This window comes from Aeromonas sp. s3 (genome assembly GCF_040907805.1).
Classification (GTDB): Bacteria; Pseudomonadota; Gammaproteobacteria; order Enterobacterales; family Aeromonadaceae; genus Aeromonas; species Aeromonas dhakensis.
This window is the reverse complement of sequence record NZ_JBFOCQ010000021.1, coordinates 115,019-228,471: the sequence shown is the minus strand read 5'-3', so window position 1 is coordinate 228,471 and position 113,453 is coordinate 115,019. Positions and strand designations below refer to the sequence as shown.

General features: G+C 62.6%; 105 protein-coding genes and 2 tRNA genes (2 of these 107 running past the window's edge). 51 read left to right on the top strand and 56 right to left on the bottom strand.

The annotated features are described in order from the left end of the window. Positions 1–283, bottom strand: the beginning of a protein-coding gene (locus AB5Y98_RS11740; protein WP_368231949.1) for a DNA topoisomerase III. 1,685 nt of this gene lie to the left of the window's left edge; 283 of the gene's 1,968 nt are visible here — the first part of the coding sequence; its start codon is at positions 281–283; the stop codon falls past the left edge of the window. 361 nt (positions 284–644) lie between these two features. Between AB5Y98_RS11740 and AB5Y98_RS11735 the strand changes: the two genes are divergently transcribed. Then, positions 645–1,775, top strand: coding sequence for a NapC/NirT family cytochrome c (locus AB5Y98_RS11735; protein WP_017764798.1), 1,131 nt, complete (start codon positions 645–647; stop codon positions 1,773–1,775). Between the two features lie 22 nt (positions 1,776–1,797). Beyond that, the gene (torA, locus tag AB5Y98_RS11730) at positions 1,798–4,278 is read left to right on the top strand and encodes a trimethylamine-N-oxide reductase TorA (protein WP_368231948.1); all 2,481 of its coding nucleotides are present in this window, start codon (positions 1,798–1,800) and stop codon (positions 4,276–4,278) included. A gap of 146 nt (positions 4,279–4,424) precedes the next feature. On the opposite strand, the gene AB5Y98_RS11725 is transcribed toward torA, so the two are convergent. From AB5Y98_RS11725 to AB5Y98_RS11710, 4 genes are all read right to left on the bottom strand, one after another. After that, positions 4,425–4,886, bottom strand: a complete 462-nt coding sequence (locus AB5Y98_RS11725) for a hypothetical protein (RefSeq protein ID WP_010635837.1) — start codon at positions 4,884–4,886, stop codon at positions 4,425–4,427. A 41-nt stretch (positions 4,887–4,927) separates the two neighbouring features. Then, positions 4,928–6,277, bottom strand: coding sequence for a sensor histidine kinase (locus AB5Y98_RS11720; RefSeq protein WP_010635836.1), 1,350 nt, complete (start codon positions 6,275–6,277; stop codon positions 4,928–4,930). 37 nt (positions 6,278–6,314) lie between these two features. Then, the gene (locus tag AB5Y98_RS11715) at positions 6,315–6,971 is read right to left on the bottom strand and encodes a response regulator transcription factor (RefSeq protein WP_005306366.1); all 657 of its coding nucleotides are present in this window, start codon (positions 6,969–6,971) and stop codon (positions 6,315–6,317) included. A gap of 84 nt (positions 6,972–7,055) precedes the next feature. After that, on the bottom strand, positions 7,056–7,388 hold the full coding sequence (locus AB5Y98_RS11710; RefSeq protein WP_011707718.1) for a PepSY domain-containing protein: 333 nt from the start codon (positions 7,386–7,388) through the stop codon (positions 7,056–7,058). Between the two features lie 63 nt (positions 7,389–7,451). On the opposite strand from AB5Y98_RS11710, the gene AB5Y98_RS11705 reads away from it, so the two are divergent. Beyond that, complete coding sequence (locus tag AB5Y98_RS11705) at positions 7,452–7,697, top strand: PepSY domain-containing protein (protein ID WP_042050118.1); 246 nt, start codon at positions 7,452–7,454, stop codon at positions 7,695–7,697. A gap of 44 nt (positions 7,698–7,741) precedes the next feature. Here AB5Y98_RS11705 and msrQ read toward each other — a convergent pair whose 3' ends face one another. Continuing rightward, on the bottom strand, positions 7,742–8,374 hold the full coding sequence (msrQ, locus tag AB5Y98_RS11700; RefSeq protein ID WP_368231947.1) for a protein-methionine-sulfoxide reductase heme-binding subunit MsrQ: 633 nt from the start codon (positions 8,372–8,374) through the stop codon (positions 7,742–7,744). Positions 8,375–8,393: 19 nt separating this feature from the next. Then, positions 8,394–9,395 (bottom strand): protein-methionine-sulfoxide reductase catalytic subunit MsrP, encoded by a 1,002-nt coding sequence (gene msrP, locus AB5Y98_RS11695; RefSeq protein ID WP_368231946.1) that lies wholly within the window; start codon positions 9,393–9,395, stop codon positions 8,394–8,396. Between the two features lie 370 nt (positions 9,396–9,765). On the opposite strand from msrP, the gene AB5Y98_RS11690 reads away from it, so the two are divergent. After that, positions 9,766–10,248: a DUF1097 domain-containing protein gene (locus AB5Y98_RS11690; RefSeq protein ID WP_368231945.1), complete on the top strand. Its 483-nt coding sequence runs from the start codon at positions 9,766–9,768 to the stop codon at positions 10,246–10,248. Positions 10,249–10,321: 73 nt separating this feature from the next. On the opposite strand, the gene AB5Y98_RS11685 is transcribed toward AB5Y98_RS11690, so the two are convergent. The 4 genes from AB5Y98_RS11685 to AB5Y98_RS11670 all read right to left on the bottom strand — a co-directional run bounded on the left by AB5Y98_RS11685 (position 10,322) and on the right by AB5Y98_RS11670 (position 13,713). Beyond that, positions 10,322–11,602 carry a sigma 54-interacting transcriptional regulator gene (locus AB5Y98_RS11685; protein WP_017779308.1) on the bottom strand — a complete coding sequence of 427 codons (1,281 nt, stop codon included), beginning with the start codon at positions 11,600–11,602 and terminating at the stop codon, positions 10,322–10,324. Next, on the bottom strand, positions 11,599–12,114 hold the full coding sequence (locus AB5Y98_RS11680) for a hypothetical protein (RefSeq protein WP_017764803.1): 516 nt from the start codon (positions 12,112–12,114) through the stop codon (positions 11,599–11,601). Before AB5Y98_RS11680 ends, AB5Y98_RS11685 begins: the two co-directional genes overlap by 4 nt. An 8-nt stretch (positions 12,115–12,122) precedes the next feature. After that, positions 12,123–13,523, bottom strand: coding sequence for a sensor histidine kinase (locus tag AB5Y98_RS11675; protein WP_368231944.1), 1,401 nt, complete (start codon positions 13,521–13,523; stop codon positions 12,123–12,125). Positions 13,524–13,620: 97 nt separating this feature from the next. Then, positions 13,621–13,713: a YnhF family membrane protein gene (locus AB5Y98_RS11670; protein WP_005306410.1), complete on the bottom strand. Its 93-nt coding sequence runs from the start codon at positions 13,711–13,713 to the stop codon at positions 13,621–13,623. A 129-nt stretch (positions 13,714–13,842) separates the two neighbouring features. On the opposite strand from AB5Y98_RS11670, the gene AB5Y98_RS11665 reads away from it, so the two are divergent. After that, positions 13,843–14,346 carry a 2-amino-4-hydroxy-6-hydroxymethyldihydropteridine diphosphokinase gene (locus tag AB5Y98_RS11665; protein ID WP_017787108.1) on the top strand — a complete coding sequence of 168 codons (504 nt, stop codon included), beginning with the start codon at positions 13,843–13,845 and terminating at the stop codon, positions 14,344–14,346. A gap of 3 nt (positions 14,347–14,349) precedes the next feature. Here AB5Y98_RS11665 and AB5Y98_RS11660 read toward each other — a convergent pair whose 3' ends face one another. After that, positions 14,350–15,054 carry an SDR family oxidoreductase gene (locus AB5Y98_RS11660; RefSeq protein WP_319906927.1) on the bottom strand — a complete coding sequence of 235 codons (705 nt, stop codon included), beginning with the start codon at positions 15,052–15,054 and terminating at the stop codon, positions 14,350–14,352. A gap of 116 nt (positions 15,055–15,170) precedes the next feature. Between AB5Y98_RS11660 and AB5Y98_RS11655 the strand changes: the two genes are divergently transcribed. Further along, positions 15,171–15,575 carry a CBS domain-containing protein gene (locus AB5Y98_RS11655; RefSeq protein WP_139431046.1) on the top strand — a complete coding sequence of 135 codons (405 nt, stop codon included), beginning with the start codon at positions 15,171–15,173 and terminating at the stop codon, positions 15,573–15,575. Here AB5Y98_RS11655 and AB5Y98_RS11650 read toward each other — a convergent pair. Further along, a complete protein-coding gene (locus AB5Y98_RS11650) occupies positions 15,572–16,108 on the bottom strand; it encodes a DUF2301 domain-containing membrane protein (protein WP_139724371.1) in 537 nt (178 codons plus the stop codon). The two genes, AB5Y98_RS11655 and AB5Y98_RS11650, sit on opposite strands and share 4 nt — an antisense overlap. Before the next feature lie 86 nt (positions 16,109–16,194). Between AB5Y98_RS11650 and AB5Y98_RS11645 the strand changes: the two genes are divergently transcribed. Continuing rightward, on the top strand, positions 16,195–16,959 hold the full coding sequence (locus AB5Y98_RS11645) for an ABC transporter substrate-binding protein (protein WP_005306420.1): 765 nt from the start codon (positions 16,195–16,197) through the stop codon (positions 16,957–16,959). An 82-nt stretch (positions 16,960–17,041) separates the two neighbouring features. On the opposite strand, the gene asnC is transcribed toward AB5Y98_RS11645, so the two are convergent. Next, the gene (gene asnC, locus AB5Y98_RS11640) at positions 17,042–17,503 is read right to left on the bottom strand and encodes a transcriptional regulator AsnC (protein WP_005306422.1); all 462 of its coding nucleotides are present in this window, start codon (positions 17,501–17,503) and stop codon (positions 17,042–17,044) included. A 153-nt stretch (positions 17,504–17,656) separates the two neighbouring features. On the opposite strand from asnC, the gene asnA reads away from it, so the two are divergent. Next, positions 17,657–18,649, top strand: a complete 993-nt coding sequence (gene asnA / locus AB5Y98_RS11635; protein WP_024942111.1) for an aspartate--ammonia ligase — start codon at positions 17,657–17,659, stop codon at positions 18,647–18,649. 210 nt (positions 18,650–18,859) lie between these two features. Here asnA and AB5Y98_RS11630 read toward each other — a convergent pair whose 3' ends face one another. The 4 genes from AB5Y98_RS11630 to rluD form a co-directional block, all read right to left on the bottom strand. Next, positions 18,860–19,684, bottom strand: coding sequence for an MBL fold metallo-hydrolase (locus tag AB5Y98_RS11630; protein WP_324053497.1), 825 nt, complete (start codon positions 19,682–19,684; stop codon positions 18,860–18,862). 57 nt (positions 19,685–19,741) lie between these two features. Continuing rightward, complete coding sequence (gene clpB, locus AB5Y98_RS11625) at positions 19,742–22,315, bottom strand: ATP-dependent chaperone ClpB (RefSeq protein ID WP_010635822.1); 2,574 nt, start codon at positions 22,313–22,315, stop codon at positions 19,742–19,744. 173 nt (positions 22,316–22,488) lie between these two features. After that, positions 22,489–23,226 carry a peptidoglycan editing factor PgeF gene (pgeF, locus tag AB5Y98_RS11620; protein ID WP_260751552.1) on the bottom strand — a complete coding sequence of 246 codons (738 nt, stop codon included), beginning with the start codon at positions 23,224–23,226 and terminating at the stop codon, positions 22,489–22,491. A 119-nt stretch (positions 23,227–23,345) separates the two neighbouring features. Continuing rightward, on the bottom strand, positions 23,346–24,326 hold the full coding sequence (gene rluD / locus AB5Y98_RS11615; protein WP_010635820.1) for a 23S rRNA pseudouridine(1911/1915/1917) synthase RluD: 981 nt from the start codon (positions 24,324–24,326) through the stop codon (positions 23,346–23,348). Positions 24,327–24,443: 117 nt separating this feature from the next. Between rluD and AB5Y98_RS11610 the strand changes: the two genes are divergently transcribed. Further along, a complete protein-coding gene (locus AB5Y98_RS11610; protein ID WP_005306434.1) occupies positions 24,444–25,199 on the top strand; it encodes an outer membrane protein assembly factor BamD in 756 nt (251 codons plus the stop codon). 142 nt (positions 25,200–25,341) lie between these two features. Here the strand turns inward: AB5Y98_RS11610 and AB5Y98_RS11605 are convergent, their stop codons facing one another. From AB5Y98_RS11605 to yqhD, 7 genes are all read right to left on the bottom strand, one after another. Continuing rightward, entirely contained in the window at positions 25,342–26,670 is a 1,329-nt protein-coding gene (locus tag AB5Y98_RS11605) for a CoA-disulfide reductase (RefSeq protein ID WP_368231943.1), read from the bottom strand. 79 nt (positions 26,671–26,749) lie between these two features. Next, positions 26,750–28,150 carry an L-cystine transporter gene (locus AB5Y98_RS11600; protein WP_368231942.1) on the bottom strand — a complete coding sequence of 467 codons (1,401 nt, stop codon included), beginning with the start codon at positions 28,148–28,150 and terminating at the stop codon, positions 26,750–26,752. A 166-nt stretch (positions 28,151–28,316) separates the two neighbouring features. After that, positions 28,317–29,624 (bottom strand): serine dehydratase subunit alpha family protein, encoded by a 1,308-nt coding sequence (locus AB5Y98_RS11595; RefSeq protein WP_162519802.1) that lies wholly within the window; start codon positions 29,622–29,624, stop codon positions 28,317–28,319. Positions 29,625–29,939: 315 nt separating this feature from the next. Next, the gene (locus tag AB5Y98_RS11590; RefSeq protein WP_139724381.1) at positions 29,940–30,692 is read right to left on the bottom strand and encodes an ABC transporter substrate-binding protein; all 753 of its coding nucleotides are present in this window, start codon (positions 30,690–30,692) and stop codon (positions 29,940–29,942) included. A gap of 96 nt (positions 30,693–30,788) precedes the next feature. Further along, positions 30,789–32,273 carry a Re/Si-specific NAD(P)(+) transhydrogenase subunit beta gene (gene pntB / locus AB5Y98_RS11585; protein ID WP_005306445.1) on the bottom strand — a complete coding sequence of 495 codons (1,485 nt, stop codon included), beginning with the start codon at positions 32,271–32,273 and terminating at the stop codon, positions 30,789–30,791. A gap of 11 nt (positions 32,274–32,284) precedes the next feature. Continuing rightward, a complete protein-coding gene (pntA, locus tag AB5Y98_RS11580) occupies positions 32,285–33,811 on the bottom strand; it encodes a Re/Si-specific NAD(P)(+) transhydrogenase subunit alpha (protein ID WP_017764816.1) in 1,527 nt (508 codons plus the stop codon). 507 nt (positions 33,812–34,318) lie between these two features. Continuing rightward, entirely contained in the window at positions 34,319–35,482 is a 1,164-nt protein-coding gene (yqhD, locus tag AB5Y98_RS11575) for an alcohol dehydrogenase (RefSeq protein ID WP_017784171.1), read from the bottom strand. Positions 35,483–35,627: 145 nt separating this feature from the next. Between yqhD and AB5Y98_RS11570 the strand changes: the two genes are divergently transcribed. Both AB5Y98_RS11570 and AB5Y98_RS11565 read left to right on the top strand, forming a co-directional pair. Further along, the gene (locus AB5Y98_RS11570) at positions 35,628–36,530 is read left to right on the top strand and encodes an AraC family transcriptional regulator N-terminal domain-containing protein (RefSeq protein WP_368231941.1); all 903 of its coding nucleotides are present in this window, start codon (positions 35,628–35,630) and stop codon (positions 36,528–36,530) included. Between the two features lie 17 nt (positions 36,531–36,547). After that, a complete protein-coding gene (locus tag AB5Y98_RS11565) occupies positions 36,548–37,075 on the top strand; it encodes a lipocalin family protein (protein ID WP_368231940.1) in 528 nt (175 codons plus the stop codon). Positions 37,076–37,124: 49 nt separating this feature from the next. Here AB5Y98_RS11565 and AB5Y98_RS11560 read toward each other — a convergent pair whose 3' ends face one another. Next, on the bottom strand, positions 37,125–39,017 hold the full coding sequence (locus AB5Y98_RS11560; protein WP_005306455.1) for a methyl-accepting chemotaxis protein: 1,893 nt from the start codon (positions 39,015–39,017) through the stop codon (positions 37,125–37,127). Between the two features lie 242 nt (positions 39,018–39,259). Here AB5Y98_RS11560 and AB5Y98_RS11555 point away from each other — a divergent pair, with 242 nt between their 5' ends. Next, on the top strand, positions 39,260–39,778 hold the full coding sequence (locus tag AB5Y98_RS11555; protein WP_368231939.1) for a class IV adenylate cyclase: 519 nt from the start codon (positions 39,260–39,262) through the stop codon (positions 39,776–39,778). Positions 39,779–39,827: 49 nt separating this feature from the next. Here AB5Y98_RS11555 and AB5Y98_RS11550 read toward each other — a convergent pair whose 3' ends face one another. Beyond that, positions 39,828–41,198 (bottom strand): phosphatidylserine decarboxylase family protein, encoded by a 1,371-nt coding sequence (locus AB5Y98_RS11550; protein ID WP_368231938.1) that lies wholly within the window; start codon positions 41,196–41,198, stop codon positions 39,828–39,830. A 285-nt stretch (positions 41,199–41,483) separates the two neighbouring features. Next, positions 41,484–41,560 (bottom strand) — tRNA-Trp (locus AB5Y98_RS11545). Positions 41,561–41,769: 209 nt separating this feature from the next. Between AB5Y98_RS11545 and AB5Y98_RS11540 the strand changes: the two genes are divergently transcribed. The 5 genes from AB5Y98_RS11540 (at position 41,770) to AB5Y98_RS11520 (ending at position 44,698) form a co-directional block, all read left to right on the top strand. Beyond that, positions 41,770–42,312: a hypothetical protein gene (locus AB5Y98_RS11540; RefSeq protein WP_005306461.1), complete on the top strand. Its 543-nt coding sequence runs from the start codon at positions 41,770–41,772 to the stop codon at positions 42,310–42,312. A 99-nt stretch (positions 42,313–42,411) separates the two neighbouring features. Further along, complete coding sequence (locus AB5Y98_RS11535; RefSeq protein WP_139431056.1) at positions 42,412–42,606, top strand: hypothetical protein; 195 nt, start codon at positions 42,412–42,414, stop codon at positions 42,604–42,606. Next, a complete protein-coding gene (gene pyrB, locus AB5Y98_RS11530; protein WP_005306463.1) occupies positions 42,587–43,507 on the top strand; it encodes an aspartate carbamoyltransferase in 921 nt (306 codons plus the stop codon). The genes AB5Y98_RS11535 and pyrB overlap by 20 nt, the downstream gene beginning before the upstream one ends. A gap of 16 nt (positions 43,508–43,523) precedes the next feature. Then, the gene (gene pyrI / locus AB5Y98_RS11525) at positions 43,524–43,988 is read left to right on the top strand and encodes an aspartate carbamoyltransferase regulatory subunit (protein ID WP_005306465.1); all 465 of its coding nucleotides are present in this window, start codon (positions 43,524–43,526) and stop codon (positions 43,986–43,988) included. A 218-nt stretch (positions 43,989–44,206) separates the two neighbouring features. Next, positions 44,207–44,698 carry an arginine repressor gene (locus AB5Y98_RS11520; protein ID WP_005306467.1) on the top strand — a complete coding sequence of 164 codons (492 nt, stop codon included), beginning with the start codon at positions 44,207–44,209 and terminating at the stop codon, positions 44,696–44,698. A gap of 156 nt (positions 44,699–44,854) precedes the next feature. Here the strand turns inward: AB5Y98_RS11520 and AB5Y98_RS11515 are convergent, their stop codons facing one another. From AB5Y98_RS11515 to arcA, 4 genes are all read right to left on the bottom strand, one after another. Then, complete coding sequence (locus AB5Y98_RS11515; protein WP_005306469.1) at positions 44,855–46,261, bottom strand: YfcC family protein; 1,407 nt, start codon at positions 46,259–46,261, stop codon at positions 44,855–44,857. 123 nt (positions 46,262–46,384) lie between these two features. After that, positions 46,385–47,389, bottom strand: a complete 1,005-nt coding sequence (argF, locus tag AB5Y98_RS11510; RefSeq protein WP_005306471.1) for an ornithine carbamoyltransferase — start codon at positions 47,387–47,389, stop codon at positions 46,385–46,387. Between the two features lie 79 nt (positions 47,390–47,468). Beyond that, positions 47,469–48,395 carry a carbamate kinase gene (arcC, locus tag AB5Y98_RS11505; RefSeq protein ID WP_010635806.1) on the bottom strand — a complete coding sequence of 309 codons (927 nt, stop codon included), beginning with the start codon at positions 48,393–48,395 and terminating at the stop codon, positions 47,469–47,471. Positions 48,396–48,457: 62 nt separating this feature from the next. Further along, a complete protein-coding gene (gene arcA, locus AB5Y98_RS11500) occupies positions 48,458–49,678 on the bottom strand; it encodes an arginine deiminase (RefSeq protein WP_005306475.1) in 1,221 nt (406 codons plus the stop codon). Positions 49,679–50,424: 746 nt separating this feature from the next. Here arcA and AB5Y98_RS11495 point away from each other — a divergent pair. The 3 genes from AB5Y98_RS11495 (at position 50,425) to AB5Y98_RS11485 (ending at position 51,717) form a co-directional block, all read left to right on the top strand. After that, positions 50,425–50,601 carry a hypothetical protein gene (locus AB5Y98_RS11495; RefSeq protein WP_005306477.1) on the top strand — a complete coding sequence of 59 codons (177 nt, stop codon included), beginning with the start codon at positions 50,425–50,427 and terminating at the stop codon, positions 50,599–50,601. 98 nt (positions 50,602–50,699) lie between these two features. Next, positions 50,700–51,347 carry an AAA family ATPase gene (locus AB5Y98_RS11490; RefSeq protein WP_005306480.1) on the top strand — a complete coding sequence of 216 codons (648 nt, stop codon included), beginning with the start codon at positions 50,700–50,702 and terminating at the stop codon, positions 51,345–51,347. A gap of 1 nt (position 51,348) precedes the next feature. Then, positions 51,349–51,717, top strand: coding sequence for a hypothetical protein (locus tag AB5Y98_RS11485; protein ID WP_005306483.1), 369 nt, complete (start codon positions 51,349–51,351; stop codon positions 51,715–51,717). A gap of 601 nt (positions 51,718–52,318) precedes the next feature. On the opposite strand, the gene AB5Y98_RS11480 is transcribed toward AB5Y98_RS11485, so the two are convergent. The 6 genes from AB5Y98_RS11480 to AB5Y98_RS11455 form a co-directional block, all read right to left on the bottom strand. Further along, a complete protein-coding gene (locus tag AB5Y98_RS11480) occupies positions 52,319–54,052 on the bottom strand; it encodes a methyl-accepting chemotaxis protein (protein ID WP_368231937.1) in 1,734 nt (577 codons plus the stop codon). Between the two features lie 51 nt (positions 54,053–54,103). Next, complete coding sequence (gene mglC / locus AB5Y98_RS11475; protein ID WP_005306488.1) at positions 54,104–55,114, bottom strand: galactose/methyl galactoside ABC transporter permease MglC; 1,011 nt, start codon at positions 55,112–55,114, stop codon at positions 54,104–54,106. A 16-nt stretch (positions 55,115–55,130) separates the two neighbouring features. Beyond that, entirely contained in the window at positions 55,131–56,651 is a 1,521-nt protein-coding gene (gene mglA / locus AB5Y98_RS11470; RefSeq protein WP_017781206.1) for a galactose/methyl galactoside ABC transporter ATP-binding protein MglA, read from the bottom strand. A gap of 52 nt (positions 56,652–56,703) precedes the next feature. Continuing rightward, on the bottom strand, positions 56,704–57,690 hold the full coding sequence (gene mglB, locus AB5Y98_RS11465) for a galactose/glucose ABC transporter substrate-binding protein MglB (protein WP_017781207.1): 987 nt from the start codon (positions 57,688–57,690) through the stop codon (positions 56,704–56,706). 234 nt (positions 57,691–57,924) lie between these two features. After that, complete coding sequence (locus AB5Y98_RS11460; protein ID WP_368231936.1) at positions 57,925–61,002, bottom strand: beta-galactosidase; 3,078 nt, start codon at positions 61,000–61,002, stop codon at positions 57,925–57,927. A 218-nt stretch (positions 61,003–61,220) separates the two neighbouring features. Continuing rightward, entirely contained in the window at positions 61,221–62,225 is a 1,005-nt protein-coding gene (locus AB5Y98_RS11455; protein WP_010635799.1) for a substrate-binding domain-containing protein, read from the bottom strand. A gap of 205 nt (positions 62,226–62,430) precedes the next feature. Here AB5Y98_RS11455 and galE point away from each other — a divergent pair, with 205 nt between their 5' ends. The 7 genes from galE (at position 62,431) to bacA (ending at position 68,899) form a co-directional block, all read left to right on the top strand. Continuing rightward, the gene (galE, locus tag AB5Y98_RS11450) at positions 62,431–63,444 is read left to right on the top strand and encodes a UDP-glucose 4-epimerase GalE (RefSeq protein WP_368231935.1); all 1,014 of its coding nucleotides are present in this window, start codon (positions 62,431–62,433) and stop codon (positions 63,442–63,444) included. A 107-nt stretch (positions 63,445–63,551) separates the two neighbouring features. Further along, positions 63,552–64,598: a UDP-glucose--hexose-1-phosphate uridylyltransferase gene (locus AB5Y98_RS11445; RefSeq protein WP_124250300.1), complete on the top strand. Its 1,047-nt coding sequence runs from the start codon at positions 63,552–63,554 to the stop codon at positions 64,596–64,598. Next, positions 64,595–65,743, top strand: coding sequence for a galactokinase (galK, locus tag AB5Y98_RS11440; RefSeq protein WP_005306510.1), 1,149 nt, complete (start codon positions 64,595–64,597; stop codon positions 65,741–65,743). Before AB5Y98_RS11445 ends, galK begins: the two co-directional genes overlap by 4 nt. A gap of 52 nt (positions 65,744–65,795) precedes the next feature. Beyond that, the gene (gene galM, locus AB5Y98_RS11435; protein WP_368231934.1) at positions 65,796–66,788 is read left to right on the top strand and encodes a galactose-1-epimerase; all 993 of its coding nucleotides are present in this window, start codon (positions 65,796–65,798) and stop codon (positions 66,786–66,788) included. 97 nt (positions 66,789–66,885) lie between these two features. Next, positions 66,886–67,896, top strand: coding sequence for an aldo/keto reductase (locus AB5Y98_RS11430; RefSeq protein ID WP_005306516.1), 1,011 nt, complete (start codon positions 66,886–66,888; stop codon positions 67,894–67,896). A 37-nt stretch (positions 67,897–67,933) separates the two neighbouring features. Continuing rightward, complete coding sequence (locus tag AB5Y98_RS11425) at positions 67,934–68,080, top strand: hypothetical protein (RefSeq protein ID WP_368231933.1); 147 nt, start codon at positions 67,934–67,936, stop codon at positions 68,078–68,080. Between the two features lie 3 nt (positions 68,081–68,083). Then, positions 68,084–68,899: an undecaprenyl-diphosphate phosphatase gene (gene bacA, locus AB5Y98_RS11420; RefSeq protein WP_005306519.1), complete on the top strand. Its 816-nt coding sequence runs from the start codon at positions 68,084–68,086 to the stop codon at positions 68,897–68,899. Positions 68,900–68,958: 59 nt separating this feature from the next. Here the strand turns inward: bacA and AB5Y98_RS11415 are convergent, their stop codons facing one another. The 3 genes from AB5Y98_RS11415 to AB5Y98_RS11405 form a co-directional block, all read right to left on the bottom strand. Next, positions 68,959–69,624: a ChrR family anti-sigma-E factor gene (locus AB5Y98_RS11415; RefSeq protein ID WP_124250303.1), complete on the bottom strand. Its 666-nt coding sequence runs from the start codon at positions 69,622–69,624 to the stop codon at positions 68,959–68,961. Further along, the gene (locus tag AB5Y98_RS11410) at positions 69,617–70,186 is read right to left on the bottom strand and encodes a sigma-70 family RNA polymerase sigma factor (RefSeq protein ID WP_010635791.1); all 570 of its coding nucleotides are present in this window, start codon (positions 70,184–70,186) and stop codon (positions 69,617–69,619) included. The genes AB5Y98_RS11415 and AB5Y98_RS11410 overlap by 8 nt, the downstream gene beginning before the upstream one ends. 133 nt (positions 70,187–70,319) lie before the next feature. Continuing rightward, the gene (locus AB5Y98_RS11405; protein WP_368231932.1) at positions 70,320–70,886 is read right to left on the bottom strand and encodes an LON peptidase substrate-binding domain-containing protein; all 567 of its coding nucleotides are present in this window, start codon (positions 70,884–70,886) and stop codon (positions 70,320–70,322) included. 313 nt (positions 70,887–71,199) lie between these two features. Between AB5Y98_RS11405 and argS the strand changes: the two genes are divergently transcribed. The 4 genes from argS to hslU all read left to right on the top strand — a co-directional run bounded on the left by argS (position 71,200) and on the right by hslU (position 75,903). Next, complete coding sequence (gene argS / locus AB5Y98_RS11400; RefSeq protein ID WP_139398010.1) at positions 71,200–72,945, top strand: arginine--tRNA ligase; 1,746 nt, start codon at positions 71,200–71,202, stop codon at positions 72,943–72,945. A gap of 3 nt (positions 72,946–72,948) precedes the next feature. Continuing rightward, positions 72,949–73,788: an SPOR domain-containing protein gene (locus tag AB5Y98_RS11395; RefSeq protein WP_017784188.1), complete on the top strand. Its 840-nt coding sequence runs from the start codon at positions 72,949–72,951 to the stop codon at positions 73,786–73,788. A 186-nt stretch (positions 73,789–73,974) separates the two neighbouring features. After that, positions 73,975–74,508: an ATP-dependent protease subunit HslV gene (gene hslV / locus AB5Y98_RS11390; RefSeq protein ID WP_017779534.1), complete on the top strand. Its 534-nt coding sequence runs from the start codon at positions 73,975–73,977 to the stop codon at positions 74,506–74,508. 66 nt (positions 74,509–74,574) lie between these two features. Next, a complete protein-coding gene (gene hslU, locus AB5Y98_RS11385) occupies positions 74,575–75,903 on the top strand; it encodes an HslU--HslV peptidase ATPase subunit (RefSeq protein ID WP_268027906.1) in 1,329 nt (442 codons plus the stop codon). 88 nt (positions 75,904–75,991) lie between these two features. Here the strand turns inward: hslU and AB5Y98_RS11380 are convergent, their stop codons facing one another. Further along, positions 75,992–77,416, bottom strand: a complete 1,425-nt coding sequence (locus AB5Y98_RS11380; RefSeq protein WP_368231931.1) for an MFS transporter — start codon at positions 77,414–77,416, stop codon at positions 75,992–75,994. Positions 77,417–77,584: 168 nt separating this feature from the next. Between AB5Y98_RS11380 and AB5Y98_RS11375 the strand changes: the two genes are divergently transcribed. The 6 genes from AB5Y98_RS11375 to mgtE all read left to right on the top strand — a co-directional run bounded on the left by AB5Y98_RS11375 (position 77,585) and on the right by mgtE (position 85,511). Beyond that, positions 77,585–78,496: a LysR family transcriptional regulator gene (locus AB5Y98_RS11375; RefSeq protein WP_026141329.1), complete on the top strand. Its 912-nt coding sequence runs from the start codon at positions 77,585–77,587 to the stop codon at positions 78,494–78,496. A 305-nt stretch (positions 78,497–78,801) separates the two neighbouring features. Beyond that, complete coding sequence (gene nirB / locus AB5Y98_RS11370; RefSeq protein ID WP_368231930.1) at positions 78,802–81,348, top strand: nitrite reductase large subunit NirB; 2,547 nt, start codon at positions 78,802–78,804, stop codon at positions 81,346–81,348. Continuing rightward, positions 81,348–81,665, top strand: coding sequence for a nitrite reductase small subunit NirD (nirD, locus tag AB5Y98_RS11365; protein ID WP_368231953.1), 318 nt, complete (start codon positions 81,348–81,350; stop codon positions 81,663–81,665). The genes nirB and nirD overlap by 1 nt, the downstream gene beginning before the upstream one ends. A gap of 57 nt (positions 81,666–81,722) precedes the next feature. Then, positions 81,723–82,535: a nitrite transporter NirC gene (gene nirC, locus AB5Y98_RS11360; RefSeq protein WP_368231929.1), complete on the top strand. Its 813-nt coding sequence runs from the start codon at positions 81,723–81,725 to the stop codon at positions 82,533–82,535. 12 nt (positions 82,536–82,547) lie between these two features. Continuing rightward, positions 82,548–83,954 carry a siroheme synthase CysG gene (gene cysG, locus AB5Y98_RS11355; RefSeq protein WP_368231928.1) on the top strand — a complete coding sequence of 469 codons (1,407 nt, stop codon included), beginning with the start codon at positions 82,548–82,550 and terminating at the stop codon, positions 83,952–83,954. Between the two features lie 132 nt (positions 83,955–84,086). Further along, a complete protein-coding gene (gene mgtE, locus AB5Y98_RS11350) occupies positions 84,087–85,511 on the top strand; it encodes a magnesium transporter (protein WP_010635780.1) in 1,425 nt (474 codons plus the stop codon). A 57-nt stretch (positions 85,512–85,568) separates the two neighbouring features. Here mgtE and AB5Y98_RS11345 read toward each other — a convergent pair whose 3' ends face one another. Further along, entirely contained in the window at positions 85,569–87,422 is a 1,854-nt protein-coding gene (locus AB5Y98_RS11345) for a methyl-accepting chemotaxis protein (protein ID WP_054543692.1), read from the bottom strand. Positions 87,423–87,568: 146 nt separating this feature from the next. Between AB5Y98_RS11345 and rraA the strand changes: the two genes are divergently transcribed. Next, entirely contained in the window at positions 87,569–88,054 is a 486-nt protein-coding gene (gene rraA / locus AB5Y98_RS11340) for a ribonuclease E activity regulator RraA (protein WP_005306574.1), read from the top strand. Positions 88,055–88,324: 270 nt separating this feature from the next. Here rraA and AB5Y98_RS11335 read toward each other — a convergent pair whose 3' ends face one another. The 3 genes from AB5Y98_RS11335 to AB5Y98_RS11325 all read right to left on the bottom strand — a co-directional run bounded on the left by AB5Y98_RS11335 (position 88,325) and on the right by AB5Y98_RS11325 (position 90,851). Continuing rightward, positions 88,325–88,999: a 7-cyano-7-deazaguanine/7-aminomethyl-7-deazaguanine transporter gene (locus AB5Y98_RS11335; protein ID WP_267996242.1), complete on the bottom strand. Its 675-nt coding sequence runs from the start codon at positions 88,997–88,999 to the stop codon at positions 88,325–88,327. A gap of 126 nt (positions 89,000–89,125) precedes the next feature. Beyond that, entirely contained in the window at positions 89,126–89,413 is a 288-nt protein-coding gene (locus AB5Y98_RS11330) for a DUF3630 family protein (RefSeq protein WP_368231927.1), read from the bottom strand. Positions 89,414–89,423: 10 nt separating this feature from the next. Continuing rightward, on the bottom strand, positions 89,424–90,851 hold the full coding sequence (locus AB5Y98_RS11325; protein ID WP_368231926.1) for a YdiU family protein: 1,428 nt from the start codon (positions 90,849–90,851) through the stop codon (positions 89,424–89,426). A gap of 103 nt (positions 90,852–90,954) precedes the next feature. Here AB5Y98_RS11325 and AB5Y98_RS11320 point away from each other — a divergent pair, with 103 nt between their 5' ends. Continuing rightward, positions 90,955–91,254: a cytochrome c gene (locus AB5Y98_RS11320; RefSeq protein WP_368231925.1), complete on the top strand. Its 300-nt coding sequence runs from the start codon at positions 90,955–90,957 to the stop codon at positions 91,252–91,254. Positions 91,255–91,342: 88 nt separating this feature from the next. Here the strand turns inward: AB5Y98_RS11320 and recQ are convergent, their stop codons facing one another. After that, entirely contained in the window at positions 91,343–93,178 is a 1,836-nt protein-coding gene (gene recQ, locus AB5Y98_RS11315) for an ATP-dependent DNA helicase RecQ (protein WP_368231924.1), read from the bottom strand. A 133-nt stretch (positions 93,179–93,311) separates the two neighbouring features. Between recQ and AB5Y98_RS11310 the strand changes: the two genes are divergently transcribed. Together AB5Y98_RS11310 and AB5Y98_RS11305 are read left to right on the top strand one after the other, a co-directional pair. Beyond that, a complete protein-coding gene (locus AB5Y98_RS11310) occupies positions 93,312–93,776 on the top strand; it encodes a thioesterase family protein (RefSeq protein ID WP_029306122.1) in 465 nt (154 codons plus the stop codon). Positions 93,777–93,900: 124 nt separating this feature from the next. Next, positions 93,901–94,428 (top strand): hypothetical protein, encoded by a 528-nt coding sequence (locus tag AB5Y98_RS11305; RefSeq protein WP_005306599.1) that lies wholly within the window; start codon positions 93,901–93,903, stop codon positions 94,426–94,428. A 340-nt stretch (positions 94,429–94,768) separates the two neighbouring features. Here AB5Y98_RS11305 and AB5Y98_RS11300 read toward each other — a convergent pair. From AB5Y98_RS11300 to AB5Y98_RS11260, 9 genes are all read right to left on the bottom strand, one after another. Beyond that, positions 94,769–94,845 (bottom strand) — tRNA-Pro (locus tag AB5Y98_RS11300). Between the two features lie 155 nt (positions 94,846–95,000). Further along, a complete protein-coding gene (locus AB5Y98_RS11295) occupies positions 95,001–95,705 on the bottom strand; it encodes an MOSC domain-containing protein (protein WP_368231923.1) in 705 nt (234 codons plus the stop codon). Between the two features lie 49 nt (positions 95,706–95,754). Then, positions 95,755–96,597: an ABC transporter permease subunit gene (locus AB5Y98_RS11290; RefSeq protein WP_024942068.1), complete on the bottom strand. Its 843-nt coding sequence runs from the start codon at positions 96,595–96,597 to the stop codon at positions 95,755–95,757. Then, positions 96,597–97,502 carry an ABC transporter permease subunit gene (locus AB5Y98_RS11285; protein ID WP_010635771.1) on the bottom strand — a complete coding sequence of 302 codons (906 nt, stop codon included), beginning with the start codon at positions 97,500–97,502 and terminating at the stop codon, positions 96,597–96,599. Before AB5Y98_RS11285 ends, AB5Y98_RS11290 begins: the two co-directional genes overlap by 1 nt. Beyond that, positions 97,499–98,653: a polyamine ABC transporter ATP-binding protein gene (gene potA / locus AB5Y98_RS11280; RefSeq protein WP_005306611.1), complete on the bottom strand. Its 1,155-nt coding sequence runs from the start codon at positions 98,651–98,653 to the stop codon at positions 97,499–97,501. The genes AB5Y98_RS11285 and potA overlap by 4 nt, the downstream gene beginning before the upstream one ends. Positions 98,654–98,728: 75 nt before the next feature. Continuing rightward, on the bottom strand, positions 98,729–99,814 hold the full coding sequence (locus AB5Y98_RS11275) for a polyamine ABC transporter substrate-binding protein (RefSeq protein WP_017764857.1): 1,086 nt from the start codon (positions 99,812–99,814) through the stop codon (positions 98,729–98,731). A gap of 116 nt (positions 99,815–99,930) precedes the next feature. Continuing rightward, a complete protein-coding gene (locus tag AB5Y98_RS11270) occupies positions 99,931–101,028 on the bottom strand; it encodes a polyamine ABC transporter substrate-binding protein (RefSeq protein ID WP_005306618.1) in 1,098 nt (365 codons plus the stop codon). Between the two features lie 54 nt (positions 101,029–101,082). Then, positions 101,083–102,444, bottom strand: coding sequence for an aspartate aminotransferase family protein (locus tag AB5Y98_RS11265; RefSeq protein WP_005306621.1), 1,362 nt, complete (start codon positions 102,442–102,444; stop codon positions 101,083–101,085). Positions 102,445–102,619: 175 nt separating this feature from the next. Further along, on the bottom strand, positions 102,620–103,951 hold the full coding sequence (locus AB5Y98_RS11260; protein ID WP_017764859.1) for a glutamine synthetase family protein: 1,332 nt from the start codon (positions 103,949–103,951) through the stop codon (positions 102,620–102,622). A 468-nt stretch (positions 103,952–104,419) separates the two neighbouring features. Here AB5Y98_RS11260 and AB5Y98_RS11255 point away from each other — a divergent pair, with 468 nt between their 5' ends. The 10 genes from AB5Y98_RS11255 to pseB form a co-directional block, all read left to right on the top strand. Beyond that, positions 104,420–104,806 (top strand): TraR/DksA C4-type zinc finger protein, encoded by a 387-nt coding sequence (locus AB5Y98_RS11255; protein ID WP_010635769.1) that lies wholly within the window; start codon positions 104,420–104,422, stop codon positions 104,804–104,806. Positions 104,807–104,979: 173 nt separating this feature from the next. Then, positions 104,980–105,837, top strand: coding sequence for a hypothetical protein (locus AB5Y98_RS11250; protein WP_024942065.1), 858 nt, complete (start codon positions 104,980–104,982; stop codon positions 105,835–105,837). Positions 105,838–105,890: 53 nt separating this feature from the next. Beyond that, positions 105,891–106,337 carry a DUF962 domain-containing protein gene (locus AB5Y98_RS11245; RefSeq protein WP_368231922.1) on the top strand — a complete coding sequence of 149 codons (447 nt, stop codon included), beginning with the start codon at positions 105,891–105,893 and terminating at the stop codon, positions 106,335–106,337. A 21-nt stretch (positions 106,338–106,358) separates the two neighbouring features. Beyond that, the gene (locus AB5Y98_RS11240) at positions 106,359–106,838 is read left to right on the top strand and encodes a CreA family protein (protein ID WP_010635766.1); all 480 of its coding nucleotides are present in this window, start codon (positions 106,359–106,361) and stop codon (positions 106,836–106,838) included. 77 nt (positions 106,839–106,915) lie between these two features. Next, on the top strand, positions 106,916–107,905 hold the full coding sequence (locus AB5Y98_RS11235; protein WP_368231921.1) for a 2-hydroxyacid dehydrogenase: 990 nt from the start codon (positions 106,916–106,918) through the stop codon (positions 107,903–107,905). Positions 107,906–108,011: 106 nt separating this feature from the next. Further along, positions 108,012–109,373 carry a molecular chaperone gene (gene yegD / locus AB5Y98_RS11230; RefSeq protein ID WP_368231920.1) on the top strand — a complete coding sequence of 454 codons (1,362 nt, stop codon included), beginning with the start codon at positions 108,012–108,014 and terminating at the stop codon, positions 109,371–109,373. A 176-nt stretch (positions 109,374–109,549) separates the two neighbouring features. Further along, a complete protein-coding gene (locus AB5Y98_RS11225) occupies positions 109,550–109,969 on the top strand; it encodes an META domain-containing protein (protein ID WP_042050072.1) in 420 nt (139 codons plus the stop codon). Positions 109,970–110,049: 80 nt separating this feature from the next. After that, positions 110,050–110,898 (top strand): HDOD domain-containing protein, encoded by an 849-nt coding sequence (locus AB5Y98_RS11220; protein ID WP_017764864.1) that lies wholly within the window; start codon positions 110,050–110,052, stop codon positions 110,896–110,898. A 5-nt stretch (positions 110,899–110,903) separates the two neighbouring features. Further along, entirely contained in the window at positions 110,904–112,733 is a 1,830-nt protein-coding gene (malZ, locus tag AB5Y98_RS11215; protein WP_017784202.1) for a maltodextrin glucosidase, read from the top strand. A gap of 222 nt (positions 112,734–112,955) precedes the next feature. Further along, a protein-coding gene (gene pseB / locus AB5Y98_RS11210; protein ID WP_042050070.1) for a UDP-N-acetylglucosamine 4,6-dehydratase (inverting) crosses the window boundary here: on the top strand, positions 112,956–113,453 show its start. Its footprint extends 507 nt past the window's final position; 498 of the gene's 1,005 nt are visible here — the first part of the coding sequence; its start codon is at positions 112,956–112,958; its stop codon lies beyond the right edge, outside the window.

The window sequence follows — 113,453 nt, the reverse complement described above, 5'->3', positions numbered from 1 at the left end:
CCTGCTTGAGCAGGCGCTTGATGACGGTGAGCTGGGTCTTGGTCTTCGGCTTGGCCACCAGCTGCCACTGGCTCGGGATGATGGGAAGGGATTCCATGCGCCACTGCTTGTAGGCGGCATCGTAGGCATCGGGCTCGGCCTGCTCCAGCAGGTGGCCGATGCACCAGGTCACCACATCCCCCTGCGCGGTTTCGATGAAGCCCTCCCCCTTTTTGTGGGGCTTGGGCAGCACGTCGGCAATGGCGCGCCCCAGACTGGGCTTCTCGGCGATAAAGAGTCGCATGGCAAACACCTGAACACTGTATATGCGAACAGTATATACCGTGCCCCGGGCAAAGCCCAAGCCCTCGCCCGGCGCGAGACGACAGGCTGCTGCACAGGCGAGAGAAGGGAGCAGGGAGTCATGGCCCAACGATAAAAAGTGGAGAGAAAGTGGCGCAGCGGCATCAATTATGCCTCAAACGAGGAGCAAAAAGACGGTAAAATCGCAGAATGTTAAATTAAATTCAGTTAAATGATAAATAACAAAATAATAATTGCATTTAAAATAACAATACAAAATATAAATCATGACAGAGGTCAATCAACTACCTCTCCATGGATACTACTATATTGGTAATATTTGAACGTAGGAAAACGCCGTCATGCTTGGAAAACTGTTGAGAAAAACCTGGTTCTGGCTACTGCTGCTCGGGGCCCTCTTGGGCGTTGCAGCGCTGGGGGTCACGGTGACCGTCATGCACAAGACCAGCTCCACCGAGTTCTGCGTCTCCTGTCACTCCATGCAGACCCCGCTGGCCGAGTATCAGGGCAGCGTCCACTTCCAGAACGTGAAGGGCATCCGCGCCGAGTGCGCCGACTGCCACATTCCGGGTGATCCCACCTCCTATCTGTGGACCAAGATCCGCGCCGTGAAAGACATCTATCACGAGGCGATCGGCACCCTCGACACGCCGGAGAAATACGAGGCCCACAAGCTGCGCATGGCGCAGTCGGTGTGGGACGAGCTGAAGGCCAACGACTCCGCTACCTGCCGCAGCTGCCACAGCTACGCGGCCATGGACATCCTGGCTCAGCGCCCCAACGCCCGTGCCGAGCACCCGGTCGCCATCAAGGAGGGCCAGACCTGCATCGACTGCCACCGCGGCGTCGCCCACATCATGCCCGACATGAGCGGCCTGGCCGCCGCCGGTGCCAGCGAGCTGGCGCAAGCCGCCGCCCAGACCCCGGCCAACGTCACCACCCGTTACGCCATCGCCACCACCCCGCTCTATCTGGATGCCGGCGCCAAAACCGACGAAGGCACCCTGATGCCCTCCACCCAGGTGGAAGTGCTGGCCAACGACAACGGCCGCGCCCAGGTGCGCATCGACGGCTGGCAGCAGGACGGGGTGAGCGAGGTGTTCTACGCCGCCCCCGGCAAGCGCATCCTGAGCACCCTGCTCGGCGACAAGGCCAAGGCACAGCTCACCACCGGCAAGAGCGAAACCGACAGCGCCACCAACCTCACCTGGCATCAGGTCAGCCTGACCGCCTGGGTGGATCAGAGCCAGCTCATCGGCGATCAGGGCAAGCTGTGGCAGTACGCCTCCACCCTGATGTCCAACAACTGTACCGGCTGCCACGGCCTCACCGCACTGGATCACTTCAACGCCAACCAGTGGATCGGCGTCATCAAGGGGATGGAATCACGCACCTCCCTGACCCCGGAACAGGCTCGCATGTTGACCCAATACGTCCAGAAACATGCCAGTGACATGAACGCGGCGCACTAAGGCTGGCACAGAGGAAATCGTCATGACTTTTTTTACCGATAAGCAAACCAATCTCTCCCGCCGCAATCTGCTCAAGGGGCTGGGCGCCTGCGCCGCCCTGCCGCTGCTGGCCGGCGTCTTCCCGAAAAGCGCGCTGGCCAAGGCCATCAGCACGGCACTTGAACAGTTCCCGACCCTGGTGCCCGCCCAGAAAGGCATCCTGACCGGCGCCCACTGGGGGGCCTTCGAGGCCATCGTCGAAGAGGGCCGCATGGTGCGGGTCCAGCCGGTGGCCGATGATCCGGCCCCCAACGATCTCATCGACATGGCGCCGTTCCAGGTCCACGCCAAGAACCGCATCAAGTACCCCATGGTGCGCAAGAGCTGGCTGGAGCAGGGCCCGGGGGCAAAACCCGAGCTGCGCGGCGCCGACGAGTGGGTGCGGGTAAGCTGGGAGAAGGCCATCGCCCTGGTAGCCGGCGAAATCAGCCGGGTGCAGAGCGACTTCGGCCCGCAGGCGATCCACGCCGGTTCCTACGGCTGGAAGAGTGTCGGCATGTTCCACAACAGCCGCACCCTGCTGCACCGCCTGATGAACCTGGCGGGCGGCTTCACCGGCTATGCCGGCGACTACTCCGCCGGCGCCGCCCAGGTGATCATGTCCCACGTGATGGGCTCCATCGAGGTGTATGAACAGCAGACCGCCTGGCCCAACGTCATCGAGCACGCCGAACTGGTGGTGCTGTGGGGGGTCAACGCCCAGGTCACCCTGAAGAACAGCTGGAACATGCCGGATCACGAGGGTCAGGCCGGCTTCAAGGCGCTCAAGGAGAAGGGCACCCGCATCATCAGCATCGACCCTGTCTACAACGAAACCGCCAAGCTGGCCGGGGCTGAGTGGATTGCACCGAACGCCTACACAGACGTGGCCATGATGCTGGGGGTGGCCCACACCCTCTACAGCGAGCAGAAGCACGATCAAGCCTTCCTTGACCGCTACACCACCGGCTTCGACAAGTTCCTGACCTATCTGCTCGGCAAGGAAGACGGCCAGCCGAAGAGCGCCGAGTGGGCCAGCAGCATCTGCGGCGTCGATGCCAAGGTGATCCGCCAGCTGGCCCTCGACATGGCGTCCAAGCGCACCATGATCATGGCGGGCTGGGGCATGCAGCGGCAGCAGCACGGCGAACAGCCCAACTGGATGCTGGTCACCCTGGCCGCCATGCTGGGCCAGATCGGCCTGCCGGGCGGCGGTTACGGCTTCAGCTACCACTACTCTTCCGGTGGCAGCCCCACCGCCAAGGGCGGCATCCTGGCGGGCATCTCCGCCGGCAATGCGCCGAAGAACGGGCCGGCGCCGATCCCGGTGGCCCGCATCGCCGACTGTCTGGCCAACCCCGGCAAGACCATCGACTTCAACGGCCGCAAGGTGACCTACCCGGACATCAAGCTGGTCTACGTGGCGGGCGGCAACCCCTTCCACCACCACCAGGACACCAACAACCTGGTCAAGGCCTGGCGCAAGCCGCAGACCGTGATCGTGCACGAGCCCTACTGGACCGCCACCGCCAAGCACGCCGACATCGTCCTGCCGGCCACCACCAGCTACGAGCGCAACGATCTGGAGATGGGCGGCGACTACTCCCAGCGCTACGTCTTCCCGATGCACCAGTGCGTGCCGCCCCAGTTCGAGGCGCGCAACGACTTCGACATCTTCCGTGACGTGGCCGCCAAGCTGGGCCTGCAGGAGCAGTACACCGAAGGCAAGGACGAGATGCTGTGGCTCAAGCAGATGTACGACGGCATGGCCGCCCAGGCCCGCGGCGCCCGGGTGGCGCTGCCGCCGTTCAACATGTTCTGGGAGTCCAACAACTACATCCGCTTCCCGGTGCCCGAGGCGAACCGCCAGTGGATCCGTCACGCCGATTTCCGTGAGAACCCGCTGCTCAACCCGCTCGGCACCCCGTCCGGCAAGATCGAGATCTTCTCCAGCACGGTGGCCGGCATGGGTTATGCCGACTGCGCCGGCCATCCCAAGTGGTATGAGCCCAAGGAGTGGATCAAGAGCAAGGAGGCGACCCGCTATCCGTTGTCGCTCAACACCTCCCACCCGACCCAGCGGCTGCACTCCCAGCTCGACAACACCCCGCTGCGGGACAAGTTCGCCATCGCCGATCGCGAGGCGATCCTGATCCACCCGGACGACGCCAAGGCACGCGGCATCCAGGATGGCGATCTGGTGCGGGCCTTCAACGACCGCGGCCAGATCCTGGTGGGGGCCCTGCTCTCGACCGACATCCGCCCCGGGGTGGTGCGGGTGTGCGAAGGGGCCTGGTTCGATCCGGCCACACCGGGCGAGGCGGGAAGCCTGTGCAAGAACGGCAACGTCAACTGCCTCACCTTCGACGAGGGCACCTCCAGCCTGGCGCAGGGCAACTGCGGTCACATGGCCCAGCTGCAGATCGAGAAGTACCAGGGCCCGGCCCCGGTCAACACCGCCCACGCGGTGCCAGCCAACGCCTGAGCAGACGAGTAAGCAACAAAAACGGCGCCATCAAGGCGCCGTTTTCTTATCTAGGTTTGTGGTGTGACTCGGAAGCCACCCTCAACCATCTACTCTTGTGCACACTCCACCCGCTTTGCAGCCAGAGCGCGGACAAGGGCTCAGAATCAGAAGTCCCCTTCCACCATGTACTCTTCCGCACACTCCACCAGCTGAGGCCAGAGTTCTTCCGGCACCCAGGCATCCGGGTCATCTTCATCCCCGTCGTACTGGCTCCAGAAATAGCGGCGCAGGCCGGAGGCGAAGTCATCGCTCAGCTCGGCCAGCTCGGAGAGCGGCCCCAGCCAGGCGATGCGGCGCAGGCCGGAGGCGAGATCGTTGATGGCGTCCATCAGGCCGCGATCGTCAAAGCTCTGCTCCACCAGCAGGGTGAAGCGTTCGCGCGCCCGCTCGGTCTGATCCTCATCCAGCTCGCCCACGTCGGCCAGCAGGTCGACGAAATCTTCCAGCAGGAAGGCAATCAGGCTGTCGCGATCCTCAAACCACTGGATCTGGGCCCCCTTGGTGCCCAGCACGGAGGCATCGAACGAATCGTCGAGGTGACACAGTGCCCATGGATCATCGGTCATGGTTCTCTTCCTCATGCTAAAACAGGTGCCATATCTTATGCCTAGCTCTCCACTCTTGCCACCTTGGGCAACGAGAGAGAAGCCGCCAGCCCGCCGAGTTCGGCGCGCCCCATGATGAGGCTGCCGCGGTAGGCTTCCGCCAGATCGGAGACGATGTTGAGACCCAGGCCCGAGCCCGGCACCTTCTCGTCGAGCCGCACCCCGCGCAGCACCGCCTTGGCGATCTGATCCTCGCTCATGCCGGGACCGTCATCCTCGATGCGCAGGGTGATCCAGCCCCCCAGCTCGGCGCTGGAGATGCGCAGATGACCGGCCGACCACTTGAAGGCATTCTCCAGCAGATTGCCCACCATCTCGTCGAAGTCCTGCTCCTCCACCCCGACCGCCAGGGTGGCCGGCACCTGCAGGTCCACTTCCCGCCCCGGATAGAGGCGGGAGAAGGCGCGGCAGATGTACTCCACCCGTGCCCGCACCGGGGTTGACACCCCGAGGATCTTGGCGGCGCCGGTCACCCGCGCCTTGCCGAGGTGGTAGTCGATGTGACGCTGGATCTGATCGAGCTGCTCGCCGAGGGCGGCCTGATCCTCCGGCGGCAGCTGGGCCACCTGGTTGCGCATGATGCTGAGCGGCGTCTTGAGGGCGTGGGCCAGGTTGCCGGTGTGGGAGCGGGCCCGCTGCAACAGCTCGCCATAGTGGTGCAGCAGCCGGTTGATGTCCTCCACCAGCGGCTGGATCTCCAGCGGGTAGCGCAGCCGGAACCCCTCCTGATGGCCCTGATGGACCCGGCTCAATTCGCGGCGCAACAGGTGCAGCGGCCGCAGGCCGTAGACGATCTGGAACATGAAGCCGAGCACCAGTCCGGTCGCGGCAAAGCCGAGGCCGAGGAACAGGCTGATGCGGGTCTTCTTCAGGGTCTGGGTCAGGGCGCTGCTGTCCTTGGCCATCACCAGGGTGAACACCCGATCCGAACCGGGCAGCAGCACGGTACGGGTCATGATCAGCAGCGGCTCCTTGTTGGGCCCCTTGCCGACGAACAGATCAGGGTCGCCGAAGGCCGACTTCAGGCCGTGCACGTCGAGGTGCACATCCCACAGGGAGCGGGAGCGGCTGACCACGCTCTCCCCCAGCTCCAGTTGCCAGTAGTAACCCGAGTAGGGCTGGCGAAAGCGGGGATCGGCCATGGGTTCGGTGACCACCGGCAGGCCATCCGGCTGGATCTCGAGGCGGGAGAGCAGATCGTAGAGCTGCAGACGCAGGCCGTCGGCCTCCGCCTCCTGCCAGTAGTTGCGCATCATGGTCTGCAGGCTGAAGCCGGTGGCAAACAGGAACAGGCCGCACCAGACCATGGCGATGACCACCAGCCGCCCCCGCAGGGTGCGCACCAGCCTCATTCAGCCACTCCTGCACAAGGGGGCATCAAGTGCCGGTTCATTCGTTGATCCGGTAGCCGAGGCCGCGCACCGTCTCGATCAGATCGGCGTGGGTCTTCTTGCGGATCCGGCCGATGAACACCTCCACCGTGTTGGAGTCGCGGTCGAAATCCTGGGCGTAGATGTGGTCGATCAGCTCGCTGCGCGACACCACCTTGCCCCTGTGCTGCATCAAATAGCCGAGCACCCGGAACTCGTGGGCGGTCAGCTTGATGGGGGTGCCTTCGTACCACACCTGGGACGCCGCCATGTCGAGCCGCACTCCGCCGATCTCCAGAATCGAGCTGGCGTTGCCCGCCGCCCGTCGCACCAGGGCATGGACCCGGGCCACCAGCTCGGCCACCTGGAACGGCTTGGTGAGATAGTCGTCGGCCCCGGCGTTGAGCCCCTCGATCTTCTCGTGCAGCTGGCCACGGGCGGTCAGCACCAGCACCGGGGTGTCGATCCCCTTGCTGCGCCACTCTTTCAGTACGCTCAGGCCGTCGCGGCCCGGCAGACCGAGATCCAGAATGATGGCGTCGTAGGGCTCGGTCTCGCCGAGAAAGCCGGCCTCGTTGCCGTCGTGGCAGAGGTCGGTCACGAAACCGGACAGGCGCAGCTGTTCCGCCAGCTGGCCCGCCAGGGTCTTCTCATCTTCAACTATCAGAATTCGCATAAATGGGTATCCAAAGCAGGGTTGTGCCGGAACCGGCAGCGGTTGGGGGGACGAACCGGACGGTGGGTTCGCGGGCTCACTCCATCACTCCTCTTCCGGGGGCGGGCGCGGTTCGAACAGCCGCTCCAGATGGTGGCCCTTGAGCCACACCATCTCCAGGTTGTCGGCCCGATAGCCCACCTTGATGACGCTGTTCTCGCTGTCGATCAGCTTGAGTTCGTACAGCCAGATGCCGTCCTCCTCCCCCAGATCGACCCGCAGCACCCGTACCGGCAGGCGGGAAGCCACCTCCATCACCTCATGAAAGGGGCGCACCCGTCCCTCGCTGACCGCCTGCTGCAGCAAGGCCTCGTTCGGCGTGGCCGCCTGTGCCAGTGCCGGCAGCAGCAACCCAAGCAGAGACAGGGCTCTATTCATGGATGATTCATCTCCCAAAACCTAACATAATGCCGTTTATAGTCTGCCAGCCATGAATCCGGAATGAATATGATCCGACGCAGTTTCCTGCTGATCCTTTGCCTCTTCGCCACCCTCGGCTGGGCGGCCGAGAGCCGTCTCGACATGGCCGGGCTGGTCAAGCTGCTGGTGGCCCAAGGGTATCACGACATTCGGGAAGTGGAGCTGGAAGGGGACAAATTCGAGGTGGAAACCCTGGATGCCCAGGGGCAGCGGGTACGACTCCTGGTCGACGCCCATACGGGTGACATCAAAAAAGAGGCCGACTAGGCCTCTTTTTTATTGCGGGTTGTCGGGGCGGCGTACTGCCGGCCTCATGCCTCCCTCAGTTTCTGCGGCCGAAGCCGGCGCCAGGGGCGCAGCAGCTTGTCGCGGCGTGGCACCAGCAGGGCACAGGCCAGCAACAGGTAGATGAGGGGCTCCTGCCAGCCGCTCTTGAGCGACCACCAGTAGTGCACCGGCACCAGCAGGGCCACCGCGTAGATCCAGTTGTGCAGCTTCTGCCAGGCCGGCCCCATGCGCCGCAGCAGGGCCGGGATCGAGGTGAGGCTGAGCGCCAGCAGCAACAGCAGCGCCACCATACCCACCACGATATAACTGCGCTTGACCAGCTCGCCGCCAATCAGCCGCCAGTCAAACTGCAGATCCAGCCCCAGCCAGACCATAAAGTGCAGACCGGCCCAGGTGGCGCACCAGAGCCCGAGCGGGCGGCGCAGCTTGATGAGCTGCCCCTGCCGCCAGCGTTTGGCCAGCGGCGACACCAGCAGGGTGAGCAACAGCAGATTGAGCGCCCCCTTGCCCAGATAGTGGGTCAGCCCCTGTACCGGATCCCCTCCCAGCAGGCCGCCGGGCACGGCCACCAGCAGCCAGAGCAGAAACCCCAGCGAGGCGAGGTGTACCAGCGCCCGCAGCAAGGTGATGTGACGCGCCGTCAGTCGCAGAGTCATGATGTCAGCTCCTTTCGTCTCAATACCACTTGCGCAGGTCCATGCCCTGATAGAGGGACGCCACCTCGTCGGCATAGCCATTGAACATCAGGGTCGGCTGGCGCTTGGCGCCGAAGATGCCCCCCTCGCCGATGAAGCGCTCGCTGGCCTGACTCCAGCGCGGGTGATCCACCGCTGGATTGACGTTGGCGTAGAAGCCGTATTCGTTGGGGGCCAGCAGGTTCCAGGTAGTGGGTGGCATCTCCTCCACCAGCCGGATGGAGACGATGCTCTTGATGCTCTTGAAGCCGTACTTCCAGGGCACCACCAGCCGGATCGGCGCGCCGTTCTGGGCTGGCAGCGCCTTGCCGTAGAGCCCCATCGCCAGGAAGGAGAGCGGATGCATCGCCTCGTCGATGCGCAGCCCCTCGACATAGGGGTAGTCGATGCCGCCACCGAGGGAGCGGGAAGCCTGACCGGGCAGCTGCTCCGGATCATAGAGGGTCTCGAAGGCCACGAACCTGGCGCGGCTGGTGGGCTCGGCCCGGCGAATGAGGTCCGCCAGCGCGATGCCGCTCCAGGGCAGCACCATGGACCAGGCCTCCACGCAGCGCAGCCGGTAGATGCGCTCCTCCAGGGTGCTCTTGTTGATGAGATCCCACACGTCCAGGGTAAACGGCTTGGCCACCTCCCCCTCTACCTTCAGGGTCCAGGGCTCGGGTTTGAGGTAGTGGCCATTGCGGGCCGGATCCCCCTTGTCGGTGCCCAGCTCGTAGAAGTTGTTGTGGGTGGTGGCCTTCTCCTCCGGCGTGAGGATCAGCCCCTCCGGCCGGGCGGCGGCGTGGATGTTGAGCGCCCGGGTGGCGACCGGTGCCGGCTTGTCGCCAGAGAAGAGATCGAGCACCCCGGCCTGGGTCGGAAACGCCAGGGTGGCGGCGCCGAGCCCCAGCCCTTTCAGGAGCAGGCGACGATCCTGATAGACGGCTTCCGGCGTGACGTCCTGTTCGGTGAGGTGATGGGCAGAGCGGCGCTTGAGCAACATGGAAAAACTCCCGGGGCGATGAGGGTAACAATCATAAGACCCGCCCCGGCCGAGTTTTATTTCACGGAAAATTACATGAACTGATAGAGGGGCAGTGCCTTGGCCATGGTTCCGACCAGAAACAGCACTACGAACACCAGCAGGGGAACGATCACATTTGGCACCATCAGACTCACTCCATGAGCAGGACAGGGCCTCTAACTATGGTGCAGACACGACCGCCTCACCATGAATTTTTTTCGCGAGCGCAAGCGTATTCCTGAGTTGAAATGAGTGATGCAGATCACACACAATTCCGCCCCTGCTTGCCGCCCCCCCTGCGCGGGGTAGGCTCCCCTTTTTCCGGATTTCACTACTGAAGAGTCACGCCATGAGCCCATTGATCGCCATCGCCATCACGACCGGGATCCTCTCCGCCGTCTGGGGCTGGGTCGCCGTCACCCTCGGCCTCCTCTCCTGGGTCGGCTTCCTCGGCTGCACCAGTTATTTTGCCTCCAGCGGCGGCTACAAGGCGCTGCTGCAGACCCTGCTGTGCAATGCCAGCGGCATGCTGTGGGCCCTGCTGCTGATCCATGGCGACGCCTGGTGGGGCGCCGGGGTGGCGGGTTACCTGATGACCGGGGTGGTGGCGACCCTGATGTGCGTGCAGGCCAGGCAACAGTGGCTCTCCTACATTCCCGGCACCTTCGCCGGTTGCTGCGCCACCTTCGGGGCAGCGGGAGAGTGGCGGCTGATCCTGCCCTCCCTGGTGATAGGGGCGCTGTTCGGCTACCTGATGAAGGCAAGCGGCCTCTGGCTCTCCCATAAGACCCAGAAAACCCAGGCCACGGCTGGCGTCACCGACCCGGCTTGAGCCGGCCTAACGTGACCGATCCGGTCTGAAACCAGAGGGGCGGCCCGTCATCGACGGGCCGCCCCTCTGTCATTTATCCCTTCGACTTGAAGTTCGCCGCTTCTATACCGTGCCGGTTCAACAGCTTGTAGAAGTCGGTGCGGTTTCTGCCCGCCATGCTGGCCGCCAGGGTGACATTGCCCTCGGTGGTGCGCAGCAGCCGGATCAGATACTCCTTCTCGAACTCGGCCCGCGCCTCGTTGAACGAGGGGATGCCACCACTGCCGCCACTCAGGGCAGACTCCACCATGGCGGCGCCGATCACCGGGCTGCAGCAGAGGCTGGCCAGCTGCTCCACCACGCTGTAGAGCTGGCGCACGTTGCCGGGCCAGGCCGCCGCCGCCAGCAGCGCCAGCGCCTCCGGCGAGAAGCCGAGGGCGGCGCATTCGCCGTGGCGGCTGCGATACTCGTCCAGCGCCTGCCTGGCCAGCAAGGGGATATCCTCGCTGCGGGCACTGAGGGGCGGCATTGTGATGTTGGCCACGTTGAGCCGATAGAAGAGGTCTTCCCGAAAGCGCCCCTCCTCCATCGCCGCCACCAGATCCTGATGGCTGGAGCTGATGACCCGCACCTCAGGCGTGCCTTGGCCGTACTCCTGCAATACCTGCAGCAGCTTGGCCTGCAGCGACTCCGACAGATCCCCTATCTCGTCGAGAAACAGGGTCGCCCCCTTGGCCTGCTCAAACAGGCCGGACTGGCCATCCTCGCCGAACAGCTGCAGATCCAGTGCCGCCCAGGGCAGCGCGGCACAGTTGATCACATACAGCGGCTGATCACGCCGGCTGCTGGCCTGGTGCAGGGCCTGGGTCATCACCCCCTTGCCGGAACCGGAAGGGCCCATGATCAGCACCGGCACCTCCATGGTGGCGATACTGCTAGCCTGGATCAGCAACTGCTCCATCTGCGGGTTGCGGGTCAGGATCAGCGACTGCCACTCCTGGCGCTGCTTTGGGCGCGTCAGGCTCAGCGCATGCTCTATGGTGGCGAACAGCTCGTCTTTGTCGATGGGCTTGGTCAGAAAACTGAATACCCCGGAACGGGTCGCCTGAATGGCGTCCGGGATGGTGCCGTGGGCGGTCATGATGATGACCGGTAGCCCCAGCCACTGGGACTGGATCCGCTCGAACAGCGCCAGCCCGTCCATGCCGGCCATGCGCAAGTCGCTCAGCACCAGATCGGCCCGTTGCTGGCGCAGCCGGTCCAGCGCCCCTTCGGCGCTGTCGGCGGTATCCACCTCATAACCCTGGCTGCGCAGACGCATGCTCATCAGCTTGAGCAGGCTGGCATCATCATCAACCAGCAGGATGCGACTCATTTCAGCGCCTCGCCGTTGCCGTTCAGCTTGCGCTGATTGAGCTGTTCATCGATGGCGGAGAGCTGCTCGATCTGGCGGCGCAGACGCTGCACCTCCTGACTCTGATCGTCGCGCCGGCTGTCACGGGCCAGCAGCTCCTCGCCGAGGGCAATCCAGCTGCGCAGGAAGGCCTGGGCATCCAGGCCGAGCTCGGGCAGCAGGCTCTTGAGCTTGTCCAGACCGGCTCGCCGGCTGGCCACCGATTCGGACGGGTGGGTGTTGACCATGGCCAGGCTGACCCGGCTCTCGAGGTCGGTAGCCCCCTTGAGACGCTGGCGCTCCTGAGCCCGTTGCTGGGCATGGCTGGCCAGCAGCCAGTCCGAGTATTGCAGGCGCACCTGCATCTCCTTGTTGGCAAACTCCATCCGCTTGGCGAGGGCAAGATCCGGCGACGCCGCCGGATCACGCGCTGGCAGCAGGGAACAGCCTGTGAGCAGGCTCATCATCAATACCGGAACAACACATTGTTTCATCTTGGGCTTCACTTCAACGTCAACCGGAAACAGACATCCGCCTGTTCATCTTCAACCAATACCAACTCGCCGCCAAGGCTCATCGCCGATTCCCGGGCGATGGAGAGCCCCATTCCGGAGCCTTTCAGCAAGCCCTGGCGCACAATACTGCCCTGCTCGAAGGGTTCGAAGATCCGCTCCCGTTCGGCCACGGGAATGGCGGGCCCCTCGTTGGCCACCTCCAGCCAGCTGCCGTTGCCATCCTGCCCGGCACGGATCCAGATCTGCCCTCCCTTGGCGCCGTAGCTGACCGCATTGGAGAACAGATTATCGAGGATCAGCCGCAAGCGATATGGCTCCGCTTTCAGCGTGAACGGATCGGTCGGCAAGTGTACACTGATTTGTTTGGATTCCAGCGCCAGCCGGTATTCTGCAGATAATTCTGACAGCAGGGGCGCCAGTGCCACCGGCGTCAAAGTGAACACCTCCTGCTGGCTGAGCCGGTTGAAATCGAGCAGCCGCTCAATAAGGGTCTGCAGACGCCGGCTGTTCTCCTCCAGCATCTGGCAGATCTCCTGCTGATCCTGGGTGAGCGGCCCTACAAGCTGCTCGGAGAGCAGATCCGCCCCCTCCCGCAGCACCGCCAGCGGGGTCTTCAGCTCGTGGGAAACGTGGCGCAGGAACTGGTATTTCTGCTGCTCCAGCTCCTTCAGTTTGTCGTGCAGCCAGCCGATCCGCTCCCCCAGCAGCACCAGTTCGGCCGGCCCGTCCACCGGCCGCTTGTCCGGCTCCACACCGGCCCCCAGACTCAAGATCCGCGACTCAATCTGACGCACGGGGTGGATGATCAGGTAGGTAAACAGCAAGACCAGCAGCAGGCTGAGCACCGCCACGAAGCCGCTGACCCACCAGATCTCGGTCATCAGGGCGGCGATGGTGGCCCGCACCTTGCTGACGTGATCGTCTACCTGACTGCGAGTGATGATCTCGAGCTGCTGGTTGGCCTCGTTGAACTCGTCAAACTTGGGGCTGTTGGATTCGGCCTTGGCCCGGGCGAGATCCTGCAGGCTGTCGAGCCAGACGAGGGCCTGCTCGATGCCGCCATAGGCCTCGGCGTCAGGAATAGAACTCTGGTGGGCGGCCAGCTGGTCGCGGTAGCTCGCCAGCTGCTGCTGGTAACTGGCCAGGATGCGCTCATCCCCGAGCACCGCATAACGGCGCAGGGTGCGCTCAAGATCGATGGCCTGGGTGGTCAGCAGAGTGGCCCGGCGGGTATCGCGCACCGCCCGCTCCAGCTCATCGCTGGTCAACTGGCTGAGGTGGTCAAGGGCCTGGCTGTCATGCCAGATCATGCCGCCCAGCGGCATCAATACCAGGACGAACCCCATCAATACCACTTGCAGCAGGGAGCGTGGGCGTACCTTGGTCATCTTGTGCGGTCTCACTTCATCTGGGGTGGGTCAGCATATCCGCACTCCCCCAAAAAGCAAAACCGGCCAGAAGGCCGGTTCATGCTCTCTTCCGGGGTCACGCCAGACCCACGGATACCACACAGATAATCAGGATCATGGCCAACGCACCCGAGGCGGTCAGCAGTGCCCATTTCAGTTCCACACTCATGCAAATCTCCTTTCTTGCCAAGATGATAGAGCCTGATCACAACAGACGAACAGATGTTAATGCATAGTTAAGCCGATAACCGTGAGCTGTGTAAGAATTTCAGATGAGCCCTATCAAAGGACTGATGACATGTTCTATCTGTGTAGCATAGGGTCGAATCTTGACCCCCACCAGCATGTCGGCCAGGCGGTTGCCGAGCTGCTTGCCCACTTTGGCCGCCTGCGGCTCAGTTCGGTGATCCAGACCAAGCCGGTCGGCATGCATTCAAGCCATGACTTTCTCAACTGCCTGTTTGTCGCCGAGAGCGAGCTGGCTCAGCCCCGACTCAAGGCACACTTCGTCGCCATGGAGCTGGCCCACGGCCGGGATCGCAGCGATCCGCACTGCAAGGTGCGGGACCGCCCGCTGGACATCGACATCCTGGCCAGCAGCGAAGACGACGACTTCTCCGCCGCCCAAGTTGACGCCTATCTCGACGAGCTGTTGGCAGAACTCTACGGCAAAGGAGAGGTGCACGACCCCAAGGTGACCCTGCCGCTGCACACCCGGCTGATGGCGGGCAAGGTGATCGAGGAGGGGCAGGTCGGCCTGGCCCCCGTCGCCCTGCAGCGCGACATGGCCATCCCCTGTTGATGGCTAGATGACGGCCAGACTGCGGCCACCATCCACCCGGATGCTGGCCCCGGTCATGTAGTCGTTCTGCATCAGCAACTGCACCGCCTGCCAGATGGGCGCCAGCCCCCCTTCCCGCGCCAGCGGCGTCTTCGCCAGCACCTGTTCACGCCACGCATCCCCATGCTCGTCGAGAAACAGAATGGGGCCAGGCTCTATGGTGTTGACCCGGATGGCCGGCGCCAGCTCGCGGGCAAAGCTCATGGCGAGCGAATGGGCCCCCGCCTTGGTGGCCACATAGCTGGCAAACTGGGGCGCCGGAGCGTGGATATAGATGTCGGTGATGTGGATGATGCTGGCATTGGGATGGCGTGTCAGCTGAGGGGCCAGCGCCCGGTTGAGCTGGAAGGGGGCCGCCATGTGCACCCGGTAGAATTGATCAAACTGGGCCAGCTGGGCCGCCGGCTCGCTCGCCTGCGGTTCAAAGGCCGAGGCGTTGTGGATCACCAGCGCCAGATCCGGCTGGGAGGCCAGCACCTCGATGAGCCGGCCCACCTCTTGCTCCCGGTTGAAGTCGGCCTGCACCAGCGTCACCCCTAGCGCCCGCAACCGTGCCAGCTCCGGTCGCTCGCTGCGATAGCTGCCGGTTACCTGCCAGCCTGCCGCCACCAGCTGTTCACACAGATAGAAACCGAGCCGACGGCCACATCCTGTCACCAATGCACGCATAATCCCTCCTCTCTTATCCGCAGGAATGCCTATCGATCCCCACGGCACAAGCCATTGGCCGTTGCCGCCATCCGGCGGGCATAGTGGCCCCATCATCACCTTACGGAGCCACTTCCATGTTGCAGATCCGCGATCACATGAGCCGTCTGACCCACTCCCTCACCCCGCAGCTCGGCCTGGCCGAGGCGCTGGACCGACTGCATGACGCCGGCCTGAGCGGCCTGCCGGTGCTGGACCCGCAGCAGCGGCTGATCGGGTTTCTCTCCGAGCAGGATTGCATCCCGAGCCTGCTCACCGGCAGCTATCACTGCGATACCCGCACCCGGGTGGAAGACCTGATGAACCGAACCCCGCTCTCGGTCAGCCCGGACGACAGCATACTGGAGCTGGCCCGCCAGATGACCGAGGCCAAACCCAAGGTCTATCCGGTGCTGGAGGGCAATAGGGTAATAGGCATCATCAGCCGCCGGCAGGTGATGCAGGCCCTCAACGCACAGATGAAGGCCTGCCTGCCCACCTAAATCTGGTAACGCCCCTTGTCGCCGATATCGAAGTGCAGGGGCATCCGCCATTTTGCCAGCGCGAGCAGAGTGAGCAGCGCGCCACACACCAGCGCCACCAGGGCGGCGGCCCAGCCGATGCCGGTCAGCTCCAGCAGCCACAACAGGGGTAGCAGCAGGGGCACCGCCCTGATCCCCGGAATGGCGAAGCAGAACTGCTCCTTGAAGGCCAGCCCCGCCAGCATGGCTAGGGCCGCCCCCAGCACCAGCACATCCGGCGCCCCGCTCGCACTGAGCAACAGGGCGCCCCAGCCCAGCCCCTGCAGCAAGAAGCGAATGCGCTTGTCATAGACATGCAGGCACAGGCCGCATACCCCGCTGGCCACGGCCAGCGCCGTCAGCCACTGTGCCGGCGTCAAAAAATCCTGCCCGATCAGCAAGCTTGCCCCTCGACACAGCAGCAGCAAGGCTGCCAGACTCAAGCCCAGGCGATAGAGGCAGACCGACAGCCTGTCGATGCCGTCCAGCTCGCTTTCAATTTCAGGGTTTGCCATATACAGTCGCCTCTACGAATCAGGGGCAACCCAATATACTGGTATCAGGTGCCAAATAATCTTCAAATGGGTTCAGGAGAGGTAGTTTGCGTGTAATCCACCTGCTTTGGCTACTGTTCCCGCTCAGCCCCTTTGCCAGGGAGCTGATCGTCTGTGGCACGATGGAACCCCCGCTCAAATACCTCGATGCCGCTCAGCAGCCCAGAGGGCTCGATGTCGACATCGTCACCGCCATCTTCGGCAGACTCAAGATCCCCATCAAGATCGAGCTGGCCGATTCCGGTGCCCGTCTCACCCGCAACGCAGAGACCGGTGTTTGCGATGTGGTGATGACCCACTCCTACAAGGCGGAGCGGGAACGCTACCTCATCTACCCCCAGCAGGCCCATATCCGCCACAGCTGGCACTTTTTCGTGCGCAAGGCCGACCTGCTGAAGATCCGCTACGAGACGCTGAGCGATCTGAAACCCTGGCGCATCGGGGTGACCAAGGATTTCTCCTACACCCCCGAGCTGGCTGCCGCCCTCACCGATCCCTCCTATCACTTCCAGGAGATCACCATGAACCAGCTGCAGCTGCGCAAGCTGCTGGCCGGACGGATCGATACGGTCCCCATGCCGTTGGTCACCGCCTTCGCCCAGATCAGGGAGGAGGGACTGGAGGGCAAGCTCGACTACCTGCCCAAACCGCTCAAGAGTAGTCCCTACTTCAACACCTGGGCCCGCGCCCGCGCCGACCAGAATACCCCGGCCCAGATGGCGGCCTACGACGCCGAGCTGCTGCGCATGAAACGCGACGGCCGCCTCAAGGCCCTCTACGACAAGTACGGCATCCCCTATATCGAACCCTGATCGGCCGGTCAGGGCTTCATAGCCCGCAAGCTCGAGTTTTGCAGCGAGACAAGCGTCTCGCAGCCCCCTCATGCAACCCGGCTCAAGGCTTCACATCCCGCAGGATCGGGTTCTGCAGCGAGATCAGGGTCTCGGTGGACTGTATCTCGTCGATGGTCTGGATCTTGTGGATCAGCACGGTCTGCAACTCGTCGATGGAGCGGGTCATCACCTTCATGAAGATGCTGTAGTGGCCCGTGGTGTAGTAGGCCTCCACCACCTCGTCCAGCGCCTGCAGCTTGGCCAGCGCCGAGGGGTAATCCTTGGCGCTCTTCAGATTGATGCCGATGAAGCAGCAGACGTCGTAACCCAGCTTCTTGGGGTTCACCTGCACCCGCGTTCCCTCGATGATGCCCGCCTGCTTCATCTTCTCTACCCGCACATGGATGGTGCCCGGGCTGACCAGCAGTTGTTTTGCCAGCTCGGCGTAAGGCAGCCGTGCATTCTCCATCAGGGCGGTGAGGATGGCCTGATCGAGATTATCGATCCGATAATTTTCCGGCACTTTTTTGCACTCCCTTTGATGATTCATCATTAATCACCCGTATATTTTGAAGAAAAAAATACACAAGGCCTATTTCTATTATCGAATATTGAATTTAGTTGGCAATCTGTTGAAGAATCCTCACATCCAGCGGGTTCAAGACAGGTATTCAGCATGAAACAGCACTACATTCGCAGCCAGCAACAGATCAGCTTCGTCAAAGAGATGTTCTCCCGCCAACTCGCCCAGCAACTGGGTCTGATGGAGGTACAAGCCCCCATCCTGAGCCGGGTCGGTGATGGCACTCAAGACAACCTCTCTGGCCACGAGAATGCGGTGCAGGTCAAGGTGAAGACCCTGCCTGAGCACAGCTACGAAGTGGTGCACTCACTGGCCAAATGGAAGCGCCAGACCCTGGGCCGCTTTGGCTTTGGTCCGGGCGAAGGCATCTACACCCACATGAAGGCACTGCGTCCGGACGAGGATCGCCTCACCCCCATCCATTCCGTCTACGTGGATCAGTGGGACTGGGAGAAGGTGATGCCGAGCGAGCGCCGCGATCTGGCCTACCTGCAGGAGACGGTGCGCGGCATCTGGGCCGCCATCAAGGCCACCGAGCGCGCGGTTTGTGCTGAACATGAGCTGACCCCCTTCCTGCCGGCCGAAATCCAGTTCGTGCACAGCGAAGAGCTGCTGACCCGCTACCCGGATCTCGACGCCAAGGGGCGCGAGCGAGCCATCGCCAAGGAGCTGGGTGCCGTGTTCCTGATCGGTATCGGCGGTGCCCTCTCCCACGGTGAGCGCCACGATGTGCGTGCCCCGGACTATGACGACTGGAGCAGCCACAGCGAGCTGGGTCTGGCAGGTCTGAACGGCGACATCCTGGTGTGGAACCCGGTGCTGCAGGACAGCTTCGAGATCTCCTCCATGGGGATCCGGGTCGACGCCGAGGCGCTGCGCCGCCAGCTCGCCATCACAGGTGACGAGGATCGCCTGCAGTACGACTGGCACCAGGATCTGCTGGCCGCGCGGATGCCGCAAACCATCGGCGGCGGCATCGGTCAATCCCGTCTGGCCATGCTGCTGCTGCAAAAAGAGCACATAGGTCAGGTTCAGGTCGGCGTCTGGCCGGCCGAGATGAAAGCTGCCGTGCAGGGCATGCTGTAACGAATGAAGGCCAGGCCGGCGCGATCGCCGCCGGCATGGCAACAGGCAAGTGGCCGTCGGGGTTGAGCGAGCGCATCCCCGGCAGGCTGTAAGAGGCAAGACCGGCAGCGGCCTTGCTTCGCCATCGGGGGCTTGCCCCTGCGACCCGCTCAACCCACGTCAGGTCGCTTCACTACATTCCTCCCGGCAATCTTCGGATTGCCGTTTTTTTTACGCCGAAAACCGGTATTCGAAACCGGCTCCGATCTGGCACTGGCGCGGCAGATCCGCTTTCCTGCTGCCGGTGCAGTGGCAGGCAAACAGCTTCTCCACCGCCTCCTCCTGCAGATAGGCGCCAAGCGCCGCCGCCCGCTGCGGACCGGAAAACTTCAGGTGCAGGCCGCCGATGACGGCGTGGATCCGCTCATCGCCACACACCTCCCTGGCCCGCTCGATAATGTTCTCGACCCCGGCGTGACCACAGCCGATAAAGACGATCAGCCCCTGCTCACTCTTGTAGGCCAGCGCCGAGTCGTCGCTGATAAGGTCTTTTTCCACCCGTCCGTCCCGCATGATGTAGCCAAGCAGCGAGGGGGTAGCCCGCTCGCGCCGCGCTATGCTGCCGAGGAACACCAGACGATCCGAGAGCCACACCGGCTCGGCCGAGCAGTGGGGGAGCAAGCCTCTGGCTGCCAGCGATTCCCGCTCCAGCCCTCCCGACAGGCGATAGAGGTTGCGCCGCCAGAAGGGAAGCGGCAGGAAGTAGCCCCGCTCGCAGAACACGTCCGGACAGGCGATGAGAGGAATGGGAGTCGGATAGACGGGCAGCGAGCCGACCCCGCCCACATGGTCGTAATGCCCGTGAGAGAGCACCACATGGGTGAGCGAGGCGAGATCGACCCCCATCACGGCGGCGTTGTGGCGCAGCGCCCGGCCACGGCCGCTGTCGAACAGCACCCTGAGGCCGTCGCACTCCAGCAGCAACGACAGCCCCTTCTCGGGCAGACAGCCAGGCAGATGGACATCATCATCCACCAGTACGGAAAAGGTGAGCATTCAATTACCCCTCAAAAAAACGCAGGCTCGGGGCCTGCGTTTTTATCAGCGATCCAGTTATTGGGTCATGGTGAGGCCGTTGCTGTCGGCCCCCAGCAACAGTTTCTTGCCGGGGACGATGCGGCCGGAGAGCAGCGCCTGCGCCAGCGGGTTCTCCACCTTGTGCTGGATCGCCCGCTTGAGGGGACGCGCACCGTAGACGGGGTCGAACCCGGCGTGCACCAGCTTGTTCAGCAGCGCTTCGCTCACCTCCACCTCGTAGCCCTGGGCCTCCAACCGGCTCATCAGGCTCTTGAGCTGGATGCGGGCGATGGACTTGATGTGCTCCTCGCCAAGCGGGTGGAACACCACTGTCTCGTCGATCCGGTTGATGAACTCCGGCCGGAAACTGCGTGCCAGCACCTCCATCAACATGGCCTTCATCTCGTCGTAATCCTTCTCGGAGTGGTGCTCCTGAATCAGATCCGACCCCAGGTTGGAGGTCATGATGACCACGGTGTTGCGGAAGTCCACGGTACGACCCTGACCATCGGTCAGGCGGCCATCATCCAGCACCTGCAGCAGGATGTTGAACACATCGGGGTGGGCCTTCTCCACCTCGTCCAGCAGGATCACCGAGTAAGGGCGACGACGCACCGCCTCGGTCAGATAACCGCCCTCCTCGTAACCCACGTAGCCGGGAGGCGCCCCCACCAGACGGGCCACGCTGTGTTTCTCCATGAACTCGGACATGTCGATCCGCACCATGGCGTCCTGGGTATCGAACAGGAACTCGGCCAGCGCCTTGCACAGCTCGGTCTTGCCCACCCCGGTGGGCCCGAGGAACAGGAAGGAGCCGATGGGGCGGTTCGGGTCTGATAGACCTGCGCGGGAGCGGCGAATGGCGTTGGAGACCGCCTCGACCGCCTCCTCCTGGCCGATCACCCGACTGTGCAGCTGATCTTCCATCCGCAGCAGCTTCTCGCGCTCCCCTTCCAGCATGCGGGCCACCGGAATACCGGTCCAGCGGGCCAGCACGTCTGCGATCTCCACGTCGGTGACCCGGTTGCGCAGCAGGCTGGTCTCCTGCATCTCGGCCTGGGTGGCGAGATCCAGCTGTTTCTCCAGCTCCGGAATGCGACCGTACTGCAGCTCGGACATGCGGCCCAAGTCCCCTGCGCGGCGAGCCACGTCGAGATCCTGACGGGCCTGCTCCAGCGCCGCCTTGATGTGCTGGGTGCCGGCGAGGGCGGCCTTCTCGGCCTTCCACACCTCTTCCAGCTCGTTGTATTCCCTATCCTTTTCGCCGATCTCCTGGTTGATGAGCTCGAGCCGTTTGCGGCTGGCGTCGTCATCCTCCTTCATCAGCGCCTGCTGTTCGAGTTTCAGCTGGATGATGCGCCGCTCGAGCCGGTCGAGGGACTCGGGCTTGGAGTCGATCTGCAGCCGGATGCTAGCCGCCGCCTCGTCGATGAGGTCGATGGCCTTGTCCGGCAGCTGACGATCCGCGATGTAGCGGTGCGACAGCTGGGCCGCCGCCACGATGGCGGGGTCGGTGATCTGCACGTGATGGTGCAGCTCGTAACGCTCCTTCAGGCCACGCAGGATGGCGATGGTATCCTCCACGCTCGGCTCTTCCACCAGCACCTTCTGGAAGCGGCGCTCCAGCGCGGCATCCTTCTCGATGAACTGGCGATATTCATCGAGCGTGGTAGCCCCGACGCAGTGCAGTTCGCCCCGCGCCAGCGCCGGTTTGAGCATGTTGCCCGCGTCCATGGCCCCCTCGCCCTTGCCGGCGCCAACCATGGTGTGCAGCTCGTCGATGAAGAGGATGACGTTACCCTCCTCCTTGGCCAGATCGTTCAGCACCGCCTTGAGCCGTTCCTCGAACTCGCCGCGATACTTGGCACCGGCCACCAGGGCCCCCATGTCCAAGGAGAGCACCCGCTTGTTCTTGAGCCCTTCCGGCACCTCGCCGTTGATGATGCGCTGGGCCAGCCCCTCGACGATGGCAGTCTTGCCGACGCCGGGGGCACCGATCAGCACAGGGTTGTTCTTGGTGCGGCGTTGCAGCACCTGGATGGTGCGGCGAATTTCGTCATCCCGGCCGATCACCGGGTCGAGCTTGCCGATCTCGGCCCGCTCGGTCAGGTCGATGGTGTATTTCTCCAGCGCCTGGCGATTCTCCTCGGCGTTGGCATCCTCCACCTTTTTGCCGCCACGCACCTTGTCGATGGCCGCTTCGAGTTTCTCCTTGGTCAGCCCCTGGGCACGCAGCAGCTCGCCCAGCGTCCCCTTCTCGTCGAGGGCCGCCAGCACGAACAGTTCGGAGGAGATGAACTGATCCTTGCGCTGCTGGGCCAGCTTGTCGCAGACGTTGAGCAGCCGGCCGAGGCCGTTGGAGAGCTGCACGTCCCCCTCCACGCCGCTGACACGCGGCAGGCGGTCGAGTTCTTCACCCAGACGCGAACGCAGGGCATTGATGTCCAGCCCGGTCAGTGTCAGCAACGGGCGAATGGAGCCGCCATCCTGATTGACCAGGGCGGTCATCAGGTGAACGGGTTCGATGAATTGGTGGTCACGACCCAGCGCAAGAGACTGGGCATCGGAAATAGCAATCTGGAATTTGCTGGTCAGGCGATCGAGGCGCATTGCACTCCCCCTTCAAACAGGCAGACGCCGCTTGCGCGGCAAACAACATAACTTTCTGAGATGAAAGATGAGGCCCGTACGGACTATTTCAAGGGGCGAGACTGGTTATTTTTTCTGCAGATGCAGGCGTGAGGGGATCACGGCCCCTTGGCAAACAAGGGGCCGCTCAGTGTTTATTCGGCCAGCCAGATGATGGAAGCCATGCGGCCGGTCTGGCCGTCGCGACGATAAGAGTAGAACTGCTCGCTGTCGCTGAAGGTGCAGTGCTCGCCGCCATGGACGGCGGTGACGCCGGCGCGGGCGAGGCGCAGGCGGGCCAGCTGGTAAATGTCCGCCAGCCACTTGCCCTCGTTGGACGAAGGGACGAACGCAGCCTCTGCTGCAGCCTGCTCCGCCATAAAGGCCTCGCGCACCTCGCCACCCACCTCGAAGGCCTGCGGACCGATGGCCGGGCCGAGCCAGGCCAGGATCTCGCCCGGCTCGCAACCCATGGCGGCGATGCTCGCCTCCAGCACGCCCCCCTGCAGCCCGCGCCAGCCGGCGTGAGCGGCGGCCACCACAGTGCCGGCCCGATCGCAGAACAGCACAGGCAGGCAGTCGGCAGTCATCACGATGCAGGCCTGCCCCGCGTCTCGGGCGCAGGCGGCATCCGCATCCGGTGCGCAGCCATAGTCGCGGCTGACGGGATGCACCGCGGTGCCGTGCACCTGATTGAGCCAGTTGAGAGTGCCGGGGATGGCGGCCGCCTGCTGCAGCCGGGCCCGGTTGGCCTCGACCCTGGCCGGTTCGTCCCCCACGTGGGCCCCCAGGTTGAGACCGGCAAAGACCCCCTCGCTGACGCCGCCGTCACGGGTGGTCGACAGGGCTCTGACCCTGGCCGGGGCCGGCCAGTCGGGTTCGATCCATTTCATCTGTGGCTCCTTTCGTTCATATGAAAACGGGGCCCCTTGGCTGCAACCAGTCAAGGGGCCCCATATCAGGTCATGCAGGGCGGGTTACGGCAGGAATCGTCGCAGAGCCGCCCTTTTCATCAGTTCCAGACCAGATCGTCCGGATTGGCCAGGGTATCAGCCCGCAGCACTTCCATCAGATCCAGCATGTCCTGCGGCGTCGGCGAGTGCCACTGCATCACCTCACCGGTGATGGGGTGCGCCAGCTGCAGCATGGTGGCGTGCAGCGCCTGGCGATGGAAGTTGCGCAGGGCCTCGGTCAGCTCGGGGATGGCGTTGCGCAGCGGACGCAGACGACCGCCGTAGGCCGGATCACCCACCAGCGGGTGCTTGATGTGGGCCATGTGCACGCGGATCTGGTGGGTACGACCGGTTTCCAGCCGCAGCCGTAGCCGGGTGTGGCCGCGGAACTTCTCGTGCACCCGGTAGTGGGTCACGGAAGGACGGCCATTGGGCACCACGGCCATGTGGGTACGCTGGGTCGGGTGACGGCCGATGGGGGCATCGACGGTGCCGCCGGCGGTCATGTGACCGATGGCGATCGCTTCGTACTCACGGGTGATCTGGCGCGCCTGCAGCGCTTCCACCAGATGGGTCTGGGCCGGCACAGTCTTGGCGACCACCATCAGACCTGTGGTGTCTTTATCCAGACGGTGCACGATACCGGCGCGGGGCACTTCGGCGATGTCCGGGTAGCGGTGCAGCAGGGCGTTGAGGATGGTGCCATCGGGCGTACCGGCGCCCGGGTGAACCACTAGGCCGGCCGGCTTGTCGATCACCAGAATGTGTTCATCTTCGTAAACGATGTTGAGCTCGATATCCTGCGCATCGAAGCGGGTGTCATCTTCCAGCTCGACATCCACATGTACCTTCTGCCCGGCCAGCACCTTCTCGCGCGGGGTATTGGCAACCTGACCATCCAGGGTCACTCTGTCCTGTAAAATCCACTCCTTGATGCGGGTGCGGGAGTAGTCTGGAAACAATTCGGCCAGGGCCTGGTCGAGTCGCTGCCCGAATTGGTGATCCTGGAATTCGCCTGTCAGTTCAATATGCTGGCTCATGTATGGTCTCTTGAGCGGGGGGTATCAATTCGAAATAATCCGGGTATTCTAGCTTTTCTTTTAGCCAAGCATAACGGATACTTTGCCAATTTCGTGGAAATGGACCGGATGTTGTTGATGGGAAAGAAGTCTCACCTGCTGATGTCACTCGCCTTGGTCGCTACCTTGATCACAGGCTGTTCCAGCACCAAACCCAAGGTACCGGACGAACCGCCGGAGACCCTGTACCAGAAAGCACGCGTCAAGCTGGATGCCGGTAACTACCTGAATGCTATCGAGTTACTGGAAGCGCTGGATTCTCGCTATCCTTTCGGTGCCTACTCCAACCAGGTTCAGCTCGACCTCATTTACGCCTACTACAAGCAGGATGACACTGCCCAGGCGATCGCCAATATCGACCGTTTTATCCGCCTCAACCCGGCGCATAAAAATATCGATTACGTCTTCTATATGCGCGGTCTGACCAACATGGCCGGCGATTACAACTTCTTCCAGGACTTCCTGGGCATCGATCGGGACGACAAAGACCCCTCCTATGCCCGTCAGGCTTTCCAGGATTTCAAGACCCTGTTGCAGAACTACCCCAACAGCGTCTACGCCGCCGATGCCCGTGCCCGCATGATCGGTCTGAAGAACCGGCTCGCCCGCTACGACCTGAGCGTGGCCGAGTACTATGTGAAGCGTGATGCGCTGATCGCCGCCGCCAACCGGGCCAAGCTGATCGTCGAGACCTATCCCGACACGGCCGAAACCGAGAAGGCGCTGGAGATCATGATCAACTCCTACGACACCCTGAAGATGCCGACCCTGGCCCAGCACGCCCGCGAAGTGCTGGCCAAGAACTACCCGGACAATCGTCTCGGTCGCAGCTGATCGCTTGCCGCACAATGAAAAACCGGAGCCTTGGCTCCGGTTTTTTTATGGGCGCTGTTCATGAACGACATGCCCCTTTACCACCCCGTGCCGGCGGCATGGGGAAAGACGGCGCACATCAGCCACGCCGTCATGCCGTGTATTACTTGGCAACGTTGCCCGCCACGTTGAGCACATCCCAGGTACGGGAGAAAGGTGGCGCGTAGGCAAAGTCCAGCATGCCGAGCTGCTCGGTGGTCACCCCCATGGTGATGGCGACCGCCAGCGCATCGATGCGGTGCACCGCCCCCTTGCGCCCGAGGATCTGACCACCCAGCAGCCGCTTGCTGCCCGCCTCATAGACCAGCTTGACGTGGATGTCGGACTGGCCCGGGCAGTAGTTGGTATGGCACTTGTCCTTGATCACCACGGTACGATAATCAAGGCCCATCGCCTTGGCCTCCTGCTCGGAGAGGCCGGTACGGCCCGCCTCCAGCCCCAGCACCTTGAGCGCGGCAGAGCCGAGGGTGCCCGGGAATTCCTGCTCGGCGCCCACCAGGTTCTCGCCCACCATGCGCCCCAGCTTGTTGGCGATGGTAGCGAGCGGCACATAGACCTGCTGCTGCTTCACGCCGTGCCAGACGCTGGCACAGTCACCGGCCGACCAGACGTTGGCCAGCGAGCTGCGCCCCTGCCGGTCCACCTTGATAGCACCGTTGCCGAGCCGCTCGATACCGGTATCGGCCAGGAACTCGGTATTGGGTTTGACCCCGGTGCAGACCACCACGATGTCGGCCTCGTACTCGCCATGGCTGGTGCGCACACCGGTCACCCGACCCTCTCCCAGCAGGGCTTCTACCCGCTCGCCGAGATGGAGGGAGACTCCCTGCTCACGCAGCTCGGTCTCGATATGCTGGGTGATCTCGCCATCAAACGCGTCGGGGATGACCCGCTCCGCCAGTTCGATCAGGCGCACCTCCTTGCCCTGATGGACCAGCGCCTCGACCACCTCCAGCCCGATAAAGCCGGAGCCGATCACAACAGCACGGGTGTTGGCCTTGTCCTGCACGGCGGCCTTGAGGGCCAGCCCATCGGCCATCCGGCGCAGGCCGAATACCCCTTCCTGCTGCAGGCCCGGGATGGGCGGCATCACTTCGCGGGCGCCGGTGGCGATCATCAGCCGATCGTAGCGATCGGTGAAGGTGTCGCCGTTATGTTCGACCTTCAGTGTCTGAGCATTGGCATCCAGGCTCAGCACCCGGTGGCCGGTCTTGACCTCGATCCCCTTGGCGGCGAACTGCGCCGGGGTGAACTCGGCCATGTAGCCGGGCTCCTGAAACTCGTCGCCGACGAAATAGGGCAGACCGCAGGCACCGAAGGAGATCACCTCGGACGCCTCATACACCACGATTTCGGCATCGATGGCCAGTCGGCGCGCCTTGGCGGCCGCACTCATGCCGGCGGCTTCGCCACCGATAATCACGATTCTCATACTTGCTCCTGTCAATGACGCAGGGAGGGCATGCCCTCCCTGTGGTTGATAGCGGGAAGGAGGCCCCTCCCACGGCGGATCAGATGGTGGACTCTTCGCCGTCCAGACAGACTTCCTGCTCGCTGTTGAACACCGCCATGTCGGTCTCCCCCAGCAGACGGCTGGTGACGGTACCGGCGGTGATGGAGCCGGAGACGTTCAACGCGGTACGGCCCATGTCGATCAGCGGCTCGATGGAGATGAGCAGACCGGCCAGCGCCACCGGGAAGTCCAGCGCGGAGAGCACGATCAAGGCGGCGAAGGTGGCGCCGCCACCAATGCCGGCCACCCCGAAGGAGCTGACGGTAATGATGGCGATCAGGGTCATGATGAAGGCCGGGTCCATGGGGTTGACCCCCACGGTCGGCGCAATCATGACCGCCAGCATGGCCGGATAGATGCCGGCACAGCCGTTCTGGCCGATGGTTGAACCGAACGAGGCGGCGAAGTTGGCGATCCCCTCCGGAATGCCGAGCGCCTTGGTCTGGGTCTGCACGTTCATCGGGATGGAGCCCGCGCTGGTACGAGAGGTGAAGGCAAAGGCCAGCACCGGCATGATCTTCTTCAGGAAGCGGGCCGGGTTGATACCTACCAGCGCCACCAGCAGCAGGTGCACGGCGAACATGATGGCGATGGCACCGTAGGAGGCCAGCACGAAGTTGAGCAGGTTGATGATGTCGGCGTAGTTGGAGCCGGAGACCACCTTGGTCATCAGCGCCAGCACGCCGTAGGGGGTCAGGCGCAGCACCAGGGTCACCATCCGCATCACGATGACGTGGGCCACCTGCATGAAGTGGCCGAAGCTCGCGAAGATCTCCGGCTTCTTGCGGGCGATGCCGGTGGCGGAGAGGCCGATGAAGATGGAGAAGATCACCACGGCGATGGTGGAGGTCTTGCGCGCCCCCGTCATGTCGAGGAAGGGGTTGGCCGGGATGAACTCCAGCACCATCTTGGCAAAGGACATGCTCTCGACGCTGCCGAGGGTGGTCTGCAGAGCCGCCCCGCGGGCGGTTTCGGCGGCGCCGGCGGTGAGCCCCTCGGCGGTCAGACCGAACAGGTTGGACATCAGGATGCCCGCCCCGGCGGCGATCATGGTGGTGAAGATCAGCACCCCTATGGTCATGGCGCTGATCTTGCCAAGGGCGGTGCCACCGTTGAGCTTGAGGATGGCCCCAATGATGGAGACCATGATGAGCGGGATGATGATCATCTGCAGCAGCTTCACGTAGCCGCTACCGACGATATCCAGGTAGTCGCCGGTCCGCACCAGCACGTCGGAACCGGCCCCGTAGAGCAGCTGCAGGGCGGCACCGAACAGGATGCCCAGCCCCAGCCCCGAGAAGACCCGGCGGGTGAAGCTGACGTGGGTCTGCTGCAACCGATAGAGAAACAGCAGCAACATGGCCAGGATGGCCAGATTACCTATAACGCTAAGAGTCATGACGATATTCCCCAAAATGATCGGGCCAGGCCCGAAGTGTGCGGACGAGTGCCCTGTACGCACTCCTCCCTGAAACCTGCCGCGTCGTGGCGGCGTGCCCCCCGGTGTGGCCGGGGTGGCGTCAACTGGCAGAAAAACGGAGGGTGGCCTGCGCCACCCTCTTGCATCACTCGGCCTTGCCTTGTTGCTTGGCCCGCATGATGTTGATGATCTCGATATCGGTATCCAGCATCCCCTGCTTGGAGAGGCGGCCCAGGTTGGCGATGGTCTGATCCACATCGTCGGAGACGATGCCTTCGCTCTGGGGGACCCGCAGATTGTTGATGGCCATCAGCGAGGATTTCACCGCCGCCGAGGTGGAGGTAGAGACCTTCATGGAACAGGCGCTGCCGGCACCGTCGCAGATGATACCGGAAACGTCGCCAATCATGTTGTTGATGCAGTGACTAATTTGCTCGAACTGACCACCCAGCAGCCAGGTGATGGCGGCCCCCGCCCCCATGGCGGCGGTGCTGGCGGCACAGAGGGCCGACAGCTTGTTCTGGTAGGTCTTGATGTAGATGGCGACCAGGTGGCTCATCACCAGCGCCCGGGTCAGCTGCTCGTCGCTCGCCTTGAGGAAGCGGGCGGCGGCGACCACCGGCATGGTGGCGGCAATGCCCTGGTTGCCGGAGCCTGAATTGGACATGGCGGGCAGCATGGCGCCATCCATCCGCGCGTCGGAGGCGGCGGAAGAGAGGCGCATGGCCAGAGTCATCAGGTCATCGGAGAGCAGCTTGCGCTCCACCTGCTCGGTGAGGATCTTGCCGATGCGCAGGCCATAGCCCTGCAACCCTTCGTCCGCCAGCGCCTGGTTCATGGTGGCCGCCTCGCGGATGAAGTCGATCTCGGCCAGCGGCACCTGCAGGGCGAACTCGACAATCTCGCGCAGGGTCATGGCGGGCTTGCTGGCAGGCGCGGCCTGGATCTGCACGCCAGGGGCACTGTCCTGCGCCATCAGCACCTCGCCATCGCGCTCCATCAGGATGATGCGGGTGTGGTCGGTACAGATCACCACCCGGGCGCTGTGGCCGTCCACCTGTGCCAGCACCTCGGCGTAGAGCACGTCCGGCACGTCCTTCACGTCCACCTTGATGGCGGGCAGCAGCGCCTTGGCAGCTTCGACCTGATCCGGCGTGAGGGTCTTGAGCACCTCCAGCCCGGCATCCGGGTTGCCGCCGGTGATGCCGACAGCGGCCGCCACCGGCAGCCCTATCATGCCGGTGCCCGGCACCCCGACCCCCATGCCGTTCTTGAACAGGTTGCCGCTGACCCAGACGCTGACGCGGGTCGGCACCTGCCCCAGCAGCTTGCGGCAGTTGGCCGCCGCCAGGGCGACCGACATGGGCTCCGTGCAGCCAAGGGCCGGCACCACTTCACGCTTGAGCAGGGTAATAAAGTCGGTCCATTGTGCGTTCATTGCGATGTGTCTCATGTTCATGGTGCCCGCATGGGGGCGTGTATTGTGCTGTCCGGCCCGCCGTGCAACGGCGGAGCGACATATAACCAGTATGGCGGGAGATGCCGGTCTGGCGGCAGCCGAATGAGGGCCGCGCCTATGATCGGAGCCGCTGCGGCGCTGGGCAATCCGATCAACTTTTGGTAACTCTAAAGCAATAGGACTCAAATAAAATTGAGCCGACTCGCTTTTTGCGCAAGCATTATGCCCCACTGGCGGTGAAGTGCCACAAAATGTGAACAGGCGCACAACAGGGCGATAGCGGCCCGGTGCCGCCGGTTCAAGACGGGGTCAGAGCCCGTAGCGGGTCAGCAGGGCCTGATACTCGGGGGTCTGCTTGAAGGCCTTGAGGGCGAGGGAGAACTGATAGGCCAGCCGTTCGTTGCCGGGCCTGTGGGTAAAGGCGAGAAAGTTGCGGTTGCTCTCGGTCACCATCTTCTCGCTGTGACCGATCTGATCCTGCAGACCCTGCCCCTTGAGCAGGTAACGGCCCACTATCTGGTTCATCACCACCGCATCCAGCCGTCCGGCCATCATCAGGTGCAGCTGCTTGATCATGTTGTTCTCCCCGGTCATGGGCACCCGGGTGAACAGGGCCGAGGTCAGGAAGGGTTCGCCATAGGCGTAATCGGACTGAATACCAATGCGCAGCCCCTTGAGGCTCTCCAGGCTCTGATAGTCGACAGGCTTGCTGAAGGGGAAGAAGATCACTTCACCGCTCTGGGAGAGGGGCTCATCAGGATAGTGCAGCCACTCCAGCCGCCGCTCCTCGAAGAAGGCGTCGACGATGGCATCGCCGCGCTGGAACCTGGCCTCCTGCAGCACCCGCTTCCAGGGCAGCACCTTGACCGTGGTCTGGTAGCCCATCCGTTTGAGCACGGTGCGGGCCAGCTCAAGATCGGCACCACCCAGACTGCCGTCGTCGAGGCGCATCACATAAGGCGGCCACAGCTCGGTGAGCAGGGTCAGGGTCGGCGGCTCGGCGGCCTGCACCAGGCTCCCCCACCAGAGACAAAACAGGATCCATCCTTTCCGCCACACCATGCCGCGCTCTCCCTCTGTGCATTGGCTGAGGATATACCAAAAAGTAAGTAATAAAAAAGGAGGCCGCAGCCTCCTTTTTGCTTTCCTCTCCGGCGCTTACAGCGCTTTCAGGATGGCCTCGACGCTGGCCTTGGCATCGCCGAACAGCATCTGGGTGTTCTCTTTGAAGAACAGCGGGTTCTGCACACCGGCATAGCCAGTGTTCATGGAACGCTTGAAGCCGATGACGTTCTGCGCCTTCCACACTTCCAGCACCGGCATGCCGGCGATGGGGCTGCCCGGATCTTCCATGGCAGCCGGGTTGACGGTGTCGTTGGCACCGATCACCAGCACGGTGTCGGTATCGCTGAAGTCTTCGTTGATCTCGTCCATTTCCAGCACGATGTCGTACGGGACTTTCGCTTCCGCCAGCAGCACGTTCATGTGGCCAGGCAGACGACCGGCAACCGGGTGGATACCGAAGCGCACCTTGACGCCGCGATCACGCAGCTTCTGGGTGATCTCGGCCACCGGATACTGGGCCTGCGCCACCGCCATGCCGTAGCCCGGGGTGATGATGACGGAACTGGAGTTTTTCAGCAGCTCGGCCACGTCTTCGGCGCTGGTCTCGCGGTATTCGCCCATCTCCTGGTCGGCCGTGGAGGCCACACCGTCGGAGCCGAAGCCACCGGCGATCACCGAGATGAAAGAGCGGTTCATCGCCTTGCACATGATGTAGGAGAGGATGGCACCGGAAGAACCCACCAGGGCACCGGTGACGATCAGCAGGTCGTTGGAGAGCATGAAGCCCGCCGCCGCCGCCGCCCAACCGGAGTAGGAGTTCAGCATGGAGACCACCACCGGCATGTCGGCGCCGCCGATGGAGGCAACCAGGTGCCAGCCGAAGGCGAAGGCGATCAGGGTCATCACCAGCAGGGCGAAGGTGGAGCCACCGGCGTTGACGAAGTGGATCATCAGCGCGATGGAGACCACCACGGCCAGCAGGTTCAGCTTGTGGCGGTGCGGCAGCATCAGCGGCTTGGAAGAGATCAGGCCACGCAGCTTGCCGAACGCCACCACGGAACCGGTGAAGGTCACCGCACCGATGAAGACGCCCAGGAACACTTCCACCAGGTGGATGTTCAGCATGGCGCCGGTCAGGTGCTCGACCTGGGCGACGCTGTTGGCCTGTTCGAAGGCGGCGCGGGCCGCGGCCAGAGTGGCATCCAGGTTGGAACCGACAGAGACCACTACTTCAGCCGGAGCAGACGGGTGCAGATCGATGAAGCTGTTGAAGCCCACCAGCACGGCCGCCATACCCACGAAGCTGTGCAGCACGGCCACCAGCTCGGGCATTTCGGTCATCTCGACCTTGAGCGCCAGACGCACGCCGATGGCACCGCCGATCACCATGGCCAGGATGATCCAGTGAACGCCACTGGTTTCCGGGTTGAATACGGTGGCGAGCAGGGCGATGGCCATCCCCGCGATACCGAACAGGTTGCCATGTTTGGCCGTCTCTTGCTTCGACAGTCCCGCGAGACTGAGGATGAAGAGCACGGCGGCAACGATATAGGATGCTGTTACCAGTCCTTGAGACACGTTAAACCCCCTTAATCCTTACGGAACATCTTCAGCATGCGCTGAGTGACGGTGAAGCCGCCGAAGATGTTGATACTGGCAATCAGCACGGCGATGAAGGCCAATGCGGTGACCAGGGTCGACCCTTGCCCAATCTGCAGCAGGGCACCGACCACGATAATGCCGGAGATGGCATTGGTGACCGACATCAGCGGCGTGTGCAGGGCGTGAGAGACGTTCCACACCACGTAGTAACCGACCACACAGGCCAGGATGAATACGGTGAAGTGAGAGAGGAACGCGGCAGGCGCCACGGCAGCAACCCAGCCGAAGGCGGCGATGCCGAGGGCACCGAACACGAACTTCTTGTTGGAGGGTTTGGCCTCTTCTTTCTTGGCAGCCGGTTTGGCGGCGGCCGGCTTCTGCGGGGCGGCAGAGACGGAGATGGCGGGCGGCGGGAAGGTCACTTCACCGGCCTGGATCACCGTCATGTTGCGCTGCACCACGTCTTCGAAGTCGATGGCGACGTTGCCGTCCTTCTCCTTGCACATCAGCTTCATCAGGTTGACCAGGTTGGTACCGTAGAGCTGGGAGGATTGGGCAGGCAGACGACCCGGCAGATCGGTGTAACCGATCACCTTGACGCCGTTGTCGGTGACATGCAGTTCACCCGATACCGTGTATTCGCAGTTGCCGCCAGCCTGGGCAGCCATGTCCACGATGACGGAACCCGGTTTCATGCTGTCCACCATCTCTTTGGTGATCAGCTTGGGTGCCGGCTTGCCCGGGATCAGGGCGGTGGTGATGATGATGTCCACTTCCTTGGCCTGCTGGGCAAACAGCGCCATCTCAGCCGCGATGAACTCTTCGCTCATGACCTTGGCATAACCATCGGAGGAGGAACCATCCTCGCCGCCGAAGTCGAGCTTGAGGAATTCACCACCCATGGACTCGATCTGCTCGGCCACTTCCAGACGGGTATCGAACGCACGCACGATGGCACCGAGGGAACCGGCAGTACCGATGGCGGCCAGACCGGCGACGCCGGCACCGATCACCAGCACCTTGGCGGGCGGCACTTTACCGGCGGCGGTGATCTGGCCGGTGAAGAAGCGACCAAACTGGTGCGCGGCTTCAACGACGGCGCGATAGCCACCGATGTTGGCCATGGAGGAGAGGGCATCGAGGGACTGGGCACGGGAGATCCGCGGCACCATGTCCATCGCCATCACATTGATGTTGCGCGCGGACAGCTTCTTGACCAGCTCAGGGTTCTGGGCGGGCCAGATGAAGCTCACCAGAGTGGCACCATCTTTAATTTGTGCGATCTCGGCATCGGTCGGCGCATTGACCTTGAAGATGAGGTCGGCTTGCCAGACGCTCGGCACCACGCTGGCACCGGCAGCCTCGAAGGCGGCATCATCGAAGCTGGCCAGCAGGCCGGCACCGGCCTCGATAGCGACCTCGAAGCCGAGCTTTTTCAGCTGCTCAACGGTGGCCGGGGTCGCTGCGACCCGGGTCTCACCGGCGAGACTCTCTCTCGGTATTCCAATCTGCATGACTATTCCCTGATGGTTAATAAACAATCGCTGCCCAGTGTCGCATTTCTGGCGAAACAAGACATGACCAAAGTGCAGGTCACGGGCCCTTTGTTATGAAAATCAGTAGGCTTTACCTCAACCTCCTGTCATGGTCAGGCCCCCGCTTTTCAGGCGCGAAGGTGATTAGTATCAAATTTTGGAGTTTTATTACAACCGCAGTCCCGGCAGCGCGCGTACAGAATTCAGCCCGTCCCGGACCATGATTTAAAAAAACAAACCAAATTAGCGACTTATACCAGTAAAAAGCGCTGGAAAAAGTGATCCAACCAGTCAAAAAAAATGTTTTACCGGCCCTCTATCTTAGCGCTTTTTGTTCTTACGAAATCCGCACGGATCACAGATATCAGGCCGAAAACGAAAAAAGTAACTGTTTTGTAACAGACAAGGGGCCGTCTACCCGCCAAATAGGCGGATCCGGCCCCTGTTATTTAATCGTTTCGATGGTGACTGACCGGTGTGCCCGGCTTACCAGGCCGCCTCATAAATATGCTGGCTCTGCACCAGGTCGATATCGCCGTGCTCGCCGATGGCGGTCATGCCGTGTTCCGCCAGCTTGCCGAGCAGGGTATCAATTCCTGCGTCCGCCACGCCGTAATCCCGCAGCCGGGTCTTGATCCCCATCCGCTCGAAGAAGTCGCGGGTGGCGGCGATGGCGCCGTCGATGCGCTCAGCCTCGCTGCCACTGCGTAGATCCCACACCCGCTCGGCGTATTGCAGCAGCTTGGCGTGTTTCTGCTGGCGCTTGGCCTGCAGCAGGGCCGGCAGCACCACCGCCAGGGTCTGGGCGTGGTCGAGGCCGTGCAGGGCGGTGATCTCGTGGCCCAGCATGTGGGTGGCCCAGTCCTGCGGTACACCGGCTCCGATCAGGCCGTTCAGCGCCAGGGTGGCACTCCACATGATGTTGGCGCGCACCTCGTAGTTTTCCGGTTCCACCAGTGCCTTGGGGCCCTCTTCCAGCAGGGTCAGCAGCAGGCCCTCGGCGAAGCGATCCTGCACCTTGGCGTTGACCGGGTAGGTGAGGTACTGCTCCAGGATGTGCACGAAGGCATCCACCACCCCGTTGGCCACCTGACGGGCCGGCAGGGTGTAGGTGAGCACGGGGTCGAGCACGGCAAAGCGCGGCATCACGAAGGGCGAGAAGAAGTGCACCTTGTCGCCGCTGCTGCGCCGGGTCACCACGGCGCCCATGTTCATCTCGGAACCGGTGGCCGGCAGGGTCAGCACGGCGCCGAGCGGGATGGCGGAGCGCACTTCGTTGCCCACGGTCTCGAGGATGTGCCAGGGATCCCGGGCCGGATCATAGTGGGCGGCCGCGGCGATGAACTTGGTGCCGTCGAGCACGGAGCCGCCGCCGACGGCCAGCAGGAAGTCGACCCGCTCGGCGCGGGCCAGCTCGACCGCCCCCATCAGGGTCTCGTAGGTGGGGTTGGGCTCGATGCCGCCGAATTCAAACAGGGTCATGCCGGCCAGTTCGCTGCGGATCTGGGCCAGCAGGCCACTGCGCACCACGCTGCCACCACCGTAGGTGATGAGGATGCGGGCGTCGTGTGGCAGTTGGGCACGCAGCTGGGCGACCTGGCCCTTGCCGAACAGGATCTTGGTCGGGGTATGCAGGGTGAAGTTGTTCATCGACATTGCCTTTTTAGTCTCTGGCGGCCAGGCCGCAAAAATGTGATTGCATTTTTCTCCAGACAACCAATACCATCAAGACAACATCCTGCTAGTTCTTTGCCTATTTCTACAAAGCAGCCAGAACAGATTTCAAGAGCACCCCATGCAGACACGCTACACCGACCTTGCCGCCAAGCTGGCTCGCCACGTCACCGCCCCCGGCATCACTCCCTCGCCGGTGGTTCAGGTGAGCCTCATCTACACCACCGAATACCACGGCCGCACCCCGGTGCTCTACCAGCCGCGGATGATAGTGATCCTGCAGGGACACAAGGTGGGCTATCTGGCGGACCAGGTGTTTCGCTACGACCCCAACCACTACCTGCTGATGACCCTGCCGCTGCCCTGCGAGTGCGAGTGCTTCGCCTCCCCCGAGCAGCCCCTCATCGGCTTCTCCCTCGAGATCAACCTGGTGACCCTGCAGGAGCTGCTGCTGGAGCTGGGGGATGCCCTGCCCGCTCCCGCTCCGCAAAAGAGCGGCGTGCACTCTGTGCCCCTGTCGGAGGCCATGTTCTGCGCCGCCGAGCGACTGATCGATCTGATGGACAAACCCCACCACGCCCGGGTGCTGGGGCCGCAGACGGTGCGGGAGATGCTGTTCTACGCCCTGCACGAGGGGGGCGGCCCGGCGCTGCAGGCGCTCGCCAACCGCCACAACCATGTGGGCCAGATCGCCCGGGTGCTGCGTATGATAGAGCAGCGTTTCGCCGACAACCTGACCATGGAGGAGCTGGCGCGGGAGGTGAACATGAGCGTCTCCGCGTTCCACCACCACTTCAAGGCGGTCACCGCCACCTCGCCGTTGCAGTACATCAAGTCGTTTCGCCTCCACAAGGCGCGGATGATGATGCTGCACGACGGCATCAAGGCGGGCACCGCGGCGGCTAGGGTCGGCTACGAGAGCAACTCCCAGTTCAGCCGGGAGTACAAGCGCTTCTTCGGCAGCACGCCGACGGATCAGGCCTCCCGCTTCCGGGAAGGCCAGCTGCGCATCATAGAGGGATAACCAGAGAGGAATTGTTCATGCGTACACTGCTTTGCCTGCTGACCGCCTGCCTGCTGACGGCCTGTACCGGCCTCGCCTACGGCATCCGCCCCGTTACCGGCTTCCAGCTCGACCGCTACCTCGGCACCTGGTACGAGATAGCCCGCCTCGACCATAGCTTTGAGCGCGGACTGGAGCAGGTGAGCGCCACCTACAGCCTGCGCGACGACGGCGGGGTCAGGGTGCTCAATCGCGGCAAGCAGAGTGACGGCAGCTGGCGCGAGGCAGAGGGCAAGGCCTACTTCGTCGACAAACCGGACGAGGCACGGCTCAAGGTGAGCTTCTTCGGCCCCTTCTACGGCGGCTACAACGTCATCGAACTGGATCCCGATTACCAGCTCTCGCTGGTAACCAGCTACAACCACGACTATCTCTGGATCCTCGCCCGCTCACCCAATCCGCCCAAGGCCAACGTGGATGCGCTGATCGCCAAGGCCAAGGGGCTGGGCTTTGCCACCGATCAGCTGATCTGGGTCACGCAGACCCCTGAGCCTGTCGTGAAATAAGCAAGGGCAGCCCGTGGGCTGCCCTTTGTCATGGAAGATTGTCTGAGGATCAGAGCCGGAAGCGGCCAATCTCCTGCTCCAGCCGCTCGGTCAGCCCCTTCAGCTCGGCCGCCTGCGCTGCCTCCTGATTGGCCTGCTCGGCCAGCTCCTGGGAGACGTGGCGGATGTTCTCGGTGTTGCGGCTGATCTCGCTGGTGACCGAGGTCTGCTCTTCGGCCGCCGCCGCAATCTGAGTCGCCATGTCGCTGATGGAACCGATCGCCTCGTTGATCCGCGCCAGGCTCTGGTTGGCGGACTCCGCATCCTCCACGCTGGTCCCCGCCAGCTGGCGGCTGGTCTCCATGCCGCCCACCGCCCGGCGGGTGGTCTGCTGCAGGGTCTCGATCATCTGCTGGATCTCGTCGGTGGAGTCGTGGGTGCGGCGCGACAGTACCCGCACCTCGTCAGCCACCACCGCAAAGCCGCGACCCTGCTCGCCGGCCCGCGCCGCCTCGATGGCGGCGTTGAGCGCCAGCAGGTTGGTCTGCTCGGCGATGCCGCTGATGGTGGCCAGGATGCCGCTGATCTTCTGGGCATGGGCATCCAGCTCCACAATGATCTGGCTGGCGTCGGCCACTTCGTCTGCCAGCCCGGTGATGCTGCGCTGGCTCTGGCCGACCTGCGACTGGCCGGATACCGCCAGCTTGACCGCGTCGCCCGAGGTGGTGGCGGCAAACTCGGCGTTGCCGGCGATCTCCTGGGTAGCGGAGGCCATCTCGGTCACCGCGGTCGCCACCATGACGATCTCGTCCTGCTGCTGGCGCACCCGCTGGCTGCGGGACTGGGCGCCAGCCGCCTGGGCGCGAGACTGGGCCGCCAGCTCTACGGTGACATCGCGCAGCCGGCTGACGATACCGTGCAGCCGCGCCACGAACTGGTTGAAGCTCTCCGCCAGCTGACCCACCTCGTCCTTGCTGCGGGTGTTGATGTGCACCGTGAGGTCCCCCTCGCCGTGGGCGATGTCGTGCAGCGCGCCGGCGACCCGACCCAGATCGGCAAACAGATACTTGAACATGGCGGTGAGCAGGGCGCTGAACACCAGCATCAGCACCAGGGTCAGCCCCACCAGCTGCCACAGCAGGGAGGCGAGCGGTGCCTCCAGCACGTCGCGATACATCACCATGGCCAGCAGCCAGTCGGTGCCCGCCACCGGCTGCACCGCCAGCAGCACGTCGCGCCCGTCCAGGGTGGCGGCGTGCAGCTCGTTGTTCTCGCGGCCCCACTGCTGGAAGGTGGCTGCCGACAGGTCGGGGGAGAGCTCGCCAATCTGCTTGAGCGCCAGCTCCTTGTTGGGGTGGCCGACGATGAGGCCGCTGCTGTCGAGCAGCATGGCGTATCCATCCCCCTGTACCTGCATCGCCAACACCTCGTCGATCAGCTTGTCGAGCGCCAGGTTGGCCCCCACGGCGCCGACCAGCTCGCCCTGATGACGTACCGGCTCGGAGAGGGTGACCACCAGCTTCTGCATGGTGACGCTGACATAGGGGGCGGTGACGATGAGCTGCCCCGCCTTCACCGCGTCCTGATACCAGGGGCGCTCGCGCGGGTCATAGTTGCCGGTATTGAGGGAGGGGTCCTGGCGGGTCATCACCCCCTGGGTGGAACCAAAGTAGGTGAGTCCGAAGCCACCCGAGGTGTAGGCCTGCTTCAGGTGGGGCACCAGCTCGGCCTGCGGGTTGTCGGCGATCAGGTTCACCAGCGCGTGCACCGTGTTCTTGCGATCCGCCATCCAGTCGCCGATGGCGACCGAGTAGGCGTGACCATAGTTGACCGCCTCGCTCTGGATGGCGCTCATGGTGCGGGATTTGAGGGTGTGAAAGGCAACGATGCCGAGCAGTGAGGCCATCAGCAGCACCACCCCCAGACTGGTGGCCAGCAGCTTGCCGCGCAACGAAAGTGTCATGACTACGGATCCTTGTTGTTGTGACGGGCCAGGGAGAGACCCTTGTTTAATCAAGGCTATCGGCCACATGCTGAACAGACTTTAGTGAATCCTGTCGATTTATCATGACTCGGCAACAGGTTGTGCCACAGCTCACGAAAAACCACCCACTCTTCGGCCGATATCCGTCTCGACAAATGGCTATGCAGGGACGCAATCCGTGCTAGGTTGGACTCCTTCAACCCCTGATGGATAAGCCTGCCATGCCCCGAAATATCGAGATCAAAGCCAGCATAGAGCGGATAGATGACCTGCTCCCCAAGGCACTCGCCATCGCCGATCAGGGCCCCGTCGAGATCGAGCAGGATGACACCTTCTTTCGCTGTGACGCCGGTCGTCTGAAGCTGCGAACCTTTTCTCCCTCGGCCGGCGAGCTCATCTTCTACCGCCGCGCCGATCAACAAGGCCCCAAGGAGAGCTTCTATCAGCTGACCACGACACATGAACCGGATCGCCTGCGGGAGACCCTCAGCCTGGCCTGGGGCCAGATCGGCAGGGTGCAGAAGAAGCGCACCCTGTTGCTGGTCGGCAGAACCCGGATCCACCTCGATCGGGTGCAGGGGCTCGGCCATTTCCTCGAACTGGAGGTGGTGCTGGAGGAGGACGAGCCGCTTGAGGCGGGGATGCAGGAAGCCAACGACATCATGGCGCAGCTTGGAGTTGAGCCCTCCCGGCTGATAGAAGGCGCCTATCTGGATCTGCTTCTCCGGCAGCAGGCCTGAATGCAACAAGGCCGCCCGCAGGCGGCCTCCCATAGTCTGCCCGGCAGGGCTACTTGACCCGGGCGATGGCGGTGTTGAGCCGCATATTGGTTGCATCCAGCCCCGGGGTCTGGCCATGGAAGTCGAACTCCAGCCTGACGCCGGGGCGGAACAGCAGACAGTGGGTGGAGCCGCCGAAGTGGAACATGCCGAGCGGATCCCCCTTCTTCACCCTGTCCCCCGCCTGCACCGTGATCTCGCAGCTCGACACCTCGGCCATCCCCACCGGCACCACGCACATCAGACCGATTTTGGGGTTGTCCGCCTCGATGAAAATGAGTGCCCGGGTCGCCACCGAGGTGAGGAACGGCTGGGAGTTGTTGGGGGCGCTGGGATCCGCCCCCTGCGGATCGGCAAAGCCTTCGAACTGGTTCTCCAGATAGTAGGTGCCGTTGACGACGCGCACCTTGCGGATGGTGCCGCTCACCGGGCTGTGCCAGCGGTGGTAGCTGAGCGCGCTGAGGAAGGCCTGATAGACGGTGCCGCCCTCGAAACGGGGGGCCAGATCGTCAAAGTCGAGCATGTTCTCCAGCGAATAGGGCTGCCCCTTGAGCCAGAACTGATCGCTGCGGCTCACCTCCTTGCGCACCTGCAGCGGAGCCGATTCGCAGGCGTTGACGATGACATTGTCATCCGTCGGCGCCGAGACCGGCCGCACTCCGGTCCGAAAACGTCGGGTGAAGAAGTCGTCCCAGCAGCCGAAGCCGTGGTATTCGGCTGCCGGCTCGCACTCGAAGATCTGCTCGAAACTGCCCGGCGTGGGGTTGGGCCCCTCCCCGACCGCTTCGTTCGCCACCTGCACCATCTCGGCCTTGGCCGCCTTGCCGAGCCAGGGCACCACCAGGGTCTCGCGATCCAGCCGGCTTACCGGCTCGGTCAGCACATAGCGGGAAGCCGGGCTTTGCAGGAACTGGGCCCAGTAGTCGAGGATCTTCTTGAACTGCTGATTGACCAGAGCATTGGCAAAAAACTGGTAGCCGGAGCGAGTGGCCATGGGCCAGTCGAGCAGGGCATTGATGGGAAAGCCGATGAGGCCGGACGGTTCCTGGCTGGGGATGTCCTGATAGGCCTCGGGGGCCGTGGTCATGATGCCATTGAGCAGACCGAGGAACTCCTCGAACGAACGCACCTCAGGCTGACCGAGCGGGGTCTGGTGCTTGTGGCGCCAGGCCTCCTTGAACATGGCCTCGGCCTGGGCATGCAGCGCCGGGTCGGCATTGACCAGATCCCGCAGCTCGGCGATGGGGGGGACCAGCGCCCGCGGCTGCTGGTTCACGTAGTGCTTGATCCGCCGGATCCAGCGCTCGACATGGGCCCCATCCTGGGGGATCCAGCCACCGGGTCGGGACTTGTTCAATCGGGTTTCCACTGCCTTGTTCATGGTTCGCTCTCCTCAGCTGATGTTCACGCCCACAATCCACGGCTTGAGCATTGAGTGCCGACCTGCCAGCGGCATGCCAGGGCACCGACCCTGTTATGTAGCACAGGGGGCCCGGCAGCACGATTGCCAGAAACGACAGGGCAGAGTGACGCAACAGCGACTAGCGGTTGGGATATGCGGAGAGCAACCAGGCCAGGAGAGCAGGCGGCACAAGGGATGTGCAAAAGGAGAGTGGTAGGCCTGGAAAAGCGAAAAGCCAGCTCAATGAGCTGGCTTCTCTGAAAATGGCAGGGGCGGCAGGACTCGAACCCGCAACCATCGGTTTTGGAGACCGCTGTTCTACCAATTGGAACTACGCCCCTGCAACAAACGAGGCGTAGTATACAAAGCGGGTTTCAAAGGTAAAGGCTTTTTTCTCACTTTCGGTGCGATTGCGCAAAGGACGAGCAGATCCTGCCAATTTATGCAGCTCCAATGGGTAACTTGCTGTATTTACAGCCTTGTTTGGGTAGGAAACTGACCGCAATGGGGGTAGGGTTAAGCTTGGGGCCAGGCAAGAAGGGGGCTGCACATGCTCAATTACCGGTTACTGCAACAACTTGCACCGCTCAACTTCAGGGATGAAAGCAAAACCGAGACACTGCCCGACTATCTGGCACGGGTCGCCCCGCTGGTGCCCTTCATTCCCGAAAATGTGCTCATCCAGTGGATTTATCGCCATTGGCGCGGTTTTGAGTCCAACTGGAGCTTTATCGATCTCGCCCGCCATCAGTTCGAGTGCGAGAGCTGGCCCACCGCACGGATCATCGACCAGATAGATTCCCGCCATATGGAGGTGATCGAACGCTGGGGCGAGATGTTGCGCAGCAACCGCTACGTGCGAAGCTCCTGGCTCGGGGAGAGGATGTTGCGTGAAGGGAGTTGGCCAGAACCCATCATAGTGCTGGCATCGACGGCAGGGGACAGCTACCCGAACGGACAACCCCTGCCCCACCCCTACTGCCTGCTGGAAGGGCACCACAGGCTCGGCTATCTGCGTGCCATGGTGCATGATGACGAGCCACTGCAGCCCCAGCATCAGGTGTGGGTTTGCCGACCTGTTCGCAGCACTTAAACGTTTTTCTGCGCAAATCTTGCCTTTGAAATAAATTTTTGACAATTTAAAATGCGACTCTATAATCTGTCCGGTTTGAAAAAAGGTCAGGACAGGACGATGCAGTTTTTGATGAAAAAAACAGCCTTGCAGACGGGTGGAGCGCACCAGAGCGGCCCCGTTGTTTCCGGTTCCCGACCCACAGATCCCCAATTGTTTTCAAAAAAAGCCCCTGTTTCAGGGGCTTTTTTTTGTGCCCGAAAAACCTTCATTGATGTCAAAGGGAATGCAGACGATGACCAATCCACTCTATAAGAAACATGTCATCTCCATCACGGACCTGACCCGGTCTGAAATGGAACTGGTAGTCTCAACCGCACAACGGTTGAAGGCCGAGCCCGACACCCGCTTGCTGAAAGACAAGCTGGTCGCCAGCTGCTTCTTCGAAGCCTCTACCCGCACCCGCCTCTCCTTCGAGACCGCGGTGCAGCGCCTGGGTGGCAACATCATCGGCTTCGCCGACGGTGGCAACACCAGCGCCAAGAAGGGTGAAACCCTGGCCGACTCCATCAAGATCATCGGTTCCTACACCGATGCGGTGGTGATGCGTCATCCGAAAGAGGGGGCGGCCCGCCTCGCCTCCGAATTCTCCCGCGTGCCGGTCATCAACGGCGGTGACGGCTCCAACCAGCATCCGACCCAGACCCTGCTCGACCTCTTCTCCATCCGCGAGACCCAGGGCAAGCTGGACGGCCTCAACGTCGCCTTCGTCGGCGACCTCAAGTACGGCCGTACCGTGCACTCGCTGGCTCAGGCCCTCAGCCTGTTCAACTGCCGCTTCTTCTTCATCTCGCCGGAAGCGCTGGCGATGCCGGACTACATCTGCGAAGAGCTGGAAGAGAAGGGCATCCAGTTCAGCGTGCATGAAACCATGGAAGAGGTGATGCCTGAGCTCGACATCCTCTACATGACCCGGGTCCAGAAAGAGCGCTTCGACGAGACCGAGTACAAGCACATGGCCGCCAAGTTCGTGCTGGAACTGGCCACCCTGGAAGGGGCCAAGCCCACCATGAAGATCCTGCATCCCCTGCCCCGCGTCGACGAGATCGACGTCGCGGTCGACAAGACGCCCCACGCTTACTACTTCCAGCAGGCGGAGAACGGGGTCTATGCGCGCCAGGCACTGCTGGCTCTGGTACTGAACGAAACTGTCTAACGGAAAGGGGAACATCATGTCTGACAAGAACCAACTGCAAGTCGAAGCCATCCGTCACGGCTCCGTCATCGACCACGTCCCCGCCGGCCAGGGCATCAAGATCCTCAAGCTGTTCCAGCTGGTAGAGACCCAGGAGCGGATCACCGTCGGCTTCAACCTCAAATCCGGCGCCCTCGGCAAAAAGGATCTCATCAAGATCGAGAACACCCGCCTGACCGAGCAGCAAGCCAACCAGCTGGCGCTGTTCGCCCCCAAGGCGACCGTCAACATCATCGAAGACTTCGCCGTGGTGAAGAAGCACCAGCTCAAGCTGCCGGAGTTCATCGCCGGGGTGTTCCACTGTCCCAACTCCAACTGCATCTCCCACAACGAGCCGGTGGAGAGCTACTTCCGGGTGCGCGAGGTGAAAGGCGCGGTACGGATGAAGTGCAAATACTGCGAGAAGTCCTTCACCCAGGACATCGTCAGCGAACGCTACTGAGAACCAGACTCAAAAAGATATCCAGGTGGGCCCCAAGGGGCCCATTTTTGACCCCTGTCACATCACCAAATAACCAGTTGGTTATAATTTGCCATCCAAAGAGAGCTATTCCCGCTCATTTCCTGCCAGTGCATTGATTGCCAGTATTTTTTGCTGATATTCAGCAAATGCGGCAGATATCGAGCGTTTACCGTCGGTCATCATCAAAGGAATTCGCCGTGGTCAAGACCCTCAGCCGTCCCGTTGCCCAAGAGCCCGATCTGGCCCAGCTGGATGCCTGTCGCCAGATCATCGGCCAGCACTGCTACAGCACCCAGGAAGAGATCCGCCGCGAGCTGTCGGAGCGCGGCTTCGCCGACATCAGCCAGTCCACCATCTCCCGCCTGCTGCGCCGTCTCGGCGTCGCCAAGGCGCAGAATGCCAACGGCAAGAAGGTCTACACCCTGGTTGACGAACAGCTGGAACCCGCCGGCAGCACTCGCTCCATTCACGACATGGTGCGCGCCGTGGTGCACAACCAGCAGATGGTGTTGATCCATACCACGCCAGGGGCCGCCACCGTGGTGGCTCGTCTGCTGGATCGCAACGCCAATCCCGAGATCATGGGGGCCGTCGCCGGCAACGACGTGGTGTTGGTCGCCCCGCGCCACATCAGCCGCACCCGTCAGGCCCACGCCGCCGTGGTGCGCACCCTGGAGCAGGCGCGCTAGCCTTCCCCCAATGTAGCAAGGCGACCCAGGGTCGCCTTTTTGTTGTCTGCCAATCGGCTTTTTATCCCATCTGTGCGCTGTCTGGGCCCGCCTCGTGGTCGGCCATAAAAAACGGGAGCCAGCGGCTCCCGTTTTTGCGGCTATGTCTGTCGGTGTTTATGCCAGCACGGCACCCAGGCTCAGGCAGACCACGATCAGCACGGTCAGCAGGCCGAGCAGCGGGGCTACCCATTTCAGCCAACGTACATAGGGAACCTTGGCGATGGCCAGGCCACCCATGACCACGGCGGAGGTCGGAGTCACCAGGTTCACCAGACCGGAGGCGGACTGATAGGCGGTGACCACCAGCTCGCGACCCACGTTGGCGAAGTCTGCCAGCGGCGCCATGATCGGCATGGTCAGCACAGCCAGGCCGGAGGAGGACGGCACCAGGAAGGAGAGCACCACTTCCAGCACGAACATCACGTTGATGAAAACCACGGTGGAGAGGCCGGTCACTATCCCTTCTGCGCTGTGCAGTATGGTGTGGGTGATCATGCCGTTGTCCATCACCACCACGATACCGCGGGCGATACCGATGATCAGGGCCACGCCGAGCAGATCGCGGGCACCGTCGATGAAGTTGGAGGTCAGCTCCTCCTCGCTCATGCGGGAGATGACGCCGACTATGATGGCGGCGGCCAGGAACACACCGGAGATCTGCGCCATCCACCAGCCCAGCACGGCCACCCCGTAGATCATCACGGCGAAGGCGGCAACGAAGATGCCCAGCACGATTTTACGGGTCAGGGTGAACTCCAGCATCTGGTCGCTCTTGTTGCCGAGGAAGTGGGCACGGTTCTCTTCCCACTTGTCAGCCACCAGGGACTTGCTGGGGTCGCTGCGCACCATCTTGGCGTAGCGCATCACATAGGCCACGCAGAGCAGCCAGCCGGCCACCAGCATGGCGACGCGCAGCCAGATGCCATCGGTAAAGGAGATGCCGGCGGCGTTGGCGGCGATCACGGTGGCGAACGGGTTGATGGTGGAGCCCAGGGTACCGATACCGGCCCCCAGCAGCACGGTGGCGGCGGCGACGACCGGGTCGAAGCGGGCGGCCATCATCACAGGCACCAGCAGGGTATAGAACGGCAGGGACTCTTCCGCCATGCCGTAGATGGTGCCGCCTGCGGCGAACAGCGCCATCAGGATCGGGATCATCCACTCTTCACGGCCGCGCAGGCGGTCGGTTACCCGTTCGATACCGGCATCGATGGCACCGGTCTTGGTCACTATGCCAAGAAAACCACCGATGATCAGGATGAAGAGGGAGACGTCGATGGCGCCTGCCTCGTAGGTGTCATGGTTGTAGAGACCATCGATCGGCGCCAGCAGCACGTCGACGATCCCCTGGGGATTGCCCTCTACCAGCTTGTAGGTACCGGCCACCGGCACTTCCTTGCCGAGGGCTTCGTTCATGGTCATTTCGTATTTGCCGGCCGGCACTATCCAGCTCAGGGCGGCCACCAGGGCGATCAGCACGAACAGTATCGTGTAGGCTGACGGGAACTTGAATTTGGTCATGGTCCAGCTTCCTTCTGTGGGTGTGGTATCCATGCAGGCTGCGGGTCGTAGGGTTGGAGGTATTATGCCGCTGTCACATGGTCGAAAAGCCGGGGGTCGCCCCCCGGCACCACTACTGCGACCTTAGTCGCCCAGCGTAGCAACCATCACTGCCTTGATGGTGTGCATCCGGTTTTCGGCCTCGTCGAACACGATGCTGTGCTCGGATTCGAACACGTCCTCGGTCACTTCCAGGCCTTTCATGCCGTATTTGTCAGCCACTTCCTTGCCCATGGTGGTCTCGTCGTTGTGGAACGCCGGCAGGCAGTGCATGAACTTCACATCCGGGTTCTTGGTGGCGTTGATGACGTCCATGTTGACCTGATACGGGGTCATCAGTTTGACGCGCTGATCCCAGGCTTCTTTCGCTTCACCCATGGAAACCCAGACGTCGGTGTAGAGGAAGTCGGTACCCAGCACACCCTCTTTCACATCTTCGGTCAGGGTGATGCGTGCGCCTGTCTCTTCGGCGATCAGGCGGCACTTGGCAACCAGCTCTTCTTCCGGCCAGAAGGCTTTCGGTGCGACCAGGCGGATGTCCATGCCCATCTTGGCAGCACCGACCATCAGGGAGTTACCCATGTTGTTGCGGGCGTCACCCAGGTAGGCGAACTTGATTTGATCCAGGCGTTTGCCCTTGCCGTGCTCCAGCATGGTCATGAAGTCGGCCAGGATCTGGGTCGGGTGGAATTCGTTGGTCAGACCGTTCCAGACCGGGACACCGGCGTGGGCACCCAGCTCTTCCACGATCTCCTGGCCATAGCCACGGTATTCGATGCCGTCATACATGCGGCCCAGCACCCGGGCGGTGTCTTTCATGGACTCCTTGTGGCCGATCTGGGAACCGCTCGGGCCGAGGTAGGAGACCTGGGCGCCCTGGTCGAAGGCCGCCACTTCAAACGCACAACGGGTACGGGTGGAGGTCTTCTCGAAGATCAGGGCGATGTTCTTGCCGGTCAGGTGTTTACGCTCATAGCCACCGTATTTGGCTTTCTTCAGGTCGATGGCCAGATCGATCATGTATTGGATTTCGCGCGGGGTGAAGTCCAGCAGTTTCAGGAAGTTACGGTTACGCAGATTAAAAGCCATGATGAGTTCTCTCTATATTTGTTTCAGACCAATTCAGGCAGTAGTGTTGACTACGCATTCTCAGTACAGATGTCGGTAATTACGCATTCACGGTACGGGTGGCGACGATATTGGTGCCGGCTTCGCCCTTGAGGATGGCCAGGCCATCGTCCAGTGCACCTATGCCGACCATGCCGCCGGTCGCCTTGACGAATTCACAGGAGGCTTCGACTTTCGGCCCCATGGAGCCTGCGTCGAACTTGACGCCGGCCAGCTCGTCCGGGCTGGTGATCCGCAGCGGACGCTGGGTCGGTTTGCCCCAGTCCAGGTAGACGGCATCGGCATCGGTCAGGATCAGCAGGGCGTCGGCCTTGATCTGCTTGGCCAGGTAGGCGGCAGACATGTCCTTGTCGATGACGGCTTCGATGCCGGTCAGGCTCTGGCCATCCCAGGTCACCGGGATGCCACCACCACCGGTACAGATGATGAGGTGGCCCTGGGCGATCAGGGTTTCGATGGCGTCGCCTTCGACGATGCGCTGGGGCAGTGGAGACGGCACCACGCGGCGGAAGAACTTGCCGTCAGCCTTGACCACCCACTGCTTCTCTGCAGCCAGGGCGCGGGCTTCAGCCTCTTCGTAGACGGGGCCGATAAATTTGGTCGGATTGACGAAGGCCGGATCTTGCGGGTCAACCTGCACCTGGGTCAGCAGCGCGGTGACGTTGCGGCTCGGCATCAGGTTCTTCAATTCCTGGATCAGCATGTAGCCGATCATGCCCTGGGACTCGGCACCCAGCACATCCAGCGGATAGGGGGATACCTTGGTGTAGGCACTGTTCTGCAGAGCCAGCAGGCCGACTTGCGGGCCGTTGCCATGCACCAGCACCACGTTGTACTCCTGAGCGATCAGGGCGATGGTCTTGGCGGCGGTGGCGATGTTCTTGCGCTGGATATCTGCTTCAAGCGGCTCGCCACGACGGAGCAGAGCATTGCCACCCAGGGCGACGACGACAGTTGGTTTTTTCATGAGTGTTACTCTCGAGTTTGGTGCTGTGTGGCGCCAGCCTCTGCCGGCGCCACGCCGTCTTGTTAGATGCCGTCGCGTTCCATCGGGCAGCTCATGCAGCGGGCGCCGCCGCGGCCACGTCCCAGCTCTTCACCCGGGATGGGCAGCACAGTGATGCCGGCCTTGTCGTACTTCTCGTTGGTGTAGGTATTGCGCTCGTAACCCACCACCACGCCGGGGCGCACGGTCAGCACGTTGTTGGCATCGTTCCACTGCTCGCGCTCGGCCTCGAAGGTGTCGCCACCTGTGGTGATGAGCTTGAGCTGATCGACACCCAGTGCCTTCTCGATGGCGGTGACGAAGTAACCCTCTTCCTTGATGTTCATGCCGGTGGCACCGCCCGGAGTCAGGCTCCAGCAGTTCACATCCTTGCGGATGACTTCCGGATAGACGGAGAAGGTGTCTATGTCCATGTGGGTCATGACGGTATCCAGGTGCATGCAGCTGCGGTGTTTAGGCAGTTGCATGGCGATGACCTGTTTGGCCTGGCCGTGCTTGAACAGGCCGCGAGCCAGGTGCTCGACCCCTTGCGGTGTGGTGCGCTCGGACATGCCGATGAGCACGGCGCCACGACCGATGACCAGTACGTCGCCCCCTTCGATGGTGGAGTTGTCGTAGTCGCGATCCTCGTCACCGAAGTATTTGATGAAGTCCTGACCGGCAAACTGCGGGTGCCAGCGATAGATGGCCTTCACGTGGTTGGTTTCGCGACGGCGGGCCGGTTTGGCCATCGGGTTGATGGAGACGCCACCATAGACCCAGCAGGAGGTGTCACGGGTAAAGAGGTGGTTGGGCAGCGGCTCGATGATGAAGTCGGTTGGTGCGTGCATGCCCACTACCATGTTGACGCCGCTGTAGGGCATCTCGGAGTAGGTCAAGCCACCGGAGAGAATGCGGGCCAGCTCGCGGTGTGGCATGTCGGCCAGGAAGCAGCGTACGTCGTTGGCGAAAGAAGAGCCGAGGCGATAGTCGGAGACCTGATGTTGCAGCAGCCAGGTTTTGGCTTCCGGCACGTCCAGGGTTTCCGCCAGCAGATTGGTCAGCAGGAAAACTTCGACATTCTGATCGCGCAGTACCTGAGCGAATTTGTCGTGCTCCTGACCGGCACGTTCAACGGACAGGACGTCATCGAACAACAGATCCTGGCAGTTGGAAGGAGTCAGACGCTTCAGACTGAGGTTGGGGCGGTGCAACATGACACGGCGCAATTGGCCAACTTCAGAACCTACATAAAATTTGCTCATGATTATATTCCGTCTAGCAGTGGTCCCTGCGAGTGATTGAATAGATTCCTTCTATTCATGCTCGTGGCTAAGGCGGGATATTCTTTATGTAGGGTAATCGGCTTGTGTTCTATCCTGCCCTTGCCTTTCGAGACCGAGGTTAGACCTGCCAATCACGATAAACTTAGACATTGATCACATTCACCCAGAACTGAATAAATTCACGGTTTATTCTTTGATAGGGGTAACAGAACTGACAATCTCCCATTCACCTCTCCCGTTTAAATACGCACTTTCTTCGGCAAACATTTCATATTTTACCTTGTTTCATTCACGCCAAATATCTACAAAGGGATAAACGTAAAAACAAAAAACCTTTAATTTCATGAAGATAAAAATACAACCAACACAGAATGAATTTTATATGCAGATATTTGAATTTTCCGCGCTCTTTACGAGGCGCTCGCAGCAAATAAAAAGTCACGGCCAGGCTCCGCGCTGAATAATCTTTTTGTTGTTCCAGATCATGGAATCGCGTCTGTTCCGCTTGCCGGGCCAGACTACAGGCAGTGTTGCCTCTTCACCTCTTATATGGATATGCACGAATTGCGCATCTTGGCCGGCCAATTTTCAACTGGCCGGCACTGGGGCTTTTTCAAACTTTTTTCATTAGTTGAATTTATTTCAGCAACTTGCGTCACAAGCCGGCTCGGCTTAACTCAGAAAGTGATCAGGATCACACCTGTTATGTCACCAAGGAGATAGCCATGAAGATGAAGTCACTGCTGCTGCTTTCTGCCCTGCTGCTGCCCATGACCCCGGCACTGGTCCATGCGGAGGGTGCCCCTGCCATGCCATTGGTGGTGTGCCATGTCGATCAGGCCCCTCAGATGCTGGTACCCGCCTACGTGTGTCAGTGGCATGGCGGCAGCCAGCACTACTGAGCGAAACCCCGGGAGGAGGTCTTCTCCTCCTGGCTTGTCATGGCCCAACCCCCTCCTATACTCAATGCAGCTGTTTTTCATAGGGATAGGAGACGGTCATGATCCTGCTGGTCGGTGGTGAGAAAGGAGGGAGCGGCAAGAGTTGTCTGGCCCAGAATCTGGCGGTCTACCTCAGAACCCAGTTTCACGGCGAAGTGCTGTTGGTGGACTGCGATCCGCAGCGCACCACCTCGGACTGGATCCAGGAGCGCAACGACAATCCGGATCTGCCCCAGATAAACTGCGTCCAGCTCTACGGCAACATCCGCAACGATCTGCTCAGCCTGAAGAACCGCTATGACTACCTGATCGTCGACTGTGGCGGCCAGGACAACCGGGCACTGCGTTCCACCATGGCCGTCGCCACCCATGCCCTGATCCCGCTGCGTCCCAAGCGCCGCGATCTCAAGACTCTGCCGCACATGGAAGACCTCATCACCACCTGCAAGATGGTCAACCCGACCTTGCGGGCTGCCGTGGTACTGACCCAATGCCCCGCCCTGCCCAACCAGGCGAAGCGGATACTGGAAGCCAAGGAGGTCTGCTCTTCCTTCGGTGTCGACGTGCTCAATTCCATCACCTATGGCCGCAACGTCTACGACGACAGCGAGGAGAAGGGATTGTCGGTGATGGAGATAGAGCCGGATGGCAAGTCTGCCGAAGAGATCCGCGCCATCGCCAAGGAGTTTCTGGAGCTGGGGGTATGAGATGGGACTTGCCGACCTGAAGAAGAAACACAATCTGCATCACCAGAAGAAGTTCACCATAGACGAGTTCATCGAGGACGCGGATTTCTATGCCAAGGGCAAGCCCAAGGTCGTCAGCCTGGAGCTGACCCTGCATCGAGACGAGGCTCTGACCGCACTCGCCTTCATCGAGAGCGGTGAACATCTCAAACCCAGCTTCAAGAAAGCCACCTTCTCGCTCAGCACCACGGCCATCGATGAGCTTGGCAACCTGACCCAGCAAGACGGCATGAACAAATCTCTGCTGCTGCGGTTGTTTACCCACTACTTCTCCTCCCTGAGCCCGGAAGAACGCCAGACCATCTATGAGCGGCTGCAGGCACACAACTGACGCTATCTTCCTCCAGCCATGCTTCGTTGCCAGCAGGCTCTTATCTGCTCGCCTCCCCCTTTCTGAATAACAGTTGAACAAAGTGTAAGACATTCGCCATAGACGATGTAGGTAAAGCGCCAGAAAAGATCCCGCGATAGTCGGAAGATAAGATCGTAAAACATGAACAAAAAACACCTATACCAATGAAATTAAAGGATAAATATTGAAACAAGTTTCCTTCGTAACGAGATACGTAAAAACGTTTTTCACTCTGCCGTTGTCCCGCCCCATGAAATCCTTATAGTTACTCCTGCACGGACGCAATGAAGTCGGTCAGGAAGACTGGCTGCCAGGGTTGGGCAAATGGACTCACCACAGGATGTGGTAAAGGACACCTCCCAGGACGGAGAAAGTGCGACGGGAACGGATGACTCGTCAGGCCATGATGGCTAAAGGACACCCCAAAGGATTGGGAAGGGGAAACCTAAAGGAAGAGGTATAGTCAGGGATTGCAGGGAGCAACTTCGTTCAAGGATATGAGCGATAAGACTATCGGGGGCGACGCAAGTCGCCCCCATCTTTTTTGGCCATTTTTACCCCGGCCTACCTTTCTACCCGCTCATTCCAGCCGGAAGTGCCCCACAATCTCCCGCAGCCTGTCATAGGTCTGCTGCATCGAGCCGGCACTGGCCACCGTCGCCTCGCCGTTGTGGGTCAGCTGGCGGATCACCTCGGCAATGGCGCTCATGTTGCGATTGATCTCCTCGGCTACCGCGCTCTGCTGCTCCGCAGCCGTGGCGATATGGCTGATGAGATCGTTGATCTCCACCACCTCGCCCGCCATCAGATCCAGTGATTCGTTGACCCGAGTGGTGTTCTCGGCGGCGCCCTGACAACTCTGCTTGGTATTGCTCATGGCATTCACCACGGTCCGGGTCACCTGCTGCAGGCTGGCCAGCATGGTCTGGATCTCCGCCGTACTCTGCTGGGTACGGGCGGCGAGTGAACGCACCTCGTCAGCCACCACGGCAAAGCCACGCCCCTGCTCGCCGGCGCGGGCGGCCTCTATGGCAGCATTGAGGGCCAGCAGATTGGTCTGCTCGGCTATGCTGCCGATGACTCCGAGCACCGAGCCAATCTGCTGCACATCCTGCTGCATGGCCTCGATGGAACGGGCAGTGGCTTCCACCTCATCCACCAGCGCCATCACGCTGGCCATGGCCTGATCGACCACCTGACGGGACTGGCTCGCCAGTTGCTGGCTCTGGCCGGTGAGTTGGGCCGTGCTGGCCGCGCTCTCCGAGACCGAGACCGCGGTGCGGCTCATCTCGTTGATGGCGGTCACCACCTGCTCGGTCTCTCGCACATGATCCGCCAGCAGAGACTGGGCAGCACCGGTCTGGCTGGCCAGCCCCTCGATACCGCTGTTGAGCTGGCCGCTGGCCTGGCGTACCTCGTTCATCATCTCCTGCAGCCGCTCGATGAAGCGGTTGATACCGGCCGAGATCTGACCGAGATCATCCTTGCTGGTCACTGCCAGTCGGCGGGTAAGGTCACCGCTGCCGTGAGAGAGCTCCAGCACCAAATCCCGCAGCGAGAGTATGGGGCGATAGGCCACGTTGAGCGCCAGCACGGCGAGCACCATCACCACCACGGCCACCCCGAGCAGCGCCATGATGATCTGGCCGTTGAGTGCCTGGGTCATGGCCTGGATGTAGTCGAGGTCGATGTAGCCGGTCAGGGTCCAGCTGCTGCCACGAATATCCAGCTGGTTGGGGCGAGCCTCGTTCTCCCCCTGCGGCTTGCTGCTGTAGAGCTCATTGCCCTGGCCATCGGCCAGCGAGAAGTAGCGCCCCTCGCCACTGACGTTGGCCAGCAGGTTCTTGAACTCGCTCATGTCGAGGTAATAAAGGTAGGCAGAGTCGGCACCGCGCGGCACCAGAATCGAGATGACGGGCTTGCCGTCCACCTGCTGCAGCGGGCTGACGGTGATCTGGTTGTTGGCGGCAGGGATAAGCTTGCGCAGCGCGTCAACCTTGGCCGTATCGTTGATGACACCGCCCACGTCGAACGCCATGTCGCCAATCACCTTGACGATGTTGTGAAAGCCGGTCTCTTCCAGCGTCTTCTTGACGTTGGTCACCCCGAAGTTGAGGTTGGCTGCCAGCAGAATTTTCTGATTGATGTCGCCGGCCAGCTTCTCTTTGACCAGGGAGATCTGTTCGTTGATGTTCTGGGTCGCCTGGGTGCGGATGTAGGCGCTGATGAAGTGATTGACGCTGAACCAGGCGGTGCCGATGGTGACCAGGATGGCCAGCAGCAACAGGACGTAAATCTTGACCTTGAATGGCATGGGATCCCTCCAGAAGAGAGGGCCGGCACTGCTAGCCCTCCCTGCCAATCGTTATTTCTTCTTGGCGTACTTCATAGAGTCCAGTGCCACCGCCAGAATGATGATGCCGCCCTTGATGATGAACTGCCAGTAAGGGCTGACGCCGATATAGGTCAAACCATAGTTGATCAACGTGAAGATGAGCACGCCGGTGATCACCCCTGCAACCGTACCCACGCCACCCGCAAACGACACCCCGCCCACCACGCAGGCGGCGATGGCATCGAGCTCGTACATGAAGCCCAGGTTGTTGGTGGCGCTGCCGATCCGGCCCGCTTCCAGCATACCGCCGAAGGCGTAGAAGACCCCCGCCAGCGCATAGATCATCACCAGATTGACCGCCACGTTGACACCGGAGACCTTGGCCGCTTCCGGGTTGCCGCCGATGGCGAAGATGTTCTTGCCAAAGCGGGTCTTGTTCCACAGTACCCAAACGAACACGCTGGCTATGGCGGCGTAGAAGGTCAGATAGGATAGCTTGAAGCCACCCAGCTTGATGAACCCCTGCGCGAAGCTGGAGAAACGGGGGTCAAAACCGGCCACCGGCGAAGCGCCTACCGAGTCAAAGTAGAGGGAGTTGATGCCGTAGACGATGATCATGGTGCCCAGGGTGGTAATGAACGGGGTTACATTCAGATAGGCCACGATGAGACCGTTGACCAGGCCAATCAGGGCACCCACTGCGCACACCAGCAGGATCACCACCGGGATGGGCACCTCGCCCAGGCTTGGGAACACCTTGTTGACGTTGGTCAGCGCCTGCAGCATGGTCGCCGCGATGAGCGCCGCCAGACCGACCTGACGACCGGCCGACAGATCCGTCCCCTGGGTGATGATGATGCCAGCCACCCCGAGCGCGATAATGACCCGCACCGAAGACTGGGTCAGGATGTTGCTGAAGTTGGTGAGACTCAGGAAGGAGGGTTCCTTGATCACGATGATCATGAGCAGCACCAGCAGCACCACGTAGATGCCGTTCTCCTTGAGCGCCCGCATCAGATTGAAATTTTTAGCCGACTCCATAAATGTCTTCCTGTCTCTAGAGGTACAGAGATGCCAGGCGCAGTATCTCGCTCTGGTCAGTTTCTTTGGTATTGACGATCCCGGCGACCCGGCCATTGCTCATCACCATGATGCGATCCGTGATGCCGAGCAGTTCGGGCATTTCCGACGAGATGATGATGATGCCCTTGTCCTTCTTCGCCAGCTCCAGGATGAGCTGGTAGATCTCGAACTTGGCCCCCACGTCGATGCCGCGGGTCGGTTCGTCCAGCATCAGGATCTCCGGCTGGGTCAGCAGCCAGCGGCCGATGATCACCTTCTGCTGGTTGCCCCCGGAGAGGGAGCCGATCTGGGTCTGCTGGGTCGGCGTCTTGACCCGCATGGAGTCGATGACCCACTGGGTGTCGCTCTTCATCTTGTTGTCGCTGAGGAGCCCCATGGAGCCCTTGTAGTTGTCCATGTTGGCGATCAGGGAGTTGAAGGCGATGTCGAGGCGCGAATAGATGCCGGTGGAGCGCCGCTCCTCGGTCACCAGCGCAAAGCCGTTGCGGATCGCCTCGTGGGCGTTGTGGTTGGCCACCTCTTTGCCGTGCAGCTTGATGGACCCCTCGCTGCGGTCGCGAATGCCGAACAGGGTCTCGACGATGTCGGTGCGCTTGGCCCCCACCAACCCGGCCACCCCGAGGATCTCCCCCTTGTGCAGGTTGAAGGTGATGTCCTGGATGGAGGGCTGGTTCTTCGCCGTCAGGTGCTCGACCTCGAGGATCACCTCTTTCGGCTGGTTGGTCTTCTCCGGGAAGCGCTGGGTGAGCTCGCGACCGACCATCATGCCGATGATCTGATCCATGGTCATGCCCTTGAGCGGCTGGGTCGCCACCCACTGGCCATCCCGCAATATGGTGATCTCGTCACAGAGCTGGAAGATCTCTTCCATCTTGTGGGAGATGTAGACGATGCCGCAGCCCTTCTCCTTGAGCTTGTTGATGATCTTGAAGAGGTGGCTCACCTCTTTCTCGGTCAGCGAGGAGGTGGGTTCGTCCATGATGACGATCTTGGCGTCATAGGAGAACGCCTTGGCGATCTCGATCATCTGCATCTGGGAGACGGAGAGGGTACCGACCTTGACCCGCGGGTCTATGTCGATGTCCAGCTCGTCGAAGATATGCTTGGTGTCCTGATACATCTTGCCATGGTCGACGAACAATCCCTTGGTGGGATAGCGGCCGAGCCACATGTTGTCCATCACGGAGCGCTGCAATACCAGGTTCAGCTCCTGATGCACCATGGAGACACCGTTCTCCAGCGCCTCCTTGGAGGAGGTGAAGTTGATCTCCTGCCCCTTGAAGAAGATCTTGCCCTCATCCTTCTCGTAAATGCCGAACAAGCACTTGAGCAGCGTCGATTTCCCTGCCCCGTTCTCGCCCATCAACGCATGCACAGAATGAGGACGGACCCGTAAATTGACATTATCGAGTGCCTTGACGCCAGGAAAGCTCTTACTGACGCCAATCATCTCCAACAGCCATTCTGATTGTTGCTGTGTTGTCATATCAGCCATCACATCTGGTTGAAAAAAGGGCAAGGGATCTCCCTTGCCCTGGAGGAGGGAATTATTCGAATTTGGACAGGTTGTCTGCGTCTACGCCAACGTAGGGAACACGCACGACCTTGTTGACGATGTTCCAGCTGGTGCCTTCACCGGCCGGTTTGCCTTCAGCCAGGTTCTTGGTCAGCTCGTAGGTCGCCTTGGCCTGGTTGGCGGCATCGTTCAGCACGGTACCGGCCATGGCACCGCTTTTGACCAGCGCCAGCGCTTCAGGCAGTGCGTCCACGCCGAACACCGGGATGGCGGTCTTGCCCTGAGCCTTCAGCGACTCGACGGCACCCATCGCCATGCCATCGTTGTTGGCAATGACCACTTCGATCTTGTTGGCGTTCGGGCCGGAGATCCAGGCGTCCATCTTGTCCTTGGCCATGGCGGTATCCCACATACCGGTATCCATGTGCAGCTGCTCTGTCTTGATGCCGCCATCGTTCAGGGTCTTGATGACGTAGGTGGTACGGGCTTCGGCATCCGGGTGACCCGGCTCGCCCTTCAGCAGCACGTACTGGATGACGCCATCTTTGTTCAGATCCCAAGCCGGGTTGGCTTTCCAGTGCTTGGCGATCAGCTGACCCTGGATGATGCCAGACTCCTTGGAATCGGTACCCACGTAGTAGGCCTTGTCATAGCTGGCCAAATCGGCGGCATTGGGCTCCTTGTTGTAGAACACCACGGGCACATCCTCGCCACGGGCTTTCTCGATCACGACCGGGGCCGCTGCCGGGTCAACCAGGTTGATGGCCAGCGCCTTCACGCCTTTGGCCAGCAGCACGTCGATCTGGTCGTTCTGCTTGGACTGGTCATTCTGGGAGTCGTTCATCAGCAGCTCCACCCCCGGGTTGGCCGCCGCTTCCTTCTCGATTGCCTTGCGCACTACCGCCATGAAGTTGTCGTCGTATTTGTAGACGGTCACCCCGATGCGGGTTTCGGCATGGGCGGTGGCTCCTGCCATCAGGCTCATCAGTACGGCGGCAATGGTCGTGATCTTTTTCATTGTTATGCTCCGATCTCTCTATCTGTTTTTGTAGGGAATGCTGTACACCAAGTGAACTGGCGCCAGCCTAATGTAATCAGTTTGTTGTATGTCGTTCTGTGATCATGACAACAAAATGAAAACGTTTACACTCTATTACATAGCAATAAATCAATTAAAAATCATATGGTTACAATTAATTGGCAACATTGCAGCTCTGAACGGGACTCTTTCTTGTTAAGCAATCGCTCAGATTCAGCGTAGAACACAGTTCCAATAGTAGCTGCCTGGTTGCAGCCAATATTCCGGCCGTACGCTCTGGCTCCAGGAGTCATCACCCCCAATCCCCATATGAAAACCATCCAGACAGAGATGGAGCCCGCCTGCGGCCACCAGATCGGTCTGGTGACGAGCCTGGGCCAGCTGCTGCTGGCTGAAACGGCTCAGACTGAAATGAAACAGTCCCTCGACCTCGATGGAGCCGAATCGCAGCTGACGGGTGTCACAGTGCAGCCCGTTGTCGGTCGGGAACACATACGCGGTGTGCAGCGCATCGAGCGACGACTGCCAGCAACCGAGGTCGGCAGCCAGCAGGCGATCCGGATAGTTCTCGTGCGGACCACGCCCCAGCCAGCTCACCTCCTCCCCTGCCGCCAGCACCTCGTCGGCCAGCCAGAGCAGGGCGCCGATGCGCGGCAGGGAGGGCATCTCGGCTGCCACATGCACCTCGATGGCGAGGTGCATGGCCCCATCCTGATCGAAGGAGTGGCGCCAGCAAGTCAGCAGCTTGAGCGCCTCGCCGACGAAGTAGCCGTGGCGTACCGTCACAACCCCTTGGTCAGGGCTCACTACCAGCTCGAGACAGCGGTGCTGCAACTCATTGAGCCCGGCCGCCTGCCAGCGGGCGATCCAGGCGTTGGGATCGGCGTGGTCCGCCTCGCTGGTGCCGATGTCGTTGTCGAGCGGCGCCCGATAGAAGTGATCGGCGATGGCCTCTTTCAGCTGCTCGCGCCCCAGCTTGCGCCAGCTGCGGACGCGGCCGCCGGCCTTGTCCAGCCGCCACTCGCTGTTGGCCGCCCGGATCTGCCAGCCATCCGCCAGCTCGATGAAGGTGGCCGGCGTGCGGGTAGCGGGCAGTGCAAGCGGTGCAGGCAGCATGCATTGCTGGCGCGCCACCTCGTGGCCGGCCGCTGACCAGGGCGTGGCGGCGGGCTGCACGATGGCGAGATCCAGCCAGACGAGCGCCCCCGGCGCAAAGGCCGGCAACTGCTCCAGCAGGGTCAGCGTCACACTCTTCTGCGGCGCCAGGGTGAGTGGGCATTCACCCTGGCTCACCACCACGCCGTCTTCGCACAATCGCCACTGCAGAGTTTCGTTGTCCGTCTCGCGAAACAGGTATTCGCTGCGGATCTCGACCGTCAGCGGCTGGCGGTGTTGCAAGGTCAGCACGAAGGGCTGTTGGGCCCGCTTGGCCTCGAACAGCGACGGATGGGGGGTACGGTCGGGGAACAGCAGACCGTTGCAGCAGAACTGGCGATCATTCGGGGTATCGCCGAAATCACCGCCATAGGCCCAGAAGTGGCGGCCGTCATCGGTCAGCTTGTCCAGCCCCTGATCGACCCAATCCCAGACGAACCCGCCCTGCAGGCGTGGATGGTCGCGAAACGCCTGCCAGTATTGGGCATAGCCCCCTAGGCTGTTACCCATGGCGTGGGCGTATTCACACAGAATCAGCGGCCGGGTCTCCCCCGGCAGGCCGATCCACTTGGCCAGCGCCCACTTGGGCACCGCCGGGAAGGGTTGATCCTGATGGGGGCGGGCATACATGGGGCAGATGATGTCGGTGGCCGGCGTATCGGCACCACCCCCTTCGTATTGCACCGGGCGGCTCGGATCCGCCCTCTTGACCCAACCATACATGGCATCGTGGGCCGGGCCGTAACCCGACTCGTTGCCAAGGGACCAGATGATGATGCTGGGGTGGTTGAAGTCGCGGGCCACCATGCGGGTCACCCGCTCCAGGAAGGCGTTGCTCCAGGCGGGATCCCGCGCCAAGCGCCCCATGGGAGTCATCCCGTGGGTCTCCAGGTTCGCCTCGTCCACCACATAGAGGCCGAGCCGGTCGCACAGCCGATAAAACTCGGGGTGATTGGGGTAGTGGGAACAGCGCACCGCGTTGAAGTTGTGCTGCTTCATCAACAGCAGATCCTGCTCGATGGCGGCGGGCGTCACCACGTGCCCCGTTGCGGGGTGGTGCTCGTGGCGGTTGGCGCCACGGATCAGCAGCGGCTGGCCGTTGACCCGCAGCAGGCCGCCATGAATCTCCACCGCCCGAAAGCCCACGTCACAGGCTTCGCTCTCGATGGGCTCCCCCTGCTCGTCCAGCAGGGTCAGGGTGAGGCGATAGAGGTGGGGGGTCTCGGCGCTCCATTTGCGCGGGGCCGCCACCTCGAGCCAGCACTCGGCGCGATCGTCATACGCCCCTTTCTCGTCAATGGCTTGCGTGCCGATCGGCTGGCACAGGGTCGCCACCCGATCGCCGTCGTCATAGAGGCTGATCTCCACCGACAGGCCGGTCCCATTGGCTACCTGCAATGCGATCTTGAGGCGGGCATCCCGGTAGCAGGCGTCGAGCTCGGGCGTTACCCGGATATCCATCAGATGACGAGCCGGTTTGTGCAGCAGGCTGACGGAGCGGAAGATGCCGCTCATGCGCCACATGTCCTGATCTTCCAGATAGGAACCGTCGGACCAGCGCAGCACCAGCACTGCCAACCGGTTGTCACCACGGCAGAGGAAAGAGGTCAGGTCAAATTCGGCAGGCAGTCGGCTGTCCTGGGAGTAACCGACCCAGCGACCGTTGCAGAAGAGGTGAAAAGCGCTGTCCACCCCGTCGAAGATGATCCGGGTCTGGCCGCTGGTGAGCCAGTCGGTCGGCACGCTGAACTCGCGGGAGTAGCAGCCGGTAGGATTCTCTGCCGGCACCCGCGGTGGATCACACGGGAAGGGATACTTGATGTTGGTGTAGATGGGCACATCTGTCACAGGCCGCAACCCTGGGTAGGCCGCATCCAGCTGCCAGTTGCCTGGCACCTGGATGGGACAGGCATCGGCCAGATCCTGTGCCAGCCACTGCTCCGGCACCCGCTCGGGCGCCGCGAAGAAGGAGAAACGCCACTCCCCATCCAGCAGGGTGCGCGAAGGCGAGGCGAGATCATCCCGCGCAGCTGCTTCACTGCGCCAGCTGAACAAGGGGGTATGGGCGGGCAACCGATTCACTGCGGTAATCGCCTGGGTCTGCCAGTCCTGACGGGCCACTATCTCCCTGAGCATTCGTCTCTCTCCCTGCATGAACGCCGAAAACGTATGCAGTGTAGGGGAGATTTGCCCGGTGATCGGCGATCCCGCTCACACAGATGTAAACGATTACACTAAATTTGTTAAGTAAAACAGGGTAAAAATGCGCTAAATGCAGGTAAAAGACCAAGGCTCCGGAGCGAGCGCCTCAAAAACGACGATCCGGAGCGATAAACGGAGGTAAATGAAAGGGATCAGCTTCGAACGGGCGCCACCGAGTGGCGGTTGATCAGGGTCGGGGTGTAAATGCGGCTCTGTACCACCTCGCTTTCGCCCGCTGCCAGCTGCAGGGCCAGCTTGGCCGCCTGGGCTGCCATCAGTTCGATGGGATAGCGCATGGTGGAGAGCTTGGGTCTCAGGTATCTGGCATAGATGATGTCATCGAAGCCCACCACCGACACCTCCTCCGGCACCTTGAGGCCGTTGTCCGCCAGCACCGAGATGGCCCCCGCCGCCATGGCATCGTTGTAGGCCACCACGGCCGTGATGGGCAGCCCCTTGGCCAGCAGGTTGAGCATGGCCCGCTCGCCGCCCTCCTCGTTGGGCATGCCGCTCTCCACCAGCTCGGGGTCGGCGCGCACGCCAGCCTCGGCCAGCGCATCCTGATAGCCCTGCAGCCGCAGGATGGCATCCTCGATGGCGTGATCGGAGCTCAGGAAGGCGATGTGACGGTGGCCCAGTTCCAGCAGATGCCGGGTCGCCGTGGCAGCCCCCTGCCGGTTGTTGAGGGCAATGCAGCGCCCCTTGAGTGCCGGGATGTCGCGGTTGATCAGCACCATGCCGGGCACCCGCAGCGCATAGTCGATCAGCTCCTCGTCGCTCAGCGCCTTGCTGTGCACCACCAGCGCCTCGCAGCGCTTGCCGATCAGCAGCTCGATGGATTCGCGCTCCTGCCGTGCCGTGTGAAAACCATTACCCATCAGCAGGTGCAGCCCCTGTTCCACCGCCACCGCGGCGACCCCCTTGACCAGGGCGCCGAAGAAGGGATCCGCCACATCGCCCACCAGCACTCCCATGGTGTCGCAGGTCTGGCTGACCAGCGCCCGTGCGTTGGCATTGGGGGTGTAGCCCAGTTCGGCCATGGCTTTCAACACCACCTCGCGAGAGGCGGCACTGGCCTTGGGTGAGTTGTTCATCACCCGTGAAACCGTTGCCACCGATACGTTGGCCAAACGGGCGACATCCTTGATGGTACTCATGCTGTTTTCACTTATTTCACGGTTCGGGACTAGGCCATTATACCGAGCAATGTCACTGATAACAGGGGGAAAAACCATATTGCTGAAATGATGACCACCAAAACAAGTGTAATCGTTTACACATATTTGTTAGCCAGTTCACAGTTTGCCCGCCAGCCCCTCGGCTAGACTCCTTCACAGGCTTTTTTTGAGCGTGGAGATGAGGATGAAAGTACTGGTCACCGGCGGCTGCGGTTACATCGGCAGCCACACCAGCCTGGCACTGCAGGCGGCCGGCATGGAGCCCGTGGTGGTGGACAACCTCTGCAACAGCAAGGCCGGCGTGCTGGCCCGCATCGCCGCCATCAGCGGGCGCGAGCCCCGCTTCTATCGGGGGGACATCCGTGACCCGCTCCTGCTGGATCGCATTTTCAGCGAGCAAAGGATCGACGCCGTGATCCACTTCGCCGCCCTCAAGGCGGTCGGCGAGTCCACCCGCATCCCCCTCGACTACTACGAGAACAACCTGAGCGGCACCCTGGTATTGCTGCAGGCAATGAAGCGGGCCGGCATCCACAACCTGGTGTTCAGCTCGTCGGCCACCGTCTACGGCGACCCCGCCAGCACGCCCATCCGGGAAGATTTCCCGCGCAGCGCCACCAATCCCTACGGCCGGTCCAAGCTGATCATCGAAGAGATCCTCGAGGATCTGCAGCGGGCCGAACCGCACTGGAGCATGACCCTACTGCGCTATTTCAACCCGGTCGGCGCCCACGAGTCGGGCACCATGGGGGAAGATCCCCAGGGGATCCCCAACAACCTGATGCCGTTTTTGACCCAGGTCGCCATCGGCCGGCGCGACTGCCTCTCGGTCTTTGGTAACGATTACCCAACCGTCGACGGCACAGGTGTGCGCGACTACATCCACGTGATGGATCTTGCCGAAGGGCACGTCAAGGCGTTGCAGCACTGCGCCAGCAAGGGCGGCGTGCACGTCTACAACCTGGGCACGGGCCAGGGCCAGAGCGTGCTGCAGATGGTGGCGGCGTTCGAGGCGGCCAGCGGTCGCCCCTTGCCCTATCGCATCGAACCAAGACGCCCCGGCGACATCGCCGAATGCTGGGCCGATCCCGCCAGGGCCGAGCGCGAGCTGGGCTGGCGTGCCCGGCGGGATCTGGCCGCCATGTGCGCCGACAGTTGGCGCTGGCAATCCGCCAACCCGCAGGGGTACGAGGCGTGATGTCCGTTTTGCTCCCTTCTCCCTTTAGGGGGAAGGGTCACAGATGAGAGGCGCACCCGCCCTCATCAACTGCCCGCATTTTCTTTTATTGAGCTTGAGGAGTGATGATGTTCAACCCGGTTGATCACCCCCACCGTCGTTTCAACCCGCTGACAGGCCAATACGTGCTGGTCTCCCCTCACAGGGCCAAGCGCCCTTGGCAGGGCCAGGTCGAGAAGGTGAGCCAGGCGCCGAGCCAGGCCCATGACCCCGACTGCTTCCTCTGTGCCGGCAACAAGCGCGTCACCGGCGACCAGAATCCCGACTATCGGGACACCTTCGTCTTTACCAACGACTTCGCTGCCCTGATGCAGGACACCCCGGCCGCCAGTGGCGAGCAGGATCCCCTGCTCAAGCTGGAGGCCGCCCGCGGCACCAGCCGGGTCATCTGCTTCTCGCCGGATCACGGCAAGACCCTGCCCGAGCTGCCTCTGCCCGCCATCGAGAAGGTGATCACCACCTGGATGGAGCAGGTGGCCGAGCTATCGGCCCAGTGGGAGTGGGTGCAGGTGTTTGAAAACAAGGGCGCCGTCATGGGCTGCTCCAACCCGCACCCCCACGGTCAGCTGTGGGGCAGCGACTTCCTGCCCAACGAGATTGCCCGCGAAGAGCAGCACCAGCGCGACTGGCTGGCGGAGCACGGCCGACCGCTGCTGGTCGACTACGTGGAGCGGGAGCTGCAGGATCGCTCCCGCATCGTGGTGGAGACCGAACACTGGCTGGCGGTAGTGCCCTTCTGGGCGGCCTGGCCGTTCGAAACCTTGCTGCTGCCCAAGCGCCATGTTCCCTCTCTGCTCGACCTCACCCCCGAGCTGCAGCAGGATCTGGCCATCGCGCTCAAGGAGCTCACCAGCCGCTACGACAACCTGTTTGAGTGCAGCTTTCCCTACTCCATGGGCTGGCACTTTGCGCCGCCCCGCTCCGACTGCCCAGAGGCGTGGCAACTGCATGCCCACTTCTATCCGCCCCTGCTGCGCTCCGCCACGGTGCGCAAATTCATGGTTGGCTTCGAGATGCTGGCCGAGACCCAGCGCGACCTGACCCCGGAGCAAGCCGCAGAACGCCTGCGTACCCTTTCCCCCGTTCATTACAAAGCCAATGAGGTGACCCCATGACCCCGAGCCAGCGCGTCAGCGCCGTCTTTGCCGAGCAGTTTGAGCAACAACCCGACCTGCTGGTGCGGGCCCCCGGCCGCGTCAACCTCATCGGCGAGCACACCGACTACAACGACGGCTTCGTGCTGCCCTGCGCCATCGACTACGAGACCTGCGTCGCCATCGGCCTGCGCGATGACAGCCTGGTGCACGTGGTCGCCGCCGACTACGGCAACCAGCGCGACCTGTTCGATCTCGGCCAGCCCATCAATCATCATGCCGACCAGCGCTGGAGCGACTACATCCGCGGGGTGGTGAAGTACCTGCAGGAGCGCGGCTATCCCCTGCGCGGCCTCAATCTGGTGGTCTCCGGCAACGTGCCGCAGGGAGCCGGCCTCTCCTCTTCCGCCTCGCTGGAGGTGGCCATCGGCCAGGCCTTCAAGGAGGCGCTGGGGCTCACCATCAGCCAGGCCGAGATTGCCCTCAACGGCCAGCAGGCGGAGAACCAGTTCGTCGGCTGCAACTGCGGCATCATGGACCAGATGATCTCCGCCAGCGGCAAACAGGATCACGCCCTGCTGCTCGACTGCCGTTCGCTGGAGACCCGGCTCATCCCCATGCCCACCGACCTGGCGGTGCTGATCGTCAACTCCAACGTCCGTCGCGGTCTGGTGGACAGCGAATACAACACCCGTCGTCAGCAGTGCGAAGCAGCCGCCCGTCACTACGGGGTCAAGGCGCTGCGCGATCTCGATCTGGCGGCGCTGGAAGCGGGCAAGGCCGGGCTGGATGAGGTCTGCTACCGCCGTGCCCGTCACGTAGTGGGCGACAACAGCCGCACCCTGGCCGCCGCCGATGCGTTGGCGCAGGGGGATCTGGTGCGCCTCGGTGAGCTGATGGCCGACTCCCACGCCGCCATGCGCGATGACTTCGAAATCACCGTGCCCGCCATCGACGGTCTGGTGGAGATCATCAAGGCCAGGATCGGCACCGAGGGCGGCGTGCGGATGACCGGCGGCGGCTTCGGTGGCTGCGTGGTCGCCCTGCTGCGCCCAGAGAAAGTGGCCGAGGTGATCGCCGCGGTCGATGCCGAGTACCCGGCCCGCTTCGGCCTCAAGGCCGACAGCTACGTCTGCCGCGCCAGCGCGGGGGCGGGAAAACTATGAGCCCATGTATGATGCAGGCCTGCCGGATCGGCAACACAGGTGCAGGCAGACTATGAACGACGCCATGATTCCGTTCGAGCTGGAAAACGAGGAGGGGCTGCGCCTGCGCGGCCTCGACTTCGGGGCCACCCTCACCTCCCTCACCCTGCCGGTGGCGGGTGGGCGCCGTGAAGTGCTGCTGGGCTGCGCCGATGAGGCCTATCCCGCTCAACAGGTGTGGCTGGGGGCGGTGGCGGGACGCTTTGCCAACCGCATCGGCAACGCCGAGCTGCTGCGCGACGGCCAGCGCTGGCCGCTGGATGCCAACCAGCCCCCCCACTGCCTGCACGGCGGACGGGCGGGGTTTCATCGCCAGCCCTGGCAGGTCAAAGAGCGGGAGGCGGACCGGGTCAGGCTGGCGCTGATCTCCCGGGCGGGGGATCAGGGCTTTCCCGGCAACCTGCGGGTCACACTGGAGTATCGGCTGGAGCAGTGCGATCTGGTGGTGGATTTCGTCGCCAGCACGGATGCACCGACCCCGGTCAGCCTCACCAGCCACACCTACTTCAATCTCGATGACAACCCGGACGGTGGCGATGTGCGCAACCACCTCATTCGCCTCAATGCCGACCGTTTCCTGCCGACCGACCCAAGCGGTCTGCCGCTCGCGATCGCACCGGTGGAGGGGCCGTTCGATCTGCGCCACGAGCGCCTGATCGGACAAGATTGGCTGAGCCACCCTCAGCAGCAACAGGCCAAGGGGTATGACCACGCCTTTGTGCTCAACGGGCCGAGCGCCGAGTGGGCGGCGCGGGTGGTTTCGGGGGATCGCCAGCTGGCCATGGAGGTCTACACCAACCAGCCCTCGCTGCAGTTCTACAGCGGCAACTGGCTGGCCAATACGCCGGCACGAGGCGGCCAGCTCCATCGGGATCACGACGGCTTCTGCCTGGAGGCCCAGCAGCTGCCCGACAGCCCCAACCGGCCCGCCCTCGGCGATCCCTGGCTGTTGCCGGGGCAGACCTATCGCCACCAGACCCGTTACCGCTTTATCGCCACCAGCTGACCCCGGCCCCCTCTTCTCCCACCCAGACATGCCGAGCGAAGAGGGCCGGGGTCACCCATCACATCAGCTCGCACGCAAGTCCACGCAAGGAGTCGTTATGGATGATCACTACCTCGCCGCCCCCGACCGCTATCAGCGCCAGCCCTATCGACCCGCCGGTCGCCACGGCCTGCGTCTGCCCGGCATAGCTCTCGGCCTCTGGCACAACTTCGGCGCCGAGTGCGATCCCGCCACCGCGAAAGCCATGGTGCACCAGGCGTTCGATCTGGGCATCACCCACTTCGATCTGGCCAACAACTACGGGCCGCCGCCGGGGTCGGCCGAGCAAACCTTCGGCAAGCTGCTCAAGGGGAGCCTGGCTCCCTATCGGGACGAGCTCATCATCGCCAGCAAGGCGGGATACATCATGTGGGATGGCCCCTACGGCGACGGCGGCAGTGCCAAATACCTGTTTGCCAGCCTGCACCAGAGCCTGCGCCGGCTCGGTCTGGACTACGTGGATATCTTCTATCACCACAGGCCGGATCCGCGCACCCCGCTGGAGGAGACCTGCCAGGCGCTGGCGCTGATGGTGCGTCAGGGCAAGGCGCTCTACGTCGGCCTCTCCAACTACCCGGCCCTGCTCGCCGCGCAGGCCGCCGCCCGGCTGGCGGAGCTGGGCACCCCCTGTCTGGTCAACCAGCTCAAATACTCCCTCTTTCAGCGCGACATCGAGGCTGAAACCCTGCCGGTCTGCCGCGAGCACGGCATGGGGGTGGTCGCCTTCTCGCCGCTGGCGGGCGGACTGCTGAGCGATCGCTACCTGGCGGGCATTCCGGCAGATTCGCGCGCCGCCAGTGCCAGCCCCTTCCTCAAGCCCGAGCAGATCACCGCCGACAAGCTGGCCACCATCCGTGCCCTGCATGCGCTGGCGCAGCAGCGGGGCCAACCACTGTCACAACTGGCGCTGCAGTGGGTCCTGCGCGACTCAGTGGTGAGCTGCGCCCTGATCGGTGCCAGCAGCCCGCAGCAGATTGTCAGCGCGGTGGAGGCCCAGGCCCAGCCCCCGCTGGATGCGGCGCTGCTGCAGCAAATCGAGGGGATCCTGGCCGGGCAGGGTCCCGCCTGATCGGGGCCGCTGAGCGCCGAACGCCATGTAGGCCCGAATGAAAACCAATGACCTCACCGTCGATCCCGCCGGCGGGGCCTGGCGCCAACACAATATTCACTGGTTGCCTGCCCGATTTTCCTCCATCATTGGTCGCCCTCGGCTCGGGGCCGACTTCAACCGGACCAATAATCAAGAGATCTGAAACATGACAGAGTCTTACGCCCTGTTTGTCGCCTTCGTGCTGGGCATAGTGGAGGGCCTGACCGAGTTCCTCCCCGTCTCCTCCACCGGCCACATGATCATCGTCGGCCACCTGCTTGGCTTCGACGGCCCCAAGGCTGCCACCTTCGAAGTAGTGATCCAGATGGGTTCCATCCTGGCGGTGGTCGCCGTATTCTGGCGCCGCCTGTTTGGCCTCATCGGCATCCACTTCGGCCAGAAGCCGGCGCAGGGACACGCCACCCTCTCGCTGGTGCACATCATCCTCGGCATGCTGCCCGCCGTCGTCATCGGCCTCGCCATCCACAGCTGGATCAAGGCCCATCTGTTCGGCCCGCAGACCGTGATGTACGCCCTGGTGGCCGGCGGCATCCTGCTGATCATCGCCGAGAAGTTCCGCCCGGCGGTACGCTCCGAAACCCTGGACGACATCAGCTACAAGCAGGCGTTCGGCATCGGCCTGTTCCAGTGCCTGGCGCTCTGGCCCGGCTTCTCCCGTTCCGGTGCCACCATCAGCGGCGGCATGCTGATGGGGATCAGCCGCCAGGCGGCGGCCGAGTTCTCCTTCATCCTGGCGGTGCCCATGATGGTGGCGGCCAGCGGACTGGATCTCTACAAGAGTCGCGATTTCCTCTCCATGGCTGACTTCCCCATGTTCGCGGTGGGTTTCGTCACCGCCTTCGTGGTGGCCATGATCGCCATCAAGACCTTCCTGGCGCTGATCCGTCGCCTCGACTTCATCCCGTTCGCCATCTACCGCTTCGTGGTGGCCTTCGCCGTCTACCTGGTGTTCGTGGCCTGATGGCCGCGACACCATGCAAAAAGGGACCCGAGGGTCCCTTTTTTTATTGCTTTGTCGGCTCAGTAGAGGCGATGGCTGATGCCGTTGAGCAGCCGCGACAGCCCCTTGGTGAACTGTACCGGCGCGTCCTGCACCGTGTAGCAGAGGCAGCCGTCCGGCGTGTGCGGACTGTGGGCGTGGCTGGCATCGCGCCAGATGAAGTCCCCCGCCTGATAGCGGGTGTCGCCATCTTCGATGGTGCCGGCCAACAGCAGGGTCAACTCATAACCCTTGTGAGTGTGCTCAGGGATGCGGCCGCCCGCCTCTATGTGCAGCAGGCTGGCACGGGCCCCCTGCTCGTCGAGCGGCAGGCTCACCTGCCGGATCGCGCCGATGTGGCGCCAGCTGGGGGCGTGGTGACGGGCCAGTACCCGCGGCAACCGATACGACTGGCCCGCCACCTGCAGCTCGGGCTGAACCGCCGCCGACTGACTCAACGCGGCCGCAGTGGCCACCGGCTGCTGCAGTATGCCGGCCAGCATGGCATCGAACTCTGCCGGCAGTGGCTCGCACTCTTCGGCCGGAGTCAGGTATTGCCGGGCCAGCTCCTCTTCGCAGGCCCGCAGCCGGGCCGCACAGTCGAGGCAGAGCTCGCAGTGGGCGGAGACGCCGACGGCCAGCGGCAGGGGCAGTTCGTCGGCGGCAAAGGCGCGCAACATGGCCTGAACGGGATGGGCTTTAATCATGGCCTTGCTCCACTTGTTCCTTCAATTTCTGTAACGCCAGTCTGAGGCGGGATTTGATGGTGCCGAGCGGCACGCCGAGCCGGTCCGCCAGCTCCTGCTGGGAGAGCTCCTGCAGGTAGATGCCGCGCACCACCTGCTGCTGTGGTTCCGGCAGGGTGCCGAGGTAATGGGCCATCTGACGGGTCAGCACCGCGTCTTCGCCGCCGCTCAGGTGCTCCTCTTCCGCCCTGTACTCCAGCATGGGCCACAGCTCCTCGGCGCAGAGCTCTTCCTTGCTGGCGCGGCGCCGGCGCAACATGTCGAAGCCCTGGTTGCGCATGACGGTGTAGATCCAGGTGGTGGCGGCTCCCTTGTCGGGGTGGTAGAGACGGGCCTTCTGCCAGACCAGCAGCATGGTCTCCTGCACCAGCTCCATGGCGTTGGCCTCGCTGCCGAGGTGGCGCAGCCCGTAGCTGCGGATACGCGGCGCGAAGTGCTGGAACAGGGTGGCGAAGGCAGCCTTGTCGCCATGTTCGGCAACCCTGACGAGCAGGGACTTGAGATCGCCGGCTGGGTCATCCATGGGGGGCGATATCCTGTACGGAGTCGATTGTGATTGGCCAGTATATGCCATTGCGCCATGCCTTGAAGAGGGTGGTGAGTGCCAATACGTGCGGCGCGGCAAAAGGATCACCGGCGCTGCCATCAAAAACGGCTCAGTGGCTGGCGACCAGCAATCCGCTCAGCAGGGAGAGTGCCGGCTGGTTGTCTTCCGCCGCCACCAGCCACTGCTTCTGCTCAACGGGGATGGGCAGCACTTCCAGCCAGCGCTGGGCCACCCAGCTGGCATCGTCCCAGTCCGGGTTGCGGTAGAGGGCTGCATACTCCGGGTAGTCGTTGAACACCTCCTGCAGCGCCCTGGCCAGCGAGTGCTGGTCGGCATTGAGCCGGCCGGTACACCAGGGGGGCAGCACGTCCACCTCCCCGACCCGCAAGCCGTCCGACTCCTGCCACAGATCGGTGATCCTGACCCGCTCCATGCCGAGCACCGTGATGCCGAGCAGACCGTCCGGCAGTTGATCGAAGTCGACGATCCGTACCCGGGTGGCGATGGGGTACATGTTGCGCAGCGCATCGGGCTGGCGGGGATCCAGCATGCAGATAGCAAAACCCTGCTCTCCCGCCTCGGCGATCATGCGCTGATATCTTGGCTCGAAAATGCGCAGCGGCATGATGCCACCGGGCAGCAGGTGGGCCGAGAGGGGAAACAGCGCCAGTTTCATCGACAGATTCCTCGGTAAAAGGTACCTGTTGATACGACCGGGGCGGCGGGGCAGATCATTCAGAACGAGTTGGAATAAAAAAACCCTTAACAATCAGGGGAAAATAGCCTGGACAAGCCGCTTCAATATGCAGTAGAAATGGATAAGCACCGTAATTTCCGTCCAATATTCTGGGATCTGGTGCCAAATGCAGTGAAATATCCGCCCGACCGCGAGCGGCGGGTCATCCCTATAGTTTTCTCGGGCCGATGCGGGTAAAATTCACGCCCTTATATATCAGTCATTTTTCGACGCGCAACCTTGGTGGTCAGTTATGAAAGAGCATATTCATCATCTACTTGAACAAACGGTAGCCAATCTCAAGTCAGCGGGCATCCTGCCGGCGGACCTGGAAGCCCGCGTGCAAGTAGACCGATGCAAGGAGAAGGCTCACGGTGACCTGGCCACCAACCTGGCCATGCTACTGGCCAAACCGGCCCGCAAGAATCCCCGTGAGCTGGCCGCTGCCATCATCGAGCACCTGCCCGCCTCCGACCTGATCGCCAAGGTCGAGATCGCCGGCCCCGGCTTCATCAACTTCTTCTTCGACCCGAGCTGGCTGGCCGGTCAGGTAGAGGCCATGGTGACCTCCGCCAACGCCAACGTGAAGCTGCCAACCCCGCAGACAGTGGTGGTGGACTACTCCGCCCCCAACGTGGCCAAAGAGATGGCGGTGCATCACATCCGCTCCACCGTCCTCGGTGACGTGGCTGCCCGTGCCCTCGAGTTCCTGGGCCACAAGGTGGTGCGTGCCAACCACATCGGCGACTGGGGTACCCAGTTCGGCATGCTGATCGCCTATCTGGAGAAGATGGCCAACGAGCACGCTTCCGACATGGAGCTGCGCGATCTGGAAGCCTTCTACACCCAGGCCAAGCGTCACTACGACGAAGACGAAGCGTTCGCCGAGCGCGCGCGCAACTACGTGGTCAAGCTGCAGGGTGGTGATGAGTACTGCCGCACCATGTGGAAGAAGCTGGTCGACATGACCATGGAGCAAAACCAGCGCAACTACGACCGCCTGAATGTCTCCCTGACCAACAAGGACATCATGGGCGAGTCCATGTACAACGACATGCTGCCGGAAATCGTCGCCGATCTGAAAGCGCGCGGCCTGGCGGTCGAGAGTGAAGGCGCCACCGTCGTCTTCCTGGACGAGTTCAAGAACAAGGATGGCGAGCCCATGGGCGTCATCATCCAGAAGAGCGATGGCGGCTTCCTCTACACCACCACCGACATCGCCTGTGCCAAGTATCGTTACGAGACCCTGGGCGCCGACCGGGTGATGTACTTCATCGACTCCCGTCAGCACCAGCACCTGATGCAGGCCTGGACCATCACCCGCAAGGCGGGCTATGTGCCGGAATCCGTGCCCCTCGAGCACCACGCCTTCGGCATGATGCTGGGCAAGGATGGCCGTCCCTACAAGACCCGCTCCGGCGGCACCGTCAAGCTGGTCGATCTGTTGAATGAGGCGGAAGAGCGCGCCGCCGCCCTGCTGGAGAGCCGCAACAGCGACCTCTCCGCCGAGGAGAAGGCCCAGGTGGTGCACGCCATCGCCATGGGCGCGGTCAAGTATGCGGATCTCTCCAAGAACCGCACCACCGACTACATCTTCGACTGGGATCTGATGCTGTCGTTTGAAGGCAACACCGCGCCCTACCTGCAGTACGCCTACACCCGTATCCAGTCCATCTTCCGCAAGGCCGGCGTCGATGCCGATACCCTGGGTGGCAAGGTGCTCCTGAGCGAGGAAGCGGAAGAGACCTTGGCCCAGAAGCTGATCCAGTTCTCCGACGCGGTCAACGGCGTGGCAGACAAGGGCATGCCGCACCTGCTCTGTACCTATCTGTACGAGCTGTCCGGCAACTTCATGACCTTCTACGAAGCCTGTCCGATCAACAAGGATGGCGTGGACGAGGCGACCCGTCAGAGCCGTCTGCTGCTGTGCGCCGCCACCGCCAAGGTCCTCAAGCTGGGCCTGGGCGTACTCGGCATCCACACCCTGGAGCGCATGTAATAGATGGCGACCCGGGATTATGTCGGCAGCCGCCCGCGACGTCGGGCGGGTGGTCGCAACACCAAGAAAGCGGCACCTCGCCGCTTTCCTGTTATCCCGGCCCTGCTGGCCGTGGTGTTGCTGGCGGGGTTCGGCGGTTTCCTCTACATGATCAGTGGCAAGGGCAACGACGCCCCCACCATTGAGGAGCAGGTGAAAGCCAACAAGCCCAAGGCCCAGAGCAACGGCCTGCCGCAGGAGAAATGGAGCTACATCGAACGGCTGGAGAACAAGCAGGTCGACATCGTCGAGCCGCCGCCCCAGCCGGGCGTGCTGCCGCCACCGCCGGCGGAAACCATGACCCTGCAGCCGGAGAAGCTGCCGCAGCCGGTGCCGACCAATATTCCCCAGCCTGGAACCCCCATCGGCCAGGTGCAGCCCTACAAGCCGCAACCGGTACAACCGGCCAAGCCGGCGACCGGCGCGCCGGTAGCCAGTGCCCAGGAGCAGGTGATCGACCGCAAAGCCGAGCGGGATCGGATGGAGCGGGAGCTGCGCGCCGAACTGGAGCGGGAACGGGCCGAGGCCGCCAAGGCCAAGGCGGCGACCCCGCCTGCCGCGGCTGACAACGAGCGCTACATGATGCAGTGCGCCGCCCTGCGTTCGCAGGATTCCGCGGAATCCCTCAAGGCGCGCATCGCCTTCACCGCCGGGCTCTCCTCCAGCCTGCAGGTGGTGAACGGGGCCGGTGGCGCCGTCTACAAGGTGATGGTGGGCCCCTTCAGCGGCAAGGCGGCGGCCGACGCAGCCAACCGCAAGCTGCAGGGCTCTGGCATCAGCGGCTGCATCCCCAAGAAGGGGTGATCGCAGCGTCCATAAACAGGGCCTGGTGGCAACACCCGGCCCTGTTTCTTTTGGTGCCAGTCGCCACCACTCCCAGCCAACCCCGTTGGCCGCGCCAAAGCGCAGGCTTGAAAAGCCGGATTGCCATCCCCATCTCTCTTGCCATGCACAGTCAGGCCGTCATTCGGCTCAAGCGAGGTAAGTAAAGTGACTACCATAGTTTCAGTTCGCCGCAACGGTCAGGTCGTCATCGGTGGCGATGGCCAGGTTTCTCTTGGCAACACCGTCATGAAGGGCAACGCCCGCAAGGTTCATCGCCTCTACAACGGCAAGGTGCTGGCAGGTTTTGCCGGCGGCACCGCCGACGCCTTCACCCTGCTCGAGCGCTTCGAGGCCAAGCTGCAGGCCCATCAGGGCAACCTGGAGCGCGCCGCCGTGGCGCTGGCCAAAGACTGGCGCACCGATCGCGCCCTGCGCCGCCTCGAGGCACTGCTGGCCGTCGCCGACGAGCACAAATCCTTCATCATCACCGGCAACGGTGACGTGGTGCAGCCGGAGCACGATCTCATCGCCATCGGCAGCGGCGGCAACTTCGCCCAGTCCGCCGCCATCGCCCTGCTGGAGAACACCGAGCTGGATGCCAAGAGCATCGTCGAGAAGTCCCTCAAGATTGCGGGCGACATCTGTGTGTTCACCAACGGCAACCACACCATCGAAGTGCTGGACTACACCGCCAAATAAGGCCGCCAGCCAAACCCCATTTTCCAAGGGGTGGGCCCTGCCCGCCCCGGATACAGGAACACCATCATGTCCGAGATGACCCCGAGAGAAATCGTCCACGAGCTGGACAGACACATCATTGGTCAAGCCGACGCCAAGCGTGCGGTGGCCGTGGCCCTGCGCAACCGCTGGCGCCGGATGCAGCTCTCCGAGGAGATGCGCCACGAGGTGACCCCGAAGAACATCCTGATGATCGGTCCGACCGGTGTCGGCAAGACCGAGATCGCCCGTCGCCTGGCCAAGCTGGCCAATGCCCCCTTCATCAAGGTGGAAGCGACCAAGTTCACCGAAGTGGGCTATGTGGGCAAGGAAGTGGACAGCATCATCCGCGATCTGACCGATGTCGCCATCAAGCTGGTGCGCGAGACCGAGATGGAGAAGATGAAATACCGCGCAGAGGAAGCCGCCGAAGAGCGCATCCTCGACGCCCTGCTGCCCAACCCGCGCAACAGCTGGGGCGAGGAAGAGAAGGCCGACAACTCCAACACCCGCCAGATCTTCCGCAAGAAACTGCGGGAAGGTCAGCTGGATGACAAGGAGATCGAGCTGGAGCTCTCCGCCTCTCCGATGGGCGTCGAGATCATGACCCCGCCGGGCATGGAAGAGATGGCCAACCAGCTGCAGGGGCTGTTCCAGAACCTGGGCCAGAACCAGAAGAAGAAGCGCAAGATCAAGGTCAAAGAGGCCATGAAGGCGCTGATCGAAGAGGAAGCTGCCAAGCTGGTCAACCCGGAAGAGCTGAAGCAGAAGGCTATCGCCTCCGTCGAGAACAACGGTATCGTCTTCCTCGACGAGATTGACAAGATCTGCAAGCGCGGCGAGAGCTCAGGCCCGGACGTTTCCCGTGAAGGGGTTCAGCGCGACCTGCTGCCGCTGGTCGAGGGCTGCACCGTCAACACCAAGCACGGCATGGTCAAGACCGACCATATCCTGTTCGTCGCCTCCGGCGCCTTCCAGATCGCCAAGCCGTCCGACCTCATCCCCGAGCTGCAGGGCCGTCTGCCGATCCGGGTCGAGCTGACCGCGCTGACCACCGAAGACTTCGAGCGGATCCTGACCGAGCCGAACGCCTCCCTGACCGATCAGTACAAGGCACTGATGGCCACCGAAGGGGTCAACATCGAGTTCACCCAGGACGGCATCCGCCGTCTGGCCGAAGCGGCCTGGCAGGTCAACGAGCGCACCGAGAACATCGGCGCCCGTCGTCTGCATACCGTGATGGAGCGCCTGATGGAAGACATCTCCTACGACGCCTCCGAGAAGTCCGGCGAGACCTTCGTCATCAACACCGACTACGTCAACGCCCACCTCGGCAAGCTGATTGAAGACGAGGACCTGAGCCGCTTTATCCTGTAACAGCTTGATCGGAGACGAAGATCCGAGCGGTTTACTATCCTGCTCAACCCCGTAGCAAGACGCCTCCCCTGTGGAGGCGTCTTCGTTTTCAGCGCTCTCTCAGCTCGCAGCCTTCCCGGGTCGCATTGCCCGGCACGTCGCGTTCACCTCTCCCCGCCAGCCAGAGTGCGCTCATCAGCAGCAGAGCCGTCAGGGCGAAAGTGGCCCGCATGGCGAACGCCAGCTCGCTCGCACTGGCGACGGCCGGATTGCCGCCTCCCGCCAGGGCGGCAAACAGGGCCCCCAGCCCCGCCGCCCCCGTCAGCTGGCCCAGATTGCGCGACAGGGTCAGCAACCCGGCCACGGCACCACGGGTCTGTTCGTCGGCGGCGCCGATCACTAGGCTGTTGTTGGCGGTCTGGAACAGGGCGTAGCCGGCAGTCAGCAGCAACACGGGCAGCAGGTATCCCATCGGGCCCCCGCCGCTGCCCAGGGTGGCCAGCAGCACCACCGCCGCGCTCATCACCAGCAAGCCCAGTCGCACCACTGTGATGGCGCCGACCCTATCCACCAGCCAACCGGCTGGCATCCCGCTCAGTGCCGCCAGCAGGGGTCCACCCGAGATAAGCAGCCCGCTGGTCAGCGGGCCGAGCCCGAATACCCCCTGCAGATAGAAGGGACCGATCAGCAGGGTCGCCACCATCACCCCGGCCACCAGCGCACTGGCCGCCAGAGCGCCGCGCAGCCGCCGGGTTCGCAGCAATGCCAACGGCAACAGAGGGGCGGGGGAGCCCAGTTCGCTGCGCATCAGCCAGGCGGCGGCCAGCAGCGCCCCGCCCCCAAGCCAGAGGGCCAGGATGCCTGTCGCAGTGAGCGCCAGCCCGTAGCCCAGCAGCGTCACCAGCAGCCACCCCAGGCTGGCCAGGTTGAGTCGTGCCCCCTGCCCGCTCGCCCCGTCATCGGGTAGACCGGCACGGGCACAGAGCAGCGCCAGCAGGCCAAGGGGTAGCAGCGCCAGGAAGGCAGCCTGCCAGCCCGCCACCTCCAGCAGCAGGCCGCCAAACGAGGGGCCCAGCGCCGTGCCACAGGCCGACAGGGTGCCGAGCAATCCCATGCTCCAGCCCCGTCTGGCCGGCGACACCAGCTGCCCCACCATGGCCAGCGAGAGCGTCAGCATGCAGGCCGCACTCGCCCCCTGCAGCGCCCGGGCGGCGATCAACCAGCCGATGGTCGGTGCCAGCGCGCAGAGCAGGGAGGCCAGCGCAAATCCCCCCATGCCCCAGAGCAGCAGCCGACGCCGGCCGAACCTGTCACCCAGCCGGCCGGCCACCACTGTCAGGCAGGTGAGCCCCAGCAGGTAAGCCACCAGCACCCATTGCAAGGTGGCGAAGGGCAGATGAAAGGCAGCCCCCAATGCCGGCAGCAAGATGCCGCCCATGCTGGCCGCCAGCATGGGCAACAGGGTGGCGAGGCCAAGCGCCAGCAGACCGAGACGAGGCGCCGCCAGGGGCGGGAAATGGGTTGATGTTGACATGAGCAGGGCTCCACATAGGGGTGATGACGACAAGGCTAGTGGGGCCGGTGAGCAGGCGGAAGACGCACCAGTTGCAGCTTATCAATGCAGCGGACGCCATATGAGGGTACCCGTTCTCGGGTATGATGAAGCTGGCCCCTCTGCTCCCACTCCGATGAAGGCATGCACATGAGCACTCCCGACCTCAACCTGCTGATCACCCTGGATGCCCTGCTGGACGAAGGTAGCGTGGCGGGCGCCGCCAGACGACTGGGCTTGAGCCCCTCTGCCATGAGCCGGGCCCTGGCAAGATTGCGGGAGACCACCGGCGACCCGCTGCTGGTACGGGCCGGCCGCGGCCTGGTGCCGACCCCTCGAGCCCAGTTGCTGCGCGAGCAGGTCGGCCGGCTGGTGCAGGAAGCAGAGAGCATGCTGAGCCCCCGACAGGAGGTCGACCCGGCGCGGCTGGAGCGCACCTTCACCCTGCGCGCCAGCGAGGGGCTGGTGGAACTGTTCGGCGCCGCCCTGCTGAGCCGGCTCGCCACCGAGGCGCCCGGAGTACGGCTCCACTTTCTGGCCAAGCCGGACAAGGAGAGCGGCCCCTTGCGCAGCGGCGAGCTGGATTTCGAGACCGGGGTCATCAGCGCCACCACGGCGCCCGAGCTGCGTACCCAGGCCCTGTTTCAGGACCACTTCGTCGCCGTAATGCGCCCCGGTCATCCACTGTGCGACGGCCTACTCACCGCCAGCCGCTACGCCGGGGCGCGCCACGTGCTGGTATCCCGCCGCGGCCAACCCCACAGCCCGGTCGATGAGGCGCTGGCCAAGCAGGGGCTCTCGCGCACCGTCGCCACCCTGGTGCCCGGCTTTGCCACCGCGCTGGCGCTGGTGCGCGGCAGCGATCTGGTGGCCACTGTGCCTGAGCGTCACTGCGCCGCCCTGCTGGGGGAGCTGGTTGTTCGTCCCCTGCCCTTCGCGCTGCCAGCGATCCGGGTCGCCCTGCTCTGGCACCCCAGGCTGGATGCCGACCCGGCCCACCGCTGGCTGCGCACCCTCATCCGCGATATCTGCGCCCAGGAGCCTTACCGCCCCCTTCCCTGACGCCCCCCGGTTCTGCTGGCAACCCATGGCTGCCGCCATCCCATGAAGGAATTTTTCACGCTTTTTGACGGTACGGGCATTTCTTTGCAGGGTCAGCCAGGCAGCCCCTGCAGCGGTGGCTCCGCTCCCCACGCCATAACCAATTGCACCACTGGTATACCTATTTATGTATAGCTTTGAATTATCAGGAATTACCCCTGAGGAGATATATAAATAGACACTTGATTTGCATCAATCGCCCGCCCCTGCCGACTGGGTAGCCTAGCCTCAGAATGATGTTTTATTACTCCAAACTAGAGGCAATCATGAGCAAAGTCAGACTGGTCGTTGTGGGCAACGGCATGGTGGGGCACCGCTTCATCGAAGAGCTGATCGAGCGGGCCGACCCGGGCCGCTACGAGATCACCGTCTTCGGTGCAGAACCCCGTCCCGCCTACGATCGCGTCCATCTCTCCTCCTACTTCTCCCACCACACCAGCGAAGATCTCTCCCTCGTCAAACCCGGTTTCTACGACAAGCACGGCATTCGGTTGCTGCTTGGTGAAGCGGTGAAAAAAATCGACAGGGCCAACCGCGAAGTGCACTCCAACAAGGGCACTGTGGTCGGTTACGACAAGCTGGTGCTAGCCACCGGCTCCTACCCCTGGGTGCCGCCCATTCAGGGCAGTCAGCACCACGAATGCTTCGTCTATCGCACCATCGAGGATCTGAAAGCCATCCGCAACGCCGCCAAGAGCGGCAAGAGCGGCGTGGTGATCGGGGGCGGCCTGCTTGGCCTCGAAGCGGCCGGAGCCCTCAAGGCACTGGGTCTCGAGACCCACGTGGTGGAGTTTGCTCCTGTGCTGATGGCCGAGCAGCTCGACGGTCAGGGTGGCCAGCTGCTGCGCCGCAAGATTGAATCCATGGGCGTGCAGGTGCACACCAGCAAGAGCACCAGCGAGATCCTGATGCACGGCGGCCGCGACGCCCAGCACCGCCTCGCCTTCGCCGACGGCAGCCAGCTGGAAGTGGACGTGGTGGTCTTCTCCACCGGCATCCGCCCGCAAGATACCCTCGGCCGCTACGGTGATCTCGCCATCGCCGAGCGCGGCGGCATCGTCATCGACGATCACTGCCTCACCTCAGACCCCGACATCTACGCCATCGGCGAGTGCGCCGCCTGGCAGGGTCGCTTCTTCGGCCTGGTGGCACCGGGCTACAAGATGGCCCAGATCACCGTCGACCACCTGCTCGGTGGCGACAGCCGCTTCGAAGGGGCGGACATGAGCGCCAAGCTCAAGCTGCTCGGCGTCTCCGTCGGCTCTATCGGTGATGCCCATGGCCGCACCCCGGGCAGCCACAGCTATGTGTTCCAGGACGACCAGGCCGGCGTCTACAAGAAGATCGTGGTGAGCGAAGACAACAGCCGTCTGCTCGGCGCCGTGCTGGTGGGTGACGTGGATGACTACGGCAACCTGCTGCAGATGATGCTCAACGCCCTGCCGCTGCCGAGCCACCCGGACACCCTGATCCTGCCCGCCTACGCCGGGGCCAAACCGACCCTGGGGGTGGATGCCCTGCCGGAGAGCGCCCAGATCTGCTCCTGCTTCGACGTCTCCAAGGGCGACATCGCCCAGGCGGTGGCCGAGGGGCACACCACCCTCGCCGCCATCAAGCAGCACACCAAGGCCGGCACCGGCTGCGGCGGCTGCGTGCCGCTCATCAGCCAGGTGCTCAACGCCGAGCTGGTGAAGCAGGGCATCGAGGTCAACAACCACCTCTGCGGCCACTTCCCCTACTCCCGTCAGGAGCTGTTCCACCTGGTCAAGGTGGAAGGGATCAAGAGCTTCGACGAGCTGCTGGCCAAGCACGGTCACGGCCATGGCTGCGAGGTGTGCAAACCGACCGTCGGCTCCATCCTCGCCTCCTGCTGGAACGACTATGTGCTGAGCCCGCTCAACACCCAGCTGCAGGACACCAACGACATCTTCCTCGGCAACATGCAAAAGGACGGCAGCTACTCCGTCATCCCGCGCATGGCCGGCGGTGAAGTGACCCCGGAAGGGCTGCTGGCGGTGGCCGAAGTGGCCCGCGACTACAAGCTCTACACCAAGATCACCGGCGCCCAGCGCATCGGCCTGTTCGGGGCCCAGAAGGATGATCTGCCCGCCATCTGGCGCAAGTTGCTGGCAGCGGGCTTCGAAACCGGTCAGGCCTACGCCAAGGCGCTGCGCATGGCCAAGACCTGCGTCGGCAGCACCTGGTGCCGCTTCGGCGTGCAGGACAGCGTCGGCCTCGGGGTCTTCCTCGAGAACCGCTACAAGGGCATTCGTACCCCGCACAAGATGAAGTTCGGCGTCTCCGGCTGTACCCGCGAATGTGCGGAAGCCCAGGGCAAGGACGTCGGCATCATCGCCACCGACGCGGGCTGGAACCTCTACGTGGGTGGCAACGGCGGCATGAAGCCGCGCCACGCCGATCTGCTGGCATCTGACCTCGACCGCGAGACCCTGATCAAGCTGATCGACCGCTTTATGATGTTTTACGTCACCAGCGCCGACAAACTGCAGCGCACCTCGGTCTGGCTCGGCAACCTGGAAGGGGGCGTCGACTACCTGCGCGAAGTGATCGTCGACGACAAACTCGGGTTAAACGAGACCCTGGAGCGCGATATCCAGACCCTCATCGACAGCTACGAATGCGAATGGTCGCGCACCCTCAACGAAGAGCAGGCGCTGCAGCGCTTCAGCCACTTCATCAACAGCGACAAGCGCGACCCGGACGTCCAGTTCGTCAGCGAACGCGCGCAGCACCGACCGGCCACCCCGGCCGAGCGCATCCCCGTCTACCAGATCGAGGTGGAGACAAAATGATGAAATTAGCCTGCCAACTCAATGACATCCTCCCTGGAACCGGCGTCTGCGCTCTGCTCGAGGGGTATCAGATCGCCCTGTTCCGCCCGAGCGCGGCGGCCGAGGTATTCGCCATCGACAACCGGGATCCCTTCTTCGCCGCCAACGTGCTGTCGCGCGGCATCGTAGGTGAACACGAGGGTGAGCTCTGGGTCGCCAGCCCGCTCAAGAAGCAGCGCTTTCGCCTGAGGGACGGCCACTGTTTCGACAATCCCGCCATGTCGGTGCAAAGCTATCCCGTTGAAGTACGCGACCAGCAGGTCTGGGTCGCCGTCTAAAGCCGATTTCACTCTCTTTCGGGCTGCCTGCGGGCGGCCCTCTTGAAGGAAACAAAGATGTATACCGAAACCATCAACAAGTGCGCCGCCAACGCGGCCCGCATCAACCGCTTCGAGCGCAGCGACAAGCTCGGCTTCTGGCTCAGCTCCGCCATGGCGGGGGCCTATGTGGGCCTTGGCATCATCCTCATCTTCACCCTGGGCAACCTGGTGGATCCCACCATCCGTCCGCTGGTGATGGGGGCCACCTTCGGCATCGCCCTGACCCTGGTCATCATCGCCGGCTCCGAGCTCTACACCGGCCACACCATGTTCCTCACCTTCGGGGTGAAGACCGGCAAGATCGCCATGGTCGACCTGCTGCGCATCCTGCCGCAAACCTGGGCTGGCAACCTGCTCGGCTCCGTGGTCGTGGCACTCATCTACTCCTACGGCGGCAGCCTGCTGCCGGATGCGGGCAGCCTGGCCCACAAGGTGGCGCTGGCCAAGACCCAGGCACCGGCCCTGACCCTGTTCATGAAAGGGATCCTCTGCAACTGGCTGGTCTGCCTCGCCATCTGGATGGCGCTGCGCACCGAAGGTGCCGCCCGCTTCATCGCCATCTGGTGGTGCCTGCTGGCCTTTATCGCCTCCGGCTACGAGCACTCCATCGCCAACATGACCCTGTTCGCCCTCTCCTGGTTCGGCGCCCACTCCGAGACCTACACCCTGGGCGGCATCGGCCACAACCTGTTGTGGGTGACCCTGGGCAACACCGTCTCCGGCGCCCTCTTCATGGGACTCGGCTACTGGTATGCCACCCCCAAGGCTGAGCGCCAGGTTGCCGTGACCGAAACCACCAGCTCCGCCAGCCAGACCCGAACCGCCTGATCAGGAGGCCCCATGGACTACTTGCCCATCTTTTGCCGACTCGACAACAAACCCGTGCTGCTGGTCGGCGGCGGCGAGGTAGCGGAGCGCAAGGCGCGCCTGCTGCTGGATGCCGGTGCCCAGCTCACAGTCGTGGCTCCCGAGCTAGACCCCGAGCTGGCTGAACTGGCTGCCAACGGCAGCATCGAGTGGCTGGCCGGTGAATTCGCACCGGCGCAACTGGCGGGCAAGTGGCTGGTGGTGGCCGCCACCGATCGACGCGAGGTGAACGCCCTGGTCTACCAGAGCGCGAATCAGGCGCGGATCTTTGCCAACGTGGTGGATGACCCCAAGCGCTCCAGCTTCATCATGCCGTCCATCATCGACCGCTCGCCGCTGATGGTGGCCATCTCCTCCGGCGGCAAGGCCCCGGTACTGGCCCGGCTGCTGCGGGAGAAGCTCGAAGCCATGCTGCCCCAGCATCTGGGGGCCGTGGCGGCCTTTGCCGGCAGCCTGCGGGATCGGGTCAAGACGCGCTTCGCCAGCATGGGGGAGCGGCGCCGCTTCTGGGAACGGCTGCTCGGGGCGGATCGGCTCGGGCAAGCGCTGGCTCGGGGGGATAGCGCCTCTGCCCACCAGCTGGCCGACAACCTGTTTGCCGATGAAAGCCAGACCGGTGGCGAGGTGGTGCTAGTCGGTGCCGGCCCCGGGGATCCGGGTCTGCTCACCCTGCACGCCCTGCGCCAGATGCAGCAGGCGGACGTGGTGGTCTATGACCGGCTGGTCTCCGACGAGGTGATGGCGCTGGTGCGCCGCGACGCCAAGCGCATCTTCGTCGGCAAGCAGGCGGGCAACCACTGTGTACCTCAGGAGGGGATCAACCAGCTCTTACTGGAGGAGGCGAAGAAGGGGCAGCGAGTGGTGCGACTGAAGGGGGGCGACCCCTTCATCTTCGGCCGCGGCGGCGAGGAGCTGGAGACACTCGTTGGTACTGGCGTTGGCTTTCAGGTAGTGCCGGGGATCACGGCGGCCAGCGGCTGCGCCGCCTACGCCGGCATTCCGCTGACCCACCGCGATCACGCCCAGAGCGTGCGCTTCATCACCGCCCACGGCAAGGGGGGCGCCCGGGATCTCGACTGGCCGCTGCTGGCAAAAGACAAGCAGACCCTGGTGTTCTACATGGGGCTTTCATCCTGCGCCACCATCCGCGAGCAGCTGCTGGCCCACGGCAAGGGGGGCGACACCCCGGTGGCGCTGATCGAGCGCGGCACCCAGCCGAGCCAGCGGGTCATTCGCGGCACCCTTGACCAGTTGCCCGAGCTGGCCATCGGCGTCGAAAGCCCGGCCCTTATCATGGTGGGATCTGTGGTAACCCTGGCTGACTCCCTCGCCTGGTTCGGGCAAGGGGCTGCCACGGAGAGGGCGCTGGCTTCGGCCTGATATCACCTCATATGCAAACGCCACCCAGGGGTGGCGTTTCTTTTCCTGCATTTACTGTCATAACCTCTTGTTTTGAGTCTGGTATCCTATGGGGTGTGTCAGCCGGACCACAGAATTCAGGAATTCAGTTTCATGTCTCTCCCCGCCAAGAACAACGCCAAGCAGCGTGAACAGGACAGAGCCCGCATCCTCACCCTGCTGCTCGCCGACGACGCCCTCACCGACAGCCTGCTCGACCCGCAAGGGGAGCAGGACGCCGAACTGCGGGACCAGACCAGCGAGCTCACCCGACTGGTCAACAGCCTGCCCGCCGCCGATATCGCCGATGCGCTGGAGTCCCTGCCACCGGACGAGCGCCACGTACTGTGGCAACAGGTGGATGCGGACAAGCACGGCCAGATCCTGGTGGAGGCCTCGGAGACGGTGTGGGACAGCCTCATCAGCGGCATGAGCGACAAGGAGCTGCTGCATGCCCTGAGCACCCTCGACATCGACGATCAGATCTATCTGGGCCAGTACCTGCCCCGCAACCTGATGGGGCGGCTGCTCACCTCCATGGCTCCCATGGACAGGGATCGGGTGCGGGAGGTGATCCGCTACGGCAAGCACACGGTTGGCGCCATGATGGACTTCGACCTGGTGACTGTGCGTCCGGATGTGACCCTGGCCACCGTCCAGCGCTACCTGCGCCTGCGCGGCCAGATCCCCGACAACACCGACAAGTTGTTCGTCATCGACCGGCGCAACCGGCTGCAGGGAGAACTGCCGCTCACGACCGTGTTGCTGCACAGACCCGAGACCCGGGTGAGCGACGTGATGGAGAAGGATCCGGTCACCTTCGATCCGGAAGACAACGATGAGGCCGCCGCCCGTACCTTCGAGCGGGACGACCTGGTCTCCGCCGCCGTGGTGGATGCCAGGGGCAAACTGATGGGCCGCCTCACCGTCGCCGAGGTGGTGGATCTGGTCTATGAGGAGAGCGACACCGACCTGCGCCGGATGGGGGGGATCAGCGAGGAGGAGGACGTGTTTGCGCCCGTCTCCAAGGCGGTCAAGACTCGCTGGGCCTGGCTCGCCATCAACCTCTGCACCGCCTTCGTGGCATCGCGGGTGATCGGCCTGTTCGAGCACACCATCTCCCAGCTGGTGGCGCTGGCGGCGCTGATGCCCATCGTCGCCGGCATCGGCGGCAACACCGGCAACCAGACCATCACCATGATAGTGCGGGCGCTGGCGCTGCAGCACATCCAGACCGGCAACGTCTCCTTCCTGCTGTGGCGCGAACTGGGGGTGGCCCTGATCAACGGCCTGGTGTGGGGCGGCACCATGGGGGTCGCCACCTACATCCTCTATCAGGATGCGGCGCTGGGCGCCGTGATGACGCTGGCCATGATGCTCAACCTGCTGGTGGCGGCGCTGATGGGGGTCATCATCCCCATGACCATGAGCCGGCTGGGGCGCGACCCGGCGGTGGGCGCCAGCGTGATGATCACCGCCATCACCGACACCGGCGGCTTCTTCATCTTCCTGGGGCTGGCCACCCTGTTCCTGCTTTAATCCGCTTGGCAATAAAAAGGGAGCCTTCATGGCTCCCTTGTTCATTCGGTGCGGCCGCTATACCCGGTATTTGGCCACCGCTTGGTTGAGCAGCTTGGCCTGCTCGGTCAGGCCATGACTCGATTTGGCGTTCTCCTCCGCCATCAGACTCGACTCCTGGGCGATGTCCCGGATGTTGTTGACGTTGCGGTTCACCTCGTTGGCCACCAGGCTCTGCTGCTCGATGGCGGCGGCAATCTGGGTGCTCATGTCCATGATGTGGGTGACGTCCTGGGTGATCTGCTCCAGCAGTTCACCCGCCATGCTGGCCTGCTCCGAGCTGCTGTTGCCCTGCTCGCGGCAGGTCGCCATCATGCCCACTATGTTGCCGGTCTGCTTCTGCAGCGAGCTGATGATGCCGGCGATCTCCTGGGTCGACTTCTGGGTGCGGATGGCAAGGCTGCGTACCTCGTCCGCCACCACCGCAAAGCCGCGCCCCTGATCCCCCGCCCGCGCCGCCTCGATGGCCGCGTTGAGGGCCAGCAGGTTGGTCTGCTCGGCGATGCCGCGGATCACGTCCAGCACAGAGCCGATGGTCTCGCTCTCCTGCTGCAGCTGGGCCACTTCGCGGGAGGAGTTTTCCAGGTTGTCGGCCAGGGAGCGGATCTGGCTGACGGTGTTCTCCACCGCACTGCGCCCCTCCATCGCCTTGTTGTTGGTGGTCTGGGCATTGTTGGCTGCCTGCTCGGTGTTGCGGGCGATCTCCTCTATGGTGGAGCCCATTTCGGTGGAGGCGGTCGCCACCATGTCGGTCTCCTGCAGCTGGCGGGCCGCCCCCTCACTGGTGCGGCGCACGTTGCCTGAGAGGTGATCCGCCGCCTCGGTCAGGGTGTGCACGCTCTGCTTCACGTCGCCGATGAGGTGGCGAAAACCTCCCAGCATGACGTCCAGGTTGCTCGCCAGCTGCGCCATCTCGTCCGCCCCCTGCAGCTCTATCTTGAGGCGCAGGTCATTGTCCTGCCGGATGCGGTTGACGGTGTCGTTCACCCGCGAGATGGGGCGATCGATGCTGCGGCCCAGCAGCATGCTCATGATCCCCATCAGCACTATGATGACGCCGCCACAGACCAGCATCAGGGTGTTGAGGCGCGAGGTCTGCCGTACCAGCTCGTCGGCGATGTGCTTGTCGACCGCGGCGAACCCTTGCTCGGTCTGGTGCACCAGATCCCGCATCTGGCTGCGCAGCCCTTCCCCCTCATTCAGCCCCAGCACCTGCATCCCCTGCACCAGGGCGATGAAGTCCTGCTTGTACTGCTCGCTGGCCTGCTCCAGCTTGCCGCGTTCAGCCTCCGGCAAGGTTGCCAGCCGCTGCTGGAAATCCTTGTGCAGGGTCTGGAAGCGCTCCAGATACTGGATGTCGGAGCGCAGCATGAAGTCTTTCTCCGCCCGCCGCAGCTGCAGCATGGTGATGAGCAGTCCCTGCTCATCCAGCTGCTTGAGCCCCTCCTCCACCTCGTGCACCGCCGTCCGCAGGCGACCGTAGAGTCCATCCTCCGGCCCCAGCCCGATCTTCTGCTGCTGGACCACCAGCTCGTTGAAGGCCTTGCCATAGGCCTCCATCTGCTGATCCAGCATGGTCAGCTCGCCCTGCACGGCACTCAGGTTATCCTCCTGGCTCAGGGTCTGGTTGAGCCGGTGAAAGTCAGCCAGCACTTCATTGAAGCGGGCAACGAAGGTCAGATCCTTGCGGATCAGGAAGTCTTTCTCCGCTCGTCGCAGGTTGAGCATGGCGATCTCGAGGCTGTCCACATTGCGCTGGGCCTCGGTCAGATGGCGACTCACCTGGTTGGAGTAGAAAAACAGGCTGCTCAATACCAGCATGGCCACGGCGACCAGCGCGGTATTCAGGATCAATTTATGACGGATGAGCACGATGAACCTCTCACAAACATGGGGTGGCATGCATTGAGCTTATGCAGAAAACGTTATCCCTGTTGTTGTTCAAGGAATATTCATTGAAATGCCAGTCCCACTCCTTATACTGGATCCCACCTGTTTCCAGCGGTGGATTTGACACAATGGAATACAACACTTCAGAACTGTGCGACATCTATCAGGACATGGTGGATGTGCTCGAACCCATGCTCTGCTCCTTCGGCGGCCGCGCCTCCTTCGGCGGCGTCATCACCACAGTCAAATGCTTCGAATCGAACGGCCTGATCCGTGAACTCGTCAAAGAAAATGGCGTTGGTCGGGTACTGCTGATCGATGGCGGCGGCTCCATGCGCCGTGCCCTGATCGACAGCGAGATCGCCACCACGGCGGCCGAGAACGAGTGGGAAGGAATCGTCTGCTACGGCTGCGTGCGCGAGGTCGACATTCTGGAAGATCTGGATATCGGCATTCAGGCGCTGGCGGCCATTCCGGTGGGGGCCGACAGCAAGGATGTAGGCGAGACCGATCTGCCGGTCAACTTCGGCGGCGTCACCTTCCTGCCGGACGACCATCTCTACGCCGATACCACAGGGGTGATCCTCTCCCCCGATGCGCTCGACATCGAGTAAGCAGAGCAGAGTGAAAATGGGAGCCAAGGCTCCCATTTTTTATGCCCGCGTGCTGCCGGACGCGGACAAAAAAAGAGGGCCAGTAAAAACTGGCCCCTTAACTGGAAGCAATGTGAGCAATGTCGTGCCTTCACAAGAAGTCCATCACGTTGGAACGAATGAAGTCTTTCCCGGAAAACAAGGTAACAATAATCATTCTCATTTAACTAAGCAACCCTTATTTGCCATAAATGCAAAAAAATTGACCACCCCGAGGGGTGGTCAATGTCGTCAGGCTTGCCGTGTGACCGTTTGCAGGCCGCTCAAACTGGCCTCGCCCACCAGCTTGCGGCTGAGATAACGCAGTAGCACGCCGTAGAGCGGCACAAACAATCCCAGGCTTATCAGCAGCTTGAACACGTAGTCCACGGTTGCGATCTCGACCCAGTGCTCGGCCATGAAGGGGTCCGTGCTGCGCCAGAAGGCGATGGTGAAGAAGGTGATGGTATCCACCAGATTGCCGAACAGGGTGGAGGCCGCCGGTGCCACCCACCAGGCTTTCAGCAGCCGCAGCCGGTTGAACACCACCACGTCCATGAACTGGCCCACCAGATAGGCCATAAAGCTGGCCAGGGCGATACGAGCCACGAACAGGTTGAACTCTGCCAGATTGCCAGCGCCCTGGAAGCTGCCCTCAAAGAACAGCACCGACAGCGCATAGGAAATGGCCAGCGCCGGCAACATCACGGTTTGGATGATCTTGCGCGCCAGACCGGCACCGAAGATCCGCACCGTCAGATCGGTGGCCAGAAAGATGAACGGGAAACTGAAGGCGCCCCAGGTGGTATGGAAGCCGAAGATGGTGATCGGCAGCTGCACCAGATAGTTGCTGCTGGCAATGATCAGGATGTGGAACAACGAGAGGCGCACCAGCGCCGTCTGGTGCTGAGCAGGGGTCAGATTCATATTGTGACCTTTTTGGTTAATGGGGTTAGGGAACCCATACCGCCACCATTGGCGATAATTGAGGGGCGAGATTATACGCCCCCAAATTGATAGTTCAATCTTTATGCTGTTGGTTGAGGCGCCTGCTCAGCCCTGATGCTGGCGGGCCAGCCAGAGCAACGCCTCGGCATCGGCCGGCTGCTCCGCCGCCAGCCAGCAGCCGCTGTAGTGTTCGTACTCGAGCCGAAAGCGGCTCCCCTCGAACTCCAGCAACCAGCTGTGGCGATCGGCGCCGCACTCCCGCTCGAGCGCCACCAGCTCCCACTCCTGCAACAGGGCATCGGCCAGGGTTGGAAAGCTGTCCCAGTCGAGCGCGGGGTGCACCAGCGTCACCACCCCGGCCTCCCTGTCTATCTGCGTGATCCGCCAGTTCATCGGCTGCTCCTCAACTGCTGCAAGAGAGCTCGCCACCGCAATACCATGCTGGTTGCGGAGTAGCGAGATCCTCGTATTCGGGTTGTTCATCATAGGGGTGCTGCAGGGCCGCAAACAGCCGCTCGAACGGCGCCATGTCTCCTCGCTCGGCAGCCTCGATCACCCGCTGGGCCAGCGCGTTGCGCAGCACATACTTGGGATTGACCGCATCCATCTGCGACTTGCGGACAGCGTCCTCGCTCCCCTCCCGGGCGAGGCGTGCCCGATAGGCCTCAAGCCACCCTTGCCAGGCGGCAGGGTCAGGCAGCAGAGCCAGCAGGCTGGCGGGCCAGTCGCCCTGAGCGGTCAGCGCCCCCAGCCGACGCAGGAACAGGTGGTAATCCACCTTATGCGCCGCCAGCAGCCTGAACAGCTCGCGAAACAGCGCCGGATCCTCCTCTTCCCACACCGCCAGCCCCAGCTTGGCCCGCATCAGCTCGGAATAGTGCAGCATCAACTGGTGTTCGTACTGAGCCAGGGCCGACGCCAGCGCGTCGCCATCGACGTGACCGGCCAGCGCTTGGGCCAACTTCTGCAGGTTCCAGTAGCCGACCGCCGGCTGCTGATCCAGCGCATAGCGACCGCCCGGATCCGAGTGGTTGCAGACAAAGTCCGGCACATAGGCATCGATGAAGCCGTAGGGGCCGTAATCCAGAGTCAGCCCGAGCAGCGACATGTTGTCGGTGTTCATCACCCCGTGGCAGAAGCCTGCCGCCTGCCACTTGGCGATGAGCCGCGCGGTGCGGCGCACCACTTCGGCAAACAGCTCGGCCCCGTTCGCAAGCTCCTGGAAATGATGACGCAGCGCATAGTCGATAAGGGCCGGGATCTTCTCCCCCTGCCCGCTCCAGGCGAAATACTCGACATGGCCGAAGCGCAGATGGCTCGGGGCGGTGCGCAGCACGGTCGCGCCCGTCTCCACCTGTTCGCGGTAAACCGGCTCCTGACTGCCCACCAGCACCAGTGCCCTAGTGGTGGGGATGCCGAGGGCATGCAGCGCCTCAGAGGCCAGGTACTCGCGGATGCTGGAACGCAGCACGGCACGGCCATCGCCGAAGCGGGAGAAGGGGGTCTTGCCCGCCCCTTTCAGGTGCAGGTCCCAGCGGCTGCCATCCGGCGCCAGCTGCTCCCCCAGCAACAGGGCGCGGCCATCACCGAGACGCGGGCTGTAGCCGCCGAACTGATGGCCCGCATAGACCTGGGCCACCGGCTGCATGCCGGGCAAGGGCTGGCCATGACCACAGCAGGCCAGCCAGTCGGCATCGCTCACCGCCCCCAGCCCCAGCTCGCCGAGCAGCGCACGGTTGAGGTGCAGCAGGCCGGGGGCATGCAATGGCTGGGGGGCGACGGGCTCACAGGCCCAGGGCAGTTCGGTGGCAAAAGTGTTGATCAGCTTCATGGTGGTGCGGTTCGTCCCTGCGTATGCTCGTGTCACTCTTTATACCGCCGTCGGCCAGCAGTGGCTAACGGGCGATGCGCTATTTCATTTCAAGGAGAAGAAGATGCAAAGATGGTTGGGCGCCCTGCCCCTGTTGCTGTTGTTGTGGGGGCCGGCCCAGGCGGCCGATGTCGAGGCTGGCAAGGCCAAGGCCGCCGTATGCGCCGCCTGTCATGGGGCCGAAGGCAGGGCCCTTGTCCCCAACTATCCCCATCTGGCGGGACAAAACGCCGCCTATCTGGTGAAACAGCTGAAGGCCTTCAAGGATGGCAGCCGCAAGGAACCTTTGATGGTGCCCTTCATGGCGCCGCTCACCGATGCGGACATAGAGGACCTGGCAGCCTATTACGCCAGCCTGAAATAATTCACGGCGTCCGGCCAACGGGCGCCATTCCCCTGATGTGCCGCCCAGGCCTGAGTCTGCCGGATCGGTGACGCCTTGCTAATCTCCCCTAGCGGCGGCAGTAGTCGATGATCAGGTCCATAAAGGCTTCGCCGAAGCGTTCCAGCTTGCGGTGACCGACGCCGTTGATCGCCAGCATCTCGTCTTCCGTCATCGGCATGAGCTGCGCCATCTCCACCAGGGTGGCATCGTTGAACACCACGTAGGGCGGCACCTCCTCATCCTCGGCGATCTGCTTGCGCAGGGCGCGCAGCTCCTTGAACAGCCGCTTGTCGTAATTGGCGTTGTCGAGCAGGCCGTTGCGCTTCTCCTTGCGACTGGAGATGGGCTGCAGGCGGGGTACCGCCAATTCCAGCTTCACCTCGCCGCGCAGCACGGGGCGGGCCGCCTCGGTCAGCTGCAGCACCAGGTTGCGGGTGATGTTCTGGGTCAGCAACCCCTTGTGGATCAGCTGGCGGATAACGCTCATCCAGTACTCATGGCTCTGATCCTTGCCGATGCCGTAAGTCGAGAGCTTGTCGTGGCCGTGATCCTTGATGCGCTGATTGAGCGAACCGCGCAGCACCTCCACCACGTAGCCCACCCCAAAGTTCTGACCCACCCGCCAGACGCAGGAGAGCGCCTTCTGGGCATCTTCGGTGCCGTCATAGCTCTTGGGTGGATCGAGGCAGATATCGCAGTTGCCGCACGGCTTGTCGTTGTACTCGCCGAAGTAGTTGAGCAGCACCTGACGCCGGCAGGTCTGCGCTTCGGCGAAGGCCGCCATCACGTTGAGCTTGTACTGCTCCACCTGCAGCTGCTGGGGGTTTTCGATGTTGTCGAGCAGCCGGCGCACCCGCCCGATGTCGGCGGGATCGTAGAGCAGCAGCGCCTCGGCCGGGGTGCCGTCGCGCCCGGCACGGCCGGTCTCCTGATAGTAGGATTCGATGTTCTTCGGGATGTCGTAGTGCACCACGAAGCGCACGTTGGGCTTGTCGATCCCCATACCGAACGCCACCGTCGCCACCACTATCTCGATGTCATCCTTGAGGAAGGCCTCCTGGGTCTGCTGGCGCAGCTCGAGTGGCAGACCGGCGTGATAGGGGGCCGCCTTGCAGCCGTGGCGGGAGAGCCGCTCGGCCACCTCCTCCACCCGGTTGCGGCTGGAGCAGTAGACGATGCCGCAGTTGCCCTTCTGGCTCTGCACATAGCGCAGCAGCTGCTCGGCCGCCTTGAACTTCTCCACCAGGCTGTAGCGGATATTGGGCCGATCGAAGCTGGCGGTGTGGATAAAGGGATCCTGCAATTCCAGCCGGTGCAGCATGTCGCTGCGGGTCGCCTCATCGGCGGTGGCGGTGAGCGCCACCACGGGCACCTGGGGGAACCACTGCTTGAGCCGGCCCAGTGCCGCATACTCCGGCCGAAAATCGTGACCCCACTGGGAGACGCAGTGCGCCTCGTCGATGGCGAACAGGCCGAGCGGCAACTCCGCCAGCCGGTCCATGAATTCGTGCTGCAACAGGCGTTCGGGAGAGACGTAGACGATTTTTATCTCGCCGCGCCGCATGGCTGCAAAGTTCTGGATCATCTCTTCCCGGCTCAGGGCCGAGTTGATGTAGATCGCCGCTACGCCGTTGGCGCGCAGGCTGTCCACCTGATCCTTCATCAACGAAATGAGGGGAGAGACCACTACCCCGAGCCCGGGCCGCAGCAGTGCCGGGATCTGGTAGCAGAGCGACTTGCCGCCGCCGGTGGGTTTGAGCACCAGCGCATCGCGCCCCGCCACTATCTGCTCGATGATCTCGAGCTGGCCCGGCCGAAACTGCTGATAGCCGAACACCGCCTGCAACAGGGCAAGGGGGTTCTCTGGCTGAGGGTCAGGCAGGGTTTCGGCAATGACGGTCATGGGCTCTCCTTTGGGGTCGCCATTCTAAAGCAGCCGCCGCCCACAATAAACCTGCCATTGCGACTGTTAAGGAAGTGTTGCAGACTGGCTGGAGTTTTTACTCGGCTATGCCGACAGGGATTGGACTCAAGGAATGAAACAGATGCTCAAGAAGATGGCGCTCAGTGGCATTGCCAACCTGTTCGCCGAGAGGATGCCCTTCAACAAGCTGATCGGCATGCAGGTCACCCACTACGACTTCGACAAGGTGGAGCTGCGTATCAAGATGGAGGAGAAGCTGATCGGCAACCCCTTCCACAACATACTGCACGGCGGCGTCACCGCCAGCCTGCTCGACGTGGCCGGCGGCATGATAGTCGCCGCCTCCTGCATCGACGAGCTGGAAGACTTCTCCCCCAGCTATCTCAAGGAGCGCTTCTCCCGCCTCGGCACCATCGATCTGCGGGTGGACTATCTGCGGCCGGGGCGCGGCAACGAGTTCATCGCCACTGCCCACATCATCCGGGCCGGCAGCAAGGTGGCCGTTGCCCGGATGGAACTGCACAACGAAGAGGGCACCCATATCGCCTTCGGTACCGGCACCTATCTGGTGGGCTGAACCCGCTCATTGCATAAAAACAGCGCTGCTAATCTGATTTTAATCATTAGAAACCTTACCCCCTCTGCCGCCACGGGGTTCATACTGAAAGTCGGGATTGTGTGCAGAGGGAGGATTGCAGGCGATGAGTGCGAAACTGGCCACCAAACCATCCAGAGCCTTGTTGAGGCAGCTCGAGTCCATGCTCGACGAGGTGCAGACACCCGAGTGTCGTCACTGGCTGGAACAGGAGCTTGAGGGATACTCTCTCTGTTCGCCCCTGCCCTGGTATCGCATCATAGCCTGTCGGCAACGCGGTCACTTCTTGGACCTGAAGACGGGAAAATACCTGACTTGTCATATCAACAGTCAAACGCTAAGCCAACGCGATCTGGCCCAGATTCAGTTCATCTATGCCCGTGAACCCGCCGCCCACTATTTGCTACAACGCAATTCCGGTATTGAGCCCTGGCCAGAACAGCTGCTGGAAGATTATCAGGAGCAGCTGATCCCTGGCCATCTGTGCCTGCAAGCCTGGCATGAGCCCGTGTCTTCATTACGCGAACAACTGATGGAGGGAATAGAACATTTCATTAGTGAGTACCCCAAGCACGCGGCCTTGCAACCTCAACACAGCTTCAAGGCATTGCGGCATCAGCACTGGCATATCTAACAGGCGCCTGGCGCGCAAGGAGGGCACCATAGACAGAACCCAACGAGAGATTGCCACAATCTAGAGTGCCGGAGTTAGGATCAGACTCCACCCTGGGCCACCGAGCGGTGGCCCTTTTATTGTCGGGCAATCCTGCAAACGAGGCAGCGAGGCAGCGAGGCAGCGAGGCAGCGAGGCAGCGAGGCAGCGAGGCAGCGAGGCAGCGAGGCAGCGAGGCAGCGAGGCAGCGAGGCAGGAAAGCATCGCATACCATCGGACGACTGCCAGCGTTGGAGCCAGCCTCTGCTGAGGCGAAAGCCAAATGCGAAAAGGCCGCTCTATTGAGCGGCCTTTTCTAATGTGGTCGGTGTGAGAGGATTCGAACCTCCGACCCCTTCGTCCCGAACGAAGTGCGCTACCAAGCTGCGCTACACACCGATGTCTGCGGGACGGGAATTTACCGAAAGCCCCGACCCGACACAAGCCTTTTTTGCATTAAAAAGGAAAAAAAGTGCTGTTCGCTCAACTATTCAGCACTCCCCTCGCCGTTTTACCGAAATGCAGCCGGACGGTGACATTTCGCTAACCCAGCCTCAGGGCAGACGAAGCGACTCAGGCCCCAGCAACCGGCGTTGCCAGTCCGCAATCGTGCCGTGCTCCAGCCAGTCCGCCGCATGCTTGCGCCAGTTGGGCGAGAGGGCCGGATTTTCCAGCAGCAACAGCAGGTCCGCCTCGTTGCGTAGCTGATTGAACAGGATATCGGCAGTACGCTTCACCGTGAGCTCAGGGTAGGGTCTGTCCACCAGCTCCAGCCTCTCCTGCGGCATCACCATCCCCTCCTCCAGCACCCGCAGCAACCAGCCGCAGCGGCCACTGAGCTGCATCACCTGCGACAACTGACCATAACCGAAACGCTGATTGAGCTTGAAACAGGGGGATCTGGGCTGGCTTATCTGGATCAGCGCCTCGCCGAGTCGATAGACATCGCCGATGCAGGCCTGCGCCTCGGTCAACCCGACCCCGGAGAGGTTCTCGCCGAAGGCGGCGGGCTGCCAGGGGGTACGCGGGGCCGGCAGGCCCAGCGCCGTCTGCCAGTTGTGCCACCAGGGGTAGTGATCGGCGGGATAGTAGTGCAACGCCCGATCCGGGCCGCCATGGTGACGCTGGTCGCACTGTTCGTCGCCCGCAAGACCGCTGACGCCGCACCAGAGCGGTATGGTGGTGGCTTGTTTGTGGATGGCACTGACAAGACCGGGAACCAGTTCGGCACCCTGGCCGCTAAAGATGGAGATCCGCATTCTCATCCTCCGGATTGACGAGAGAATGCGGATCTTATCATGTGAGGAGTCAGGCGACCGCCTGCATCTGTGTGGTCATGGCGATCTCGGCACGGCGGCGTTTCTCCGCCTTGGCCATTAGATACCAGCTGCCGAAGGTGAACAGCGACACCGACAACAGGATCAGGCTGGCCACCGCGTTGATCTCGGGTTTCACCCCGAGCCGCACCGCCGAGAAGACCTCCATCGGCAGGGTCGTGGAGCCCGGGCCGGAGACGAAGCTCGCCAGCACCAGGTCATCCAGCGACAGGGCAAACGACATCATGCCGCCCGCCGCCAGCGAGGGGGCAATCATCGGGATGGTGATCAGGAAGAACACCTTCCAGGGCTTGGCCCCCAGATCCATGGCCGCCTCCTCGATGGAGAGATCCAGCTCCCGCAGCCGAGCCGACACCACGATCGCCACATAGGCGGTACAGAAGGTGGTGTGGGCTATCCAGATGGTCACCATGCCCCGCTCGGCAGGCCAGCCCACCAGCTGGGCCATGGCCACGAACAGCAGCAGCAGCGACAGACCGGTGATCACCTCGGGCATCACCAGCGGCGCCGTCACCATGCCGCCGAACAGGGTCCGACCGCGGAAGTGCGGGATCCGGGTCAGCACGAAGGCCGCCACCGTCCCCAGCGCCACCGCCGAGACGGCGGTGTAGAAGGCGATCTCCAGCGAGCGCAGCACGGAGCTGATCAACTGTTTGTTGTCGAGCAGGCCGAAGTACCACTTGAGCGACCAGCCCCCCCATACCGTCACCAGCTTGGAGGCGTTGAAGGAGTAGATCACCATGATGATCATGGGCAGGTAGATGAACAGCAGCCCCAGCCACAGCATCAGCTTGGCAAAACCGAAACGTCTCATCATGCCTTGCCCTCCAGCTCTTTGGCCTGGTTACGGTTGAACAGGATGATGGGGATGATCAGCACCGCCAGCATCACCACCGCCAGCGCGGAGGCCACTGGCCAGTCGCGGTTGTTGAAGAACTCCTGCCACAGCACCTTACCTATCATCAGGGTCTCGGGGCCGCCCAGCAGCTCCGGAATCACGAACTCACCCACCACCGGAATGAACACCAGCATGCAGCCGGCGATGATGCCGTTTTTGGAGAGCGGTACCGTGATCCGCCAGAACCGGGTCAGGTTGCGGGCGCCGAGGTCGGAGGCCGCCTCCAGCAGGCTCTGGTCATGCTTGACCAGGTTGGCGTAAAGCGGCAGCACCATGAACGGCAGGTAGGAGTAAACGATGCCGATGTAGACCGCCAGGTTGGTATTGAGGATCTGCAGCGGCTCATCGATGAGGCCGATGCCCATCAGCAGGCTGTTGAGCAGGCCGTTGTTGCTGAGAATGCCCATCCAGGCGTAGACCCGGATCAGGATCGCGGTCCAGGTCGGCATCATGATGAGCAGCAGCAGTACGGTCTGGGTCTCCTTGTTGGCCCGCGCGATGGAGTAGGCCATGGGATAACCGATCAGCAAGCAGAGAATGGTGCTGACCAGGGCCATCTTGAGGGAGCCGAGATAGGCCGCGATGTAGAGCTCATCCTCCCGCAGCAGCAGGTAGTTGCCCATGTTGAGCAGTATGGTGAGCTGATTGTCCGCCCAGCTCACCACGTCGGTGTAGGGCGGGATTGCCACGTCCGCTTCGGCGAAGCTGATCTTCACGACGATGATGAAGGGCAGCAGGAAGAACAGGAACAGCCAGAAGAACGGGATGCCGATCACCAGCTGCCGCCCCCCCAACGACTTCAGTCGTTTCAATGCCATCATGATTGCAGCACCACGCCGCTGTCATCTTCCCAGTAGAGGAACACCTGGTCATCCCAGGTCGGCCGCTTGCCGTGGCGTTCGGCGTTGGCGATGAAAGCCTGAACGATTTTGCCCGAGGGCAACTGGATGTAGTAAACCGAGTGACCGCCCAGATAGGCGATGTCGTAGACCTCGCCCTTGGTCCAGTTGAAGTCCGGATGCTCGATCTCCACCGGCTTTTGCAGGCTCATCAGCAGCTTTTCCGGCCGCAGGGCGTAGGTCACCTTCTTGTTCTCGGCGCGGGAGCTGATGCCGTGACCCACGTAGATGGGCTGCTCCAGATCGGCGCAGGCGATGGTGGCGTGGTCCTGCTCGTCCTCCACCAGCAGGCCGTCAAACAGGTTGACGTTGCCGATGAACTCGCACACCAGCCGGCTGGCCGGGGTTTCGTAGATATCCATCGGGCTGCCGATCTGCTCGATGCAGCCCAGGTGCATGATGGCGATCCGCTCGGCCATGGTCATGGCCTCTTCCTGGTCGTGGGTCACCATGACGCAGGTAACCCCGACCCGTTCGATGATCTCGACCAGCTCCAGCTGCATCTGGGAACGCAGCTTCTTGTCGAGCGCCCCCATGGGCTCATCCAGCAACAGCAGCTTGGGCCGCTTGGCCAGCGAGCGCGCCAGCGCCACCCGCTGACGCTGGCCGCCGGAGAGCTGATGGGGCTTGCGGCGGGCATACTGGGTCATCTGCACCAGCTTGAGCATCTCCTCCACCCTGGCGTCGATCTCCGCCTTAGGCAGGTTGTCCTGCTTGAGACCGAACGCGATGTTCTGGGCCACCGTCATGTGGGGGAACAGGGCGTAGGACTGAAACATCATGTTGATGGGACGCTCATAGGGCGGCATGTCGGTGATGTCGACGCCGTCGAGGAACAGCCGTCCCTCGGTGGGGCGCTCGAACCCCGCCAGCATCCGCAGCAGGGTCGACTTGCCGGAGCCGGACCCGCCCAGCAGGGCGAAGATCTCGCCCTTGTGGATGTTGAGGGACACGTTGTCGACCGCCAGCGTTTCATCGAACTGCTTGCTTACCCTGTCTATCTTGACCAGCACTTCTTTGCGTTGCTGGCTGCCCTCGAGGGCTTTCTTGTAGGCACTGGAGGCTATCGCCATTACCAAACTCCCAAAGGTAATACCGGCCGGGGCCGATCCATAAAACAGTCTGGCGCCCCGGGACGGGCGCCAAGGTTAGGTTCCGGACTTGATCCTGGTCCAACTCCGGGTGATCAGACGCTGCACCGCACGGGGATGTGCCTGCTGCACATAGAGCCGTTCCAGCACCGCCTGGGGTGGATAGACGGATTCGTCTTCGCGCACGCGTTTCTCCATGAACTCTCCCGCCCTGCTGTTGGGGTTGGCATACCCCACGTAGTCGCTCACCTTGGCGATGACGTCAGGCTCGAGAATGTAGTTGATGAGGGCGTGCGCCTCTTTCACGTTGGTGGCATCGGCCGGGATCGCCATCATGTCGAACCAGAGGTTTCCCCCCTCCTTCGGAATGCTGTAGGCGATCTTGATCCCCTTGCCCGCCTCCTCGGCCCTCGCCGCCGCCTGCAGGATGTCGCCGGAGAAGCCGGCCGCCACGCAGATGTTGCCATTGGCGAGATCGCCGATGTACTTGGAGGAGTGGAAGTAGGCCACGTAGGGGCGCACCTTGAGCAGCTGCTCTTCGGCCCGCTTGAGGTCTGCCGGCTCATGGCTGTTGGGGTCGAGCCCCAGATAGTTGAGTGCCGCCGGGATCATCTCGTCCGCCGAATCGAGGAAGGCCACCCCGCAGTGGGAGAGCTTCTTCATGTTTTCCGGCTCGAAGATGGTCGCCCAGGAGTCGATCTTGTCGACCCCCAGCACCGCCTTGACCTTCTCGACGTTGTAACCGATGCCGTTGGTGCCCCACAGATAGGGCACGGCGTATTGATGGCCCGGATCCACCTTGTCGAGCTGCTTGAGCAGCACGGGATCCAGGTTGGCCAGATTGGGCAGCAGGGCGGGATCCAGCTTCTGGAAGGCCCCCGCCTTGATCTGCTTGGCCAGGAAATTGTTGGAGGGCACGACCAGATCGTAACCGGTACGCCCGGTCAGCAGCTTGCCTTCCAGCGTCTCGTTGGAGTCAAACACGTCATAGACGGTCTTGATCCCGGTCTTCTGCTGGAAGTCACTGAGGGTGGTCTCGCCGATATAGTCGGACCAGTTGTAAAAATGAACCACAGGGGCTGCCTGGGTCAGATTTGCAAACCCCAGGGTCAGGGCCAGCGTAGCTATCTTGGTCATGTGCACTTACTCAGTCCTCTTTATGTGTGATTTGCCAGTGCGCATCCATACGCGCCGTCCAACCTGTCGGGTGGGTCACCACCCTCCCGGCCGAACTGCGGACCGGGAGGGGCACTCTTCACTTACTTGCCTGACTTGATCTTGGTCCAGCTACGAGTCATCAGACGCTGCACCTTGGCCGGCAGATCCGGGAAGGTGTAGATCTTCTTGAGGGTCTCGTCGCTCGGGTAGATGCCCGGATCGTTGCGGATCTTCTCGGACACCAGCGGCACAGAGGCCTTGTTCCCGCTCGGATAGCTGACGGCGTCGGAGATCTGGGCGATCACCTCGGGCTTCATCAGATAGTTCAGGAATACATGGGCCGCTTCCACGTTCTTGGCATCGGCCGGAATGGCCAGCATGTCGAAGAAGCTGCCTGCCCCCTCTTTCGGGATCACGTAGGTCAGATTGATGCCGTTCTTGGCCTCGATCGCCCGGGACTTGGACTGCTGCAAGTCACCGGAATAGCCGACCGCCACGCACAGGTTGCCGTTGGCCAGATCCGAAATGTACTTGGAGGAGTGGAAGTAGGCGGTGTAGGGACGGATGGAGAGGAACAGCTCCTCCGCCTTCTTCAGCTCGTCCGGCTTCTGGCTGTCCGGCTTGAAGCCCAGGTATTGCAGGGCGGCTGGCAGCATTTCAGTCGGCGAATCGAGGAAGGAGACACCGCACTCCTTCAACTTGGCCATGTTTTCCGGTTTGAACACCAGATCCCAGGAGTCCACCGGCGCCTTGTCACCCAGCACGGCTTTCACCTTCTCCGGGTTGTAGGCATAACCGATGGTGCCCCACAGGTAAGGAATGGAGTACTGGTTACCCGGGTCGCTCGGTTCGAGCGCCTTGAGCAACGAGGTATCCAGGTTTTGCCAGTTGGAGAGCTTGGACTTGTCCAGTTTCTGGAACACGCCCGCCTTGATCTGCTTGGCCAGGAAGGGGTTGGACGGCACCACGATGTCATAGCCCGAGCTGCCTGCCAGCAACTTGGCTTCCAGCACCTCGTTGCTGTCGAACACGTCGTAGACCACCTTGATGCCCGTCTCTTTCTGGAAGTCTTCCAGGGTGTTCGGCGCGATATAGTCGCTCCAGTTGTAGACGTGCAACACCTTGTCTTCGGCCATCGCCGCGCCGCTCATCATGACCAGCGCCACCGAGGCTGCAATCATTCCCGTTTTGAAAGACATCGTCCTTGTCTCCTAAGCAAATTGTATGCGCAAGCCAACCTGCCCGGCGCCCGCCTATCCCCGCAGCTTTGCCGCCGTCAGATCCAGACTGAGCCTGGCCAGATTGACCAATTCATCCACCTGTTCCTCGGTGATCACCAAGGGGGGCGATATGATCATGGTATCGCCGACCGCCCTCATCACCAAGCCATTGTTAAAGCAGAACTCCCGACAGGTCATACCGGCCTGCAGCTCAGCCGGGAAGCGGCTGTTGGTCTGCTTGTCCTGCACTATTTCCAGCGCGGCCACCAGGCCTTTGCCACGGGTTTCGCCCACCAGCGGATGGTCCGCCAGCTCCGCCCAGCGACGCTGCAAATAGGGGCCGATACTATCATGAACTCGCTTAACTATGCTTTCGTTTTGCATAAGCGTAATGTTGGCAATGGCCACGGCGCAGGCCACCGGATGACCGGAGTAGGTGAAGCCGTGGTTGAATTCGCCCCCCTCTTCCACCAGCACCTTGGCGACCCTGTCCCCCACCATCACGGCCCCCATCGGCAGGTAGCCGGAGGTGATCCCCTTGGCCAGGCACATGAGGTCCGGCTTGATGCCAAAACCCTCGCTGGCGAACCAGTGGCCGGTGCGGCCAAAACCGCAGATCACCTCGTCGGCGATGAGCAGGATGCCGTACTTGTCGCAAATGCGCTGGATCTCGGGCCAGTAGCTGTCGGGCGGAATGATGACGCCGCCGGCGCCCTGGATCGGCTCGCCGATGAAGGCGGCCACCTGGTCCACCCCCAACTCCAGAATCTTCTCCTCCAGCTGACGGGCACGAGCCAGGCCGAATTCGTGGGCGCTCATCCCCTGCCCTTCCCCGAAGTGATAGGGCTGATCGATGTGCACTATGCCGGGGATCGGCAGCCCGCCCTGGGCGTGCATCCCCTTCATGCCGCCCAGGCTGGCCCCAGCCACGGTGGAGCCATGGTAGGCATTGTGGCGGCTGATGATCACCTGCTTCTCCGGCTGCCCCTTGCTGGCCCAGTAGTGGCGCACCATGCGCAGCACGGTGTCGTTGCACTCGGAACCCGAGCCGGTGAAAAAGACGTGGTTGAGGTGGGAGGGCGTCACTTCGGCCAGCAGGGTTGCCAGCTCGGCGGCAGGCGGGTGGCTGGTCTGGAAGAAGAGGTTGTAGTAGGGCAGTTGCTGCATCTGGCGGGTGGCGGCGTCCACCAGCTCCTGGCGACCGTAACCCAGGTTGACGCACCACAGGCCCGCCATGCCGTCCAGAATGCGCTTGCCTTCGGAGTCTTCCAGATAGACCCCCTCGGCACGGGTGATGATGCGGCTGCCTTTCTTGTTCAGCGCCTGAAAATCGGTAAACGGATGCAGGTGATGGCTGGCTTCCAGTTGCTGCCACTCACGGGTGGTGTGCTGCATTGCTTGCTCCTCGGTTCCTTCGATGTAAGCGATGTTTGTTCGTCAACGGATGAGGGAGGGGGGCTCCCCAACTCACGCATGGGAGAGCCTGACCTTGACCCCGGCATTGTCGATATGAGCGGGAACGCCCTCGGACGCGCCCGGCAGGCCGATGCGCGTCAGGCACGCACCCGGGTCACACGTTCAGCAGCAGGAACTCCCGTTCCCAGCGGCTGATCACCCCGAAGTAGGTTTCATACTCCTTGCGCTTCACCGCCACGAAGGCGCGGGTAAAGCGCTCGCCCAGCATCTCCTTGATGGGATCACACTGCTCCAGGTGGCTCAGTGCCTCCTCCAGCGAGCGGGGCAGGCTGTAGGGCAGCTCATAGGCGCTCGACTTCATCTCCGGCAGCGGCTCCAGCTTCTCCATCATGCCGAGGTAGCCGCAGGCCAGGGTGGCGGCCAGCGCCAGATATGGGTTGGCATCGGCGCCGGCGAAGCGGTTCTCCACCCGGCGGGCGCTGGCCTCGGAGAAGGGTACCCGCAGCCCGCAGGTGCGGTTCTCCACCCCCCACTGGACGTTACGCGGCGCGCTCTCACCAAAGGTGAGGCGGCGGTAGGAGTTGACGTTGGGGGCCAGCAGCGCGGTCACCGCCGGGGTGTATTTCTGCAGGCCGGCGATGAAGTGCATGAACAGCTCGGAGTTGCCGCCGTTCTCAACCCCAAACAGGTTGCGACCGTTCTCATCTTCCAGACTCTGGTGGATGTGCATTGCAGAGCCGGGCTCATCGCTCATCGGCTTGGCCATGAAGGTAGCGTAAATCCCGTGACGGTGGGCCGCCTCGCGCATGGTGCGCTTGAACAGGAACACCTGGTCGGCCAGATCGATGGCATCCCCGTGCAGGAAGTTGATCTCCATCTGAGCGGCACCGGACTCGTGGATCAGGGTGTCCACCTCCAGCTCCTGCGCCTCGCAGTAGTCGTACATGTCCTCGAAGATGGGGTCGAATTCGTTCACCGCGTCGATGCTGAACGACTGGCGGGCCGTCTCGGGGCGACCGTTGCGGCCGGTGGGCGGCACCAGCGGATAGTCGGGATCTTCGTTGCGCTTGACCAGGTAGAACTCCAGCTCGGGGGCCACCACCGGCTTCCAGCCCTGCTTCTCGTAAAATGACAGGACCCGACGCAGCACGGAGCGCGGCGCTATGTCGATCAGCTTGCCATTGATGTCGAAACAGTCGTGGATCACCTGGGCGGTGGGCTCCAGTGCCCAGGGTACGAAACGAATGGTATTGGGATCTGGATAGAGCTGCATGTCCCGCTCCAGCGGGTCGATCATGCTGTCGTCATCCGGATACTCGCCGGTCACCGTCTGGGTGAAGATGACCTCGGGCAGGCGCATGCCCCCTTCGCGCAGAAACTTGTTGGCTGGAATGATCTTGCCTCGGGCATTGCCGGTGAAATCCGGAAACAGGCACTCCACTTCCGTGATGCGATTGCTCTCCATCCAGCCCTTGATACTGTCCATGTTAAACCCCGACTCTACGGTTGCCATTGGCAAGGGTGTCTAATATATGGAACACCCTTGTTATCAAATTGTAATCAACACCACCATAAAAGCCCGCCATCAGGGGCAATGTCAAGCGGTGGTGTTTAAAAAACTATAAATAACGGCGCATATAATGACCATGGCGGGGACAAATACTAAACACCCTGTCATGGTAACGACTCACTGCAAAGCCGGTGCCAACGAGACGAGTTACCCCCGTATGTTCTCAGTCAGACCCTGTCGGAATCGGGCCATTTTTTTGCAAGGGCGCACAATCCTTGTCCTCTTTGCTTTGCATGCCTGCATTTTTTTGGTACAAGGCCCGCCCTGATTTGCACTCTCCTGCATGGATTTGGTGCAAATACAGGACACAGGGCTTGGTCTGCAGGCAGACAGCCCCCATAAACAGGGATAATTGGGTTAGTAAACTGACTGGTAGTAAATCGTATGTGTGATTTCATGACTGAAGACCAACTGGCCTTTTACAAGGGACAGATCGAGCGCCAGATCCTCGAACTCGAAGATCGCCTCAACTCCCAGGCCAGCCAGGCCATCGCCACCGATACCAACGAGATGGCTGATGAAATTGACCGTGCCAGCATCGAGGAAGCCCGCCGTCTGGAGCTGAACCGCATCGAGCATGACAAGCTGCATCTGCGCAAGCTGCGTGGTGCGCTCAAGCGCATCAGCGAAGGGGATTTCGGTTACTGCGAATCCTGCGGTGACGAGATCTCCCTCAAGCGACTGCAGGCGCGTCCCGAGTCCCGCTTCTGCGTTGAATGCCAGAGCACCAAGGAGTTCAACGATACCCACGTGTATCGTCGCGTCGCCTGACGCCTCCCGGCACCGTCACTGGCGCTCGCCGGCGGGATGACGAGCAGGCCCTGTCTGCCTCGATGCAGGCGGGGTCCCTGCCTCGCCGCTCCCCGCGCCACGGCGGCGCAGCAACAGAGTGACAAGTTCTGTTAGACTCCGGGCAAGCCCCGGAATCTACAGGAGAGCAGAGAGTGAAATGGTTCCTCAAACTGTGCTTGTGTCTGCCGTTGCTGGCACAAGCACAGACCCTCACGGTCAAGGTGCCCAGCCGACCGATCAATGACCTCGACAAAGAGTACCAGCTCAAGCTGCTGGAGCTGGCCCTCACCCATGCCGACCAGCCATTTCGCATCCAGCAGGTCGAACTCAACCTCAACCAGTACAGCCTGCAGCAGCAGCTCAGCAAGGGCAAAACCATCAATGTGTTCTGGATGGGAACCTCCAGCGCCCTCGAATCCTCCCTCATCGCCGTGCCGATCCCGTTGTTTCGCGGTCTGGAAGGGCTGCGGCTCTCCTTCATCCACGCCGATGCCCAGGAGAAGTTCAACCAGATCAACTCGCTGGCCGATCTCAAGAAGCTGAAGGCGGCGCAAGGGGTGGGTTGGGCCGACAACAAGATCCTCGAAAACGCGGGCATCCCCACCTATTCGGGGCGCTACAGCAACCTGTTTCGCCTCATCAACGACGGCGACAAGCTGGACTTCTTCCCGCGCAACCTGGTGGAGATCTTCGCCGAGCGCAGCGAGCTGGTGGCGCAATACCCCAACCTGGTCATCGATCAGCATCTGCTGATCCGCTACCCCTTCGCCGAGTTCTTCTTCGTCAGCCCCGAAGCGCCGAAACTGGCCAAGGCGATTCAGACCGGGCTTGAGCGGGCCTATGCCGACGGCAGCTTCATGAAATTCTTCCGGGAGAACCCCAAGATCCGCGAGGCGCTGGCCAGTGCCAAGCTCGACCAGCGGGTCACCATCGCCCTGCCCAATCCCGACATGACCCCCTTGCTCAAGAGCATTCCGGCCCAATATTGGGAGTATCCCCCGCAGGGATGACGAATCGGCCACCTCACACCGAGGTGGTACACACAGCGCGCCAGGGAGGTGCCATGAAGGGAATCGTGGAGTGGTTTGAACTGTACGGCCAGAGTCACCGGCACCCGGTCAATGTGGCGATCCACAAGCTGGCGGTACCCGGCATCTATCTCTGCGCCCTGGCCCTGCTCTGGTGCCTGCCGGCCGGGCCGCTGCCACCGTCGCTCAACTGGGCTGCGCTGGTCGCCATTCCGGTGCTGGCCTTCTACCTGCGGCTGTCGTTTGCGCTGTTCGTGGGGATGGCGGTGCTGACCGCGCTGGGCTTGGTCGCTTGCCACAGCTGGCAGGGCCCGCTGCTGTGGCCGGCACTGGCCGGGTTCGTGCTGCTCTGGATAGCCCAGTTCGTCGGTCACAGGATCGAGGGCAAGCGCCCCTCCTTCCTTACCGACCTGCAATTTCTGCTGATCGGCCCCGCCTGGGTGCTGGCCAGCCTCTATCGTCGTTTGGGCATTCCCTACTGAGGGAAGCCAACAGGAGAGACCATGAGATACCGTCACACCCTTGCTCGCGCCCTGCCGCTGCTGCTGGGCGCATTGATTGCCGGCCCGGCACTGGCCGACAAGGCCGACCCCGTCGGCGAGGTGAGCACCGCCTTCAAGCTGTTTGGCCCCAACCACAAGATCCTGGTGGAGGCGTTCGACGACCCGCGCATCGACGGCGTCGCCTGCTATCTGGCACGCCCCAAAACCGGTGGCGTCAAGGGCGGGCTCGGGCTGGCGGAAGATCCCTCCCATGCCTCCCTCTCGTGCCACCAGATTGGTCCCATCACCCTGCCTGCCAAGCTGAAGGCGGGGGAAGAGGTGTTCGACGTCAGCACCTCGCTGGTGTTCAAGGAGCAGAAGGTGGTGCGCTTTTACGATCAAAAGCGCAATGCGTTGGTCTATCTGACTTACAGCACCAAGCTGGTGGATGGTTCTTACAAGAGTGCGGTCAGCGCCGTGCCCATCATGCCGTGGGGCTGAATCCCCACCATTTATCCCGTGATGACGACCCATATTTGTTGTAATTTAACTACATCATTATCTGCGGAGAGCGCACCATGAGAGTCGCCGTTTTCAGTACCAAGAGCTACGACAAAGAGCACTTCAATCAGGCCAACAGCCAGTACGGTTATGAACTTGAGTTCTTCGACGTGCGGCTGGAGGCCAAGACTGCCCGGCTGGCCCACGGCTTCCCCGTGGTGTGCCTGTTCGTCAACGACGATGCCGACCGCGAGGTGCTGACCGAGCTGGCCACCAACGGCACCAGGGTGATCGCCCTGCGCTGCGCCGGTTACAACAACGTGGATCTGGCCGCCGCCAAGGAGCTGGGGCTGAAGGTGGTGCGAGTACCCGCCTACTCCCCGGAAGCGGTCGCCGAGCACGCGGTGGGCCTGATGATGACCCTCAACCGTCGCATCCACAAAGCCTATCAACGCACCCGTGACGCCAACTTCTCGCTGGAGGGGCTGGTCGGCTTCAACATGCACGGCCGCACCGCCGGCATCATAGGCACCGGCAAGATCGGCATCGCCACCCTGCGCATCCTCAAGGGCTTCGGCATGCGCCTGCTGGTGAGCGATCCCTATCAGAACCAGGCGGCCATCGATCTGGGCGCCGAGTATGTGGATCTCGATACCCTGTTCCGCCAGTCCGACGTCATCAGCCTGCACTGCCCGCTGTTCAAGGAGAACTACCACCTGCTGAACAAGGAGGCGTTCGCCAAGATGAAGGACGGGGTGATGATCATCAACACCAGCCGGGGTGGCCTGCTCGACTCCAACGCCGCCATAGAGGCGCTCAAGACCGCCCGTATCGGCGCGCTGGGGCTGGACGTCTACGAGGAAGAAGAAGATCTCTTCTTCGCCGACAAGTCCAACGAGGTGATCACCGATGACGTGTTCCGCCGCCTGTCGGCCTGCCACAACGTGCTGTTCACCGGCCACCAGGCCTTCCTGACCCGCGAGGCGCTGCACGCCATCGCCGACACCACCCTCAGCAACATCCGCGCCATCGACAGTCAGGGCCGTTCTGACAACGAGGTGGAATAAGGGGCCTCCCCTTCCCCTCAGCGGTTCATTGCCATGCGCCGGGTTGTGAGACCCGGCGCCTTCGGGTAGGCTACCAGCCCTTTTTTGCTCAGGAGTCTGGCTGCCCATGTTTATCGGATTTGATTACGGTACCTCCAACTGTGCCGTCGCCGTGATGGAACAAGGCAGCCCCCGGCTGCTGAACCTGAGCGGTGCCCACTATCTTCCCTCCACCCTGCACGCCCCCCATCGGGATGCCATCGCCGGCCTGCTGGCCGAAGGGCTGGCGCCTGCCCAGCAGAGCGAGTACCTCAAGCTGCGCGGCCCCGTGGTAACCCGGGCCCAGGCGGTACGCCGCCAGATGCGCGAAGAGGGGCTGATCGACGAGCTCAGCTTCGGCGCCGCGGCGCTGGAGCGCTATCTGGAAGAGCCGGACGACGGCTACTACATCAAGTCGCCCAAATCCTTCCTCGGCGCCTACGGCCTCAAGGCACCGCAGATCGCCCTGTTCGAAGACATCGTCTGCGCCATGATGCTGCACGTGCGGCGCGAGGCGGAGCAGCAGCTCGGCGCGCCTATTCGCCGGGCCGTGGTTGGCCGCCCGGTCAACTTCCAGGGGTTGGCGGGGGAAGAGAGCAACCGTCAGGCCATCGCCATCCTGAGCGAGGCGGCGCGCCTCGCCGGATTCGAGCAGGTGGAGTTTCTCTATGAGCCGGTGGCAGCCGGCTTCGAATTCGAGGCCCGCCTCAACGATGATGCGGTGGTGCTGGTGGTGGACATCGGCGGCGGTACCACCGACTGTTCGGTGCTGCGGATGGGCCCAAGCCATCGTGCCCAGCTTGATCGCAGCGGCGATCTGCTCGGCCACAGCGGTCAGCGCATCGGTGGCAACGACTTCGACATCCGGCTGACGGTGGAGGGCATGATGCCGCTGCTCGGCATGCACGAGACTCTCAAGACTGGCAAGCCGCTGCCCCACCCGCTGTTCTGGGATGCCGCCGCCATCAACGACGTCAGTGCACAGAGCCGTTTCTACAGCCTGGAGACGGGCCGCCAGCTGCAGGATCTGCAGCTCGACAGCCTGCCCGGCAGCAAGCTGGGGCGCCTTGTCAGCCTGCGTGCCCACAAGCTGAGCCACCAGCTGGTGTGGCGCGCCGAGCAGGGCAAGATCGCCCTCTCCCAGGAGGAGTCGGCCCAGCAATCTCTGGCCGAGCTGGAGCGCGGGCTGACGGCCGAGCTCAAGCGAGATCAGCTGGCCAGCGCCTCCACCCCGCTGCTGGAGAAGATCGGTGAGCTGATGGACGAAGCCATTGCCGCCGCCGGCGTCCAGCCGGACCGGGTCTTCATCACCGGCGGCAGCGCCCGCTCGCCCCTCATCCAGGCCTTCATCCGTCAGAAGCTACCCCAGGTACCGCTGGAGGGGGGCGATGACTTCGGCTCGGTCGCCTCCGGTCTGGCCCGTTACGCCGAGCGGCTGTTCGGCAACTGACGCCCCGGCGAGGGTGCCAGCGACGACGCAGGCACCCTTTGCAAGGCTGGTGTTGCCATTTAACGACACAGGCCCAATCCGCGGGACGACAGAAGCGGTCGGGGGCACTCCCCCTTGCCCTGCCTGGGGGGCCGCACAGAGGGTATGCTTGTCACTCCCACTACCGGAGCCCTTTCATGCCCAGATTCTTGCTACTGCTGCTCGCCCTGCTTCTGCTCAGCGCCTGCAGCAGTACTCCCCGCTTTGCCTCGCAAGACCTGCAGCACCACCACTGGGTGCTCGACAAGCTGGATGGCCAATCCGTCACCGCGGCGCGAGACAATCCGCCCGATTTCGAGATAGGTGAGCACTTCACCGTCAACGGCATCGCCGGTTGCAACCGCTACTTCGGTCAGGGCCACCTCGAGGGGAACAAGTTCTGGGTGACCAGTCTGGGCAGCACAGAGATGGCCTGCCAGGCCCCGCTCGATGCGGTGGAGCAGGCGGTGCTGACCACCCTCACCGAAGGGGCCACCCTGGATGGTACCACCCAGACCCTGATCCTGCAGGGCAAACGGCATCGTTTGGAATACACCCTGCGCGACTGGGTGCTGTAACCCCCCCTTCGCATCACAAAGCCGGATCACAAACAGGAACATGTGCCCCGCCTGTGGCACAATATGAGGCAGTGCTAGCAATGGAGGCTGCCTCAGCCATGTCGATGGACCGTCTGTTTGACAAGATCAAACAACTCCCCACTATCCCGCAACTGCTGCATGAGTTGATGCAGAGCTTCAGCGATGAAAATGCCCGCATCGACCAGATCGCGGCCAAGATCGCCATGGACCAGGTGATCAGCGTCAAGGTGCTGCGAATGGCCAACTCGGCCGCCCTGCGCCGCGGCAACGAAGTCACCTCCATCGAACAGGCGGTGATCCGCCTCGGTTTCAACCGGCTGCGCTCTGTGGTGGTCGCCTCCGGCATCATCGGCAGCTTCAAGGCCCCTCCCAGCTTCGACAAGAACAAGTTCTGGACCGAGACCTTCCAGGTCGCCACCATCGCCAAGACGCTGGCCCAGGAGGCCAAGGTGCTCGACCCCGAGACCGCCTTCACCTGCGCCCTCATCCACAACATCGGCGAGCTGCTGATCCAGAGCACCTTGCCGGAAGAGGCGGAGCTCATCAATCTGGCGATCCAGAAAGGGAGCAGCCGGGTCGAGGCCCAGCGCGAGATGCTGGGGTACGACTACGCCCAGCTCGGTGCCGAGCTGGCACGGCGCTGGAACCTGTCGGAGGCCTTCGTTGACGCCATCTCCCAGCAGCTGGATCCCCTCTCCCACGATCCGGTCAGCAAGGAGGCGGTACTGATCCGCCTGGCGGTCTTCATCTCCTTCGCCTGGAACGCCGGGGTGCCGGCCCAGGCCATCATAGCCCGCTTCCCCAAGCCGCTGGCCGACCAGTTGGGACTGGATCCCAAGTCCCTCGCCGGTCAGCTCGAAACACTGCATGAACAGGGTAATGCCCTCGCCGATCTTCTGACTCAATAAGCATCATGACCCATCCGTTTCTGTTCCATCCCCAGGTGGCGCCCTGGTTCAAAGAGAGCGCCGACGCCCTGCAACTCACCCTGTTCAGCGAGCTGGACGCGCCGATCCGCGAGGTGTGGCTGCGCCATGAGCCGGACAACGAGGAGTATCTGGTGCCGATGACGGCGGTCTCCACCCGCGATCGGCTGCAGGTATGGCAGGGCACCCTGCCGCTTCACAAGGGGCAGGACATCCACCTCTACTGTTTCAAGTGTCTCACCGACGAGGAGCAGTGGTGGCTGCACGGTGCCGGCGTCAGCTCGGCCATGCCGCCGCGGGAACAGCATTTTCGCTTCAACAGCCTGCACCAGCCGCCGGCCTGGGTGCAGGATCAGGTGTTCTACCAGATCTTCCCGGACCGCTTCTGCAATGGCGACCCGTCTCTCAGCGTCAAACATCACGAATACGAGTACCGCGGCAAGGCGGTCATCAGCAAGGCGTGGGGCGAGCCGGTCAGCCGCCACGAAGAGGGCCACGGCGCCTGCGAGTTCTACGGCGGCGACCTGGCGGGCATCGATGCCAAGCTGCACTACCTGCAGTCCCTCGGGGTGACGGCGCTCTACCTCAACCCCATCTTCGACTCGCCGAGCAACCACAAGTACGACACCCAGGACTACTTCAAGGTGGATGCGCATCTGGGCACCAACGCCCAGTTTGCCGAGCTGACCCGCAACCTGCACCAGCGCGGCATGAAGATCATCCTGGATGCGGTGGTCAACCACACCTCCACCGAGCACCCCTGGTTCTGCCCCCCGCTGGGGGCCCAGCGCAACCCGGACTCGCCGTGGCGCAGCTTCTACACCTTTGACAGCGAAGGGGATTACGTCAGCTGGAAGGGCATCCGCAGCCTGCCCAAGCTCGACTTCTCCAGCGAACAGGTGCAGGACGCCGTCTACCGCGCCGATGACGCCATCCTGCGCTACTGGATGCGCGCCCCCTACCAGATCGACGGCTGGCGCTTCGACGTCATCCACATGCTGGGGGAGCGCGGCACCGCCGAGGGCAACCGCGGCCACGTGCGCGCCATTCGCGGCGCGGTGAAGCAGGAGAACCCGGACGCCTACGTGCTGGGCGAGCACTTCTTCGAGGCGAGCCAGTGGTTGCAGGGGGATCAGGAGGATGGCGCCATGAACTACTACGGCTTCGCCCACCCGATCCGCGCCTTCCTGGCTGGCCAGGACATCGCCTACCACCCCATCAAGATCAGCGCCGAAGAGCTTGATCGTTGGCTCAAGCTGGCGCGGGCCCACATCCCGTTCAAGAATCAGCTGGCCCAGTTCAACCTGCTGGACAGCCACGATACCGCCCGCTTTCTCCATCTGCTGGGGGAGGACAAGCAGCGGATGCGGCTCGCGGCCACCCTGCTGCTCACCTACATCGGCGTGCCCTCCATCTACTACGGCGACGAAGTGGGGCTCTCTGGCGGCAACGATCCGGACTGCCGCCGTTGCTTCCCGTGGGAGACCACCGCCTGGGATCACGTGCTGCACGACCACTACCGCCGGCTAATCCAGATCCGCCGACAACGTCCGGCCCTGCGCCGCGGCGACATCCAGACCCTCTATGCCGGCCCCCACAGCTATGTGTTCGCCCGCACCCTGCAAAGCGATCAGGTGGTGGTGGCCTGCAACCGTCACCCCAGCGAGCCGCGCACCATCAGCCTGCCCCTGTGGCAGACCGCCAGCCCCGCCAGCCGCTTCACCGATGCCTTCAACGGCGACAAGTTCGAAGTGGTGCAGGGCGAGGTACAGCTAACCATCCCCGCCAACTCGGCCAGAGTGCTGCTCTCCAGCTAGGCGTCAAAAAAGCGGAACCCCTGTGTTCCGCTTTTTGTTAAAGCCCCCGAGATCGCATAAAGTTGTTTGAACTGGGTTGGATTTCTCTATGAATCATCTAGTTAGTTCACTCAGAGTGGAATAAAACTGGCATCATACAAGGCCGCTTCCGCCCCTTTTCGGCTAAACTGGCCCAAGGCACATAAATTGCTTGTCACTTGGCATCACTAGCGAGAATCCGTCATGTTCGACAATAAAACCCTATTGATTACCGGCGGCACTGGCTCGTTTGGCAAGATGCTGGTCAAGACAGTGCTGGAACGCTACAAGCCGAAACGGCTGATCATCTACTCCCGCGACGAGCTGAAACAGTTCGAGATGCAGCAGGTCTTCAACGCCCCCTGCATGCGCTACTTTATCGGTGACGTGCGGGATGCCAACCGGCTAACCATGGCGATGCGCGGGGTCGACTATGTGGTGCATGCGGCGGCGCTCAAGCAGGTGCCAGCCGCCGAATACAACCCCATGGAGTGCATCAAGACCAATATCCACGGGGCCGAGAACGTCATCCAGGCCGCCCTGCTCAATCAGGTCAAGAAAGTGATCGCCCTCTCCACCGACAAGGCCGCCAACCCCATCAACCTGTACGGCGCCACCAAACTGGCCTCCGACAAGTTGTTTGTCGCCGCCAACAACATCGCCGGTCAGGATCCAACCCGTTTCGCGGTGGTGCGCTACGGC

Bases quoted from the DNA above. Each gene is read 5' to 3' on its own strand.
- AB5Y98_RS11735 (WP_017764798.1), top strand. From the start codon at position 645: ATGCTTGGAAAACTGTTGAGAAAAACCTGGTTCTGGCTACTGCTGCTC.
- torA (WP_368231948.1), top strand. From the start codon at position 1,798: ATGACTTTTTTTACCGATAAGCAAACCAATCTCTCCCGCCGCAATCTG.
- AB5Y98_RS11725 (WP_010635837.1), bottom strand. From the start codon at position 4,886: ATGACCGATGATCCATGGGCACTGTGTCACCTCGACGATTCGTTCGAT.
- AB5Y98_RS11720 (WP_010635836.1), bottom strand. From the start codon at position 6,277: ATGAGGCTGGTGCGCACCCTGCGGGGGCGGCTGGTGGTCATCGCCATG.
- AB5Y98_RS11715 (WP_005306366.1), bottom strand. From the start codon at position 6,971: ATGCGAATTCTGATAGTTGAAGATGAGAAGACCCTGGCGGGCCAGCTG.
- AB5Y98_RS11710 (WP_011707718.1), bottom strand. From the start codon at position 7,388: ATGAATAGAGCCCTGTCTCTGCTTGGGTTGCTGCTGCCGGCACTGGCA.
- AB5Y98_RS11705 (WP_042050118.1), top strand. From the start codon at position 7,452: ATGAATATGATCCGACGCAGTTTCCTGCTGATCCTTTGCCTCTTCGCC.
- msrQ (WP_368231947.1), bottom strand. From the start codon at position 8,374: ATGACTCTGCGACTGACGGCGCGTCACATCACCTTGCTGCGGGCGCTG.
- msrP (WP_368231946.1), bottom strand. From the start codon at position 9,395: ATGTTGCTCAAGCGCCGCTCTGCCCATCACCTCACCGAACAGGACGTC.
- AB5Y98_RS11690 (WP_368231945.1), top strand. From the start codon at position 9,766: ATGAGCCCATTGATCGCCATCGCCATCACGACCGGGATCCTCTCCGCC.
- AB5Y98_RS11685 (WP_017779308.1), bottom strand. From the start codon at position 11,602: ATGAGTCGCATCCTGCTGGTTGATGATGATGCCAGCCTGCTCAAGCTG.
- AB5Y98_RS11680 (WP_017764803.1), bottom strand. From the start codon at position 12,114: ATGAAACAATGTGTTGTTCCGGTATTGATGATGAGCCTGCTCACAGGC.
- AB5Y98_RS11675 (WP_368231944.1), bottom strand. From the start codon at position 13,523: ATGACCAAGGTACGCCCACGCTCCCTGCTGCAAGTGGTATTGATGGGG.
- AB5Y98_RS11670 (WP_005306410.1), bottom strand. From the start codon at position 13,713: ATGAGTGTGGAACTGAAATGGGCACTGCTGACCGCCTCGGGTGCGTTG.
- AB5Y98_RS11665 (WP_017787108.1), top strand. From the start codon at position 13,843: ATGTTCTATCTGTGTAGCATAGGGTCGAATCTTGACCCCCACCAGCAT.
- AB5Y98_RS11660 (WP_319906927.1), bottom strand. From the start codon at position 15,054: ATGCGTGCATTGGTGACAGGATGTGGCCGTCGGCTCGGTTTCTATCTG.
- AB5Y98_RS11655 (WP_139431046.1), top strand. From the start codon at position 15,171: ATGTTGCAGATCCGCGATCACATGAGCCGTCTGACCCACTCCCTCACC.
- AB5Y98_RS11650 (WP_139724371.1), bottom strand. From the start codon at position 16,108: ATGGCAAACCCTGAAATTGAAAGCGAGCTGGACGGCATCGACAGGCTG.
- asnA (WP_024942111.1), top strand. From the start codon at position 17,657: ATGAAACAGCACTACATTCGCAGCCAGCAACAGATCAGCTTCGTCAAA.
- AB5Y98_RS11630 (WP_324053497.1), bottom strand. From the start codon at position 19,684: ATGCTCACCTTTTCCGTACTGGTGGATGATGATGTCCATCTGCCTGGC.
- clpB (WP_010635822.1), bottom strand. From the start codon at position 22,315: ATGCGCCTCGATCGCCTGACCAGCAAATTCCAGATTGCTATTTCCGAT.
- pgeF (WP_260751552.1), bottom strand. From the start codon at position 23,226: ATGAAATGGATCGAACCCGACTGGCCGGCCCCGGCCAGGGTCAGAGCC.
- rluD (WP_010635820.1), bottom strand. From the start codon at position 24,326: ATGAGCCAGCATATTGAACTGACAGGCGAATTCCAGGATCACCAATTC.
- AB5Y98_RS11610 (WP_005306434.1), top strand. From the start codon at position 24,444: ATGGGAAAGAAGTCTCACCTGCTGATGTCACTCGCCTTGGTCGCTACC.
- AB5Y98_RS11605 (WP_368231943.1), bottom strand. From the start codon at position 26,670: ATGAGAATCGTGATTATCGGTGGCGAAGCCGCCGGCATGAGTGCGGCC.
- AB5Y98_RS11600 (WP_368231942.1), bottom strand. From the start codon at position 28,150: ATGACTCTTAGCGTTATAGGTAATCTGGCCATCCTGGCCATGTTGCTG.
- AB5Y98_RS11595 (WP_162519802.1), bottom strand. From the start codon at position 29,624: ATGAGACACATCGCAATGAACGCACAATGGACCGACTTTATTACCCTG.
- AB5Y98_RS11590 (WP_139724381.1), bottom strand. From the start codon at position 30,692: ATGGTGTGGCGGAAAGGATGGATCCTGTTTTGTCTCTGGTGGGGGAGC.
- pntA (WP_017764816.1), bottom strand. From the start codon at position 33,811: ATGCAGATTGGAATACCGAGAGAGAGTCTCGCCGGTGAGACCCGGGTC.
- yqhD (WP_017784171.1), bottom strand. From the start codon at position 35,482: ATGAACAACTTCACCCTGCATACCCCGACCAAGATCCTGTTCGGCAAG.
- AB5Y98_RS11570 (WP_368231941.1), top strand. From the start codon at position 35,628: ATGCAGACACGCTACACCGACCTTGCCGCCAAGCTGGCTCGCCACGTC.
- AB5Y98_RS11565 (WP_368231940.1), top strand. From the start codon at position 36,548: ATGCGTACACTGCTTTGCCTGCTGACCGCCTGCCTGCTGACGGCCTGT.
- AB5Y98_RS11560 (WP_005306455.1), bottom strand. From the start codon at position 39,017: ATGACACTTTCGTTGCGCGGCAAGCTGCTGGCCACCAGTCTGGGGGTG.
- AB5Y98_RS11555 (WP_368231939.1), top strand. From the start codon at position 39,260: ATGCCCCGAAATATCGAGATCAAAGCCAGCATAGAGCGGATAGATGAC.
- AB5Y98_RS11550 (WP_368231938.1), bottom strand. From the start codon at position 41,198: ATGAACAAGGCAGTGGAAACCCGATTGAACAAGTCCCGACCCGGTGGC.
- AB5Y98_RS11540 (WP_005306461.1), top strand. From the start codon at position 41,770: ATGCTCAATTACCGGTTACTGCAACAACTTGCACCGCTCAACTTCAGG.
- AB5Y98_RS11535 (WP_139431056.1), top strand. From the start codon at position 42,412: ATGCAGTTTTTGATGAAAAAAACAGCCTTGCAGACGGGTGGAGCGCAC.
- pyrB (WP_005306463.1), top strand. From the start codon at position 42,587: ATGACCAATCCACTCTATAAGAAACATGTCATCTCCATCACGGACCTG.
- pyrI (WP_005306465.1), top strand. From the start codon at position 43,524: ATGTCTGACAAGAACCAACTGCAAGTCGAAGCCATCCGTCACGGCTCC.
- AB5Y98_RS11515 (WP_005306469.1), bottom strand. From the start codon at position 46,261: ATGACCAAATTCAAGTTCCCGTCAGCCTACACGATACTGTTCGTGCTG.
- argF (WP_005306471.1), bottom strand. From the start codon at position 47,389: ATGGCTTTTAATCTGCGTAACCGTAACTTCCTGAAACTGCTGGACTTC.
- arcC (WP_010635806.1), bottom strand. From the start codon at position 48,395: ATGAAAAAACCAACTGTCGTCGTCGCCCTGGGTGGCAATGCTCTGCTC.
- arcA (WP_005306475.1), bottom strand. From the start codon at position 49,678: ATGAGCAAATTTTATGTAGGTTCTGAAGTTGGCCAATTGCGCCGTGTC.
- AB5Y98_RS11495 (WP_005306477.1), top strand. From the start codon at position 50,425: ATGAAGATGAAGTCACTGCTGCTGCTTTCTGCCCTGCTGCTGCCCATG.
- AB5Y98_RS11490 (WP_005306480.1), top strand. From the start codon at position 50,700: ATGATCCTGCTGGTCGGTGGTGAGAAAGGAGGGAGCGGCAAGAGTTGT.
- AB5Y98_RS11485 (WP_005306483.1), top strand. From the start codon at position 51,349: ATGGGACTTGCCGACCTGAAGAAGAAACACAATCTGCATCACCAGAAG.
- AB5Y98_RS11480 (WP_368231937.1), bottom strand. From the start codon at position 54,052: ATGCCATTCAAGGTCAAGATTTACGTCCTGTTGCTGCTGGCCATCCTG.
- mglC (WP_005306488.1), bottom strand. From the start codon at position 55,114: ATGGAGTCGGCTAAAAATTTCAATCTGATGCGGGCGCTCAAGGAGAAC.
- mglA (WP_017781206.1), bottom strand. From the start codon at position 56,651: ATGGCTGATATGACAACACAGCAACAATCAGAATGGCTGTTGGAGATG.
- mglB (WP_017781207.1), bottom strand. From the start codon at position 57,690: ATGAAAAAGATCACGACCATTGCCGCCGTACTGATGAGCCTGATGGCA.
- AB5Y98_RS11460 (WP_368231936.1), bottom strand. From the start codon at position 61,002: ATGCTCAGGGAGATAGTGGCCCGTCAGGACTGGCAGACCCAGGCGATT.
- AB5Y98_RS11455 (WP_010635799.1), bottom strand. From the start codon at position 62,225: ATGAGTACCATCAAGGATGTCGCCCGTTTGGCCAACGTATCGGTGGCA.
- galE (WP_368231935.1), top strand. From the start codon at position 62,431: ATGAAAGTACTGGTCACCGGCGGCTGCGGTTACATCGGCAGCCACACC.
- AB5Y98_RS11445 (WP_124250300.1), top strand. From the start codon at position 63,552: ATGTTCAACCCGGTTGATCACCCCCACCGTCGTTTCAACCCGCTGACA.
- galK (WP_005306510.1), top strand. From the start codon at position 64,595: ATGACCCCGAGCCAGCGCGTCAGCGCCGTCTTTGCCGAGCAGTTTGAG.
- galM (WP_368231934.1), top strand. From the start codon at position 65,796: ATGAACGACGCCATGATTCCGTTCGAGCTGGAAAACGAGGAGGGGCTG.
- AB5Y98_RS11430 (WP_005306516.1), top strand. From the start codon at position 66,886: ATGGATGATCACTACCTCGCCGCCCCCGACCGCTATCAGCGCCAGCCC.
- AB5Y98_RS11425 (WP_368231933.1), top strand. From the start codon at position 67,934: ATGAAAACCAATGACCTCACCGTCGATCCCGCCGGCGGGGCCTGGCGC.
- bacA (WP_005306519.1), top strand. From the start codon at position 68,084: ATGACAGAGTCTTACGCCCTGTTTGTCGCCTTCGTGCTGGGCATAGTG.
- AB5Y98_RS11415 (WP_124250303.1), bottom strand. From the start codon at position 69,624: ATGATTAAAGCCCATCCCGTTCAGGCCATGTTGCGCGCCTTTGCCGCC.
- AB5Y98_RS11410 (WP_010635791.1), bottom strand. From the start codon at position 70,186: ATGGATGACCCAGCCGGCGATCTCAAGTCCCTGCTCGTCAGGGTTGCC.
- AB5Y98_RS11405 (WP_368231932.1), bottom strand. From the start codon at position 70,886: ATGAAACTGGCGCTGTTTCCCCTCTCGGCCCACCTGCTGCCCGGTGGC.
- argS (WP_139398010.1), top strand. From the start codon at position 71,200: ATGAAAGAGCATATTCATCATCTACTTGAACAAACGGTAGCCAATCTC.
- AB5Y98_RS11395 (WP_017784188.1), top strand. From the start codon at position 72,949: ATGGCGACCCGGGATTATGTCGGCAGCCGCCCGCGACGTCGGGCGGGT.
- hslU (WP_268027906.1), top strand. From the start codon at position 74,575: ATGTCCGAGATGACCCCGAGAGAAATCGTCCACGAGCTGGACAGACAC.
- AB5Y98_RS11380 (WP_368231931.1), bottom strand. From the start codon at position 77,416: ATGTCAACATCAACCCATTTCCCGCCCCTGGCGGCGCCTCGTCTCGGT.
- AB5Y98_RS11375 (WP_026141329.1), top strand. From the start codon at position 77,585: ATGAGCACTCCCGACCTCAACCTGCTGATCACCCTGGATGCCCTGCTG.
- nirB (WP_368231930.1), top strand. From the start codon at position 78,802: ATGAGCAAAGTCAGACTGGTCGTTGTGGGCAACGGCATGGTGGGGCAC.
- nirD (WP_368231953.1), top strand. From the start codon at position 81,348: ATGAAATTAGCCTGCCAACTCAATGACATCCTCCCTGGAACCGGCGTC.
- nirC (WP_368231929.1), top strand. From the start codon at position 81,723: ATGTATACCGAAACCATCAACAAGTGCGCCGCCAACGCGGCCCGCATC.
- cysG (WP_368231928.1), top strand. From the start codon at position 82,548: ATGGACTACTTGCCCATCTTTTGCCGACTCGACAACAAACCCGTGCTG.
- mgtE (WP_010635780.1), top strand. From the start codon at position 84,087: ATGTCTCTCCCCGCCAAGAACAACGCCAAGCAGCGTGAACAGGACAGA.
- rraA (WP_005306574.1), top strand. From the start codon at position 87,569: ATGGAATACAACACTTCAGAACTGTGCGACATCTATCAGGACATGGTG.
- AB5Y98_RS11335 (WP_267996242.1), bottom strand. From the start codon at position 88,999: ATGAATCTGACCCCTGCTCAGCACCAGACGGCGCTGGTGCGCCTCTCG.
- AB5Y98_RS11330 (WP_368231927.1), bottom strand. From the start codon at position 89,413: ATGAACTGGCGGATCACGCAGATAGACAGGGAGGCCGGGGTGGTGACG.
- AB5Y98_RS11325 (WP_368231926.1), bottom strand. From the start codon at position 90,851: ATGAAGCTGATCAACACTTTTGCCACCGAACTGCCCTGGGCCTGTGAG.
- AB5Y98_RS11320 (WP_368231925.1), top strand. From the start codon at position 90,955: ATGCAAAGATGGTTGGGCGCCCTGCCCCTGTTGCTGTTGTTGTGGGGG.
- recQ (WP_368231924.1), bottom strand. From the start codon at position 93,178: ATGACCGTCATTGCCGAAACCCTGCCTGACCCTCAGCCAGAGAACCCC.
- AB5Y98_RS11310 (WP_029306122.1), top strand. From the start codon at position 93,312: ATGAAACAGATGCTCAAGAAGATGGCGCTCAGTGGCATTGCCAACCTG.
- AB5Y98_RS11305 (WP_005306599.1), top strand. From the start codon at position 93,901: ATGAGTGCGAAACTGGCCACCAAACCATCCAGAGCCTTGTTGAGGCAG.
- AB5Y98_RS11295 (WP_368231923.1), bottom strand. From the start codon at position 95,705: ATGCGGATCTCCATCTTTAGCGGCCAGGGTGCCGAACTGGTTCCCGGT.
- AB5Y98_RS11290 (WP_024942068.1), bottom strand. From the start codon at position 96,597: ATGAGACGTTTCGGTTTTGCCAAGCTGATGCTGTGGCTGGGGCTGCTG.
- AB5Y98_RS11285 (WP_010635771.1), bottom strand. From the start codon at position 97,502: ATGATGGCATTGAAACGACTGAAGTCGTTGGGGGGGCGGCAGCTGGTG.
- potA (WP_005306611.1), bottom strand. From the start codon at position 98,653: ATGGCGATAGCCTCCAGTGCCTACAAGAAAGCCCTCGAGGGCAGCCAG.
- AB5Y98_RS11270 (WP_005306618.1), bottom strand. From the start codon at position 101,028: ATGTCTTTCAAAACGGGAATGATTGCAGCCTCGGTGGCGCTGGTCATG.
- AB5Y98_RS11265 (WP_005306621.1), bottom strand. From the start codon at position 102,444: ATGCAGCACACCACCCGTGAGTGGCAGCAACTGGAAGCCAGCCATCAC.
- AB5Y98_RS11260 (WP_017764859.1), bottom strand. From the start codon at position 103,951: ATGGACAGTATCAAGGGCTGGATGGAGAGCAATCGCATCACGGAAGTG.
- AB5Y98_RS11255 (WP_010635769.1), top strand. From the start codon at position 104,420: ATGTGTGATTTCATGACTGAAGACCAACTGGCCTTTTACAAGGGACAG.
- AB5Y98_RS11245 (WP_368231922.1), top strand. From the start codon at position 105,891: ATGAAGGGAATCGTGGAGTGGTTTGAACTGTACGGCCAGAGTCACCGG.
- AB5Y98_RS11240 (WP_010635766.1), top strand. From the start codon at position 106,359: ATGAGATACCGTCACACCCTTGCTCGCGCCCTGCCGCTGCTGCTGGGC.
- AB5Y98_RS11235 (WP_368231921.1), top strand. From the start codon at position 106,916: ATGAGAGTCGCCGTTTTCAGTACCAAGAGCTACGACAAAGAGCACTTC.
- yegD (WP_368231920.1), top strand. From the start codon at position 108,012: ATGTTTATCGGATTTGATTACGGTACCTCCAACTGTGCCGTCGCCGTG.
- AB5Y98_RS11225 (WP_042050072.1), top strand. From the start codon at position 109,550: ATGCCCAGATTCTTGCTACTGCTGCTCGCCCTGCTTCTGCTCAGCGCC.
- AB5Y98_RS11220 (WP_017764864.1), top strand. From the start codon at position 110,050: ATGGAGGCTGCCTCAGCCATGTCGATGGACCGTCTGTTTGACAAGATC.
- malZ (WP_017784202.1), top strand. From the start codon at position 110,904: ATGACCCATCCGTTTCTGTTCCATCCCCAGGTGGCGCCCTGGTTCAAA.